Source organism: Paracoccus bogoriensis, from assembly GCF_019431455.1.
GTDB lineage: Bacteria > Pseudomonadota > Alphaproteobacteria > Rhodobacterales > Rhodobacteraceae > Paracoccus > Paracoccus bogoriensis.
Window position 1 is genome coordinate 1 of sequence record NZ_JAHYSR010000005.1, and the last position, 111,963, is coordinate 111,963.

Sequence of the window (111,963 nt, forward strand, 5' to 3'; positions counted from 1 at the left end):
CGCGCTTGACATGGCCCTTCACGCAGGTGGGCGGCATGAGCCGGACATCATGCCCGAACTTGATCACTTCCCGCCCCCGGTCGTGCGCGCTGGCGCAGGCTTCCATACCGAACAGGCAGGGCGGCGGGCGCCGGAAGAATTCAAGCATCTGGCTGTGCCGCGTGACCAGCGCCTGGACCTGCGCCGGGATCACATCGAGCCGCGCAAGGATCTCCTCTCCGATCCGGGCCATCTCGCCGCAGCCATAAGGGCAGAGCGTGCGGCCGGGCTCGATCACGCGCTCGACCACGCGCTCGACCCGGGCCAGGTGCGCGGGCAGATGGCCACGGTTGCGCGCGGGCTTGCGAGGTTCTTCCCCGCGCGCCCGGGCAGGCGCGGGCTCGGCCTTCTCCTGTGCGGCCTCAAGCACGCCCTGGGCCAGTGGCGTCCTCAAGCGGCAAATTGAACTGGCCGGGCGACAGTTTCCCGGAACTCTTGCCGAAGCGCTCGCGCTGCGAGGCGCGCAAGATGTCCTCCAGCCGGCGGTTGGCCTCCTGCAGCCCGAGCAGCGCCGCCTCGACCTCGCTGAGCCCTGCCGTCAGATGAGCGTTCTCGCGGCTGAGGGCATCGGCATCCATGCCTCGGAGCGAACCACGCTGACGCGGTCCTGGCCAGCAAGAACAGGCGCTTCCCCTGCGTCCGCCCGCTCATCCTGCGACCAGCGGGCGCCGCGCCCGTTCCGGCCGCACCAGCCGCCAGTCCAACCCCTGGAACAGAGCCGCCAGCTGCGCAGAGGACATTCGCATCACCCCATCCCGCACCGGGGACCAGACGAACGCGGCCCCCTCCTGGCATTTGTGAACGAGCACCATCCCGGTCTGGTCCCGGACCAGCAGCTTGATCCGGTCGGCCCGCTTCGCACGGGACACGAAGACCGCACCGCAGAACGGGTCCAGCCCGACCATCTCCTGCACGGCCAGCGCAAGGCCGTCGATCCCCTTGCGGAGGTCCACCGGGCGCGTCGCCACGCAAACCTTCACTGCCCCACCCTGGCCGAGCATCACTGCCGCCCGCACCGCCCGGATCGACCGCGTCAGCAGGGCCTCATCCGCATCGGCGTCGAGGCGGATCACGACATCGCCGACAACGATCTCCACGCCGGTGGCGAGCCCCGTCTCTGCCGGCATCGCCGCGGCGGGGGCCTCCACGACCAGCTCCGCAAGCATCGGCAGGGCCGCCACGCTCTCGGGCACGACAAGCTGACCCGTCCGCATCTTCTTGCGCCAGTCGCAGGCCTGCCAGCGCGTCCTCCCGTGCCGCCGCGCGATATCCGCCATCGAAGCCCCCGGGACAGCTCTCCGCCGCGATCCGCGCCCGCGCCGCCTTCCTGCGCCGCCGCCGGTCGGCCCCTCGAGCCCCTCCAGCCGCGAAACCCCGCTGCCCACCGAGCCGTCCAGATGGACGCCCACTTTGCCGTCTCGTTCCAAGCCAACACATCCGACACTCATGCGCACAGAGAATGGCCCGGTCAGATCACCAGCGGCAAAAGGGGGACTGCGTCGCGCTTGCTGACGAACTGTTTCTGACCCTGCAATCGACCAACCTCGCCGTTGCGGCGGCGCGGCTGGTCCTGGCGATGGCGCCTGGTGCAGCCCTTGCCTTGGGAATGCGAGCGCAGCGCTCAAGCGCCGGGCATAGGGGTGCGGATGGCGGTATCCCTCCAGGCGCCCCCCGCGGGACGCAAGCGAAGGTTCCCCCGCTGAATCCCGGGCTCAGTAGAGCCCGCCCGACGACATCGTTCCGAAATCGGTGCGGCTGGGGATGACACGCCTCTCACCGGTGGAAGTGACAATCGAGGTCGATGCCCGCGACTCGGCGCCCGCCTCCCAGGGCAGGATCACCGGGCCGTCGCCGAAGCCGGTCACGACAAGGGGCGCGCCCCAGTTCGGGTCCGAGCCCTGGCGGAAATATTCCGCGATGACGTTCGGACCCGTCGCATCATCCGGCAGGCGCTGGCCCGTCACCCGGTCGATCTTGACCCAGTAGCCGCCCGGCGGCACGCGGAAGGCCGTGCCGCCATATTCCGCCACCGCCGCCCGCATGAAGGCGTTGAAGACCGGAACGCAGAGCGTGCCGCCGAAGGCATTGCTGCCAAGCGTGCGCGGCTGGTCGAAGCCCAGATAGCAGCCCGCCACGATATTGCTGGAATAGCCGATGAACCACACGTCCTTGGCGTCGTTGGTGGTCCCGGTCTTGCCTGCAATGGGGACGGGCAGGTTTACCCCCGAACCCGAACCGCGCGTCACTGCCCCTTCCAGCATCGAGGTCAGCTGATAGGCGGTAATCGCGTCCATCACCCGCTCGCGATTGCTTTCGATCACCGGAGCGGCTCCGGCCGGAAGGGCCTGCAGGCCGCAGGTCTGGCAGACGCGGCGGTCATGGCGATAGATCGTGCGTCCGCGCCGGTCCTGTACGCGGTCCACCAGCGTCGGCTCGACCCGCTCGCCGCCATTGGCGAACATCGCATAGGCCGCAACCATGCGAAACAGCGTCGTTTCCTGTGCGCCAAGAGCATTCGCCAGGAAAGGCTGCATCCGGTCATAGACGCCGAAGCGCTCGGCATATTCGGCCACTGTCTCCATGCCGATATTGTCGGCGATACGGATCGTCATCAGGTTGCGCGACTGCTCGATCCCGGTTCTGAGCGGGGTCGGCCCGTAATGTCGCCCCGAAGCGTTCTTGGGTTCCCACAGGCCTTGGGGCGTGTTGATGCGGATCGGCTCGTCCACGACGATCGTGGCGGGGGTGTAGTTGTTGTCCAGAGCCGCCGCATAGACGAAGGGCTTGAAACTGGAACCCGGCTGACGCAGCGCCTGCGTCGCCCGGTTGAAAACCGAGGACTGATACGAAAACCCGCCCTGCATCGCAAGAACACGCCCGGTATTGACATCCATCGCCATGAAACCGCCCTGGATCTCGGGAACCTGTCGCAGAGACCAGCGCAGGAAGCTGCCATCGCTGTCGCGCGTGAGGGCGCGCACCAGCACGACCTCGCCCACACGAACCAGGTCGCCCGCCCCCTGCGCGCGCGGCCCCAGACTGCCCGTCTGGCGGTCCCGGCGGCGCGCCCAGGTCACATCCTCGGCCGGAATCCAGTGGCCTTCGGGCTCTTCGGCAATGCCCTCGATCCCGATGCGGGCGCGGCTGCCTTCGATGGCCAGCACGACGGCCGGGCGCCAGCCGGGAATGTCGCGCGGCAGGCGCAAATCCCACAGCGCGCCACGCCACGCCGCCTCGTCGCGCAGCAGCGACGGGTCGATTTCTTCGCCTGTGCCGCGCCAGACGCCGCGGCCCCGGTCGTAATCCTCCAGCGCCTGTTGCAAGGCCGCCGCAGCCTGGGCTTGCAGGTCGGGATCGACGGTGGCGCGGATCGTCAGGCCGCCGCCGAAGAACTCTTCGCGGCCGAATTCGCGGCTGAGCTGGCGGCGGATTTCGTCGGTAAAATAGTCGCGGGGTGGCAGGCTGTTCTGAAAGCCGGGGAAATCGCCGTTCTGGACGCTGCGCAGCGGCTTGGCCGCTTCGGCCCGAAAGGTGGCCTCGTCCAGATAGCCGTTATGCCACATCTCGCGCAGCACGTAATTGCGCCGGTCGGTCAGGCGCCCCTTGGCGCGCACCGGATGCAGCCGGCCCGGAGCCTGCGGCAAGGCGGCCAGCATCGCGGCCTCGTGGGGCGCCAGTTCGGACAGCGACTTGTTGAAATAGGTCTGTGCGGCGGCGGCCACGCCGAAGCTGTTCTGGCCCAGGAAGATCTCGTTCAGATAGAGTTCCAGGATCTGATCCTTGGTCAACGTGTTTTCCAGCCGGGCGGCCAGGATCAGCTCCTTTACCTTGCGTTCGATGCTGCGGTCGCTGGACAGAAGGAAGTTCTTCATCACCTGCTGCGTGATGGTCGAGGCGCCGCGCACGCTGCTGCCGCGCGAGGCGACCGCCTCGTAGGCTGCCGACAGGATCCCCCGCAGGTCATAGCCCGGATGATGAAAGAAGTTCTTGTCCTCGGCGCTGATGAAGGCCTGCACGATCAGGTCCGGCACCTCGTCGATGGGCACGAAGATTCGCCGCTCTTCGGCGAATTCGTCGATCAGTCGGCCCTCGGAGGAATAGATGCGGCTGATGGTCTTTGGCGTGTATTGTGCCAGCGTCTCGTGGCTGGGCAGGTCGCGGGAATAGATCCAGAAAACCGCGCCCAGGGTCAGTGCGACGAAGATGATCGCAGTCACGAACCACGAAAAGATCGCGCCAAAAAAGGAAAGGATGCTGCGAACCACGACAGAAGAGGCCTTTCAGGAGATTGTCCCGTCTATAGACCCGCGCGGGCTGCGGGTCAAAACACGATTACCCCGCCTTCAGCGTCGCAACAGACCCGCCCGCGCAGTCTCGTCGGTCCACCATCCGGTGACGGCATCGGCCACCGCCTCGACCATGCGCGCCCGCCACAACGGGTCGGTCAGATTGGCGCGGTCGGTCTCGTCCGACAGGAAGCCCAGTTCCAGCAGCGCCGAGGGAATGTCGGGCGATTTCAGCACCGAGAATGCGGCGCCCTGCACCGGGCGGCCATGCAGGCCGATCCCCAGCAGCGCCATGCGCGAGGTCAGGATGCGCGCGAAGGCCTCGGAACGGGGCTGCGTGTCGGTGCGGGCGAAATCCATCATCACGGCGGCCAGTTGGTCGTCCTGCCCGGTCAGGTCCAGCCCCCGCAGCATGTCATCGCGTTCATGGCGCAGCGCCAATTGCGCCGCCGCCCGGTCATCGGCCGAGGGGTTCCAGACATAGACCGTTGCCCCCGCCGCATGGCCCTGGGGCAGCGCATCGGCATGAAGCGACAGGAACAGGTCCGCCCCCGCCTGACGCGCCATTGTCAGCCGCGCCTGAAGCCCGACATAGACATCCCGATCCCGCGTCATCTGCACGTTCACACCGCGCCGTTGCAATTCCTCGCGCAGTTCCAGACCGAAGGCCAGAACCAGCGCCGCCTCGGATTCGCCGTCCACCTGCGCGCCGGGATCAAAGCCGCCGTGGCCGGGGTCCAGCATGACGGTCAGCATTTCCGGCCGGGTCCGGGCGGGCGGCAGATCGGCAGGGTCGGGCAGATCGCGCAAGGCCGCCGCAGCCGAGGGGCGGGGTGCAAAATCGGCCTTGGAAACGGGATGCAGCAGGATGGCGATGCGCGGCTGCGCCCCGCCCGAGACCTTTCCTGCCTGCGCGATCCGGTATGGTCCGGGCAGTTCGATCACCACCCGAGACCAGCCCGGTTGAAAGATACCCCACCGCAAGGCAGGGACCAGATCATGCCCGAACAGATCCGACGGGCTCAGCCCCGACAGATCGACGCCTTTCAGATCGACCACCAGTCGCGCGGGATCGCCCACCAGAAAGACCCGATAGGGCACCGCATGATCCAGAGCCAGCGTAAGCTCCAGCGAGGGCTCGCCGAAAAGCCTCTGCCACCAGCCGCGCTCGGTCCGTGTCAGCGAGGATGCGCCCAGGTCCAGCCGCACCGCCGGTTCGGCGGCCAGGGGCAGCGCCAGGGCCAGCGCAAGCCAGAGGGCCATCAGCAGGGCGCGGAAAGGCGGCACCAGGCGGCTCATCGCGTGGCCATGAACCTTTCCAGCCGCGCAAGCCCTTCGACGATGTCGGCTGTCGCGCGGGCATAGCTGAAGCGCAGTGTGCGGCGCCCACGCTCGGGGTCGAAATCAAGACCCGGCGTGACCGCGACGCCTGCGCGTTCAAGGATCTCGGCGGCAAAGGCCAGCGAGTCATCGGTCAGGTCCGACACATCGGCATAGATATAGAATGCCCCTTGGGGCGGGGCGATCCTGCGAAAGCCGGCCCGCGGCAGGCCCTCCAGCATCAGGCGCCGATTTTCCGCATAGACGGAAAGGTTTGCCTCGGCTTCCTCGATACAATCCAGGGCCGCCAGCGCCGCAACCTGGCTGGCATGGGGCGGGCAGATGAACAGGTTCTGGGCCAGACGCTCGAGCGTGCGGATCATCGGCTCGGGCACGACCATCCAGCCGATCCGCCAGCCGGTCATCGAGAAATACTTGCTGAACGAGTTGATGACGACGACCTCATCCGTCACCTCCAGCGCCGAGACGCAGCGCCCGTCATAGGACAGGCCGTGATAGATCTCGTCCGAGATCAGCGCCATGCCGCAAGCTTCTGCCGCCTGTGACAGCGCGGCCAGTTCCGGTGCGGTCAGCACCGTCCCCGAGGGATTGCCGGGCGAGGCCAGGATCAGCCCCTCGGCCTGCGGCAGATCCTCGGGGCGGGGCTGATAGCGGTCCTCGGGGCGGGTCGGGATGCCGACGGGTTCCAGCGACAGGGCGCGCAGGATCTGGCGATAGCTGGGATAGCCCGGAAAGCCCATCGCCACCCGGTCGCCTGCATCGAACAGCGCCGAGAAGGCCAGGATGAAGGCCCCGCTGCTGCCCGGCGTCACCACGACCCGCGCCGGGTCCAGATCGACCCCATACCAGCGCCGGTAAAGATCCGCGATGCCCTGCCGCAAGGCAGGCAGGCCAAGCGCGACCGTGTAGCCAAGCGGCGCGTCCAGCGCCTGCGCCAGCGCGCGGCGGGCGCCTTCGGGGGCGGGGGTGCCGGGTTGGCCGACCTCCATATGGATGACATGGCGGCCCGCAGCCTCGGCGCGTGCGGCTTTCTCCATCACGTCCATCACGATAAAGGGGTCCACCTGCCCCCGCCTCGAATGCCTCATTGCCTGTCCCCTTGCCTTTTGCAGCGGTTTAGCGCGCCCCTCTCCGCCAGACCAGTTCCTTTCGGCGGACCTCGCCTTGCCTTTGGACGCCCGAAGGCGCAAGTTGAGCGCCAGAAAAACAGGGGAAGAACCACCATGAAACGCCTGATCGCCGCGTTGCTTCTGGCTGCGGCCCCCGCCTTGTCGCTGGATCTGTCCGCCATGACCGAAACCGAGCGCGAGGCCTTCGGCGCGGCCGTGCGCGACTACCTGATGGAGAACCCGCAGGTTCTGGTCGAGGCGATCAATGTCCTCGAGGCGCGGCAGGCCGAGATGGGCGCGCAGAACGACCGCGCGCTGGTCGCCGCCAACCGCGACGCCATCTTCGCCGATGGCCATAGCTGGGTGGGCGGCAATCCCGAGGGCGACCTGACCGTGGTCGAGTTCATCGACTATCGCTGCGGTGTCTGCCGCCAAGCCGCCGCGGATATCATGGCCGCAATCGAGCAGGACGGCAATACACGCTTGATTCTGAAGGAATTCCCGATTCTCGGGCCGGAAAGCGAACTGGCGTCGCGCTTTGCCATCTCGGTGCATCAGATCGCGGGCGATGACGCCTATCGGGCCGCCCATGACGCGCTGATGGAGATGCGTGGCAGCATCACCGCCGACAGCCTCTCCGCATTGGCCGCCCGTATCGGGGTCGAAGCCGAGCCGGTCCTGAACCGCATGAATACCGAACCCGTGACCCAGGTTCTGCGCGCCAACCGGCAACTGGCCGAAATCATGGCCATTCAGGGCACGCCGACTTTCATCATCGGCGACGAGATGCTGCGCGGCCTGCCCCGTGCAGGGCTTGCCGCCACGATCCAGGCGATCCGCCAGGATTCGTGAGCAGCTTGGCGCGCCCGCGGCAGGCGGGCGCGGAGCGGCCTATTGCGCCGCCAGCGGCTGGTCGGGATCGGCCAGCGCAACGCGGCCCAAAATCAGATCGGCCGCCTTTTCGCCGGTCATGATCGAAGGCGCGTTCAGGTTGCCGTTCGTGATGCGCGGAAAGATCGAACTGTCCGCGACCCTGAGCCCCTTGACCCCGATCACGCGCAGTTCCGGATCGACCACCGCCATCGGATCGGTGGCCGCCCCCATCCGCGCACTGCCGCAGGGGTGATAGGCCGATTCGGCGTGGTCCCGAATGAAGGCGTCGATCTGGTCATCGGTCTGAACCCCGTCGCCGGGCTGGATCTCGTCGCCGCGATATTCGGCAAAGGCGGGCTGGCTGAAGATCTTGCGGGTATGGCGCACACAGGCCCGGAACTCGATCCAGTCATCAGGGTGGGACATGTAGTTGAAGCGGATCTCGGGCGCGACACGGGGGTCGGCCGATGCCAGGCGGATCGTGCCGCGCGACTTGGACCGCATCGGGCCGACATGCGCCTGAAAGCCGTGCCCCTTGGCCGCCGCCTTTCCGTCATAGCGCACGGCCAGCGGCAGGAAGTGATACTGGATGTCCGGATAATCCACCGCATCCGAAGAGCGGATGAAGCCGCAGCTTTCGAACTGGTTCGACGCACCAAGCCCGGTTTTTTGCAGCAGCCACTCGACCCCCACCCGGCTTTTGCCCAGCAGGTTGTAATAGGTGTAAAGCGTCACCGGCTTCAGCGACTTGTATTGCATGTAGATTTCAAGATGGTCCTGAAGATTGGCGCCGACGCCGGGCCGATCCGCGACCGGCATGATGCCGTGCTGGCGCAGATGGTCGGCAGGACCGATCCCTGACAGCATCAGAAGCTTGGGTGTGTTGATGGAACTGGCCGAAAGGATCACCTCGCGCGTGGCCATGGCGACCTGGACGCGGCCCTTGCGGTCCAGCTCGACCCCCACGGCGCGACCATCGGCGATCAGCACGCGCCGCGCAAGGCCGCGCAGGATGGTCAGCAGGCCGCTGCGCCTGGCCGGGCGCAGATAGGCGTTGGCGGCGGACCAGCGACGGCCCTTCCAGATCGTGGCCTCCATCGGGCCGAAGCCTTCCTGCTGCGCGCCATTGTAATCGTCGGTGCGGGGCCATCCGGCCTGCTGGCCTGCCTCGATGAAGGCGTTGAACAGCGGGTTCTTGCGCTTGCCGCGCGTGACGTGCAGCGGCCCGTCGGTCCCACGCCAGGGCGAGGTCTGCACCCCGTTCGGATCGCCGTGCCAGGTCTCCATCCGCTTGAAATATGGCAGAACGCCCGCGTAATCCCAGCCGATCGCGCCCGATTCGGCCCAATGGTCGAAATCGGCGGGGTTGCCGCGCACGAAGACCATCCCGTTGATCGAGGACGACCCGCCCAGCACCTTGCCGCGCGGCGTGGCCAGTCGGCGCCCGCCCAGATGCGGTTCGGGCTGGGTGGAAAAGCCCCAGTCGTAGCGGCTCATGTTCATCGGATAGGACAGCGCGCCCGGCATCTGGATGAAGGGCCCCATATCGCTGCCGCCATATTCGATCAGCGTGACGCGGCGCCCGGCCTCGGTCAGACGATAGGCCAGTGCGCAGCCGGCGCTGCCCGCGCCGACGATGACATAGTCCGCGTCTGCGGCGGCCTTGGACAGATCAATAGGGAGCATCGACGCCTCCCATCCCGACATAGACGGATTTCAGCTGCGAATAATGTTCGATGGCGGCGGCGGAATTTTCACGGCCCAGACCCGACAGCTTGACGCCGCCAAAGGGCATTTCCACAGGCGTGAGATTGTAGGCGTTGATCCAGCAGGTTCCGGCCTCAAGCGCCGCGATGACGCGGTGCGCGCGGGTCAGATCCCGGGTAAAGACCCCGGCGGCCAGACCGAAACCGGTGCTGTTGGCGCGCGTAATGACTTCGGATTCGTCATGAAAGGTCAACGCGGTCAGGACCGGGCCGAAGATCTCGTCGCGGGCGATGGCCATGTCATCGCTGGCATCGGCGAATACGGTGGGCGGGATGAAGGCCCCCTCGCCCGCCCCCCCGCAGACCAGCCGCGCGCCTGCGGCGATGCCGCCTGCGATGGCCTCGCGGATCCTGGCGGCCTGGGTCGGGTTGATGATCGGGCCGTGATTCGTCGCAGGGTCCAGCGGATCGCCCATCTGCACCCGGCGGACACGCTCGGCCAGACGGTCGAGAAAGGCGTCGCGGATGCCCGTCTGCAGAAAGACCCGCGTCCCGTTCGAACAGATCTGCCCCGAGGAATAGAAATTCGCCAGGATCGCGGCACTGACGGCGTGTTCCAGATTGGCGTCGTCGAAAACGATCAGGGGCGACTTGCCGCCCAGTTCCATCGTGACATGACGCATCCCTTCGGCGGCGGCGGCATAGACGCGCCGCCCCGTGGGAACCGATCCGGTCAGCGAGACCTTCGCGACATGAGGATCCGCGACCAGCGCCGCGCCGACCTGACCGCCACCCTGCACGACGTTGAAAATGCCTGCGGGCAGCCCTGCTTCGGCAAGGATTTCCGCCAGTTTCAAGGCCCCTAGCGGCGTTTCCTCGGACGGCTTGAACACCATCGCATTGCCCATCACCAGCGCAGGCGCGGCCTTCCAGCAAGCGATCTGGCTGGGATAGTTCCAGGCCCCGATGCCCGCGCAGACGCCAAGAGGCTCACGCCGCGTATAGGCCCAATCAGTCCCCAGTGGTATCATATGACCCGTCAGCGTCGCCGCCAGACCCGCGAAATATTCCAGCGCGGCCGCCCCCGAGGGCCAGTCGGCGACCAGTGTTTCCTGGATGGGCTTGCCAGTATCCAGCGTCTCGAGCCGCGCGAGTTCTTCGTTTCGCTCCAGGATGATGGCGGCGGCGCGCGCCAGGATGCGACCGCGTTCGACGGGCGCCAGCGCAGCCCAAGCGGGCTGGGCGGCGCGGGCGCGCGCGCAGGCCGTGGCCACCTGCGCGGGGCTGGCCTCGCGCAGTTCGGCGATGGGCTGGCCGGTAAAGGGATAACGCACCGTCAGCGCCGCGCCTTCGCCCTCGACGAATTGGCCGTCGATGAACAGGCTTGCCGCAGGCTGGGCTTGGGGGCGGCTCACGCAAGGGCCTCGTTCAGATAGGTTTCGATGACCTGCTGCGCGGCGGCGGCGTCGGTCGGGCCGGGCGTCAGAACCGCACGCAGATAGACCCCGTCGATCAGAGCGCCGAGGGTGTCGGCCACGCGGCCCGGGTCATCCGTCAGCCCCCGCAGCGCGACCAGCAGATTCGAGCGAAGGCGTCGGTGATAGACCCGCAGCAGGCGCGCGGCCTCGGGGCTGGTCAGGGCCAGCGCATAGAAGTTCAGCCAGGCGCTGACTGTCTCGCGCTGAAAGTTCACGGGCGCGAAACTGGCGCGGATGATCGCGTTCAGCCGCCCGCGCGTGCCGCGCCCGGGCAGCGATTCGCGCACGCTGTCGCCATAGATGCGCAGGATATAGCGCATCGCCGCCAGGAACATCTGGTCCTTTGATCCGAAATAGTGATGCGCCAGCGCCGGAGACATTCCCGCACGCCGCGCGATCTGCGCAACCGTCACGTCCAGAGAGCCCGCCCGCCCCACCTCGAAAATGGTGGCGTTGATCAACGCGGCTTTTCGGATAGGCTCTGCCCCAAGTTTCGGCATGTCGCTTTTGCGCCCCATGTTTCCTGTTGCCATGTCGGAACCACTTATCGTTAATTGATCAACCAATCAAGAACAGGGAAGTTTCGATGACATATCGCCGCATCGCACCCGCGCTCACCGCCCTTGCCCTTCTGGCGCAGCCGACGATGGCTTTGGCCGACGATCATTGCAGCCGCGTCGTGTTCTCGGATGTCGGCTGGTCGGACATCACGGCGACGACGGCGCTGGCCACGACCGTGCTGGAGGCGCTGGGCTATCAGACCGAGACGCGCATCCTGTCGGTTCCCGTCACCTATACGGCTCTGTCCACCGGCGATGTTGACGTGTTCCTGGGCAACTGGATGCCCACGATGGAGGCCGATATCGCCCCCTATGCCGAGGCCGGCACCGTTGATACCGTCCGCACCAACCTGACCGGCGCGAAATACACCCTGGCCACGAATCGCGCGGGTGCCGATCTTGGGATCACCGATTTCGCCAACATCGCCGAACACAAGGAGGCGCTGGAAGGCCGCATCTACGGGATCGAACCGGGCAATGACGGCAATCGTCTGCTGCTTGAGATGATCGCGATGGACAAGTTCGGCCTTGGCACCTTCGAGGTGGTGGAATCCAGCGAGCAGGGTATGCTGGCGCAGGTCCAGCGGGCCAGCAATGCGAACCGTCCAATCGTCTTCCTGGGATGGGAGCCGCATCCGATGAATGCGCAGTTCGACATGACCTATCTGACCGGGGGCGATGACGTGTTCGGCCCCGATCTGGGCGGCGCCGAGGTCCGCACCAATACCCGCGCAGGTTATGTCGAGGATTGCCCGAATGTCGGCCGTTTCCTTCAGAACCTCGAATTCACGCTGGAGATGGAGAACGAGTTGATGGGCATGATCCTCAATGACGGGCAGGAGCCCTCGGCGGCCGCGCGCGCCTGGCTGGCGGCCAATCCCGAGGCTGCGCTGCCCTGGCTGGATGGCGTGACCACGATCGACGGCAATGATGCCGTGACCGCCCTGAACGAGGCTCTGGCGGGATAGGCTCTGCCGCCCGGCGCGCCCGCTTGGGTCGCCGGGCAAGGCTGCAGGCAAGGACGCGCGCATGGATTTCCTGGACCCGCCCCTGGGCTGGATTACCGACAACAAGATCCCCGTCGGCCGGATGGCGCGTTCGGCCTTTGACTGGCTGAACGCGCATGGCGCGGCGGTATTCGACGCGATCTCGAATGCGATGAACGCGCTGATCGCGGCCGTGCTGGCCGCGCTTCAGGCGCCGCATCCGCTGCTTTTCACCGCGCTGGCCATGGCGCTGACCTACGGCCTGCAGCGCCGGATCGCGCCGGTCCTGCTGGTCGGAGCGGGGCTATTGTTCATCCTCAACCAGGGCTACTGGACCGAGACGCTGCAATCGCTGACACTGGTCCTGTCGGCCTGCATCATCTGCATGGCGATCGGGGTGCCCATCGGCATCGCTGCCGCACACAGGCCCCGGCTTTACGCCTGGATGCGCCCGGTTCTCGACCTGATGCAGACGCTGCCGACCTTCGTCTATCTGATCCCGGCCATCGTCTTTTTCGGCATCGGCATGGTGCCCGGCCTTCTGGCGACGGTCATCTTCGTGTTGCCCGCGCCGATCCGGCTGACGCAGCTGGGCATCGCCTCGACCCCGCCTGCGCTGATCGAGGCCGCAACCGCCTTCGGCGCGACCCGCCGCCAGCTTCTGTGGAAGGTCGAACTGCCAAGCGCCTTGCCCCAGATCATGGCCGGGCTGAACCAGACAATCATGTTGTCGCTGTCCATGGTCGTGATCGCGGCGCTGGTCGGCGCTTCGGGGCTTGGCGTGCCGGTGGTGCGCGCGCTCAACAGCGTGAACACCGCGCTCGGCTTCGAGGCCGGGTTCGTGATCGTCGTCGTCGCCATCCTTCTGGACCGGATGCTGCGCATGGAGAACCGCAAATGAGCCGTATCGCCGTCGCGTTCGACCGCGTGAACATCGTCTTCGGCGATCATCCCGAACGCGCCCTGCCCCTGATGGACGAGGGGCTGGAGCGCGGCCTGATCAAGGCAGAAACCGGCCAGGTTCTGGGCGTCCATGATTGCAGCCTCGATGTCGCCGAGGGCGAGATCCTTGTCCTGATGGGGCTGTCTGGCTCTGGCAAATCGACGCTGCTGCGGGCGGTGAACGCGCTGAACCCGGTCTGCCGGGGAGAGGTGCGGCTGCGCGTGGGCGACGAGATGGTCAGCGTGACCGCCGCCCGCGGCCGCGCCCTGCGCGAGATCCGATTGCGCCAGGTCGCGATGGTCTTCCAGCAATTCGGCCTGCTGCCCTGGCGGACCGTGCGTGAGAATGTCGGCCTGGGTCTTGAACTGGCAGGCGTTCCGGCGGCGGAACGGCGCGCGGTGGTGGACCGGCATCTGGCGGTCGTCAACCTGTCCGACTGGGCCGACCGCAAGGTGGGCGATCTGTCGGGCGGCATGCAGCAGCGGGTGGGCCTGGCCCGCGCCTTTGCGACCGAGGCGCCGATCCTGCTGATGGACGAGCCCTTCAGCGCGCTGGACCCGCTGATCCGCGCGCGGCTTCAGGACGAGTTGCTGGAGCTTCAGGCCCGCACCAAGCGCACGATCATCTTCGTCAGCCACGACCTGGACGAGGCCTTCAAGCTGGGCAACCGCATCGCGCTGATGGAGGGGGGGCGCATCGTGCAGGTCGGCACCGCGCGCCAGATCATCGCCGCGCCGGCGAATGGCTATGTGGCGGATTTCGTGGCCCATATGAACCCGCTCGGCGTGCTGACCGCCGAGGATGTCGCCCAGGAGGGCACGCTTGCTGACGCACGCAGCCTGCCCCGCAACCTGCCTCTGCGCGAGGTCATGCGCCACCTGGCCGAGACGCCCGCCCTCGCGCTGGAAGGCGGCGGCGTGGTGCGGCGCGAGGCGGTTCTGGCCCGGCTGGCCGAGCGAGGGTGATCCCCGATCAGCTGTGCTGAAGGTCGCGGTGATAGCGCACAAGCAGCGTCAGCCCCAGGGCGATCAATCCCAGCCCCAACCCGAACACATAGACATGGCTGACGTAATCGCCACTATAGCTTGGATAGAAGGCCTTGCGCATCTGGCCGACGACATGAACCAGCGGGTTCCACCACAGCCATTCGCGATAGGGAAGCGGGATCGTGTCGAACAGAAAGAAGATGCAGGAGACCAGGAACAGGGGCCGCATCAGGATGCTCCAGACCGGTTGCCACCAGGCGAAGGCCGCGAAGAGAAAGCAGTTCATCACCCCCACCGCCGTTGCGATCAGGATCGTCATCGCAAAGGCCAGCGCAATCTGCAGGATCTGCGGATCGGTGCGCGTGTCCAGCATCAGCAGGATACCCGAAAAGATCAGCACCGCCACCATGGCCTGGGTGATGACGCTGAACAGGATGCGCGCAATCAGCGCGTCCATGAAGGTTACCGCCGGATAGGTCAGCAGCGGCTTGGAGTAGCGGATCGAGCCCGCGACCTTGTTCGACATGTCCAGATAGGCCATGAACGGGACCACCCCGGTCGCGTAGAAGATCGCGAAATTCGTCCCGAGCGGCGGCGCCCGGAAGCCCACCGAAAAGATCAGCGTCAAGAGGACGATCCCGCCCACGGGTTCGGCGATGGCCCAGAGATAGCCGCCTGCGGACCGGCCATGGCTTGTGGCCATTTCGCGCAGCATCAATGCACCGATCGCGCGCAGCGAGGCAAAGCGGCGATGCTTGCGGACCTCTTGCAGGCGGCGCGTTTCACCCCGGCCCGCCTTGCGCTGCGGCAACGGCACAGCCGGGCGAATGGTGGATTGGTCTGACGGCTGGCGGGCGGGGCTGTCTGACATCGCGGGGGCTCCGGGCTTTTCCGGCTCACGGTCCTTTGCCCGGTCCGGGCGGGGATCGCGCTGGAAGTGTCCATCCGGCTTATGTATGAGGGCCGGGCAGAGATCAACAAGCCAAGGCGGCAAAACGCGCATGTCGGTTCCCTCGAACAGCCCCGCACCGGTCACGCCTGCGGGCAAGAACACGGTCTCCGCGCCGCGGGCACCGAAATCCGCCGGCCCCAAGCCAGCCGCAGCCGCCCAACCGGCCCGACCGACGGCCAGCCCCGCCACGATGAAGCCCCGCCATTACGGCCTGGCGGTCAGCTTCGTCCTTGTGGTGATGCTGCCGCTTCTGGTCAGCGCGTGGTATCTGCACTTCCGCGCGGCCGATCAATACGCCTCTTATGTCGGCTTCTCGGTCCGCAGCGAAAGCGCGCCGGGCGCCACCGATATTCTGGGCGGGCTGGGCTCGCTGGTCGGCGTTACCAACAGTTCGTCCAGCGATACCGACATCCTCTACAAGTTCATCCAGAGCCGTGACCTGGTCGAACGGGTCAATGCCCGGATCGACCTGCGCGAGGTCTGGTCCAAAGCGCCCGACGATCCGGTCTTCCGCTTCCGCGGCGGCAGCAGTCTCGAGGATCTGGCGCGGGAATGGGACCGCAAGGTCCGCATCCACTTCGACAGCGGCATGATCGACCTGCGTATCCTGGCCTTTACCCCCGAGGACGCACAAGCCATCGCCAAGGCCATCCTTGAGGAAGGCGGCCTGCTGATCAACGAACTGAACGATGTCGCGCGCGAGGATGCCTTGCGTTATGCTCGCCAGGAACTGGACCGCGCCGAAACCCGGCTGAGCGAGGCGCGCACCCGGATGACAGAATTCCGCAACCGCTATCAGCTGGTCGATCCGGCAGCGGATGTGCAGGGACAGGTCGGCGTGGTCAGCTCGCTTCAACAGCAACTGGCCGAACAGCTGGTCGCACTTGGCCTGCTGCGCGCCAACGCCCAGGAAAACGATCCGCGTATCGCGCAGACCGAATTGCGCATCGAGGTGATCCGGGAACAGATCGAGGCCGAACGCATGAAGATCGGCAGCCTCAACGGCGAACGCGCCCTGTCCGATCTGGTGGGCGAATTCGAGACCCTCGCCGTCGAACGCCAATTCGCCGAGACCAGCTATACGGCCGCGCTGGCCAGCTACGAGGCCGCCCGCGCCGAGGCCGCCCGCCAGTCGCGCTATCTGGCGCCCTATATCCGCCCGACCCTGGCTCAGGACGCCGAATTTCCCGAACGCATGACGCTTCTGGCGATGATCTTCGGATTCCTGTCGCTGCTCTGGATCATCGGGACTCTGGTCTTCTACAGCCTGCGCGACCGGCGATGATCCATCTGGACGACCTGTGCAAGACCTACACGTTGAACGGCCGCCACAAGGTCGTGGCCGACCATATCACGATGACCTTTCCCAGCTTCGCCTCGGTCGCGCTGCTGGGGCGCAACGGAGCGGGAAAATCCTCGTTGCTGCGGATGATCTCGGGGGCGATGCTGCCCAGTTCGGGGCGCATCCTCTCGACCGGCACGATCAGCTGGCCGGTCGGCTTCTCGGGTAATTTCAGCAGCGAGCTGACGGGCGAACAGAACACCCGCTTCGTTGCGCGGATCTACGGTATCGACACCGACGAAATGGTCGATTTCGTGGCCGATTTCGCGGAATTGGGCCAGCATTTCAGAATGCCGGTCCGAACCTATTCCTCGGGGATGAAATCGCGCCTGGCCTTCGGGATCTCGATGGCGGTTCCCTTCGACACCTACCTGGTGGACGAAGTCTCGGCGGTCGGCGACGCGGCCTTCAAGGCAAAGTCGAACCGCGTCTTCAACGACCGCCTGGCCCAGGCCGGGGCGGTCGTTGTCAGTCACTCGATGGGCCTTCTGCGTGAGATCTGCGACTGCGGCGCCGTGCTAGAAGCGGGGCGGCTGACCTGGTATGACGACATCGACGAGGCGATCGAGGCCCACCTGGCCAACATGAAACGCCCTCGCCCGGCCTGACGCCTACCGCACCCTGACCCAGGTCTGGCTCTTGCACAAAAGCCCGCCCGCGACGCAGCCCGACAGGCTCATCCGGTCGCCCGAGACGCTGGCCTTGCCGGCATAGATGCGGTCATTGGCCGGGCGCCAGACACGGCCCTGGTAATTGCCGCCGCCTTGGGGCGCCATGTCGATGACGATCTGCCGCCCGATATTGGGCGAAGCATATTCGGCCCGATCCTTGAAGGCCTTGGTGATCGTGCCGCAAAAGGCGTTGCCGCAAGGCGCGATGGTGACATGGGCAAAGGCGCCCTCGTCGGGTTGGGTCTGCCAGACCCCCTCGATCGGGTCGGCAGCAGCCGCACCCGCGGCAAGCGCCAGCCCAACGGCCAGAATCATGTGACGCATGGTCCCTCCTCCTCAGGAATGGGACCAGATTGTCGCGCAGCCCGGGCTTCTGGCAAGCATGACGTGAGGTCCGGCCCTTGCCGCCAGACCTTGCCTCATGCCAAAGACGCGCCAGACCGACAGCATCACCGAAGGGCGCGCCATGATCCTCTATCCCGCCATCGACCTGAAAGACGGCCATTGCGTGCGCCTTCTGCGCGGCGATATGGAAGCAGCAACCGTCTTCGGCACCGATCCCGCAGCCCAGGCCCGCGCCTTCCAGAATGCGGGCGCGCGCTATCTGCATCTGGTTGACCTGAACGGCGCCTTCGCAGGGCGTCCCGTCAACGCCGCGGCGGTCGAGGCCATCCTTGCCGCCATCGACATCCCCGCCCAGCTGGGCGGCGGCATCCGCGACATGGCCACGATCGAGACCTGGCTTTCGCGCGGGCTCGACCGGGTGATCCTGGGCACCGTCGCGGTCGAGAACCCCGATCTGGTGCACCAGGCCGCAGCCGCCTTTCCCGGCCGCATCGCGGTCGGCATCGACGCAAGGGCGGGCCGGGTTGCCACGCGAGGCTGGGCGACCGAGACCGATATCGAGGCGACCGACCTCGCGCGCCGCTTCCAGGATGCGGGCGTCGCCGCCATCATCTACACCGATATCGACCGTGACGGCGCCATGGGCGGCCCCAATATCGCGGCGACAGAGGCGCTGGCCCGCGCCGTCCAGATCCCCGTCATCGCCTCGGGCGGCGTCTCTTCGCTGGCCGATCTCAAGGCGCTGGCCGCGACGGGCGTGATCGCGGGCGCAATCTCGGGCCGGGCGCTCTACGACGGTGCCTTAGATCTGGCCGAAGCGCTCGCCGCGCTCGGCTGATCCTTTGTCTTGGCCCCAATATCCCGGGGGAAATCGCGCTTGCGTGATGGGCGGCAGCGCCCCCTTGCCCGCTCTGGCCCCTCGGGCCCGCCTGCGCTAGAAGCACCCTGACAGCGACAGCCCAAGGCCCTGCCCGATGCTCAAGACCCGCATCATCCCCTGCCTCGACGTGGCCGATGGCCGCGTGGTCAAGGGCGTGAACTTCGTCGATCTGGTCGATGCCGGAGACCCGGTCGAGGCGGCCCGCGCCTATGACGCCGCCGGCGCCGACGAGATCTGTTTTCTCGACATCCACGCCACGCATGAAAACCGCGGCACGATGTTCGATCTGGTGACGCGCACGGCGGAACAATGCTTCGTGCCGTTGACGGTCGGCGGCGGCGTGCGGACTCACCAGGATGTGCGCGCGCTGCTTCTGGCGGGGGCGGACAAGGTCAGCTTCAACTCGGCCGCCGTGGCCGACCCCGATGTCGTGGCCCAGGCCGCGGACCGATTCGGCAGCCAGTGCATCGTCGTGGCCATCGACGCCAAGACCGTGGCGCCGGGCAAATGGCAGATCTTCACCCATGGCGGCCGAAAGCCCACCGGCATCGACGCGGTCGAATTCGCTCGCCTGGTGGAATCGAAGGGCGCGGGCGAAATCCTTCTGACCTCGATGGACCGCGACGGCACGCGGGCGGGCTTCAACCTGCCGCTGACCCGGGCCATCGCCGATGCTGTGACTATCCCCGTCATCGCCTCGGGCGGTGTCGGCACGCTGGATCACCTGGTCGAGGGCGTGACAGAGGGCCGCGCCAGTGCGGTCCTGGCCGCCTCGATCTTCCATTTCGGCACCCACACCATCGCCGAGGCCAAGGCCCACATGGCCGCGGCCGGCATCCCGGTGAGGCTGACATGAGCGCGCTTCACCGCCTTGCCGCCACGATCGAGGCCCGCAAAGGCGCCGATCCGGAGGCCTCCTGGACCGCGAAGCTGCTGGCCAAAGGCCCCGAGAAATGCGCCGAGAAATTCGGCGAAGAGGCCGTCGAGGCGATCATCGAGGCCGTCCGGGGCGACCGCGAGCGCCTGACCGCCGAGGCGGCGGATGTGATCTTTCACCTGCTTGTCATGCTGGCCGCGCGCGGCATCACGCTGGCCGAGATCGAAGCCGAACTGACCCGGCGCGAAGGTCTCTCGGGTCTGGCCGAAAAGGCGGCGCGGCAGGGCTGAAGGCATTGAATTCCCGCCCCCCGCCGCTGATGGGCGCCAGACCCTTCCCCTTGGGCAGTCAGAAAGGCTATAAGCCCCTCAATCGCCGCGCAGGAACGCGGCCCGACCAGAACATGGCAGAGGATGGCATGAGCAACGATTCCAAAACGGGCAAGCATCACGAGGGCGATGTTGCCTTCATCCGGTCGCTGGCCGAACTGCTGAACGAAAGCGAACTGAACGAAATTTCCGTCAAGCGCGAATATGGCGAACATGACCGCCTGACCGTCAGCCTGACCAAGCAGGTCAAGCAGGTCGTCCAGGCGCAGGCCCCCGTCGCAGCCCCGGTCGCCGCATCCGCGCCCGCCTCTTCTGCTCCCGCCGCGCCCGCGGCTCTGGCTGCCCCCGCTGTCGGCGAGGATCCGGCCAGCCATCCCGGCGCCGTTGTTTCGCCCATGGTCGGCACCGCTTACCTGGCGCCGGAACCGGGTGCCGCGCCCTTCGTCACCCTGGGCCAGACCGTCGCCGAGGGCGACACGCTGATGATCGTCGAGGCGATGAAGACCATGAACCATATCCCCTCGCCCCGTGCGGGCACCGTCAAGCGCATTCTGGTCGATGACGGCATTCCGGTCGAGTTCGGCACGCCCCTGATGATCGTCGAGTGACGCGCATGTTCGACAAGATCCTCATCGCCAACCGGGGCGAGATCGCGCTGCGCGTGATCCGCGCCTGCCGCGAGATGGGCATTGCCTCGGTCGCGGTCCATTCCACTGCCGATGCGGATGCGATGCATGTCCGCATGGCCGACGAATCGGTCTGCATCGGCCCCCCTCCATCAAGCCAGAGCTACCTGTCGATGCCCGCGCTGATCTCTGCCTGCGAGATCACCGGCGCTCAGGCAATCCATCCGGGCTACGGCTTCCTTTCGGAGAATGCCGGCTTCGTCCAGATGGTCGAGGATCACGATCTGGTCTTTATCGGTCCACGCGCGGAACATATCCGCATCATGGGCGACAAGATCACCGCCAAGGACACGATGAAGGCGCTTGGCGTGCCCTGTGTTCCAGGCAGCGATGGCGGCGTGAACAGCGTGGATGAGGCCAAGCGGGTCGCGGCGCAGATCGGCTATCCGGTCATCATCAAGGCCACGGCCGGCGGCGGCGGCCGGGGCATGAAGGTTGCCCAGGACGAATCCAGCCTGGAAGTCGCCTTCCGCACCGCCCGGTCCGAAGCCAAGGCCGCCTTCGGCAATCCCGATGTCTATATCGAGAAATACCTTCAGAAGCCCCGCCACATCGAGATCCAGATCTTTGGCGATGGCAAGGGCCGCGCGGTCCATCTGGGCGAACGCGACTGCTCGCTGCAACGCCGCCACCAGAAGGTGCTGGAGGAAGCCCCCGGCCCCGCCATCACCCCCGAGGAACGTGCCCGGATCGGCAAGATCTGCGCCGATGCCGTGGCCAGGATCGGCTATTCCGGCGCGGGCACGATCGAGTTCCTCTACGAGGATGGCCAGTTCTATTTCATCGAGATGAACACCCGCCTTCAGGTCGAACATCCCGTCACCGAGGCGATCTTTGGCGTGGACCTTGTTCGCCAGCAGATCCGCGTTGCCGCCGGCCTGCCGATGGAATTCGAGCAGGACAAACTGGCCATCAACGGTCATGCCATCGAGGTGCGAATCAATGCCGAAAAGGTGCCGGGCTTCACGCCCTGCCCGGGTCGGATCACGCAATACCACGCGCCCGGCGGGCTTGGCGTGCGGATGGATTCGGCGCTCTATCAAGGCTATTCGATCCCGCCCTATTATGACAGCCTGATCGGCAAGCTGATCGTCCATGGCCGCGACCGCGACGAGGCGCTGGCGCGCCTGTCGCGCGCCCTGGGCGAACTGATCGTGGATGGTGTCGATACGACCGTGCCGCTGTTCCGCGACCTTTTGAAAGAGCCTGACATCCAGTCCGGCGATTACTCGATCCACTGGCTCGAGCGCTGGCTGGAACGGCATTACGGCTGACCCGATGATCGGCCCCGCGCGTCTGCTGGAAAGCTATGCGCGGGGCGTCTTTCCCATGGCAGACAGTGCCGAGGATGATCGCCTGTTCTGGGTTGACCCTCCGATGCGCGGGGTGCTGCCGATCGGAGGGATTCATGCCTCGCGCTCTCTGCTGCGGGACTTGAGGCGGGGTGGATGGACGGCGCATCTCGATTGCGATTTCGACGCGGTCGTCGAAGCCTGTGCCGCCCGCGAAACGACCTGGATCAACGGGCCGCTGCGTCAGCTCTATCACCAGCTGCATCGCGCCGGGCACGCCCATGCGATCGAGATCCGACACGACGGCGCGCGGGCGGGCGGTCTTTTCGGCGTCACGATCGGCGGCGCATTCTTCGGCGAGTCGATGTTCTCAACGCGGCGGAGTGGATCACGCATGGCGCTTCTCTGGACCTCGTCGCACCTGAAACGCTGCGGCTTCCGCCTGTTCGACACGCAGTTCCTGACACCGCATCTGGCCAGCATGGGCGGCTACGAAATCCCGCGCCCGCAATATCACGCCTTGCTGCGCGAGGCGATCGCCCTGCCCGCCGATTTCCGTCTGCATCCTCTGCCCGAGGCCGATCAGCTCTGGCAGGAGATCACCCAGACATCATAGCGCGCATCGTCCAGCGCCGAAAGGGCAGGCGCACTGGCCAACATCCAGCCCGCAAAGACCTGCGCGTTCTGGCGCAGGTCAATGATCGTCAACTGGGCGTAGGCATCCGAACTGGGATCGGCCGCCGGATAGCGGCACTCGCCCAGCCGGATCTCGAGCCGGCCGTAGCGGATCGCTTCGCCCACCTGGATGGGCAGATCGGTAACTCGTCCCGACACCTTGTCGAGCCCGCGCAGGATGGCACCACCGGCACGCTGAGTCTCGCCCCGATCCTGTGCCAGCGCGCCGGTGGCGAGCAACAGGGCCAGCGCCGCGGCCAGTCGCGTCATGGCGTGGCCTCGCCGGCTTGGCTGTCCACGAATTTCATCATCAGCTGAAACAGGCTGACCGCGCCCTGGACATCCTCGATCTCGTCGCCGGGGGCCAGATTATCCATGCTTCCGCCGGGCTGGATCTGAATATAGGCGCCACCAAGAAGCCCGTCCGACTGGATGATCGCGGCGCTGTCGGATGGCAGCAGCACATCCTGCGGCAGCCGCAACACCGCATCGGCCATGTAGGTTTGCCGGTTGAGCGTGATCGCAGAAACGCGACCGACCGGCACACCGGCCAGCCTGACCTCGGTGCCCACCGTCACCCCATCGACATCGGGAAAAGAGGCCCTGACTTCATAGCCTCTGCCGGGAATGATCCGCCCGCTGGCGGCCCAGCCCAGAAAGCTCAGCGCCACCGCCAGCACGATGCCTCCGGCGATCAGCTCGGCCCGAGCTTCGGACGCGCTACTGCTCATCTATTCCGGCTGCCAGGCATCGTAGTCGCGGCGCCGGGCGGGCTGGACGCGCATCAGCGAACCTTCGGGCACATGGGCCGCTGGCGTACCGGTCAGATTCGGCTTGTGCGGCTTTTCCCAGGCCTTGCGCGGCAGGGGCTGTTCGGTCGGAGGCTCGTTCCAGGTGTGGTGCAGCCAGCCATGCCACTCGGGGCTGATGCGGCTGGCCTCGGATTCGCCATTATAGATGACCCATCGACGCTTTCCATCGCGGCTTTTGTAAAAGACGTTTCCTTCGGCATCTTCGCCGACCTTGACCCCGTTGCGCCAAGTCCAGAACTGGGTGTTGAGCGTCTGGCTGTTCCACCAGGTCAGGAAACGCAGCAGAAAGGACATCGGGTCCACCGTGTTGAAGCTCTGTCAGAGGTCATATGCCGCAGATCGGCGGCAAGGTCCAGCGCAACGACATGCCCAAAGGGCGTGCCTCAGCCGACCGAGGCGCTTTCCTTCTTGGCATCCGTATGGATCAGCAGCGGCTTCACGCCGGGATTTTCGACTGCGTCCTCGTTGACGACCACCTCGACCACGCTGTCCATGCCGGGCAGTTCGAACATCGTGTCCAGCAGGATCTCTTCCATGATCGAGCGGAGGCCGCGCGCACCGGTCTTGCGCTTGATGGCGCGCTTGGCGATGGCGGTCAATGCGTCGTCGGTGAAGGTCAGCTGCACGCCTTCCAGATCGAACAGGCGCTGATATTGCTTGACCAGCGCGTTCTTGGGCTTGGTCAGGATGGTGATGAGCGCCTCCTCGTCCAGATCGGTCAGGGTGGCAATGACCGGCAGACGACCGACGAACTCCGGAATCAGGCCGAATTTCAGCAGATCCTCGGGTTCCAGTTCCTTGAACAACTCGCCCACGCCGCGATCGTCGTTTTCCTTGACCGAGGCACCGAAGCCCATCGCCGTGCCCTTGTTGCGCTGCGCGATGATGCGATCCAGCCCCGCAAAGGCACCGCCGCAGATGAAGAGGATGTTGGTCGTGTCCACCTGCAGGAATTCCTGCTGCGGATGCTTGCGCCCCCCCTGGGGCGGAACGCTGGCCACCGTGCCCTCCATGATCTTCAGCAGCGCCTGCTGCACACCTTCGCCCGAGACATCGCGGGTGATCGAAGGATTGTCGGATTTGCGCGTGATCTTGTCCACTTCGTCGATATAGACGATGCCGCGCTGCGCGCGTTCCACGTTGTATTCGCTGGCCTGCAGCAGCTTGAGGATGATGTTCTCGACATCCTCACCGACATAACCGGCTTCGGTCAGCGTGGTCGCATCCGCCATGGTGAAGGGAACGTCCAGGATGCGGGCCAACGTCTGCGCCAGAAGCGTCTTGCCGCAGCCCGTCGGGCCGATCAGCAGGATGTTCGACTTGGCCAGTTCGATATCGCCCTTGCCGCCATGATTGAGCCGCTTGTAATGGTTGTGCACCGCCACCGACAGGACGCGCTTGGCATGTTCCTGGCCGATCACGTAATCGTCCAGCACATTGCAGATCTCGCGCGGGGTGGGCACGCCGTTGCCGGTCTTGAGCCCCGTCGATTTCGTCTCTTCGCGGATGATGTCCATGCACAACTCGACGCATTCATCGCAGATGAACACCGTCGGCCCTGCGATGAGCTTTCGCACCTCGTGCTGGCTCTTGCCGCAGAAACTGCAATAGAGCGTGTTCTTGCCGTCGCCGCCGGACTGGTTCGCCATCGTCCACTTCCTTCAATTCCGCAGCCGGTCAGGCGGTCTGCGGGCAGCCCCGGCTTTTGCCTTCGGCCGCGTGTCCTGTTCTGCCGCCCCGCTATCAGGCGGAACGGGCTTGTCGTCATGTTAAGGACGGACCGAGCCCGTCACAATCCCCAACACGGCTATTTCTTGTCCGGGTCCGCTTTGCCGCGGGGTGTCACGACCTCGTCGATCAGGCCCCATTCCTTCGCCTCTTCGGGGGACATGAAGCGGTCGCGCTCCAACGCTTCCTCGACCTCGGCGAGGGTCTTTCCGGTATGCTTCACATAGATCTCGTTCAGGCGACGCTTCAGCTTTTCGGTCTCGCGGGCATGGATCAGGATATCGGTCGCCTGCCCCTGGAAGCCGCCCGAGGGCTGATGGACCATCACCCGGCTGTTGGGCAGCGAATAGCGCAGCCCCGGTTCACCCGCGGCAAGCAGCAAAGAGCCCATCGAGGCCGCCTGACCCACGACAAGCGTCGAGACGCGGGGGCGGATGTATTGCATCGTGTCATAGATCGACAGGCCCGAAGTCACGACGCCGCCGGGGCTGTTGATATACATGCTGATGTCCTTGGACGGGTTCTCCGCCTCGAGGAACAGAAGCTGCGCGCAGATCAGCGTGGACATGCCGTCATGGACCGGACCCGAGACAAAGATGATCCGTTCCTTGAGCAACCGCGAGAAGATGTCATAGGCCCGTTCGCCGCGCGAAGTCTGTTCGACCACCATGGGAACGAGGGTGTTCATGTAGAATTCTGCCGGATCGCTCATCTTCTGTCCTTGCCTGTTCTTCCCTGTTCCCGCGATTCGTGAGGGCATTCCACCCTGTCCTAGCCGCGAAAGGTTGACAGAGTCTTAGTAACCGGCAAGGTCCGCCGCAAGGGACGCAAATCAGAAATGCCCTCTGCCAGGGCAGCACAAGGGATGGAGGCGCCTGATGAAACTGATTGTCGGTCTGGGCAATCCCGGCGCGAAATATGCCGCCAATCGCCATAATATCGGCTTCATGGCGCTGGACCGTATCGCCGCGGATCACGGCCTGGGGCCGTGGAAGGCCCGTTTTCAGGGCCTGACCGCCGAGGGCCGGATCGGCGCCGCGCGGGTCGTCTTGCTGAAGCCGCAGACCTTCATGAACCTGTCGGGGCAATCCGTTGGCGAGGCGATGCGCTATCTGAAACTCGACCCCGCCGAGGTGATCGTCCTTCACGACGAACTGGACCTGGCGCCGGGCAAGTGCCGTCTGAAGCACGGCGGCGGCCATGCAGGCCATAATGGGCTGCGTTCGATCCATCAGCATATCGGCGAGGCTTATGGTCGCGTCCGGCTGGGGATCGGCCATCCGGGCCACAAGGACAAGGTCGCCCCCTATGTGCTGTCGGATTTTGCCAAGGCCGATCAGGACTGGCTCGATGATCTGCTGCGCGGGATCTCGGACGGGGCCGAAGCGCTGGCCTCGGGCGACGGGCCGCGCTTTCTGAACGCCGTCGCCGCGCGGACCGTCACGCCGCGCAAGCCGGGGCGGGCCGGCCAGGACACCGATATCCCTGCGCCACAGCCCGCCGGGCGCGACACCGCTGCCGAAACGACGCCTGCGGACCAGCCGCAGAGCCTTGCCGACCGGCTGCGCGCCCTGACGCAGCGGTTCCGCTAAGCCGCAGATGCCTCACATCTTGGCGGCCAGTTCGCTCGACAGGTCGAAATTGCCGGTGACGTTCTGCACGTCATCGTCATCTTCCAGCATGTCGATCAGCTTCATCAGCTTCTGCGCGGTCTCGAGATCGGTAATCTCGGTCGGAGAGCGTGGCTTCCAGATCAGCTTGGCCATCTCGGATTCGCCAAGCGTGTTCTCGAGCGCGGTCGAGACATCGTTCAGCGCGGTGTCGGCGCAATAGATCCAGTGGCCTTCGTCATCGGTCGAGACATCGTCAGCGCCTGCCTCGATCGCGGCCATCATCACGGTATCGGCGTCGCCGACCGACAGCGGATACATGATCTCGCCGACGCGGTCGAACATGAAGCTGACCGAACCGGTCTGGCCCAGATCGCCGCCCGCCTTGGTGAAGTAGCTGCGCACGTTCGAGGCGGTGCGGTTGCGATTGTCGGTCATCGCCTCGACGACCAGCGCGATGCCATTGGGGCCATAGCCCTCATAGCGGATTTCCTCGTAATTCTCGGCATCGCCGCCTTGCGACTTCCTGATCGCGCGCTCGATCACCTCCTTGGGGACGGATTTCGACTTGGCCTCCTTGACAGCCAGACGCAGGCGGGGGTTCTTTTCAGGATCGGGGTCGCCCATCTTCGCCGCCACGGTGATTTCCTTGGCGAGCTTGGAAAACAGCTTCGACCGCGCGGCGTCCTGCCGGCCCTTGCGGTGCTGGATATTGGCCCATTTGGAATGACCTGCCATGTGGGGTCGTCCTTCGCAGTTCGGATGAAAACTGTGCCGCTTCTAGTCCAGCCCAAGGCGCAGCCGCAAGACGAACCCGAAACCGCCTGATACGTTGGCAACGGCAAGCCCGCCGCAACCGGGTGATGGGGAACAGGAATGACTTATCCGCAAATGGTGCTGTTCACGCTGCTGGCGGTGATGATGGCGCTGATGTTCTGGGGCCGCTGGCGGTATGATCTGGTGGCCTTCGCCGGCCTGATGGCCGCGGTGCTGCTGGGCGTCGTCCCGGCCGAGCACGCCTTCGATGGCTTTGGCAATCCCACCACGCTGATCGTGGCGCTTGTGCTGATCGCCACGGCCGGACTGGTGCGCAGCGGGGCAGTGGCACGGCTGACACAAGTGATCGCGGGGCGCGAGCGGGGAACGACCGGGCATATTCTCACCTTTGGCATGGTGGGCGGCGTCCTGTCGGGCTTCATGAACAACATCGCGGCGCTGGCCATGCTGATGCCCGTCGATCTGCATGCGGCGCGCAAGGCCAGGCGAGCGGCGGGGCTGACGCTGATGCCCCTGGCCTTTGCGACGATTCTCGGCGGAATGCTGACGCTGATCGGGACGCCGCCCAACCTGATCGTGTCCGGCTTTCGCGCGGATGTCCTGGGCGAGCCCTACCGGATGTTCGATTTCCTGCCGGTCGGAGGCGCGGTGGCGGCGACCGGGATCGCCTTCATCGCGCTGATCGGCTGGCGGCTTCTGCCTGCGCGCCTGGCCGAGACGGGCCCGGGACAGGACGGTCCGCAGCGGCGCTATCTGGGAACGCTGGTGGTGACGCCGGCCAGTCTTGACGGGCTGCGGGTGCTGTCCGATGCGCGGGCCGAGGCGCTCAAGCAGGGCGTTCGCATCATCGCCATACAGCGCCACGGGCAGGACGTGCCGGGCAAGCTGGACGACCAGAGAATCGAGGATGGCGATGCACTGGTCCTGCGCGCAGATCCTGCGGCGCTGGATGCGTTCCGCTCGACCCAGAAACTGGCCTTTCCGGACGGGCGCAACGAGCCCCGCGCCCGCCCCGATGCCGAGGAACAGCATCTGGTGGAATGTCTCGTTCCTGCCGCCTCGGAACTGATCGGCCGCAGCGTGCAATCCTTCGGCTTGATGAACCGCCATGACAGCGTGCTGATCGGGCTGCGGCGCAGGGGCGTGGCATTGCGCGACGCGCTGCCGCGCCAGGTGCTGGAATCGGGGGATATGGTGCTGCTGCTGGTTCCCGACAGCCGCGCCGAGGAATTGCTGCAGGCGACCGGCCTTCTGAGGATCGACGGCGGCATCCTGCCGGTGAACCGCGAACGCCACATGCGCCGGGCCATCGCACTGTTCGCGCTGGCGGTGCTGGCGACCAGCCTGGGCTCGGTCTCGTTGCCGATCGCGCTCGGCTGCGTGATCGTGGCCTATGTCCTGTCGGGCGTGCTGTCGGTCAGCGAACTCTACAATCACGTGGATTGGCCGGTCATCGTGCTTCTGGGCGCAATGATCCCGCTTGGCCTGGCGCTGGACCAGACAGGGGGAACGGCGCTGATCGCATCGGGGCTTGCGGCGCTGACACAGGGTTATCCGGCCTGGCTGGCGCTGATCCTGCTGATGGGGGCCACAATGATGCTGTCGGACGTGCTGAACAACAATGCGACGACGATAATCGCGGCACCGGTCAGCATTCGCCTGGCCGAGCAATTGCAGGTTCAGCCCGATGCGTTCCTGATGGGGGTGGCGGTGGCGGCCTCCTGTGCGTTCCTGACGCCGATCGGGCACCAGAACAACACCGTGATCCTTGGGCCGGGAAATTACCGCTTTTCCGACTACTGGCGGATGGGCCTGCCCCTTGAACTGATCGTGCTGGCCGTATCGGTGCCGCTGCTGCTGATCGTCTGGCCGCTCTGAGGGCCGAAACGCAAGACGCGGCCCGAAACCGGACCGCGGATGCGTGCTGGCGGATGCTGCGCGATCAGAGCGCGGCGGTGCCGCCCAAGATGCGGCGGATCTCGCCGTCGCGGGTCAGGCCCTTGGCGGCCAGTTCCTCGTCAGAAATCTCGCTGAGACGGCTCAGCGCGCGCATTTGCGGGCTGGCTTCGGCCAGCATGACCAAGAATCGACCGACAGCGCGGAAGGGCGCCAGAAGAACCGAGGCCGAGAAACCCTGCCCACGGGCATTGGTGGTGATGGTTGCCATTTCGGAAACTCCTTGCAGGTGACAAGCCGTTTCCTCCCCTGCGACCTAGATCGTGCGTCGCAGGGGGAATCGCAACCGCCGATGCTGCATGGCAGCATTGACCGACATGCAAGCCGCTCAGGGCGTCAACGGCCAGATGACGGGGATCAGAACCGCCGCGACCACCGCCATGATCAGGTTCAGCGGCACGCCGACCCGCAGGAAGTCGGCAAAGCGGTAGCCGCCCGGGCCATAGACCAGCGTGTTCGTCTGATAGCCGATCGGGGTGGCGAAACTGGCCGAAGCGCCCAGCATCACCGCCACGACCAGCGGTCGCGGATCAAGGCCGAGCGTATGACCAAGCGTGATCGCCAGCGGCGTCAGGATCACCGCGACGGCGTTGTTCGTCACCGTCTCGGTCAGGATCGAGGCCAGCAGATAGACCGCCAGCACCAGCGCCCATGGTGGAAGCGTCTGCAGCCAGGGCGCGACGCTATCCACGATCAGCGTGACGGCGCCGCTGTTTTCCAGCCCCGCGCCCACGGCCAGCATGGCAAAGATCAGCGCCATCAGACGGCCATCCACAAAGGACAGGGCCTCGTCGGCGTCGATGCAGCGCGTGCCCAAAACGATCCCCACCCCAATGAAGGCCAGAAGCAGGATCGGCGCGACCTCTAGCGCCGAAAGAAGCACCACCCCCAGCAGCACCGCCACCACGATGGGCGCGTGCTTGCGGCGATAGGCCCGGTCCGAGGGGGCGTTCACCTCGACCATATCCATGTCGGCGGCCAGGCGCTGGATGTCGGCAGGCGCGCCTTCCAGCAGCAGCGTGTCGCCCACGCGCACGACCAGATCGTCAAGCTGGCGGCCGATATTCTGGTTCTTGCGATGCGCGGCCAGCACATAGACGCCGTAGCGGCGGCGCAGGCGCATCGAGCCGAGGCTGCGGCCCACCATCCGGCAGCCCGGCGTGATCAGCACCTCGACCGTCGAGGTCTGGACCGAGCTGAGCTTGTCCACCATGCGCAATTCCTTGTGCGCCTGAAGGCCCAGAACCTCGGACATGGGGGTGCGCAGGACGACGCGGTCGCCCTCTTGCAGTCGAACCCCCGCCAGGTCACGGCGTAGCGAGGCATCGCCGCGCAGAACGTCGATCACCCGGGCGCTGTCGCGGCTGAAGATGTCCACCTCGTCGATCCCCTTGCCGATCAGGCTGGACCCTTCGGGAATGGCGACTTCGGTGAAGAACTTCATCTTGCTGCGGCCCGACAGAAGCTGCGACATGGAATCGCGGTCGGGCAGCAGGCGGGGCGCGAAGATCATCAGATAGAGCACGCCCACGATGGTCATGGGCAGCCCGACCCATGTGATCTCGAAAATCGAGAAATGCTGCATCCCCTGTGCGCGCGCCACGCCATCCACAAGCAGGTTGGTCGAGGTTCCGATCAGCGTCATCGTGCCGCCCAGGATCGACAGATAGGATAGCGGAATCAGCAGCTTCGAGGGCGACTTGCCCATTTCCTTCGCCAGCTGCATGAAGATGGGCATCATCACGACGACCAGCGGCGTGTTGTTCACGAAGGCCGACAACAGGCAGACCACGCAAGAGACAAGCGCCAGCGTCAGGACAGGATGATCGCCCGCATGGGCGGCCGCGCGCTGGCCGATCCAGTCCAGCGCGCCGGTCCGCACCAGCCCGCCCACGATGATGAACATGAAGGCGATGGTCCAGGGCGCGGAATTCGACAGAACCCCCGCGATCTGAGAAGGTTGCAGGATACCCAGGACCAGCAGCACCACGGCGCCGATGATGGCGGTGACTTCGGGCGGATAGGTTTCGCGGATGAACAGGACCAGCATCGCAAAGATGATGGCAATGGTCAGCAGCGCACCGGCAGTTCCGCCCAATTCAAATCCGAACATTCACGACCCATTATTGCAGACACAGCGCAACGGCCGGCCCCGACGGCGGCATCCTGCGCCAAGTGACCTTGCCGCCGCAAGCACCCAAATCATGCGGCGCAAGCCTTCATCCAGGCAGGCTTGGCGCCAGCCGGCCACCCTCGCGAATGGGCAGGATGCTGCGGGCAAGCCCGCTGCGATCATCTGTCTCGACCAGCACGCCCGCAAGCGTCGCCGCGCCTTCGGCCGGGGTGAAGCGGTCGCGCGCCATGCCGGTGACGAAGCGGCGCAAGGGCTCGGATTTTTCCATGCCGATGACGCTGTCGTAATCGCCGCACATGCCCGCATCCGACAGATAGGCCGTGCCGCCCGGCAGGATCTGGGCGTCGGCGGTCGGCACATGAGTATGGGTGCCCACCACAAGGCTGGCACGCCCGTCGCAGAAATGGCCGATGGCCATCTTCTCGCTGGTGGCCTCGGCATGGATATCGATCAGCGCTGCCTGGACCATTCCGCCCGGCGGGTGCGCCCTCAGCACCCCATCCAATGCCGAGAACGGATCATCATAGGGCCGCGACATGAAGACCTGGCCAAGCGCCTGCACGACCAGCGCCTTGCGCCCGCGGGCATCGCTGATGATCGCGTGGCCACGGCCCGGCGCCTCGCGTGCGAAATTCAGCGGCCGGACGATGCGCGGCTCGCGGTCGATGAAGGCGATCATGTCCTTCTGGTCGAAGGCGTGGTCGCCAAGCGTCAGGCAATCGGCCCCCGATTCCAGCAGAAGCTGCGCGTGGCCGGCCGTCACGCCGCGCCCGCCGCTGGCGTTTTCGGCATTCACCACCACCAGATCGGCCTTGAGCCGCGCCCTGAGGCCCGCCAGCCGCTCGGAAATCGCCCGGCGGCCCGATCGGCCCATCACATCGCCAAGAAAGAGAATACGCATCCCGCCCTGCTAAGCCAAAGCCGGCCGCGCCTCAAGGTCGCTTCTAGTCGGCCGCCCAGGCATGGCTGCCTGGCCCCGTCAGCAAGACCTGCGCCTCCATGATGTCGCGCGGGGACATGCCCGCGCTTTGGGCCACATCCAGAAGACGCGCATCTTCCTCGGCCAGGAAATCCAGCAGCGCAAGCTGTGCCGACCCGTCGCGCGCCATTCTGCGCAGATCGCCCGGCTGCAGACCGCTTGCGGCCAGAAAGGCCGACAGGATCTCGGGGCGTTCGGTAATGTGCAGAAGCAGCGCGGTGGCCCTGTCGCGGGCCTGGGATGCAGAAATCGGCATGATTTTTCCACTTTTTCGTGAGAGCGGCGCGGGGGCGCCCGCCCGGAAACACTTTGTTAAGGATTTCACCCGAGAATGACAGTCACATGTCATGCTGGCGAGGCCAAAAGGATGACCGCACGAATTCTGGTCGCAGATGGAGTCGCGACGACACGCATCACCCTCAAGGTGCGGCTGTCGGCGGCCTGCTATGACGTGGTCACGGCCACAGCGATCGACCAGATCGCGGGCCTTGTCGATGAGGTGCGTCCCGATCTGCTGATCCTGGGCAATGGCTTTCCCGAAAGCGAAGCGCTGCACATCTGCGAACTTCTTTCGCAAGCGGGGGCACATGCCACGATCCCGGTCCTGATGCTGGTGCCCTCCCGGTTGCGGCTGGCCGCCCTGCAGGCAGGTGCTGCCGCGGCGCTGGATCCCGACATCGACGACCGGATGTTGCTGGCCCGCGTGCGCGGCCTTCTGCGCGACAGCGAACCCGCCCTGCCCGTGGGGCCGGGGCTGAGCGAAAGTGCGCCACCGTTCGAGGGGCGGCAGTCCCCGCGCATCGTGCTTGTGACCGACAACCCGTCGCGTTCGCAACGCTGGCGGCAATTGCTGTCCGACCGGATCGAGGCGCGATTCGACATCCGCAACCCTGAAGAGACTCTGTCCGCGGTGCGACAGGGGCGGCCTGCGGATCTCTACCTCATCTGCGCCGATCTGGAGCAGCGCGGCGATGGGCTGCAATTGCTGTCCGAATTGCGCTCGCGTCATGGATCTCGGAATGCGGGATTCGTCGTCGCCATCGCCCCCGACCGGGGCGAGCTGGCGGCGATCGCGCTGGACCTGGGGGCGGGCGACGTGCTTCCCGACACCCTCGCGGGCCCCCACGAAATCGACGCCGCCGCCATGACCTTGCGGATGCAGCTGGCGCGCAAGACGCGCGGGGACCGCCAGCGCGCCGAAGTGCACCGCCACATGATCTGGGCGATGACCGATCCCCTGACCGGCCTCTACAATCGCCGCTACGCCCTGCCCCGCCTGTCCGAGATCGCGCGCGATGCGATCATGCGCGATCGTCCCTTTTCGATCCTGGTCATGGACCTCGATCACTTCAAGTCGATCAACGACCGCTTCGGCCATGCGGCAGGCGACGCGGTCCTGGTGGCGGTTTCGCAGCGCATCACTGACGCGCTCGGCGCCGAGGGCATGGCCGCACGCATGGGGGGCGAGGAATTTCTGGCCGTTCTTTGTTCCTGCGACGGCCCTGCGGCCGAGGCAATTGCCGAACGGCTGCGCCGTGACGTGCAGGACAGACCGATTGCGCTGCCCAGCCTGTCGGGCGGAGGTCAGGCGCAGGTCACGGTCTCGATTGGCGTGGCGACGGCCCGGCACTCGGATCGCTACGACTGGCCCGAACGGCTTGCGCGCGAGACGCTGGAGCGCGCCGACCGCGCCTTGCTTGCCGCGAAGGCTGCCGGGCGGAACAGGATCGTCATGTTCGAACCCGCCCATGCGGCCTGAAGGACTGCGACACAAGGAGGGCTGGCATCGCCGCTTCGCACGTCCTAACCTTCCGCGCAGCACGATCAGGGGATGAAGGCAATGACGAACGGCGCTTTGCGTGAGATGGCCGCAAGCGGAGATGACCGAGCGACCGGGCTTGCGATGCGGCGCGGCGCGCTCGGCCGCTGCCCGGCCTGTGGCCAGGGAAGGCTCTTCAGCAACTTTCTCAAGGTGGCCGATCATTGCCCCGTCTGTAACGAAGCGCTGCACCATCAGCGCGCCGATGACGGACCGGCTTATCTGACGATCCTGATCGTTTCGCACCTGGGCGCTCCGATCCTGCTGGCCGCCTACATGGCGTGGCGGCCAAGCGCGATGACGATGATCCTGTCCTTCGGCGCCGGCGCGATCATCCTGTCCCTGGCCTTGCTGCCCGTGATCAAGGGCGGCATGGTCGGCCTGCAATGGGCGCGCCGGATGCATGGATTCGGGTCCGAGCCCGATCGGGCAGCGCGATGACCGAGGGTGATCCCCCGATCCGCGACGCGGCCAGCATCCTCGTGCTGCGGCGCGGCCCAAAGGGCGCGCATGTGCTGATGGGAATGCGCGGCCAGGCCGCGGCGTTCATGCCGTCGAAATTCGTCTTTCCGGGCGGCGCGGTGGACCCGGACGACGCCGCGATCCCTTTGGCCCGGCCCCTGGCGCAGCCCCATCGCGACCGCCTGCTGGCCGAGCCGCGTGATGGAACGCCCAGCCCGGATGCCATCGCCGCAGCCGCCCTGCGCGAACTGGCCGAAGAAACGGGGTTGCTGATCGGCCGATCCGGCAGCGGCGGACCAGCGGGCTTTGCCCAGGCAGGGCTGGTCCCCGATGCGGGGGCCCTGTCCTATCTGTTCCGCGCGATCACGCCGCCCGGCCGGCCGCGCCGGTTCGACGCGCATTTCTTTGTGGCCGACGCTGCCGACATCGCGGGTGATCCCGACGACTTCAGTGCCGCCTGCGACGAGCTTTCGCATCTGCACTGGGTCGCCCTGGCCGAAGCCCGGTCGCTGGACCTGCCCTTCATCACCGAAGTTGTTCTGGCTGAACTGGCAGAACTGGCCGGTCGGGCGCGGTGGGACGAGCCTCTGCCCCTGCCCGCCAGCGTGCCCTTCTTCGACAATCGCGGCCACGCGCCGCGCCTTGTCCAGATCGCCTGATCAGCGGCCCTGAAAACGCGGCGCCCGCTTTTCCAGAAAGGCGGTCACGCCCTCGACGAAATCGGCGCTGCGACCGGCCTGGCCCTGGAGCCGCGCCTCAAGCTCAAGCTGCGCCGACAGCTCGTTCTGGGTCGAGGCCGCCAGCGCCTCGCGGATCGCGCGATAGGCCCCGGTCGGCCCCGAGGCCAGATGCCGCGCACGGGCCGTCACCCCGGCCTCGAAATCGGCATCGGGCAGGCATTCCCAGATCATGCCCCAATCGGCGGCCTGACGGGCGGTGATTGTCTCGGCGAAAAGCATGGCCCCCGCCGCACGCGCCAGGCCGATCAGGCGCGGCATCATCCAGGTGCCGCCCGCATCGGGCACCAGCCCGATCCGCGTGAAGGCCTGCACGAAAGAGGCGCTTTCGCTGGCGATGACCACATCCGCAACCAGCGCCAGATTGGCACCCGCCCCCGCCGCCACCCCGTTGACCGCCGCGATCACCGGCACCGGGCAGGCCCGGACCGCGTGCAGCATCGGTTCGTATTCGCGCCGCAGCGTCTGCTCCAGATCGTGCGCCGCCGAGGCGTCTGTCAGATCCTGGCCCGAGCAGAAGCCACGCCCCGCCCCCGTCATCACCACGCAGCGCGTGCCTTGGGGCAAATCGCTCAGGGCTGCGGTGATCTCGGCCCGCATGGCGCTGTTCAGCGCGTTCATCACCTGCGGCCGGTTCAGCACCAGCCGGGTCACGCCCGCATCGTGGCTCAGCGCGATCGTCTCTTGGGTCATGCGGTCCTCCGTTCGTCATGTCTGGCGATCATGCGCGAAACGAAGCCCGGGAAAAGCGCGACCCCGCGTCAGTTGCCGCGCATGATCTCGTCAAGGCGGCGACGTTCGGCCTCGGAGAGGCGGGCAGGCTCTTCGGGCCGGGCCTGGGCGCGGCTGGCCAGAAAGCGCCAGGCGACGATTATCGCGATCATCCCCATCAGGGGCGCCGACAGCCAGAGCAGCCAGTTGATCCCCTCGGCGCGCGGCTCGAACAGGACATATTCGCCAAAGCGGTCGGCGACATTGTCCAGAACCTCGGCGTCGTTGTCACCCGCGACCAGCCTTTCGCGGACATAAAGCCGCAGGTCACGGCTGATCGGCGCGTTCGATTCGTCGATGGTCTCGCCCGCACAGACCGGACAGCGCAGCTTCTGCGACAAGGCGCGGGCGCGGCTTTCCAGATCGGCATCCTCCAGCACCTCGTCGGGCTGGACCGCCATGACGGGCGCGGCGGGCGCCAGAGCCAGCGCCAGCGCCAAGGCCAGCGTATGAAGGACCGCGCGCCTCATTCCGCCGGCACCGCGCCACGAGGGCGCGCATCGCGCGCAGCCCCCGCCGCGACCCGATGGCGGCGGTCGGTCAGGCTGATCAGCCCGCCGAGCGCCATCAACATCGAACCCGCCCAGATCCAGCTTGCAAAAGGCCGGATATAGCCGCGCACCGCCCAACCGCCATCGGGCTGCTGGTCGCCCAGGACCAGATAGATATCGCGAAAGAAGCCGTAATGGATCGAGGCCTCGGTCGTCGGCATGTTCTGCACCGTATAGACGCGCTTTTCCGGGTTCAGCATGGCAACCGGGCGCCCGTCACGCGTGACTTCCAGCCTGCCCATGGCCGAGATGTAATTCGGCCCGTCCACGCGATCCACCGAGCGCAGCACGATCTCGTAGGGGCCAAGCGGATAGGGTTCGTCGATCTGGGCGACGCGGATGTCCTCGACCTGCCAGGCGGTGATCAGGGCGATGGCGATGAAGGTGACGCCCAAACCCGCGTGAGACACGGCCTTGCCCCAATCGGCGCGTGGCAGGCGCCTCAGCCGCGACAGGCCGGAACTGCCTGTGCGGTGGACCAGTTCGGCGATCGCGCCAAAGACCAGCCAGGCCCCCAGCCCCGCCCCGATCACAGCCAGCGCCGAACGCCCGGTCGAGACCGCGAAGACCAGCGCCATCACGGCCGCCGTCAGCACCAGCGCGCCGCGCAGCGGCCGCAGGCTGCGGCCGAGGTTGCCGCGTTTCCACGGCATGATCGAGCCGATGGGCAGCACCAGCGCCAGCACCACCATGAAGGGCGTGAAGGCCTGATTGAAGAAAGGCGGCCCAACCGAGAGGATGCGCCCCCAGAGCATCTCTGCGATCAAGGGCCACATCGTGCCGACAAAGACCACGAAAGCCGACACGGACAGCAGCACGTTGTTCAGCACCAACGCGCCCTCTCGCGAGATGGGCGCAAAGACGCCCTTGGCCGTCATCCCGGGCGCGCGGATCGCATAAAGCGTCAGCGCGCCGCCCACGAAAAAGACCAGGATCGCCAGGATCACGATGCCGCGCTCGGGGTCGTTGGCGAAGCTGTGGACCGAGGTGATCAGCCCGGACCGCACGATGAACGTGCCGATCAGCGAGAATCCGAAGGCCATGATCGCCAGCAGGATCGTCCAGCTTTTCAGCGCCTCGCGCTTTTCGACGACGATGGCGGAATGCAGCAATGCGGCGGCCAGCAGCCAAGGCATGAAGCTGGCGTTTTCCACCGGATCCCAGAACCAGAACCCGCCCCAGCCCAGCTCGTAATAGGCCCACCATGACCCAAGCGCGATGCCGATGGTCAGGAACACCCAGGCCGCCAGAGTCCAAGGTCGCACCCATCGCGCCCAGGCAGCGTCCACCCGCCCCTCGATCAGGGCGGCGACGGCAAAGCTGAATGCCATCGAAAGGCCAACATAGCCGAGGTAAAGAAAAGGCGGATGGAAGGCGAGGCCCGGATCTTGCAGCAGCGGGTTCAGGTCGCGCCCGTCAAAGGGCGGGTTGCCCATTCGCCAGAACGGGTTCGACGTGAAGATGATGAAGGCGTAGAAGGCCGCCGTGACCGAGGCCTGCACCGCCAGAACCCGCGCCCGCAAAGTGGGCGGCAGGTTGTTGCCGAACAGGGCCGCCGCCGCACCGAACAGGGCAAGGATCAGCACCCACAGCAACATGCTGCCCTCGTGATTGCCCCAGACACCGCTGATCTTGTAGATCAGCGGCTTCGACGTGTGCGAATTCGCGTGGACCAGCCTGACCGAGAAATCCGAGGTCACGAATGCCATGGTCAGTGCGCCGAAGGAAATCAGCATCAGCATCAACTGCGCCAGCGCCGCGGGCCGGGCGCTGTCCATCCAGCCGTGCCAGCCTTTTGCCGCCCCGACCATCGGCACCGTCATCTGGAACAGCGACAGCATGAAGGCCAGGATAAGGGCCAGGTGGCCGAATTCAGCAATCATGGGGGCAACCTCTGTGAATGCCGGGCAGCATAGCCGCCCGGCAAGGGAGGCGAAAGTCCTCCCATGGTCGCCCTGTCGCGGAAATGAAGCGCGGGGCTGCGTCCTAACGGCGCAGCGAGGCCGCCCAGTCCCGCAGCGCGGCATTGTCGGCGAAATCGTCTGTTGGCCGCCCCGCGACCGTGTGATCCGCTGCCAGAGCGCCAGCGGCAGGCGCTTCGGTTCGGTCGGGCTGGCGGACTGGCCAGACACGGTTCCGCAGGTAATGCGCCTCGCGCGCGCCGAAGTAGAAGCCGACGATCGCCCCCAGAAGCCACCAGAGCGGTTCGGGCACCATCTGAAGCCCCTGCATCCGCAGGCCGAAGCCATCAGGCTCGACCATCGCATAGATGAACAACCCCATCGTCCCAAGCGCCAGCAGCGGACGCGGCAGCCGGTTCAGGCCGTTCACGAAGGCATCGAAACGTCCTTCGCGCTGGATCAGGAATTCCTGGCCGTGCTGGGTCAGGGCACGAGCATGGGCTTCCTCGTCCAGCTCCATGCGGCGAGTGGCGTTGCGGGTAAAAACCTCGGCCATGCCGGTTGCGGCGTGGCCAAGCGCTGTGACGGTGGGCGCTGCGCCCAGGATACGGCCCATCACCCCCATGCGGCGACCCTCGCACGATGCTGCGCCGCCGTCAGGTGATAGCGGGGCGAGATGAATTCCTCGGCGCGGGTAATCCAGCCGCCCTTGCCCCCGGATTTGGTGCGCGCGAATTTGCGACTGGCCGGGCGCTGATCGGCCAGCGCGTAGTAATAGTTGCGCCGCGCGATCCCGTAGGCATCCGCCAGATGGTCAGGCGCGGCCTCGGCGGCGGCGCGGGCTGCCGCGATGGTCAGAGGGCCCACGATCCCGTCATCTTTCGCGGCGAACCCCATCCGGGTAATCAGGCGCTGCAGGATCTTCACCGCGTTGGTGCCGGCATTCACATACATGTCGAACAGGCTTGGCTGCAGCGCGACCGGCAATTCGCCAAGCCTGGGGCGGCGGAAGTAATGTTCGACAAGGATCTGCTCGGCCTGGGCGCGGGTCAGGGCGCGCACGTCCTGCACATCGATCCGCCCGTCCTTGTTCAGATCCAGCCCGAGCGAGCGCATCGTGCCGATGGTGACGCCGAAATTCGTGGCTCCGCCCGGATCATCCGGATCATTGACGAAGCCCCCCTCGCGACGCACGATTTCTCGCGCGATCTCTTCCACGCTTTTCATGGCAATCCCCGTGAAACCCGCCGCGCGCAATCGCGGCATCGAGGGATGCTGCCGGGAAGGGCTTAACCCTTTCTTAACCCGCCGCGCGTTGCCTCAGCTTTCGGGATCCTTGTAATGGCCCGTCGCCTTGAGCGTTTCGATCACCTCGCGCGGCATGTAGGTCTCGTCATGCTTGGCCAGGATCTCGCGTGCCTCGAAGCGTCCGTCGCGATACCAGCCCTTGGCGATGGTGCCCTGCCCCTCGCCGAAGAGGTCCGGGCGCGGAGTCTGCCCCACGTAAGAAACCGGGATCTCGACCGCGCCATCGGTCAGCACGAAGTCAAAGGCAACGCCGGTGCCGTTCACGATCGAACCTTCGACCACCAGCCCGCCAAGCTGGAAGAACTCGTCCGGGTCGGGCGGGGCCTCGCTGACCTGGCTGGGCGAGCGGTAGAGGTTGATGCCGTCGCTGAACCCGTATCCGATCAGCCCCGTGGCAACGATCAGCGCGGCGGTCGCCGCGAAGATCACCTGGATCCGGCGCTGTTTCTTCAGGGATTTCATGCCCGCCATACGGCCCTCCGTTTCGTCACGCCGCCTCGAAGCGGATCGGTCGGCGCATGAATTGCGTGGCTTTGCCCGACACGCGCACCGGGTCGCCGGTCGTCAGATATTTGCTTTCGCGCCCCTCGCCCAGGAATTCCGGGCGGCGCCGAAGGTAATCGGCCAGGCTCTCCGCCACCAGCCCGGCCTGACTGTAAACGGTCACGTTTTCGCCAAGAGCGCGCTGGAAGGCGGCTTCCATCAGCGGGTAATGCGTGCAGCCCAGAATGGCCGCCTGCGGATGGGGCATACGACGCAGAAGCGATTCGACATGGCTTGTGACCAGCGCCTCGGCCAGAATCTCGTCGCCCAATTCGATCGCGTCCACGATCCCGGCGCAGGGCTGAGCCTCGACATCGACGCCGACCGCGCGAAAGGCCAGTTCACGCTGGAACGCGCGGCTGGCCACCGTCGCAGGCGTGGCGAACAGGGCCACATGCTTGACGGCAACCTCGCGCGGGGGGGAATTGTCGCCCCAACGGCGCTCGGTCAGAGCCTCGATCATCGGCACGAAGACGCCCAGAACGCGCTTGTCCTCGGGCAGCCAGGTCTCCTGAATGCGCCTCAGGGCTGCGGCGCTGGCCGTATTGCAGGCCAGGATCACCAGATCGCAGCCTTCGGCCCACAGCCGCTCGACGCCGCGGCAGGTCAGATGGAAGATGTCGTCGGCTGTCCGCACGCCATAGGGCGCGTTGGCGTTATCGCCCAGATAGACCAGGGGCAGGTCCGGCAGACGTGCGGCGATGGCCTGATGGACCGTCAGCCCGCCCAGACCGCTGTCGAAAACCCCCACTGCCATGTTCCGTCCCCTTGCTGTCGCGTGACGCCTTCATAAGCCGCCACACGCGCTTTGCAAATGATCTGGATCATTCGGCAGCCTGCCGAAACGGTGCACCCCCTGCCCTGAACTGCGCCAACAGCGCCTCGCGCCGGGCCGAGGCCTCTTGCGCGGCCTTTTCCTTGACCGGACCATAGCCGCGCACCGACAGGGGCAGTTCCGCCAGTTCCAGCGCGACGGGCATCGTCGCCTCGGTCACATGGGCGAAGATTTCGGCCATATCGGCCTCGTATTCACGGATCATCCGACGCTCCATCCGCCGCTCGGCCGTGTAGCCGAACGGGTCGAAGGGCGTGCCGCGCAGCCCCTTCATCGCCGCCAGAACGCGGAAGACATGCAGCATCCAGGGCCCGAATTCGCGCTTCTTCGGCCGCCCCTCGGCATCCTTGCCGCCCAGCATCGGCGGGGCCAGATGAAAGGACAGGCGCAGATCGCCCTCCCACTGGCGGGCGACGGCGTCGGCGGTGCTCAGATGCAGGCGGGCGACCTCGTATTCGTCCTTGTAGGCCAGAAGCTTGTAGTAGCTTTTCGCGACCGCCTCGCGCAGGGGCGCCGGGGCGGCATCGACCAGCTTCAGGAACCGCCGCTTCAGCCGCTTGCCCTGATAGGCGACCAGCCGCTCGGCGCGGTAGGCCACCGGATCGGCGGGCAAGGCCGCCACCTCGGCCGGGCGCTGCGCCTGGTCGGGGAAGGCCATCGCCCAACGCCCGATCTGGAAGGCGCGCTGGTTCTCGGCCACCTTGGCGCCGTTCAGCTCGATCGCTTTCAGGATCGCCGCTTCGGTCAGCGGGATCAGCCCCTGCTGCCAGGCCGCGCCCAGGACCAGCATGTTGGAATAGATCGAGTCCCCCAGCATCCGCAGCGCCAGATCGCTGGCATCGAAGAACGCCACCCGCTCGCGCAGGCGCGCCTGAAGCGACAGTTTCAGCCGGTCGGACGGCACCTGGAAATCGCGGTTGCGGGTGAAATCGCCGGTGATGATCTCGTGATCGTTCACCACGGCGCCGGTGCGCCCCTGGGTCATCAGACCGACGGTCTTGGCGCCCGCCGTCACGACCAGATCGCCGCCGATGACGCAATCCGCCTCGCCGGTGGCCACGCGGATGGCGCTGATATCTTCGGGGCGGTTGGCCAGACGCAGGTGGATATGCACCGCGCCACCCTTCTGGGCCAGACCCGCCATCTCGATCATCCCCGCACCCTTGCCGTCGATATGGGCGGCCTGCGCCAGCACCGCGCCGATGGTCACGACGCCCGTGCCGCCCACGCCAGTGATGACGATGTTGTGTGTGCCGCTGATCGCAGGCAGCGCAGGCGCAGGCAGCGGCGGCAGGTCCAGGGCCTCGGCCTTGGGCCGGCGCAGCTTGCCGCCCCTGACCGAAACAAAACTGGGGCAGAATCCCTTGACGCAACTGAAATCCTTGTTGCAGCTCGACTGGTCGATCTGGCGCTTGCGGCCCAGTGCCGTGTCCAGCGGCACGACCGAGACGCAATTCGACTGGACCGAGCAATCGCCGCAGCCTTCGCAGATTTCGGGGTTGATCCAGACGCGGCGGTCGGGGTCGGGGAATTGCCCCTTCTTGCGGCGGCGGCGTTTTTCGGCGGCGCAGGTCTGGATATAGAGGATCGCACTGACGCCCTTGACAGCCTCCAGTTCGCGCTGGACGGCCAGGATCTGCGCACGCTCTTCGAAACGCAGGCCCTGCGGGAACTGCGCACGGTCGATGTCTTCCTTTTCGTCATAGACGACGACCAGCGGGCGGACACCCATTGCAATCAGCTCGCGCGCGATCTGAGGGGCGGAAAGCCCGCCCTCGTTGGGCTGGCCGCCGGTCATCGCCACCGCGTCATTGTAGAGGATCTTGTAGGTGATATTCGTCCCCGCGGCCAGAGCCGCCCGGATCGCCAATATCCCCGAATGATTGTAGGTTCCGTCTCCAAGATTCTGAAATACATGTTTTCTTTTACTGAATGGCGCCTCGCCGATCCAATTTGCGCCCTCGCCGCCCATATGGGTGAAGCCCTCGGTGTCGCGGCCCATCCACTGCACCATGTAGTGACAACCGATCCCGGCATAGGCGCGGCTGCCCTCGGGCAGGCGGGTCGAACTGTTGTGCGGACAACCAGAACAGAACCAGGGCGTTCTGGTCGCAATCTCGGGGGCATTGTCGGCTCGGCACGCGGCTTCCAGCCGCGCCAGCCCCGCCCGGATCGCCTCGGTGCCGCGACCTTCCTCGACAAGGATCGCACCGATCTTCTGCGCGATCATGACCGGGTCGAGCGCATAGCGCGTGGGAAACAGTTCCTCGCCCGTGCGATCATGACGCCAGCCGTGGACACGGCGGCCGCGGCGATTGTCGAAGATCGCCTCTTTCAGCTGCACTTCGATCAGCTTGCGCTTTTCCTCGACGCAGACGATAAGTTCAAGATTTTCAGACCATTCCTGAATAGACTTCATATCCATGGGCCAGGTCTGTCCGACCTTGTAGGTGGTCAGGCCAAGCCGCTCGGCCTCATGCTCGTCGATGCCCAGCAGCGACAGGGCATGGACCAGGTCCAGCCAGTTCTTGCCCGCCGCGACAAAGCCGATCCGCGCGCCGGGCTTGCCCCAGACCCGCCGGTCGATGCGGTTGGCGCGCGAGAACGCCTCGGCCGCCCAACGCTTGTGGTCGATCATCCGGGCCTCTTGCGCGACGGGCGTGTCGCCCAGGCGGATGTTCAGCCCGCCTTCGGGCATGGCGAAATCTTCGGGAACGACGAAGCGCATCCGGTGCGGGTCGCCATTGACCACGGCGGTCGCCTCGACCGTATCCTTCATGGTCTTGAGCCCGGTCCAGACGCCCGCATAGCGCGACAGCGCAAAACCATAGAGCCCGAAATCCAGGATCTCCTGCACGCCGGCGGGCGACAGGACAGGGATATAGGCATCCACCATGGCCCAGTCGGACTGGTGCAGCACGGTCGAGCTTTCGCCCGTATGGTCGTCGCCCATCGCCATGACGACCCCGCCATGACGCGACGACCCGGCCATGTTCGCATGGCGCATCACGTCGCCCGAACGATCAACGCCCGGCCCCTTGCCATACCACAGCGCAAAGACACCGTCATAGCGCCCCTCGCCGCGCAGTTCGGCCTGCTGGCTGCCCCAGATCGCGGTCGCGGCCAGATCCTCGTTGAGTCCTGGCTGAAAGCGCAGCCCGGCCTCGGCCAGCCGCTTGCCCTCGCGCATCATCGCCAGATCGACCCCGCCAAGCGGACTGCCGCGATAGCCCGTGATCAGACCCGCCGTGTTCAGCCCCGCCGCCTTGTCGCGTGCCGCCTGCATCAGCATCAGCCGCACCAATGCCTGCGTTCCGTTCAACAGGACAAATTCCCTTGACAGGTCGAAACGGTCGGCTAGCGAAAATTCCTGCTTGCTCATCCTGCACTCCTCCAATGCCTGATGCCCCATGCACGAGTATAGGTCAGAAAAGCTGACCGACAAAGACATAAATTCTTGACTTGACGCGAGAGGGTTCCGACTTCAGTGAGAAGCAAGACCTGCAAAGAACGCATGGCAGGCATGACAGGATCGTAACGCGCATGGACTGGGACAAGCTAAGAATATTTCACGCCGTGGCCGATGCCGGCAGTCTGACCCATGCGGGGGATGTCCTGCATCTGTCGCAATCGGCCGTCAGCCGTCAGATCCGCGCGCTGGAAGAGTCGATCGGCGCGACCCTGTTTCACCGCCATGCAAGAGGGCTGATCCTGACCGAACAGGGCGAATTGCTGTTCGAGGCGACCTCGGCCATGGCGCGCAAGCTGGACAGCGCCGCTGCGCGCATTCGCGACAGCGAACAGAACGTCCTGGGCGAGCTGAAAGTCACCACGACGGTCGGCTTCGGCACGCTGTGGCTGGCACCGCGACTGGTCAAGCTCTACGAGAAATATCCCGATCTGCGCATCGACCTGATGCTTGAGGAGCGCGTGCTGGACCTGCCCATGCGCGAGGCCGACGTGGCCATCCGCATGAAGGAACCCAGCCAGTCCGATCTGATCCGCAGGCGTCTGCTGAACATCCGGATGCGTCTTTATGCCAGCCCCGAATATCTGGCCGCCCGCGGTATGCCCGCGACGCTGGACGAACTGGCCGGGCATCGGCTGATCAGCCAAAGACCCGATCAGCCGCAGGTCGCGGCAGGTGCGCGGCTGGTCCAGCAGCTCCTGTCGCAGGATGTCGGCTCGACGCTGACGGTCAACAACTATTTCGGCGTGCTTCAGGCGGTTCTGGCCAATCTGGGGATCGGGGTTCTGCCCGATTACCTGACCGCCGACCATGATCGGCTTGTGCGGGTTTTTCCCGATCTGGAGTCCGGCGAAGTGCCCGTTTTCCTGGCCTACCCCGAAGAACTGCGCCAGACGCGCCGTGTCGCGGCCTTCCGAGACTTCGTGCTGGAGGAAATCCAGGCCTATCGCCGCGCCCAGTCCGAGGCCGGGCTGGATTAGACCGCATCCGGCCCGACGATCCGGCTTTCCCGCAGCTATTCGGTAAGTGCATGGCGGCTATGTTGCACTTGCAGCATGATCGAACTTGAACGATTCACAAACTGCACATAAATCCGGCTCAGAAGGCGATCATCAGCGTATTCGCTCATCACCTTCTACCTCCCTGTTGGACTTGGGCCGGGCCTTGTGCCCGGCTTTTTTTCTGCGTGAAGGCGCGCGGGCGGCCTTCCCCTGTCTGCCTTCTGCGCCTAAAAGGCGGCAAAATTCTCGCGCAGGAAGGGCAGGATATGCAGGAACCGACGATCACCCCGGAACTGATCGCCGCGCATGGGCTCAAACCCGACGAATATGACCGCATCCTGCAGATCATCGGGCGTGAGCCCAGTTTCACCGAACTGGGCATCTTCAGCGCCATGTGGAACGAGCATTGTTCCTACAAGTCGTCGAAGAAATGGCTGCGCACTCTTCCGACCGAGGGCCCTCAGGTCATCTGCGGCCCGGGCGAGAATGCGGGCGTCGTCGATATCGGCGATGGTCAGGCCGTGGTCTTCAAGATGGAGAGCCACAACCACCCCTCCTATATCGAGCCGCATCAGGGCGCCGCGACCGGCGTCGGCGGCATCCTGCGCGACGTGTTCACCATGGGCGCGCGGCCCATCGCGGCGATGGATGCGCTGTCCTTCGGCCTGCCCGACCATCCCAAGACCGCGCATCTGGTCAAGGGCGTGGTCGAGGGCATCGGCGCCTATGGCAATGCCTTCGGCGTCCCGAATGTCGGCGGCGAGGTGCGGTTTCACGCAAGCTATAACGGCAACTGTCTGGTCAATGCCTTTGCGGCGGGTCTCGCAGATGCGGACAAGATCTTCTATTCGGCGGCCTCGGGCGTCGGGATGCCGGTGGTTTACCTTGGCGCCAAGACCGGCCGCGACGGCGTCGGCGGCGCGACCATGGCCAGCGCCGAGTTCGACGACACGATCGAGGACAAGCGCCCCACCGTGCAGGTCGGCGACCCCTTCACCGAAAAGAAGCTGCTGGAAGCCTGTCTGGAACTGATGGCCTCGGGCAGCGTCATTTCCATTCAGGACATGGGGGCAGCGGGTCTGACCTGCTCGGCGGTCGAGATGGGCGACAAGGGCGGCCTCGGGATCAAGCTGATCCTCGATCACGTTCCGCAGCGCGAAACGAACATGTCCGCCTATGAGATGATGCTGTCGGAATCCCAGGAACGGATGCTGATGGTGCTGAAGCCCGAGAAAGAAGCCGAGGCCCGCGCCATCTTCGAGAAATGGGATCTGGATTTCGCGATCATCGGCGAGACGATCCCCGAAGACCGCTTTCTCATCATCCACGGCAATGAAATCAAGGCCGACCTGCCGCTGTCGAAACTCTCGTCATCGGCGCCGGAATATGACCGCCCCTGGGTGGAGACGCCTGCTGCGGGTCCGGCCCCCGCGCTGCCCCAGATTGCCCCCATCGCCGCACTGCGCGCCCTGATCGCCAGCCCGAACCACGCCCACAAGGCCTGGGTCTGGGAACAATACGACACGCAGGTGGGCGCCGACACGATCCGCCGTCCTGGCCTGGGCGCAGGCGTCGTGCGCGTCCACGGCACTCGCAAGGCGCTGGCCTTCACCAGCGACGTCACCCCGCGCTATGTCCGCGCCAACCCCTATGAAGGCGGCAAGCAGGCCGTGGCCGAGGCCTGGCGCAACCTGATCGCCGTTGGCGCGCGGCCCCTGGCCACAACCGACAACCTGAACTTCGGCAATCCCGAGAAGCCCGAAATCATGGGCCAGTTCGTCGGCGCGATCAAGGGGATAGGCGAGGCTTGCCGCGCGCTGGACTTTCCCATCGTGTCGGGCAACGTCTCGCTTTATAATGAAACCGACGGCAAGGCCATCATGCCGACCCCCACGATCGGCGGGGTCGGCCTGATCGGGGATCTCGACGACATGATCTCGGGCCTGCCGCAGGCGGGCGATGTCGCGCTGGTCATCGGCGCCACGCAGGGCCATCTGGGTCAGTCGGCACTGGCCTACGAGGCTTTCGGCATCGAGGCGGGCGACGCCCCCCCTGTAGATCTGACCGCCGAGCGCAAACATGGCGAATTCCTGCATGCGCAGCGCGACCATCTGACGGCGGCGAATGACCTGTCGGATGGCGGTCTGGCACTGGCGGCCTTTGAAATGGCAGAGGCCGCGGGTCTTGGCCTCACGTTGGACGCATCCGACATGGGACAGCTTTTCGGCGAAGACCAGGCCCGCTATCTGGTCGCCTGCCGGCCCGACAGGGTCGAGGCCCTGCGCCGCGCCGCAGATGAAGCCGGCGTTCCCTTGGAAAAAGTCGGACATTTCGGCGGTGACAGCGTCACCCTCGGCGGTGACAGCGCGCCCCTGGCCGAGCTTTCGATGCTCTATCGCACGGCCTTTGCTGCGGCGATCAAGGGCGACATGCCCGACCACGCATGATCCGCGCACCCGAAGGCTTTGCCGCGCTGATCACGGCGGCCGGTCGCGGAGCCCGCGCAGGCGACGGGCCACCGAAGCAATGGCGTGACCTGGGCGGACAGCCGGTCCTGGACCGGACGCTGGCCGCCTTCGCAGGCTTTTCACGCATCGTTCTGGTCGTTCACCCCGATGACATGGCGCAGGCGCTGAACCGCTATGCAGGCCGCGTCACACTGGTCGAGGGGGCGGCGACGCGCGCCGCCAGCGTCCGCGCGGGGCTCATGGCGCTCAGCGGTCAGGCGAGCCATGTCCTCATCCATGATGGTGCACGCCCTCTGGTCCCCGATACGGTGATCCAGGGCGTGATCGACGCGCTCATGCAGGGCGCCCCCGCGGCCGCGCCGGCCCTGCCGGTTTCGGATGCGCTCTGGCGCGGTGCCAAGGGTCGCGTGACCGCCACCGCCTCCCGCGACGGGCTTTTTCGTGCACAGACTCCGCAGGGCTTTGTCCTCGACCGTATTATCGCCGCCCATCGCGCCTACCCACAGGACGCCGCCGACGATGTCGAACTGGCTCTGAAATCGGGGATCGAGGTTGCCATCACCCCCGGTTCCGAGGACAATCTCAAGATCACATTTCCCGCCGATTTCGCGCGGGCCGAACGCAACCTGGGAGGTGCCATGGATATCCGCCTCGGAAATGGCTACGACGTTCATGCCTTCGGGCCGGGCGATCACGTGACGCTCTGCGGCATCCGCATCCCGCATGACGCAGGCCTTGTCGGCCATTCCGATGCCGATGTCGGGATGCACGCCCTGACCGACGCCATCTATGGCGCGCTGGCCGAAGGCGATATCGGGCAGCACTTCCCGCCTTCGGAGCCACAATGGAGGGGCGCCGACAGCGCGATCTTCCTGACCCATGCGGCAGGCATGGCCCGCAACAAGGGCTTTCGCATCGGCAATGCCGACGTGACCCTGATTTGCGAAGCGCCCAGGATCGGCCCCCATGCGCCGGAAATGGCGCAGCGATTGGCCGCGATCCTCGGCATCGACGCCGCCCGCATCAGCGTCAAGGCCACGACCAGCGAAGGCCTGGGCTTCACCGGCCGACGCGAGGGGATCGCGGCCATCGCCACCGCCACCCTGATCAAGGAATGACCATGGCGCGAATCCTCTGCATCTGGTTCGGCGCGGGCCTTCTGCGCCCGGCTCCGGGAACCTGGGGCTCGGCGGTTGCATTGGCGCTTGGCCTCCTGATCCACCGCATCGGGCATTTCCCGCTGCTCGCTCTTGCGACGGCCGCGGTCACGCTGACGGGGTTCTGGGCAGTGCGCGCCTACACCGCCGGCATGGCCGACCCCGACCGGCCCGAGATCGTAATCGACGAGGTCGCAGGCCAGTGGCTGGCGCTCCTCTTTCCCTCCTTCGGCTTCTGGCTGATGGGCCTGCCGGCCGAGACCTTCCCCTGGCCCGGCTGGACCGCGGCCTTCCTGTTCTTCCGCCTCTTCGACATCTGGAAACCCTGGCTCGTCGGCCGCGCCGACCGCCGACACGACGCCCGCGGCGTGATGGAGGACGACCTCTGGGCGGGCCTCTTTGCCGGCATCGCCACCATGATCGCCGCCGCGGCCTTTCACATTCCGATGATGACATGACCCTCGCCGCCGAGATCCTCAAGGCCGCCCGCGCGCGCGGCGTGACCATCGCCACTGCCGAAAGCTGCACCGGAGGGCTGATCGCTGGCGCCCTGACCGACGTGCCCGGCTCGTCCGACGCCTTTGATCGGGGCTTCGTGACCTATTCCAACACGGCCAAGCAGCAGATGCTGGGCGTCCGTCCCGAAACCCTTTCGGCCCATGGCGCCGTCAGCGAAGAGGTCGCCTCGGAAATGGCCATCGGCGCGCTGCGTCATTCGACGGCAGGCATCGCCGTCTCGGTCACTGGCATCGCTGGCCCGGGCGGCTCAGAGCACAAGCCCGAAGGACGCGTCTGCTTCGGCATCGCGCAGGCCTTCGGCACGCGCACGGAAACGGTCGAATTCGGCGCCATCGGCCGCCACCGCGTCCGCGCAGCAAGCGTCGAACACGCGCTTCGCCTCCTGCTTGACGCCCTGCGCGCCTGACGCTTCTTCGTTGCCGAAATACCCCGGGGGGGCCGCGCGGCACGCGCGGCGGGGGCAGCGCCCCCTGCCCGGCCCGCCTCAGGCGCAGCCCCCTCGCAGCAGCATCTCCAGCACCGCCACATCACGATCAGGCATGTCCCAGGAACAGACCAGGCGCACCGGAACGGGCGCGCCCTCGGTCAGGGGGGTGTCGCCCCACAGATGATACAGAATGCCCGCCGCCTGCGCCCGCTCATGGGTCAAGGCCGGGATCGCGGCAAAGACCGCGTTCGACTCGGTGGGCGCCAGCAGCGTCCCGCCGCCCTCCAGCACCGCCTCGGCCAGCCGGGCAGCCTTGGCATTGGCCTGTTTCGCCAGGTCCAGCCACAATCCGCCCGTCAAAAGCGCCAGCATCTGCGCCGCCAGAAAACGGCTCTTCGACCAGACCTGCCCGGCCTGCTTGCGGCGATAGTCGAAATCCTCGGCCAGAGCCGGGTCGAAAAAGATCACCGCCTCGGCGGCAACGGCCCCGTTCTTCGTGCCGCCGAAGCACAGCGCATCGACGCCCGCGCGCCAAGTCATCTCCGCCGCCGAGCAGCCTGCGAAAGCCACCGCATTGGCAAACCGGGCCCCGTCCATATGCAGAGGCAGCCCCGCATCATGCGCCACTTGCGCCAGGGCCGCGACTTCTCTGGGGTGGTAAACCCTGCCCCATTCGGTCGCATTGGTGATCGAGACCAAGGCGTTCCGGCCGCCGTTCAGCCCTGCGCGCGCCCCGGCCGCGACCGCGCGCGCCAGCGCGTCGGGGGCGATCTTGCCACCCTCGCCCGCGACAGTCACCAGCTTGGCGCCATGGGCATGGAACTCGGGCGCGCCGCATTCGCTGGTCTCGATATGCGCGTCCTCGTGGCAGTAGATCCGCCCGAAAGACGGTGCCAATTGCGCGCAGACCAGTGCATTGGCCGCCGTGCCGGTCGCCACGAAACGCACCACCGCCCGCGGAGCCTCAAGCACCTCGCGCAGCATCGCCTCGGCGCGAGCCGTAACCGGATCGGCCCCATAGGCCATCACCGCCCCGTCATTCACCTGCGCCAGAGCCGCCAGAACGGCCGGATGTGCGCCCCAGGAATTGTCCGAGGCGAAGTTCACGACAGATCCTCGATGATGTAATCCTCCCAATCATCCTCGGTCACCGCGACCTCGCTGACGGTCCAGCCACGCACGCTGGCGCCCGCACGATGCACAGCATCGGGATCGCCCGAGACCAGATGATGCCAGTCGTAAAGCGGTTTGCCCTCGGCCCGCAGACGATAGGCGCAAGTCGCGGGCAGCCACCAGGCGATCTGGCTCAGCTTTTCAGGGGTCAGGACCACGCAATCGGGCACGAATTGGTGGCGATCGGGATAGTTGGTACAGCGGCAGGTCTGTCCGTCCAGCAGCTTGCAGGCCACGCGGGTAAAGGCCAGCTCGTCCGTATCCTCGAACTCGATCTTGTTCAGGCAGCACTTGCCGCAGCCGTCGCAAAGCGCCTCCCATTCAGGGTGGGTCAGTTCATCCAGCGGCAATTCCCAGAACCTCGGACGCATCAACCGCCCGCCAGCACGCGCCGCGCCTGATCGGCGTCGCGGGCGATCTGGTCGATCAGCGCGGGCAAAGTGTCAAAGCGCATCTCGTCGCGCAGGAACTCGACCAGCGCGACCGACAGGTGCTGGCCGTAAAGATCGCCCGAGAAATCGAACAGATGCACCTCCAGATTGGGCGCGTTATCGCCGAACATCGGACGCACTCCGAGCGAGGCGACCCCCTGGCAGGACAGCCGGTCCGGCCCGGTCAGCACATCGACCAGAACCGCATAGACGCCAAGGCGCGGCAGATGCAGCCTCTCCATCGCCATGTTCGCGGTGGGCCAGCCCAGTTCGCGCCCGCGTTTGGCACCATGCAGGACTTCGCCCTCGATGCGGTGCCAATGGCCCAACATGCGCTCGGCGTCACGGGTCCGGCCCTCGGTCAGCGCCTGACGGATCGCGGTCGAGCTGTATTCGGCCCCCGCATCGCCCACCAGCGGCAGGGTCGTGACGCCGAAGCCAAGCGCCTGGCCCAGATCAGCCAGCAGGCGGGCATCACCGGCGCGGTCCTTGCCAAAGCGGAAATCGGCACCGACGGTGACATGATCAGCGCCCAGCCCCTCAACCAGAACCTCGCGGGCAAAGGCCTCGGGCGTCAGCCCTGCCAAAACCGCACCAAAGGGCAATTCGTAAAGATGCTCGACCCCAAGACGTGCCAGCCGGTTCGCCCGCGCCTCGGCATTCATCAGCCGGAAGGGGGGCGCGTCGGGGACAAGAAATTCGCGGGGATGAGGCTCGAAGGTCAGCACGCCAAGCGGCGCATCCGAGGCCGCACGCGCGGCCTCGATCACCGCGCGATGCCCCCGATGAACGCCGTCGAAATTGCCCATGGCCAGACTGGCCCCGCGGGCCGAGGCGGTCAATCCGGTCCAGTCGCGATGGATCTGCAAGGCCAGTCCTCATCTGATGGCCGCACGCGGCCTGTTCCGGCTTTGCGTATCGCGCAGGGCGGACCCGGTTGCAAGAGATCGGTCCGCCGCAGTCTGTCAGCGCAGCCGCCCGATCGCGTAGCGCGGCGCCTGTTCGTGAACCGACAGCCATTCCGCCAGCGCGACCGGATCGGGGTTCTCGACATCCGGGCCGAAGGCGTCGGCCGCCAGACCGCCGGTCACGAAAAGCGCGTCGATCCCTTCCTGCGCCGCGCCCTTGATGTCGGTGGCGATCCCGTCGCCGACGGCCAGGATGCGGGCATCTTCGGGCAGGTCCATCAGGCGGCGTGCACGGTCGTAGATCGGCGGGTGAGGTTTGCCGAAATAAAATGCCTTGCCGCCCAGGCTTTCGTAGAACTCGGCCAGCGCGCCAGCGCAATAGATCCGCGTCTCGCCCAGATCGACCACGATATCGGGATTGGCGCAAAGCATCGGCAGGCCGCGTTCGCGCGCCAGCAGGAACCGGGCGCGGTAATCTTCGGGCGTCTCGGTCTCCTCATCGAAGGGGCCCGAAACAACGATGCCCTCGGCCTCTGACAGCGGGACGCGCGTGATCGGGGGCGCATCGGCGAATTCAGGCGGGATGTCGGTGAAGAAGCCCTCATCCTTGTCCGGGCCGATATGCCAAATCTTGCGGCCCACCGCGCCCGCAAACATCGCCTCTTGCGCGGCATCGCCCGAGCTGACGACCAGATCCCAAGCGTCGCGCGGAACGCCCATGCGATCAAGCTGCTCGATCACATGGCGGTTTGGGCGCGGCGCATTGGTCATCAGGCAGACCTGGCCACCCCGCTTGCGGAAGGATTGCAGCGCCGCCACGGCCTCGGGCCAGGGTTGCCTGCCATCATGCAGGCAGCCCCAGAGGTCGCAGAAAAGCGCGTCGTAGCTGTCCGCGATCTCGGACAGCGCGCCGATGATCTGCGTCATCAGACCGCCAGCGCCGGCAGGATCTGCTTCTTGCGGCTCATGATGCCGGGCAAAACGACGCTGTCGCCGGTGACGGTCACGGCGAAGCTGCGCTCGGCCACGGATTTGACGAAGTCGTTCGGCACCAGCAGCGTGGCTTCTTCGCGCAGGATGTCCACGATGAACAGCAGCACCTCGTCGGCGCCGTCATCGGCCGCAACCTTGGGCATCGCGGCCAAGAGCGCCGCCTTGCGGCCCAGCAGGACCTGAGGCGCAGTCGTTTCCAGAACCGAGACGCGCAGCTTCTTGCCGCCCAGTTCGTATTCCTTGCTGTCCATCCGCAGCAGGGCCTCTTCCGAGAAGGCGCTGACATCGGATTTCGCCGCGAACATCTCGGCGGCGTAATCGGCGATGGTGATGCCCAGATCGGCAGCCAGCTTCTCGGCCACGGCGCGGTCATGGGGCGTGGTCGTCGGGCTGCGGAATTCCAGCGTGTCCGACAGGATGCAGGTCAGCATCGCACCCTTGATGGATTGGGGCGCGCGTGCCATGTCCTCGCCAATGAGGTCATGCATGATCGTGGCGGTGCAGGCCAACGGGCGCACGGTGATGTTGATCGGGTTGCGCGTCCTGATGCCGCCCGCCAGCAGATGGTGGTCGATGATCTCGATCACGTCCGCTTCGTTGATCGAGGCGGGCAGTTCGGCCGGGTTGTTCGTGTCCACGACGACGCATTGATCGCCCTTGGCGACATCCTGGATGATGCGCGGCTTGGGCAGATCCCAGCGGTTCAGCATCCAGACGGCTTCGGTGTTCGGCTCGCCCTGCAGGACGGGTTCGGCCGGCTGCTTGCGGACTTCGTTCAGATACCAGGCCCAGATGATGGGCGAGCCGGTGGAGTCGGTGTCAGGGGCGGTGTGGCCGAAGACCTTGATCATGGAAAAGCGCCTCTTGCTTCATGCGTCACTTGACCGCGCTTATAGGTAAGCGCGCGCGGCTTGTCCACGACCGCACAGGAGCGCCCCGACCCTGCCACGCGACCGTGGCCCGGCCCCCGTGATCCGAGCCACGCAAAAGAGGCGCCCGGTCGGGGCGCCCCTTGCAAGGATTGCGCAGACATCAGGCGGCGCGCGAGGTCAGCACCTCTTCGACGCGCTTCTGGGCGCCACCCTCGTCCAGACCGCCGACGGCGGCGACTTCGCGGGTCAGGCGATCCAGCGCGGCTTCGTAAAGCTGGCGCTCGGAATAGGATTGCTCGCGCTGATCGTCGCTGCGGTGCAGGTCGCGCACGACCTCGGCGATGGCCATCAGGTCGCCGGAATTGATCTTCTGTTCGTATTCCTGCGCGCGGCGCGACCACATGGCGCGCTTGACGCGGGCCTTGCCCTTCAGCGTCTCCAACGCGCGCTCGATCAGGTCCGGCGAGGACAGGCTGCGCATCCCGATCTCGCTGGCGCGGGCGGTCGGCACGCGCAGGGTCATCTTGTCCTTGTCGAACGAAATGACGAACATTTCAAGCCGCAGCCCCGCGACTTCCTGCTCTTCGATCGAGACGATCCGGCCGACACCATGGGCAGGATAGACGACGAAATCATCGGGGCGGAATTCGTTCTTCTTGGTTTTCGACATCTGGCTTCCTCTGTATGCGCCCCGTCAGGAGCACAAAGAAACCGCAAGCGGCGGATGGCCGCCTTCGGTCCGTTTTCCTGTCTGTCTGTCAACCCGGCCCGGCAGAGGGCCCGGATAAGGCAGCTTTCCAGCGCGAACCGGGCCAGCCCTGACAAACGGTCAGCAGCCTGGCGATCAGCAGCGCGATAGTCGCCAACATAACACAAAAATGACGCACAAGAAAGCGTCCGTTTGTGCGCATTGCGCAAGGCTGGCCTGCGCCTTTCGCCAGATCGGCAAGGACCGGGCCAGGGCGGCACATCGTCAGGCCCGGCCCTGAGCAAGCCGTCCGATCGCCTCGGCTCGCCCTCAGTCGCCAGCGCCGGGCGCTTCCGAGAAATACTTTTCCAGCTTGCCTTCGACCCCATCCATCTCCGCCGCGGTGGGCAGGGGATCCTTCTTGCGCGTAATGACCGGCCAGAGTTCGGAATACTTGCGGTTGAACTCGACCCATTTCTCCATGTCAGGTTCCGTATCCGGGCGGATCGCATCGGCCGGACATTCGGGTTCGCAGACACCGCAATCAATGCATTCGTCGGGATGGATGACCAGCGTGTTCTCGCCCTCGTAGAAGCAATCAACGGGGCAGACCTCGACACAGTCGGTATATTTGCACATGATGCAGTTGTCAGTCACGACATAGGTCATCTGGCGCGCTCTTTCCGTGCATGGCTGTTCAGGGGCTTCACTTAGTCCCTCCGGACGGATCAATCAACCCGTCGGAAAGATCGCGGTAGAGGCCCTGTGCCTCGCCGGCGGGACCGCGGCGATGACCCAATTCAATCACCTGCAGAACCCGCACCCGGCCATGGGCCGAGATCACCACCTCGTCGCCCGGCCTGACGGTGCGGTGGGGTTTGAAGCAGGGCTGGCCGTTCACGCGGATGCCGCCGCCCGCAATGCGATCGGCGGCGAGGGCGCGGGACTTGAAGACCCGCGCCTGAAACAGCCACTTGTCCAGGCGCAGGCCCGGATTGGCGGCCTGCTGCACCTATTTGCGGTCCTTCAGCGCCGCAAGGATCGCAAAGGGGCTATCGGGATCGGCCTTCTTCTCGGGGCGCGCGGTAAAGGTTCTGGGCCCCTGAGGGGCCAACTTGCCAGCGGATTTCGCACCGCCCGGCTTGCCCTTGCGTTCCGGGCGCTGTCCATCGCCGCGCCCAGCCTGGGCCTGATCGCCACCGTCGCGGCCCCGCCCAGGCTTGCCCTGCGCCCGGCGCTGCGCGTCGCGAGCCTCGCGCGGTTGGCCGCCGGCAGAATCGTCACGCGACTGGCGGCCGCGCGGGGCGCCGCCGTCACGTCTTGCCTCGCCGCGCGGATGGCGCGGGCCACGAGGCCGAGGTGCCCAGCGGAACGTGTAGTAGGTCTCAAGCTCCTCGGTCGCGGTTTCGGTGGTCGCGGCGGCTTCGGCATTCGCCTCGGCCTCGGCGCGGCGTTTCTCGGCCTGCTCGGCCTCCCAGCGGGCGCGAGTCTCGGCGGCCAGCACCGATTCCTCTTCGGTCAGTGGCGCGTCGGATGCCTCGCCCTGTGGCGCCGGAACGACAGGCACAGGCCCGACGGCCTTGACCTTGGGCCGCTCGGCCTTTTCGGCGACATAGCCCAGTCCCTGCATCAGGCCCGCGAACTGCTCCAGCGTCATGCCGGTGATGGACAGCATGTCGGGATTGGCCTCGAACCCGCCGCGCGTGTCCTGAACGCGCAGCAGGTCGGCCAGACGTTCCAGCATGTCGATGCGGATCGCGCGCTCGCCCGCCGGACGATAGCCCGACAGGGTGTAATAACCTTCGGGGACACCGGGAATGTTCGGGATCGTCACCAGACCGGGAGGCGGGCTTTCGGGGAATTCGTCCAGCCCCTCGGCCAGAGACCACAGGACAAGCCGCAGGCGCGTCGGAGCAGGTTTCAGCAGCGTGGGCAGGAAGATCGTGAACTGGCCGAAACGCACGCCATGCTTGCGCAGCGCGGCGCGGGCATCCTGGTCCAGTTCCTTGACCTCGGCGGCGACGCCGTCGCGCGGCAGCACGCCCAGATGTTCGACCAGACGAAAGGCGAAACCGCGCGCAAGGCCGGTCAGGGTCTCGTCCCGGCTCATGGTCAGAAGCGGCTCGAAGAGGGCAGCGACCTTGCGGTCGATGAAGTGCTGAAGGCGGCGACGCACCTTGTCGGCGATCTCGGTCCCGGCTTCTTCGTCAACGAAGGGCTCGACGCCGGGATGCAGCGCGTCCGCGCCCTTGACCAGCTTGCCCACCGCCTGATCGCCCCACATGAGGCCACCCTGTTCGGTAAAGTCCATCTCGGTGTCCGGCGCGTTGTAGAAGCGGTCGGCGCGCAGGTGGAATTCGGGCCGCAGCGCCTCGTAGCTGGCGCGGTTCAGCATCTTCGCCTCGTCGGCCGATCCGGTCTGGTCGGGGCGAAAGCGGAAGCCCTCCAGACGGCCGGCGAACTCGCCCTCGACCATCACTTCGCCCTTGTCGTTCACTTCGGCCACGAGGCTCTCCTTCTGCTTGAGCCGGCGCAAAAGCACGGATGTGCGCCGGTCCACAAATCTCTGGGTCAGGGCCGCGTGCAACGCGTCCGACAGGCGGTCTTCTACAGCGCGCGTTTCCTCGCGCCAATGCTTTTCGTCCTGAACCCAGCCGGTTCTTTGCGCCACATAGGTCCAGGTGCGGATATAGGCCAGCCGCTTCGAGATCGCGTCGATATCGCCGTGCAGCCGGTCGATGCGCCTGACGGCACGGTCAAGCCATTCGGCCGGGATCGTTCCTTCCTGAAGAAACCCGAAGATCCGCGCCAGAAGCGTCGCATGTTCCATCGCGGAAATGCCCCTGAAATCGGGCACGCGGCAAACCTCCCACAAGAGCCGCACGTCCTTGCCGCTCTGCACGCGGTCGCGGATCTCAGGCAGGTCACGCAGGATCTTCAGCGCGGCCACGTCGTCAGCCTCGCGCCCGCGGGTCAGCCATTCATGGCCCGGCGCGGCCTCGAGGCTTTGGATCAGACGGTCCATCGTGCCGAATTCCAGGGCACGGTTGCGCCACATCAGGCGGCTGATCGGTGCGAAACGGTGGTTTTCCAGCGCCTCGATCAGGCCCGCGTCAAGGATCTGCGCCTCGCCGGTCACGCCGAATGTGCCGGATTCGGTGTGCCGCCCGGCCCGGCCCGCAATCTGTCCCATCTCGTGAGGAAAAAGCGGCCGGACGCGGCGGCCGTCGAATTTGTGCACCGCCGAAAAGGCGACATGGCGGATATCGAGATTCAACCCCATCCCGATCGCGTCGGTGGCGACCAGGTAATCGACCTCGCCGGCCTGATACATCTCGACCTGGGCGTTGCGGGTGCGGGGCGACAGCGCGCCCATGACCACCGCACAGCCGCCCTTCTGACGGCGGATCAGCTCGGCCATCGCATAGACATCGTCCACGCTGAAACCGACAATGGCGCTGCGCGCAGGCATCCGCGACAGCTTCCTGGATCCCGCCCAGGACAGGGTGGATAGCCTTTCGCGGCGGATGAACTGCGTCTCGGGGACCAGCGCCGCGATGGCCGGGCGCATCGTGTCGCTGCCCAGGAACACGGTCTCTTGCAGGCCGCGCATATGCAGCAGGCGATCCGTGAAAATATGGCCGCGCTCAGGATCGGCGCAAAGCTGGATCTCGTCGATGGCGACGAAATCGGCGCCGATCTCGGGCATGGCCTCGGTCGTGGCGACCCAGTATTGCACCCGGTCGGGCACAATCCGTTCCTCGCCCGTGACCAGCGCCACGACCGAGGGGCCGCGCGCCGCCACGATCCGGTCATAGACCTCGCGCGCCAGCAGCCGCAGCGGCAGGCCGATGACGCCCGTGCGATGGGCCAGCATCCGCATGATGGCGTGATGAGTCTTGCCCGTATTGGTCGGGCCAAGAATGGCGGTGATCCGCCCGCGCGTGGTCATGGTCATTCCTCAGATATCGGTGCCGCGCAGGCGACGTTCCAGACGGGCGGCGGCGTCCAGCGCCTCTTGCTGATGAGGATGGACCTTCAGGCTTTCGCGATAGGCCGCCAGCGCCCGTTCCGGCTGGTCGATTTCCTCAAGCATGGCGCCAAGCTGGGTCATGGCGGCAAAATGACGCGGCTCCAGCACCAGGGTCCGGGCCAGATCCTCGATGGCGGGACCGAACTGGCCCGCCATGGCCAAGGCCGCCGCGCGGGTCTGCCAGCCCGCCGCAAAATCCGGCGCATGGTCGGTCAGCGCGCTGAGATGGCCGATCGCCTCGTCCAGATCGCCCCGATCCAGCGCATCCTCGCCCCGGCGCAGCAGCAGGTCCATCGCGGGCGAACCCGACCGCGACCAGGCCCGCAGGATGTCGCTTTCCGCGATACGCCAGCCCTCGCCCTCGGGGTTGGCCAGGCGCCGGAAGGCATCCTCAAGGTCGATCGGCTGGGCAGGTGCCGCGAAAGCTGTTGCCGCGACAATCAGGATTGTCACCAATCCGGTCTTGAATGCCGCGACGACATCATGGAATTGGTTGCGAAGCGCGCTCATAATGCCTGATGTAACCCAGCCCGTATGCCGGGCGCCAGCCAAAGCGCAAGAGAGGACATGAAATGAGCGAAGTCGTGAAAGCCGCCGTCGAGAAACTGGGAGAGAAGATCGACAGCTTCGACTCGACGGCAAAATTCGTCATCACCGGCGAAGGCGCCATCATCATCGACGAAAACGGTGTGCGCGCCGCCGACGAGGGCGAAGAGGCCGAGGTGACGCTGACCGCCAGCCGCGAAACCTTCGAGGGCATCATGACCGGCGACGTGAACCCCACCACCGCCTTCATGATGGGCAAGCTCAAGGTTGACGGCTCGATGGGGGTCGCCATGCAACTTGGTCAGAAACTGTCCTGACGGATGCAGCGCGCGCCGTTCCACCAGCTGGCCGATGATCCGCTGGAACCTGCCCAGGCCTATTGGCTGCGGGCCGAGGACGGCGTCCGCCTGCGGGTGGCCTGTTGGGAAACGGCGCACGCCGCCTCTCAGGGCAGCGTGCTGCTTTTCCCCGGCCGCACCGAATATGTCGAGAAATACGCGCCGATCGCGCGCCGCCTGAACGCGGCCGGCTATCACGTCCTGGCCATAGACTGGCGCGGTCAGGGCCTGTCGGACCGTTTGCAGGCCGATCCGCGCCCCGGCCATGTGGGCGCCTTCAGCGATTATCAGCGCGACGTGGTCGAGATGCTCGTCGCCGCCGAGGATCTCGGCCTGCCCCGGCCCTGGCATCTGCTGGCCCATTCCATGGGCGGCTGCATCGGGCTGGCAGCGCTGGAATCCGGCCTGCCGGTGGCCAGCGCGGTCTTTTCGGCGCCGATGTGGGGAATCAACCTGCGCAGGATTCAACACGGTGTCGCGCTTGGCATCGCCTATCTGGCGGGCCGGTTGGGGCGCGGCGGCGTGGCTGCCCCGGGCAGCGGCGGGACGCGAAGCACTTATGTCCTGGACGAAGCCTTCTCGGCCAACCTGCTTACCCGGAACGCCGATGAATGGGCCAGATTGGTCCGCGAGGCTGCAGCCTGGCCCGACCTGACCATTGGCGGGGCCAGCTTCGACTGGGTGGCCAAGGCGCTGAACGAATGCACACGCCTGTCACAGATCCCCTCGCCCGACTTGCCGATGCTGGTCTCGGTCGGCAGCGACGAACGTGTCGTCTCGGGTCAGGCGATCCGCGACCGAGCGGCGCGCTGGCCCGGCGGCACCCTGCTGGAAGTGCCCGGCGCGCGGCACGAGGTCATGATGGAAACCCCGCCCCTGCGCGATCTTTTCCTGCAGGCCATGCTGGATCGCTTCGCCGACAGCTAGTCGGCCCGGGCGCCATTCCCGCCTGCGGCCTTGTCGGTCGCCGAACCCAGGCGCGGCATCCTCAGGCGCAAACGCTTGATCCGGCGGAGGTCCGCCTCGACCACCTCGAATTCCGCGCCCGAGGGATGAGCGATGACCTCGCCCCGCAGGGGCACGCGCCCGGTCAGCATGAAGATCAGACCGCCAAGCGTGTCGATATCCTCAGCCTCGTCCTCGGGTGCAAGACGCAGGCCCGTCTCGGCCTCGACCTCATCAAGCGGTGCACGCGCCTGGATCAGCCACTGGCCAGGCTTTTCGCTGACCCACAGATGGCCTTCGTCCTCGTCATGCTCGTCCTCGATCTCGCCGATGACCTGTTCGATCAGATCCTCGATCGTCACCAGCCCGTCAACGCCGCCATATTCGTCGATGACCAGTGCCATATGGATGCGCTTTTGCTGCATCTGCTGCAGCAGCACGCCAATGGGCATCGAGGGCGGCACATAAAGCAGTGGGCGCAGCATCGGGCGCAGGGTGAACTTGCCGCCCGCGCCGAACCCGTGTTTCAGCGCCAGATCCTTGAGGTGGATCAGCCCGAGCGGGCTGTCCAGCGTGCCCCGAAAGACCGGAATCCGCGAAAAGCCGTGTTCGCGAAACATCGTCACCAGATCGTCGAGCGTGATCGTCAGCGGCGCGGCTATGATTTCGGCCTTGGGAATCGCCACGTCATCGACGCGCAGGCGACGCAAGTTCAGCATCCCCGGTGCAGGCTGATTCTCACGGCGTGGGACGGCATCGCCGTGCGTGTCGGGCTCGGGTTCGCCCCCCTTCAGCGCGTCAAAGACACGGCCGAAGAAACTGCGCTGACGATCCTGCTCGCCCTCGTCTTCGGCCAGATCGCCCGCCTCTCGGGCAGAAACCGATAATCGACTACCGGAATTCATCTTTCGCTGGTCTCCTCATAGGGATCGGGGATGTTCAGACCGGCCAGAATCTGACGCTCTGTCTGTTCCATCACGTCGGCATCGGCGTCGTTCTCGTGATCGTAGCCCAGCAGATGCAGGCAGGCATGGACCAGAAGATGCGTGACGTGATGCGCAAAGGGTTTGCCCTGCGCCAACGCCTCGGCCGCGCAGGTGTCATAGGCGATGGCGATGTCGCCGAATTCGTCCGTGTCGGGCATGGCCGGGGCTGCGCCCGGCGCGCGGGGCACGGGTTCGACCGATGGCCAGGACAGGACATTCGTCGCGCGATCCTTGCCCCGGAAATCGGCGTTCAGGGCCGCGATGCGGGCATCGTCGCAGCCCATGACCACGACCTCGCCGCCGATGCGGTGCCATTCCAGCGTCGCGGTGACGGCGCGGGCCGCCAGATCTTCAAGTCCGGCAGCCTCCCATCGGTCATCCTCGATGACGCAATCGGTGGTGATGTCCTCAGGCATCATTTCGCATCGCCCGCCGCAGAGCATGTTGGCCGCGCGGCTCGTTGCTGTCGCCGCGCGCGATCGCGGCGGCCTCGTCGGCATCATATGCCTTGATGATGCGCGCAACAAGCGGGTGGCGCACGACATCTTCGGCGCTGAAATAGCTGAAGCTGATCCCCTTGACCCCGCCGAGGATCCGTTCGGCATCGACCAGACCCGATTGCACCCCGCGCGGCAGGTCGATCTGGGTGCGGTCTCCGGTGACGACCATGCGAGACCCCTCGCCCAGCCGGGTCAGGAACATCTTCATCTGCATCGAGGTCGCGTTCTGCGCCTCGTCCAGCACCACGAAGGCGCGCGACAGCGTCCGCCCGCGCATGAAGGCCAGCGGCGCGATCTCGATGCGCTTTTCCTCGACCAGCTTCTGCATCTGCTTGGCAGGCAGGAAATCGTTCAGCGCGTCATAAAGCGGCTGCATGTAGGGATCGACCTTTTCCTTCATGTCGCCGGGCAGAAAACCAAGGCGCTCGCCCGCCTCGACGGCGGGGCGCGACAGGATGATCTTGTCCACATGACCGCCGATCAGCATGGTCACGCCCACCGCGACGGCCAGATAGGTCTTGCCCGTCCCCGCAGGCCCGATCCCGAAGGCCAGTTCATGTTCGAACAGCGACCGCACATAGGCCTTCTGCGCGTCGGTGCGCGGCTCGACCGATTTCTTGCGGGTGCGCAGTTCATAAACACCCCTCGAGAACATTTCGAGCTGATCGGCAGGGGTCGGATCGCCCGCCGGGTCGATGCCCATGCGAAGCGCCGCGTCAACTTCGCCCAAGGATACCGGGCGCTGTTTTTCAAGGCGGTCATAGAGGCCACGCAGGACGTTGCTGGCCTCGGACTGGGCCTCGGGGCCGCCGACCACGGCCAAGAGGTTGCCGCGTCGCAGGATATGCACGCCCAGGGCTTCCTCGATCCGGGCCAGGTGGCGGTCATTCGCCCCGCACAGGTCGATCAGCAGCCGGTTATCGGGGAATTCCAGCACGGTCTCATTCGGAGGGGTGGTGACGGGGGGCGTTGGCGAAAGGCCCAAATCGTTCTCCTGCTCAGGCGTCCTTGGGGGTCATGGTGGCAAGATTGCGAGATTCGCACAAGGAGGGGTTGTCTGCCAGGGTGGCATCCCTGCCCGCCTGCGGCGCATAACGCGCGCCAGCCGATGCGGGTTGCATCAGCGGTGGACAAGAGTCGCCCTGCCCATAAAGGCCGCCAAGGCCGGTTCGCTGTCCATCTCTGCAACCGGGCCGATATGGGCGATCCTGCCGTTTTGCAGCAGTGCCACCCGGTCCCCGATCAACGCGACCGAGCGCATGTCATGCGTGATCGTGATGGCCGTCGCGCCGGTCTCGGTCACGATGCTGCGGATCAGCGCGTCGATGGCGCGGGCGCGGATCGGGTCAAGGCCGGTCGTCGGCTCGTCGAAGAAGATCACCGCCGGATCGTCGGCGATGGCGCGGGCCAAGCCCACCCGCTTGGCCATGCCCCCCGACAATTCGGCGGGCATCAGATCGGCGGTCTCGGGCGGCAGGCCCACGCGCGCCAGCTTGTCCAGCGCGATGGCGCGGGCCTCGCGGTCGGGCATCCGCTGACGCAGGCGAAAGGCGACATTCTGCCAGACGTTGAGGCTGTCGAACAGCGCCCCGCCCTGAAACAGCATCCCGAAGCGCGTCAGGAATTGCGGCAGGCGCGCCGCGTCCAGCGGCTGGCCCTGCCACAGAACCTGCCCGCCATCGGGTGGCACAAGGCCAAGGATAGATTTCAGCAGCACCGACTTGCCGGTGCCAGACTGGCCGATGACGCAGAGGCTCTCGCCCGGGGCGACGGCCAGATCGACACCCGCCAGGACACGCTTGGCGCCGAAGCTGCGCGTCAGATCGCGCGTCTCGATCATCGGCGCGCTCATCGGAAGAACAGCCCCGTCAGCACGAAGTTCGCCGCCAGGATGCCCACCGCCGCCGCCACCACGGCCGAAGTCGTGGCCCGGCCCACCCCCGCCGCGCCGCGCGCACAGCGCATCCCGAACCAGCAGCCCGACAGCGCGACAACCAGTCCGAAAACCGCGCCCTTGATCAGGCCCGACAGCACGTCCCAGCCTTCCAGATAGGCCCAGCTGTCGGCGATGTAACGCGCCGAGGTAAAGCCCAGCGAGGTCGTCCCGACCAGCCAGCCGCCCATGATTCCGATGATGTCGCCCACCGCGACCAGGATCGGCAGCGACAGGATCGCGGCCCAGAGACGCGGCGTCACCAGCCAGCGCAGCGGATCGGTGGACAGCGTGACCAGCGCGTCGATCTGTTCGGTGACTCGCATCGTGCCGATCTCGGCGGCGATGGAACTGGCCACGCGGGCAGCCACCATCAGGCCGCCCAGAACCGGCCCCAGTTCGCGCACCATGCCGATGGCGACGATGGCGGGCACGACATCGCTGGCCTGAAATCGCGCGCCGCCCGAATGGATCTGCAAGGCCAGCGCCGCGCCGGTGAACAGCGCCGTCAATCCCACGACCGGCAGCGACAGCCAGCCGATCTGGATGATCTGCTGCGCCAGGGCGCGTCCGGGGAAGGGGCGCAGTCGTGTCAGGCCGCGCGCGGCAAACAGCGCCACCGCCCCAATCCCGCGCAGCATCGCCAGCGCCGGGCGGCCAAGACTGCGCAAGACGGTCAAGACCATGAGCGGGCGTAACGCTGACGCAGGGCGGTCAGGATCTCGTATCCGATGGTGCCTGCCAGATCGGCCAGCCGGTCGATGGGCTGATGGGCGCAGATCAGGTCCAACGTCTCGGGCACGTTCTCCAGCGCCGTCACATCGACGGTGATGAGGTCCATCGAGACGCGCCCCACGATCGGGCAGCCGATATCGCCCGCATAGAGCATCGCCCCCTTGCCGGACAGCGAGCGCAGCACGCCATCCGCATAGCCCGCATCGACGGTGGCGATGCGGCAGGGCCGGTCGGCGATATAGGAGGCGCCGTAGCCGACCATCTCGCCCTGGGCCACGGAGCGGGTCTGGATCACACGCAGCGACAGGCGGACAGTCGGCCGCGCCTCGGCAAAGGGCAGGCCGCCATAAAGCCCGATGCCAGGGCGCACGAGGTCGAAATGATAATCCGGTCCCAGAAGAATGCCGCCGGTCGCGGCCAGCGACAGGGGCACGCCCTCGCAGCCCTGCGTCATGTCGCGGAAGGCGGCCAGTTGCGCCGGATTGGCCGGATGCTCCGGCTCGTCCGCGCAGGCCAGGTGGGACATGATGAAATCGGGCCCCGCGGCCAAGGCCTCGGCGCGGATCGCGGCCCATTCGGGCGCCTCCATCCCCAGCCGGTTCATGCCGCTGTCAAGCTGAATGGCAAAGGGCTTGCCGGGGCGCAGGGCGCGGTCGCGAAAGAACTGCTCGGGCGAGTTCAGCACCGGGACAAGGCCGGTCAGATCCTCGCCCGGCATATGACCGGAAAGGACGTTGATGCGCGCATCCTCGGGCAGATGCGGGCGCAGGGCGCGCCCTTCGGCGGCCAGCGCCACGAAGAAGTCACGCGCCCCCGCCGCATAGAGTGCAGGCGCAACCCGCGCAGCCCCCAGCCCGTAGGCGTCCGCCTTGACGACAGCCGCGCAACGCGCGCCCGGCGCACGCGCGGCCAGCGCCCTCCAATTGGCCGTGACGGCCGCGATGTCGATCCGCAATCCCATGCCGGCTGAGTGCCCTTGCAGGTGGCGCGCGTCAAGCGAAACTGGCGGGAGAGGTCGCGCCGGGCCGGCCATCGAGGCCGCCCCGGCGCGGCGGCCGACCCTTTGGGGTCGCCCGCGCGCACCCCGACAGGTTTGCACTTTTTCAGTTAGCTAGCGATCAATGCTACATAGTTTGCAAATTTTCTCGATATTTCTTTCCAGCGCGCCATGCGGCGTCTAGGTTCGCAGCACGGCTGAGAGGAGGAAGGCTTGCGATGACGGACATCCTTGCGGAATTGCAACGGCGGCGTGACCAGGCCCGGATGGGCGGCGGCCAGAGGCGCATCGACGCACAGCACGCCCGCGGCAAGCTGACCGCGCGCGAACGGCTGGACCTGCTGCTGGACGAGGGCAGTTTCGAGGAATTCGACATGTTCGTGGCCCACCGCTCGACCGATTTCGGGATGGAAACCGACCGCCCCTATGGCGACGGCGTCGTGACGGGATGGGGCACGATCAACGGTCGCATGGTCTATGTCTTTTCGCAGGATTTCACCGTCTTTGGCGGCTCTCTGTCCGAAACCCACGCCCAGAAGATCTGCAAGATCATGGACATGGCGATGCAGAATGGTGCGCCTGTCATCGGGCTGAACGATTCGGGCGGCGCCCGCATCCAGGAGGGTGTTGCCTCGCTTGCCGGTTATGCCGAGGTGTTCCAGCGCAATATCATGGCCTCGGGCGTGGTGCCGCAGATCAGCGTCATCATGGGCCCCTGCGCGGGGGGCGCGGTCTATTCGCCGGCCATGACCGACTTCATCTTCATGGTGCGCGACACGTCCTACATGTTCGTGACCGGCCCCGATGTGGTCAAGACCGTTACCAATGAGGTCGTCACTGCCGAGGAACTGGGGGGCGCCTCGACCCATACGCGCAAATCCTCGGTCGCGGATGGTGCCTTCGAGAATGATGTCGAGGCGCTGAGCGAGATCCGGCGCCTGTTCGACTTCCTGCCGCTGAACAACCGCGAGAAGGCGCCGACCCGGCCCTTCTTCGACGATCCGGCGCGAATCGAGCCCAGTCTCGACACGCTGATCCCCGACAATCCGAACCAGCCCTATGACATGAAGGAACTGATACAGAAGGTCGCGGATGAGGGCGATTTCTACGAGCTGCAAAAGGATTTCGCGGCCAACATCATCATCGGCTTCATCCGGCTGGAGGGGCAGACCGTCGGCGTCGTTGCCAATCAGCCGATGGTGCTGGCCGGATGCCTGGATATCGACAGTTCGCGCAAGGCGGCGCGCTTTGTGCGTTTCTGCGATGCCTTCGAGATCCCGATCCTGACGCTGGTCGATGTGCCGGGCTTCCTGCCGGGAACGAGCCAGGAATATGGCGGCGTCATCAAGCACGGGGCCAAGCTGCTGTTCGCCTATGGCGAGGCGACGGTGCCCAAGGTCACGGTCATCACCCGCAAGGCCTATGGCGGGGCCTATGACGTGATGGCCTCGAAACACCTGCGCGGCGATTTCAACTATGCCTGGCCCACGGCGGAAATCGCCGTGATGGGCGCCAAGGGCGCGGTCGAGATCCTTTATCGCAGCGAATTGGGCGACCCCGAGAAGATCGCGGCCCGCACCCGGGATTACGAGAACCGCTTTGCCAACCCCTTCGTGGCGGCCGAAAGGGGTTTCATCGACGAGGTCATCCAGCCGCGCTCCACGCGCAAGCGGGTGGCGCGGGCCTTTGCCTCTCTCAGGGGCAAGCGGCTGAGCAATCCCTGGAAGAAGCACGACAACATTCCGCTCTGAGCGAACCGACCATGCGGCCCGAAGCCAAGCACAAATGCGTGAATGATGCAGCCGCGCCACAGCCCCGGCGGGGTGACCGGTCCTGCGATGGCGGCGTCTGTCTGAAATCGGGGCGCGCCGCTATCATGGCGGCCGGGCCGGTTCGACGCGAAAACGGCCTCAACCCGAGCAGCAGGGCGCCAAGCCGCCCGTATTACAGGAGCATATGTTCATGTCGAAGAAAATCATCCTCGGCCTCGTTCTGGTTTCGGCCTTTGCCGCCTGCCAGCGCCAGCAACCGGATGTCTTCGTGCCCACCGCGCCCGCAGCGCCCGTGGCCAACCCGGTCACGACCGAGCCCGTCTTCCGCGGCAAGTTCTGATACGATCTGCCCGACCAGACCGTGCGGGCGGCCCGTCTGCCCGCACGCAGAAAAAGCCCCCGCAACACCTGTTACAGGGGGTTTTTCATGCTGAAACATCGAGGTTTTCCGGGCCGCCTGCCCGGCACCGACTTTCAGTTCGTGATCCGGCGCGAGAATCGCAAGGACGGACCCACGCCCATCACACGCCGCGAGCGGTTCAAGGACCGCAGGCCCGCCGACAAGCGCGCCGACGAGGCTTTCCTGGCCGCGCTTATCGACCATTTCGGTGATCAGCCCTTTGAACGCGGCAATCTGGATGCCGGGCGGCTGTCCTGGCTGATCGGCCGCGAGGTCAAGCCCGTGGGCGCCTTCGATCCGGCCGATTACGACCAGCTTCTGCGGGTGGACTTGGCTGTCGCAAGGGCAACCTTTCCTCAGTTGTTCCAGAGCGACGAGCCCCGTGACGGGGAGGACGGCGACCGGCCTGACACGGATGCGGATGCGGATGACGGGGACGCGGATGACGGGGATGAGGGCCATCGCTGATGCGCGAAAGACTGCTGGAAGGAACCGCGTCACGGGCATGTCAGTTTGACCTTTGCAAAGGTCATGCGATAACGCATGTCCATCGACAACCGGTCCCGCAGCGGATCTCAACAACAGGCAGACTATCATGCAAAAAACCGTTCTCTTCCGCATCGGCGGTGTCTCGGCCCTGGTGCTTGGCCTTGCGGCTTGCGACCCCAACATGCAGACCGGCCTGTCGCCCGATGCGCAGCGCGCTGCCGGTGGCGCTGTCGCCGGTGCCGTTGTCGCCCGCGCGCTCAACGAGAACGTGGCGACCGGTGCGGCCGTCGGCGCGACCGCCGGTGCGCTCTGCGACGATTTCGGCGTCTGCCAGCGTCGCTACTGATCGACATGCAGTCGCGCGGCAGACCCTTGCGTCAGCCTCGCATCAGACAGGATTGAACAAATGTCCAAGTTTCTCGCCATCGCTGCCGTCATCAGCGCGACCGCTGTCGCCGGCTGCACCCAGAACATCAACCCGACGGATGCCGACCGCGCCATCATCGGCGCCGCGACCGGCTACACCGTGCAGACCGTTCGCGGACGCGGCGGCAGCGACCGCCTGCGCGGCGCGGCCATCGGCGGTGCTGCCGGCGCGCTGTGCGACGATTTCCGTCTCTGCCAGTGATGATGTGACGCGCGGCGCAGGCCGCCGCGCCCTGCACAACAACAGAACCGTCCCCGGCCCGCGGCCAGGGGCGGTTTTTTTCATGCCGATCGGTCGGGAGGGGCCATGTTCAAGAAGATTCTGATCGCCAACCGGGGCGAGATCGCCTGCCGCGTCATCAAGACGGCGCGCCGCATGGGCATTGCGACCGTCGCTGTCTATTCGGATGCCGACCGCAATGCCCTGCATGTCAGGATGGCGGATGAGGCTGTCCATATCGGCCCTTCTCCTGCGAACCAGTCCTATATCGTGATCGACAGGATCATGGAGGCGATCCGCCAGACGGGCGCGGAAGCCGTGCATCCGGGCTATGGCTTTCTCTCCGAGAACATGAAATTCGCCGAGGCGCTCGAAGCGGAAGGCGTTGTCTTCATCGGCCCGCCCTCGGGCGCGATCGAGGCGATGGGCGACAAGATCACTTCGAAGAAGATTGCCGCCGAGGCCGGTGTCAATACCGTGCCGGGCCATATGGGCCTGATCGCCGATGCGGATGAGGCCGCGCGCATCAGCACCCGGATCGGCTATCCGGTGATGATCAAGGCCAGTGCGGGCGGCGGCGGCAAGGGCATGAGGATCGCCTGGAACGACGACGAGGCGCGCGAGGGATTCCAGTCCTCGAAGAACGAGGCCGCCAGCAGCTTCGGCGACGACCGCATCTTCATCGAGAAATTCGTCACCCAGCCCCGCCATATCGAGATCCAGGTCCTGGCCGACCAGCACGGCAACGCGGTCTATCTGCACGAACGCGAATGCTCGATCCAGCGGCGGAACCAGAAGGTCATCGAAGAGGCCCCCTCGCCCTTTCTCGACGAGGCGACGCGGGCGGCGATGGGCGCCCAGGCCGTCGCGCTGGCCAAGGCCGTCGGCTATTGCAGCGCCGGCACGGTGGAATTCATCGTGGATGGCGACCGCAATTTCTATTTCCTCGAAATGAATACCCGGCTTCAGGTCGAACACCCCGTGACCGAACTGATCACCGGCGTCGATCTGGTGGAACAGATGATTCGGGTCGCGGCGGGCGAGCCCCTGCCCTTTGCACAAACGGACCTGACGATCACGGGCTGGGCGATCGAAAGCCGCCTTTACGCCGAAGACCCCTATCGCAATTTCCTGCCTTCGATCGGGCGGCTGACGCGCTACCGCCCCCCGGCCGAGGTGGCGGCGGGTCCGATGCTGGCCAAGGGCAAATGGCTGGAACAGGCGCGCCGGGGCGATCGGGCGGTCCGCAATGATACCGGGGTGCATGAGGGCGGCGAGATCAGCATGTTCTACGACCCGATGATCGCCAAGCTCTGCACCTGGGCGCCCTCGCGCCCTGAGGCCATCGAGGCAATGCGTCTGGCGCTGGACGAGTTCGAAGTCGAGGGGATCGGCCACAACCTGCCCTTCCTGTCGGCAGTGATGGACCATCCGCGCTTTGTCTCGGGCGAGATCACAACCGCCTTCATCGCCGAGGAATATCCCGAAGGCTTCCAGGGCACCACCCTGCCCGATGCCGACCTGCACCGCATTGCCGCCGCTGCCGCCGCCATGCATCGCGTGGCCGAGATCCGGCGCACGCGGATCAGCGGGCGACTGGACAATCACGAACGCCATGTCGGCGAAAACTGGGTCGTGTTCATCGGCGATCAGGAATACCCCGTTCGCATCCGTGCCGACCGCGACGGCTCGACCGTCAGCATCGCGGGGCAGGATCTGCGCGTCGAAAGCGACTGGAAGCCGGGGCAGAGCCTTGCGCGGCTGATGGTCGATGACCGTCCGCTGGTGCTGAAGGTCGATCGCATCCCCGCGGGCTATCGGCTGCGGACGCGCGGCGCCGATCTGCGCGTCCATGTGCGCCGCCCCCGCGCGGCCGAACTGGCGCGGCTGATGCCGGTCAAGCAGGCGCCCGACACATCGAAACTGCTGCTCTGCCCGATGCCGGGGCTGGTGGTCAGGATCAATGTAGCCCCCGGGGACGAGGTGCAGGAGGGTCAGGCGCTGGCCACGATCGAGGCCATGAAGATGGAAAACATCCTGCGCGCCGAGCGCAAGGGCGTCGTCAAGTCCGTGAACGCCGAGCCGGGCCAGAGCCTCAAGGTCGATGAGATCATCATGGAGTTCGAATGAACGGCCTGCTGCCACCCCTGTTTCTTGCGGCGCTGCCCGCGCTGGCGGTGGGCGCGGGCGTGCTGGTGGTGCTGGGGGGAGAGACCTTCCCCATCGGCCCGACGCGCCTGCCGATGGTCTATCTTGTGACGCCTCTGGCGGTCCTGGCCGTGTTCCAGATCGTGTTCGGCGGCCTCACCGGGCGCTGGCGGGGCTGGCGCTTCTGGGCGCTGGCGCTGCCGGTCAGCGCAATCCTCTGGGGGACGGGGCTGATCCTGTTCCTTGACGGTCGCGCCGCGCCTGTCCCGCTGCTGCTGGCCGAGGCTGCGGCGCATCTGCTGGTCGCCGCTCTTGCGTTGGAGGCGCTGGAACGGATGCGGCGGCCATGAGGGGTCAGCGCTGCGCCTCGTTCTGCCGCATCGGCATCTGGTCGATCAGCGCGATGATCTCGGCGGGCGTCACGGGTTGGCTGCGCGAAAGCTTGACCCCGCCATCCTTGCCGATCAGCAGCAGCGCGAAATCGCCGCCAGCGGGCAGAGGCAGATCGCTTGTTCCGGGCGCGGCGGTCAGGATCACCACGTCGCGTTCGGACAGAGCGTCGGCTTCCTGCATCAGGGCGGTCAACTGCGTCTCGATCGCGGGGCCATCCGCGACGATGACCAATGGCCGGGCCTGCCAGCGCAGCTTGTCCAGCACGCCCTGGGCCAGCGGATGGGGCGACAGATCGCCGGGCGTCGGCACGTTCGAGGCGGCAATAGCGGGCGGTGCCATGGCCAGCAGCGCAAGCGCAACAGGCACGGAAATTCGGTTCATGGGCATTTTCTCCTCGCTGGAGAAAGGACGCACGCGCCGGGCGTTCGGTTCCCCCTATCGCTGCGCGGCGCGGCCGGTTTCCTGCCGCCTCAGCGGAAAGCGGTCGATGGCGCGGGAAATCTCGCGCACGCTCCACGGAAAAGGCTTGCGCTGCTTGACCTGCCCGTCCTTGTCCATGACCACCAGCGAAAAGCCCGAGGGGCGCAATTGCTGGCGCCAGATGCTGTTGGCGCGCGGATCGGTATCGACAATCACGATCACGTCGCGCTGGACCAGCAGCGCCGCACCTTCGTTCAGCATCCGCATCTGGTCGGTCACCGCCGGATCGCCGGGTGTGTCGGCAAAGACCACGATGGGCCGCCGCGTCCATAACAGCTCGTCGGGCGTGACCTCGTCGAAGCCCACGACCTCCAGCGCACCGGGTTCCTGCGACGACATGTCCCGGTCCTGGGCCTGGATTTCGGGCGCTTCGCGCTCGGCAACGGGCGGCAGGCGGGCGGGATTGCGTGGCTGGCCCCGCTCGGAGGCTGTGCTTTCGGCCTGCGGCAGCGCGGCCGGATCGGGCGGCGGCGCGTCGCGTCCCGGCCCCATCGCCGCCAGAACCGTAGCGAATATCAGGAATTTCAACTTCATCGGCACCTCATCCTGGTCTGAATATAGGGCAGGACGTGCGGTGGGAAAGGACGGATCATGACAAAACCCACGCTTCAGGATTGGCGCAAGCTGGCCGAGAAGGAGCTGAAAGGCCGCGATCCCGACAGCCTGACCTGGCAGACGCTGGAGGGAATTGCGGTCAAGCCGCTTTATACCGAGGCCGATACCGAGGGCCTGAGCCATCTGGGCAGCCTGCCCGGCCTGGCTCCCTATACGCGCGGCCCCCGCGCCACGATGTATGCAGGCCGGCCCTGGACGATCCGCCAATATGCGGGTTTCTCGACCGCCGAGGAATCGAACGCCTTCTATCGCAAGGCATTGGCGGCGGGACAGCAGGGCGTGTCGGTCGCCTTCGACCTGGCCACCCATCGCGGTTATGACAGCGACCATCCGCGCGTCGTCGGCGATGTCGGCAAGGCCGGGGTCGCCATCGACAGTGTCGAGGACATGAAGATCCTGTTCGACGGCATCCCGCTGGACAAGGTATCGGTCTCGATGACCATGAATGGTGCGGTCATTCCGATCCTTGCGAATTTCATCGTGACCGGCGAGGAGCAGGGCCATGACCGCGCCGTTCTGTCCGGCACGATCCAGAACGACATCCTCAAGGAGTTCATGGTCCGCAACACCTATATCTATCCGCCCGAGCCCTCGATGCGGATCGTCGCGGACATCATCGAATACACCAGCCGCGAGATGCCCAGGTTCAACAGCATCTCGATCTCGGGCTATCACATGCAGGAGGCCGGCGCGAACCTAGTGCAGGAACTGGCCTATACGCTGGCCGACGGGCGCGAATATGTCCGCGCCGCCATCGCTGCGGGCATGGATGTGGACGCCTTCGCCGGGCGGCTCTCGTTCTTCTTTGCCATCGGCATGAACTTCTTCATGGAAATCGCCAAGCTGCGCGCCGCGCGCCTGTTGTGGCACCGCATCATGACCGAATTCAATCCGAAGAAGCCCGGCAGCCTGATGCTGCGGACGCATTGCCAGACCTCGGGCGTCAGCCTGCAGGAACAGGATCCCTACAACAACATCATCCGCACCGCCTACGAAGCAATGTCGGCCGCGCTTGGCGGCACGCAATCGCTGCATACCAACGCGCTGGACGAAGCGATCGCCCTGCCGACCGAGTTCAGCGCCCGCATCGCCCGCAACACTCAGCTCATCCTGCAAGAGGAAACCGGCATCACCCATGTCGTCGATCCGCTCGCCGGATCCTACTACGTCGAAAGCCTGACGGCGGAACTGGCCGAAAAGGCCTGGGCGCTGATCGAGGAAGTCGAGGCGATGGGCGGCATGACCAAGGCGGTCGCCTCGGGGATGCCCAAACTTCGGATCGAAGAGACCGCAGCGCGGCGTCAGGCCATGATCGACAGGGGCCAGGAAGTGATCGTGGGCGTCAACAAGTATCGCAAGGAGCGCGAGGATCCGATCGACATTCTGGACATCGACAACGTCGCCGTGCGCGAGGCCCAGATCGCCCGGCTGTCGCGCATCCGCGCCAGCCGCGACGAGGCTGCGGCGCGCGCGGCGCTGACCGAGATCACCCGCCGCGCTCGCGAGGGCGGCAACCTGCTGGAGGCCGCCGTCGAGGCCGCCCGCGCCCGTGCAACCGTCGGAGAGATCAGCATGGCCATGGAAGAGGTGTTCGGCCGCCATCGCGCCGAGGTGCGCACCTTGGCGGGGGTGTATGGCGCCGCCTATGAAGGCGACGAGGGCTTCGCCCGGATCCAGCGCGACGTCGAGGCCTTCGCCGAAGAGGAAGGCCGCCGCCCGCGGATGCTGGTCGTCAAGATGGGCCAGGACGGGCATGACCGTGGGGCCAAGGTGATCGCCACGGCCTTTGCCGATATCGGCTTTGACGTGGATGTGGGCCCGCTGTTCCAGACGCCCGAGGAAGCCGCGCAGGACGCCATCGACAATGACGTGCATGTGGTCGGCATCAGCTCTCTGGCGGCGGGCCACAAGACGCTGGCGCCCAAGCTGATCGAGGCCTTGCGGGCGCAGGGCGCGGGCGAGATCCTGGTAATCTGCGGCGGTGTCATCCCGCAGCAGGATTACGGTTTCCTGCGACGGGCCGGAGTCAAGGCGATCTTCGGCCCCGGCACCAACATCCCCCAGGCCGCGGCCGAGATCCTGGCCCTGATCCGCGAGGCGCGCCGCAACTGACGGCGCGGACTGCGCCCCGCGGTGCCCTGGAAGACCTTCGGCGGTCCCCCGAACCCCAGCCCGGCACCGGCGTGGGCCGGGACGCCCGATGATGCGCGCCGGGGTCGGGGCGAAGGCGCGGATGAATGGGCGCTGCCCCGCTCACCGGGCCATTCCCGTTCTGCCATCCCGAAGGTGGCGACGGAAAGCCACAGCCTCGCGCGCTTTGCCGCATCGCGCGTTGCATGGGGCCACAAGCCGCGCTAACACCCGCGAAATCTGGAAGCGAGGAAGCTCATGTCGTCCCCTCTCCGCCTGGGTATCGCCGGGCTTGGCACCGTCGGGATCGGTGTCGTCAAGATCGTGCAGAAACATGCCGACCTGCTGGCGCTGCGGGCGGGACGGCCCATCACCATCACTGCCGTTTCGGCCCGTGATCCGCTGAAGAACCGCAGCGCCGACATCTCGGCCTACCGCTTCCAGACCGACCCCGTCGCCGTCGCCACCGCCGATGACGTGGATGTCTATGTCGAGCTGATCGGCGGCGAAAACGGCGCGGCGCGCGACAGCATCGAGGCCGCGTTGCGCGCAGGCAAGGACGTGATCACCGCCAACAAGGCGCTGCTGGCCGTGCATGGCGCCGAACTGGCCGCCCTGGCCGAAAGCCTGGGCCGCGTGATCCGCTTCGAGGCGGCCGTGGCGGGCGGCATCCCGGTCATCAAGGCGATGACGGAATCGCTGGCGGGCAATGCCATCACCCGCGTCATGGGGGTGATGAACGGCACCTGCAACTATATCCTTACGCGGATGGAAAGCGCGGGCCTGCCCTACGAGGCCGTGTTTGAAGAGGCGCGCCAGCTGGGCTATCTGGAGGCCGATCCGACGCTGGACGTGGGCGGCATCGACGCCAGCCACAAGCTGGCCATCCTGTCCTCGATCGCCTTCGGCACAAGGATCGACTTCGGCTCGGTCGAGATCGAGGGGATCGAGCGTGTCAGCATCGACGACATCCGCCGCGCCCGCGATCTGGGCTATCGCATCAAGCTGCTGGGTGTGGCGCAGATGACCGCGCGCGGGCTTGAACAGCGTATGTCGCCTTGCCTTGTCCCGGCGGACAGCCCGCTGGGCCAGCTGGTCGGCGGCACGAACATGGTCGTGATCGAGGGCGACAGCGTGGGCCAGGTCGTGCTGCGCGGCGCGGGCGCGGGCGAAGGCCCGACTGCCAGCGCGGTCATGTCGGATGTGGTCGAGATCGCACGCGGCGTGCGCCTGCCGGTCTTCGGCCAACCCGCCGAAACGCTGGTCGCGGCCCAGCCTGCCCGAACCGCCGTGCCCGCCGCCTATTACATCCGGCTGGAATTGCAGGACAAGCCCGGCGCGCTGGCCAAGGTGGCCACGGTTCTGGGCGATGCGGGCATCTCGATCGACCGGATGCGCCAATACGGGCAGCACAGCCCCGCCAGCGTCCCGGTTCTGGTCGTCACCCACAAGACCACGCCTGACGCGATCGACTATGCGGTCGAGGCCCTGCCCAGGACCGGTGTTCTGGTCAGCGATCCGGTCGAGTTGCGGATCGAGGAGGTCTGAGGCCGTCAGGCCCCGGCTGTCGTCGGATATGCGAAAGGCGCCGGAATTTCCCCTCCGGCGCCTTTACCGTGCCATGACACTCAGCCCATACGGTAATTCGGACTTTCGCGGGTGATCTGCACGTCATGGACGTGGCTTTCCTTGAGGCCCGCGCCGGTGATGCGCACGAACTGGCAGTTGCGGCGCATTTCGGGGATGGTGGCGCAGCCGGTATAGCCCATCGCCGCACGCAGGCCGCCGACCAGCTGATGAATGACGTTGCCAGCCGGTCCCTTGTAGGGCACCTGCCCCTCGATCCCTTCGGGGACCAGCTTGTCGGTGGCGGCATCCTTCTGGAAGTAGCGGTCGGCCGAGCCACGCGCCATCGCGCCAAGGCTGCCCATGCCACGATAGGACTTGAAGCTGCGGCCCTGATAGAGGATCACCTCGCCGGGGCTTTCATCCGTGCCGGCGATGGCGCTGCCCACCATCGCGCAGCTTGCGCCCGCCGCGATGGCCTTGGCGAAATCGCCCGAGAACTTGATGCCGCCATCCGCGATGATTGGCACCTCGCCTGCGGCCCCCGCCGCATCCATGATCGCGGTCAGCTGCGGCACGCCGACGCCCGCCACGATGCGCGTGGTGCAGATGCTGCCCGGCCCGATGCCGACCTTGACCGCGTCGGCCCCGGCCTCGATCAGGGCACGGGTCGCCTCGGCGGTGGCGACATTGCCCGCAACGACCTGAACATCGGGGGCGAATTCCTTGACGCGCTCGACGGCGCGGGCGACGCCCGCAGAATGGCCATGGGCGGTGTCGATCACGACCATGTCCACCCCGGCCTCGATCAAGGCTTGCGAGCGCGCAAAGCCCTCGTCCCCCACGGTCGAGGCGGCGGCGACGCGCAGGCGGCCCAGTTCATCCTTGCACGCCAGCGGGTTCAGCACAGCCTTCTCGGTATCTTTCAGGGTCAGAAGGCCCGTCAGCTTGCCCGAGGCGTCCGTGACCAGAAGCTTCTCGATCCGGCGCGCCTTCATCAGGCTGATCGCCTCGGCCCGGTCGGCGGGTTCGTGCAGGATCGCGAGGTTTTCGGCGGTCATCATCGCGCGGACGGGGGTGCGATCATCGCTGGCAAAGCGCATGTCGCGGTTCGTCACGATGCCCAGCACGCGGCCATCCTCGTCAACGACCGGAAAACCGGTGACGTTGTAGCGTTCCTGAAAGGCCTTGGCATCGGCCAGGGTCTGATCGGGGGTCAGGGTGATCGGGCTGTAAACGATGCCGCTTTCAAACCGCTTGACGCGGCGCACCTCGGCGGCCTGCTGGTCGATGGTCAGGTTGCGGTGGATCACGCCCATCCCGCCCGCCTGCGCCATGGCGATGGCCATGCGGCTTTCGGTCACCGTATCCATGGCCGAGGACAGAAGCGGGATGTTCATGCGGATCTTCCGCGTGACATGCGTGGTCACATCCGCCGTGGACGGCAGCACTGTCGAGGCGGCCGGAACCAGAAGCACGTCGTCGAAGGTCAGGGCCTCACGAATCTGCATGGGCGTTCATCCTTGCGGCAATGTCGTTTGGCAGTTTCCCCTTTCATGGGCGGGCGTATTTGTCCAGCCCGGCCGAGGCCGTTGCGACGACGACACGACAACGCTCTGACGATTACGTGAACGTCACGTCATGTGCTGTCGGGAATTGATTGTCGGTCTGGCGCTGCTAGGCTGATGCCGGGGCCAGTTGGCTTGCCAAGGGAGGATGACATGAAAAAAACCATCGGCGGCCTTGCCGCACTGATGCTGACCACCGCGCCCGCTCTCGCCGGTGGGATCGAGCGCGCGCCGCAATCGCTGGCCGTGCTGTTCGAGCCGGGCAATTACGTCGAGCTGAGCTTTGGTGGGGCCGACCCGACGGTCAGCGGCCGCGATGCCGCGGGCTTTCGGACCGGCGATGTGGCGCAGGGCTACGGCTTCGTCGGCCTGGGATACAAGCAGCAGATCAACGAGAACCTGTCGGCGGGCCTGATCATCGAACAGCCTTTCGGCGCAGATGTGCGCTATCCGACGCAGCCAAACCCTCTTGCGCCGAACCCGGCCGTCGATGGCTCGGTCGTGCTGGGGGGAACCTTCGCCACGGTGAATTCGACCACGGTGACGGCACTGGCACGCTACAAGCTGGACAACAACATCTCGTTCCATGGCGGCATCCGCGCCTCGCGCGCCGATGCCGAGGTGGGGCTGAACGGCCTGGGCTATGGCGCGATCTCGGGCTACAGCGTCCGCATGGATCCGGCCTGGGGCGCGGGCTACGTGATCGGCGCCGCCTACGAGATCCCCGAGATCGCAGGCCGCGTCTCGTTGACCTACAACAGCAAGGTCACGCATGATTTCGACACGCGCGAGAACATCAATCCCGGCGCCGTGACGACAACCTCGGTGGACACGCCGCGCTCGGTCACGCTGGAGGGACAGACCGGCGTCGCCGCCGACACACTGGTCTTCGGCTCGATCCGGTGGGTGAAGTGGTCGGAATTCCTGGTGGAACCCGCAGCTTTCACCGCCGCGACGGGCGGCGGCCTCGTCTCGCTGGAGGATACGACGACCTACACGCTTGGCGTGGGCCGCCGCTTCACCGAAAACTGGTCGGGCTCGGTCTCGTTTGTCTATGAGCCCACGGGCGACGATCTGGTCTCGCCGCTGGCGCCGACCAACGGGCGCAAGGGGGTCACGCTGGCCGCCGTCTATACAATGGACAATCTCAAGGTCACGACCGGCATCAACTATTCGAAGCTGGGCAATGCCCGTCCGCAGACCGCCGGCCAGCCGCGTGCGGACATGCAGGACAACGACCTCTGGGGCATCGGCATCCGCGTCGGCTACAGCTTCTGATCGCCCGCGCCCGATTTTCGAACGGCCCCGTCCTCGCGGCGGGGCCGTTCTTCGTGGCGGGCGGCAGACCTTGCCGGGGCGCTGGAATGGGAAGTTCGCTCCCCCCCGCCTCCCCTGCGCGGGCGCGCCCTTCGACCATGCGTGCTGCAGAGGGGGGTCCGGGGGGCTGGCCCCCCGGCGGTCGCGGGACGCAAGGCCCCGGCCGCAGAGCCGCCGCCCCCCCCCCCCTTTTCTTGGCCCGCCCGCGCGTTTAGCTAGTGCTCAGGCGACGAAAGGGGCGGCGGATGATCTATGGCAGCGCGGATGAGTGGCACCTGGCCGCCTCGAAGCGGGTCGTTCTGTTCGGCATGTCGGGGCTGGGCAAAACCTATCTGGCGACCATGCTGCGTGCGACGGGCGACTGGTTCCATTACAGTGTCGATTACCGCATCGGCACCCGCTACATGGGCGAATATATCGCCGACAACTTCAAGCGCGAGGCGATGAAGGTTCCTTTCCTGCGCGACTTGCTGATGTCGGACAGCGTCTATATCGCCTCGAACATCACTTTCGACAATCTGGCGCCGCTTTCGACCTATCTGGGCAAGCCCGGGAGCCCCTCGCGCGGAGGCCTGCCCTTCGATCAGTATTGCCTGCGCCAGGACCAGCATCGCCGGGCCGAGATCGCCGCGCTTCTGGACACACGCCACTTCATGGACCGCGCCGCCGAGATCTACGCCATTCCGCATTTCGTCTGCGACAGCGGCGGTTCGATCTGCGAGGTCGTGGACCCCGAAGACCCCGACGATCCGGTCCTGGCCGCGCTTGAACGTGACCTTCTGATGGTCTGGATCAAGGGCAGCGACACGCATACGGCCGAGCTGGTGCGCCGCTTCGACCGCGCGCCCAAGCCCATGTATTACCAGCCGCAATTCCTGGAACGCGCCTGGATCGCCTATCGCGTCGAGAAGGGCCTGACCGAGGACGAGGTCAATCCCGACGATTTCATCCGCTGGACCTATGCCCGCGCGCTTGCCCACCGCCAGCCTCGATACGAGGCGATGGCCCGCCGCGGCGTCACCATCCTGGCCGAGGAAGTGGCCGAGATCCGCAGCCCGGCCGATTTCGACGACCTGATCGCCCGCGCCATCGCGCGCAAGAAAGACTGACCCATGCCGATCACCCTGAACGAGAACCTGCCCGCCTATCGCATCCTGTCCGAGGAAGGCGTCATGGTCATGTCGCCGGGCCGCGCGGCGACCCAGGACATCCGCCCGCTGCGCATCGGCCTTCTGAACCTGATGCCCCGGAAGATCCAGACGGAAAACCAGTTCGCCCGCCTGATCGGCGCCACGCCCCTGCAGATCGACTTTCAACTGATCCGCATGTCCGATCACGAAAGCCGCAACACGGCGGCAGAGCATCTGGAAAGCTTTTACCGCCCCTTCCGCGAGGTCGAGGCCACGGGCGAGAAATTCGACGGGCTGATCATCACCGGCGCGCCCGTCGAGCATCTGCCCTTTGATCAGGTCACTTACTGGGACGAACTGACCCGCGTCTTTGCCTGGACGCAGACCCATGTCCATTCGACCTTCGGCGTCTGCTGGGGCGGCATGGCAATGGCCTGGCACTTTCACCGACTGCCCAAGCATATCCTGCCTGCCAAGGCATTCGGCTGTTTCCGCCACCAGAACCTGGCCCCCGCCTCACCCTATCTGCGCGGCTTCTCGGATGATGTGCTGGTCCCGGTCAGCCGCTGGACCGAGGTGCGCCAGGAAGATGTCGATGCCCGCCCCGCCCTGACGACGCTGCTGGCCAGCCCCGAGGTGGGGCCCTGCCTGCTGGCCGATCCGGGGCATCGCGCGCTTTATGTCTTCAACCATTTCGAATATGACAGCACCACGCTCAAGGACGAATACGAACGCGACCTGGCGGCCGGAAAGCCCATCAACCTGCCCGCAAACTACTACCCCGATGACGACCCGTCGCGCAGGCCCGCAAACCGCTGGCGCAGCCATGCCCATCTGCTCTACGGTAACTGGATCAACGAGATCTACCAGACGACATGGTATGACATGTCCCGCATCGGAGAGACTCCGCCGTGACCCGCCCTGCCCCCATCGCGGAATTGCCGTTGGTCGGGCGGATCTCGGATTATCTGGACCATGACGCGCCCGATGCGCTGCGACGGGCCGTGACCGAGGGCACCCGGCGCGAGATCCTCGACACCTCGTTCCCCTATCAGCGGATGATGGACAAGGCCGAATACGAGACGGCGATGGAGCGGTTGCAGCTTCAGCTTGTCCGCATGATGCATGACGTGATCGCGACGAAAAAGCGTGTCGTGGTCCTGTTCGAGGGACGCGACGCGGCCGGCAAGGGCGGCGCCATAGACCGGGTGCGCGCCAATCTGAATCCGCGTTCGGCCTATGTCGTGGCCCTGCCCAAACCGACCGAGCGCGAGGCCGGGCAATGGTATTTCCAGCGCTATGTGGACTGGCTGCCCGGCCCGGGCGAGATGGCGCTGTTCGACCGCAGCTGGTATAATCGCGGCGTGGTCGAACGGGTTTTCGGCTTCTCGACCGATGCGCAGCGCGAGGCGTTCTTTCGCCAGCTGCCCGACTTCGAACAGATGCTGGTCGATGACGGCATCATACTGGTCAAGCTGTGGCTGAACGTCGGTCGCGCCGAACAGCTGCGCCGCTTCCTCGACCGCGAATGCGACCCGCTCAAGCAATGGAAGCTGAGTTCCATCGACGTGGACGGGCTGGCGAAATGGGATGATTATACCAGGGCCATTCGCGACACGCTGGCGCGGTCTCATTCGCCCATCGCGCCCTGGACGGTGATCCGGGCCGATGACAAGCGCCGGGCACGAATCGAAGCGATCCGGGCGATCCTGCAGGCAGTCGATTTCGCACACCGCGACCTTGCCGCCATCGGCGCGCCCGATGCCGCGATCGTGGGCGGCCCCGAGATGCTGCGCGGCTAGCCCCTCTTGGCGAGTCCACGCGCGCATGGCAGAACGGGACCGTTGAGCCAAGGGGGGGAAGAACATGCAACTCGCACAAGGCCGCGCCATTGTCACCGGGGGTGCCTCGGGTCTGGGTCTGGCCACCGCGCGCCATTTCCGCAAGGCGGGCGCCGAGGTGGTGATCCTCGACCTTGCCCCGTCCGGACAGGCCGAGGCCGAACGCATCGGCGCAGGCTTCCATCGCACCGATGTGACCGACGAAGCCAGCGCCGAGGCCGCCATCGCAGCCTCGGTCGCGCGGATGGGCGGCATCGACATCTGCGTGAACTGCGCGGGCATCGCCACAGGCGAGCGGGTCCTGGGCCGCGAAGGGCCGCACCGGCTGGACAGCTTCCGCCGCACCATCGAGATCAACCTGATCGGCAGCTTCAACATCATGCGCCTGGCCGCCGCCGAAATGGCCCGCAACGGGCGCGACGAAAATGGCGTGATCGTCAACACGGCCTCGGTTGCGGCCTTCGATGGACAGAAGGGGCAGGCGGCTTACGCGGCGTCAAAGGCCGCCATCGCGGGGATGACGCTGCCGCTTGCGCGCGACCTGGCCAGCCAGCGCATCCGCGTCTGCGCCATCGCGCCCGGCATCTTCGGCACGCCGATGCTGCGCGGCCTGCCGCAAGAGGTGCAGGACAGCCTGGCCCAGGACGTGACCTTTCCCAAACGGCTTGGCGAGCCCGAGGAATATGCGCAGCTTGCCGCCTTCATCGTCACCAGCGGCTATCTGAACGGCGAGGTCATCCGCCTGGATGGCGCCCTGCGGATGCGCTGAACACGGGCGCGCGAGCCGCTTGCACCCCCCTGCCGACGGGGCTAGCCTGAGGCAAAATCCAACAGGAAGGTCCGTCCTCATGCGCCTGCTATCTTGCACCATTCTGGCCGTCTCGGCCATGCCCGCCCTTGCCGCCGATCCCGAACTGACCGTGTTCGACTGGGCGGGCTTCGAGGTTCCCGAGATCTTTCAGGCCTATATCGACAAGCACGGCCAACCGCCCACCTTCGCCTTTTTCGGCGATGACGACGAGGCGTTCCAGAAGGTCTCGTCCGGGTTCCGCGCCGATGTGGTCCATCCCTGCAGCCAGATGGTCGGCAAATACCGCGACGCGGGCCTGATCGAGCCCTGGGATACCAGCCGCATTCCCAATTTCGACAAGATCGACGAACGTTTCCTGGACAGCGAGGTGTTCCGCGACGAAACCGGCGTCTGGTTCATCCCGACCGATTGGGGCGCGACCGCCATCGCCTACAATACCGAGACCGTCCCGGCCGAGGACGTGGCCAGCCTCCAGATCTTCGTCGATCCGAGATATCAGGGCCGCACCTCGTTGCCCGACAGCGCGGATGATGTCTGGGCGCTCGCCTATCTGGCGACGGGCACGACCGATTGGGACGACGTGACCGAGGAGCAGTTCCAGGCCGCCGCGGACTGGCTGCGTCAGGCTCATCAGAATGTCGCGGCCTATTGGTCCGACCCCTCCGAGCAGGCGCAGCTCATGGCCTCGGGGCTGGTCGATGTCGCCTGGTCCTGGAATGATGGCGTGGTTTATCTGCAGGGCGACAATTACCCCGTGGGCTTCCAGCGCGCGCCGGTCGAGGGATCTTCGACCTTCTTCTGCGGCTTCGTGAATGTGAAAAACGGGCCGGGCAACGAGGACAAGGTCTATGATTTCATCAACGCCTGGCTGGAACCTTCGGCAGGCCGCGCGCTGCTGGACGCGATCGGCTACGGCCATAGCTCGGTCGAAGCGATGGCGACCATCGCGGATGATCCGGCGGTGATCGAGGGTCTGGGCGAACTGGATGTGCCGGTTCTGGCGCAGACCCCGAACGATCCGCAACAGCGTGTCCGCCAGCTGGCCGAGTTCGAGCGGATCAAGGCCGGCTTCTGACTTCTGATCTGACGGCCTGCTGTCATGGGCGGGAACGCCAAGCCCCGCCCTCTTCAAGACATCTTGCAGACAACTCATGATCTTCTGCAAAATTATGAATTTGCGGGCAGGTTCGCGGATCGCTATATCACGGACTTCAAACACGAGGTTCGTCCATGTCCCTGCCCGTATCCCCCGTCCTGAAGGCGCTGAACGACATCGCGCGCGACCGTATCCTGATCCTCGACGGGGCGATGGGAACGCAGATCCAGAACCTCGGCCTGACCGAAGAGGATTATACCGGCCATGCCTCGGGCCATCCCTGCCCCCACCACACAGATCACCCGCAGAAGGGCAATAACGACCTGCTGATTCTGACCCAGCCCGAGGCGGTCGAGGATATCCATTACCGCTACGCCATCGCGGGCGCCGATATCGTCGAGACGAACACCTTTTCGGCGACCACCATCGCGCAGGCGGATTACGGTCTGCAAGAGGCTGTGACCGACCTGAACGTCGAAGGTGCCCGCATTGCGCGCCGCGCGCTGGACCGCGCAACAGCCCGGGACGGGCGCCCCCGCTTCGTTGCGGGTGCCATCGGGCCGACGAACCGCACGGCCTCGATCAGCCCCGACGTGAACAATCCCGGTTTTCGCGCGACCAGTTTCGAGGAATTGCGCGTGGCCTATCTGCAACAGGCGCGCGGCCTGATCGCGGGCGGCGCCGACATCCTGCTGATCGAGACGATTTTTGACACGCTGAACGCCAAGGCCGCGATCTTCGCCTGCAATCAGGCGATGGAGGAACACGGCCTTGCCTTGCCGCTGATGATCTCGGGAACGATCACGGATGCTTCGGGGCGCACCCTGTCGGGGCAGACGCCCACGGCCTTCTGGTATTCGGTGCGCCATGCCCGGCCCTGGACAATCGGCCTGAATTGCGCGCTTGGCGCCGAGGCGATGCGCCCGCATCTGGCCGAGCTTTCGGGCGTCGCCGAGACGCTGATCTGCGCCTATCCGAATGCCGGCCTGCCCAATGCCTTCGGCCAGTATGACGAGGGCCCGCAGGACACCGCCCGGCAGGTCGCCGAATTCGCTCGCGAAGGTCTTGTCAACGTCGTGGGCGGCTGCTGCGGCACCACGCCCGACCATATCCGCGCCATAGCCGAAGCCGTTGCGGGCTTCACCCCCAGGAAGGTGCCCGCCTATGCCTGAGCGTCTTTTGCGTCTTTCGGGTCTGGAACCCTTCACGCTGACCCCCGACATTCCCTTCGTGAATGTGGGCGAGCGCACGAACGTCACCGGCAGCGCGCGTTTCCGCAAGCTGATCAAGGAACGCGACTACGCCGCCGCGCTGGAAGTTGCCCGCGAGCAGGTCGAGAACGGCGCCCAGATCATCGACATCAACATGGATGAGGGGTTGATCGACAGCCGCGCGGCCATGGTCGAGTTCCTGAATCTCGTCGCGGCCGAACCAGACATCGCGCGCGTGCCGATCATGATCGACAGCTCCAGGTGGGAGGTGATCGAGGCGGGCCTGCAATGCGTTCAGGGCAAGCCGGTGGTCAACTCCATCAGCCTGAAGGAGGGCGAAGAGCAATTCCGCCATCAGGCGCGGCTGTGCCTGGCCTATGGCGCCGCCGTCGTGGTCATGGCCTTCGACGAACAGGGCCAGGCCGACACTGCCGCCCGCAAGATCGAGATCTGCCAGCGTGCCTACAACATCCTGGTCACCGAGGTCGGCTTTCCGCCCGAGGATATCATCTTCGACCCCAACATCTTTGCCGTAGCGACCGGGATCGAGGAGCACGACAATTACGGCGTCGATTTCATCGAGGCGACACGCTGGATCCGCCAGAACCTGCCTCATGCCCATGTCTCGGGGGGCGTCTCGAATCTCAGCTTCAGCTTTCGCGGCAACGAACCCGTGCGCGAGGCCATGCACGCGGTGTTTCTCTACCACGCCATTCAGGCGGGGATGGATATGGGCATCGTCAATGCGGGCCAATTGGCGGTCTATGACCAGATCGACCCCGAACTGCGCGAAGCCTGCGAGGATGTCATCCTGAACCGCAAGCCTCGCACGGGCGGTAGCGCGACCGAACGCCTGCTGGAGATTGCCGAGCGCTTCCGCGGGGACGGTGGCGGCGCCAGACGCGAAAAGGATCTGTCCTGGCGCGAATGGCCGATCGAGAAGCGCCTGGAACATGCCTTGGTCAACGGTATCACCGAATATATCGAGGCCGATACCGAGGAGGCCCGGCGACAGTCCGAACGCCCGCTGCACGTCATCGAAGGGCCGCTGATGGCTGGCATGAACGTCGTCGGCGACCTCTTCGGCGCGGGCAAGATGTTCCTGCCGCAGGTGGTGAAATCCGCCCGCGTGATGAAACAGGCCGTCGCAGTCCTGCTGCCCTATATGGAGGAGGAAAAGCGCCTTTCGGGTGGCGAGGGCCGCGAATCCGCCGGCAAGGTTCTGATGGCCACGGTCAAGGGCGACGTTCACGACATCGGCAAGAACATCGTGGGCGTCGTGCTGGCCTGCAACAATTTCGAGGTGATCGACCTTGGCGTGATGGTCCCCCCCCAGAAGATCCTGCAGGTCGCGCGCGAGGAAAATGTGGACATCATCGGCCTTTCGGGCCTCATCACGCCCTCGCTGGACGAAATGGTGCATCTGGCCTCGGAGATGGAGCGCGAGGGTTTCGACATCCCGCTGCTGATCGGCGGCGCGACCACCTCCAAGATTCACACCGCGGTCAAGATCGCGCCCCGCTACACGCGCGGGCAGGTGGTCTATGTGACCGATGCCAGCCGCGCGGTCGGTGTCGCCTCGGCGCTGATGTCGCCGACGCAGCGGGCCGATTACGTCGCGGGGATCCGCGCGGAATATGCCGAGGTGGCCGAACGCCATGAACGATCCGAGGCCGCGAAAAGCCGCCTGCCTCTGGCCGCGGCCCGCGCCAATGCCCTCTGCCTGGACTGGGCGTCCTACAAGCCGGTTGCGCCTTCGTTCACGGGAGCCCGCGTGATCGAGGACTGGGATCTGGCTCGGATTGCCCAGTATATCGACTGGACGCCCTTTTTCCAGACCTGGGAACTGAAAGGCGTTTATCCCCGCATCCTCGAAGACGAGGCGCAGGGCCCCGCCGCCCGGCAGCTTTTCGCCGAGGCGCAGGAGATGCTGTCGCGCCTCATCGCGGGCAAATGGTTCCGCCCCCGCGCCGTGCTGGGTTTCTGGCCCGCCAATGCCGAAGGCGACGATATCCGCTTGTGGACCGATGCCCAGCGCAGGACACCCCTGGCCACGCTACACACGCTGCGCCAGCAGGTGACCAAGCGCAATGGCCGCCCGAATGTGGCCCTGTCGGATTTCGTGGCGCCCGAGGGCATCCCCGACCACGTCGGCGGCTTCGTCGTCACCGCCGGCCCCGAAGAGGCCGAGATCGCCGCCCGCTACGAGCGCGCGAATGACGATTACGGGGCGATCATGGTCAAGGCCCTGGCCGACCGCATCGCCGAGGCCATGGCCGAGATGCTGCACGAACGCGTCAGGCGAGAATTCTGGGGCTACGCTGCGGACGAGGCCTTCACCCCCGAGGAGCTGATCGCCGAACCCTACAAGGGCATCCGTCCCGCGCCGGGCTATCCGGCCCAGCCCGACCATACCGAAAAGCGGACGCTGTTCCGGCTGCTGGATGCCGAACAGGCGACCGGCGTGACGCTGACGGAAAGCATGGCGATGTGGCCCGGCTCATCGGTCTCGGGCCTCTATATCGCCCATCCCGACAGCTATTATTTCGGCGTCGCCAGGATCGAGGAGGACCAGGCCCGCGACTATGCCGCCCGCAAGGGCTGGACGCTTGAAGAGGCCGAACGCTGGCTGGCGCCAATCCTCAATTACGACCCGGCTCGACGCACGGCCGATGCGGCGGCCTGACAACCGGCTGCGCGGCCGGATCATCGTCCGCGCGCCGGAAGCGGTTGGAGGCCGAGGGGCAAAAGCCCCCCGCCCCTGGCGCCTGTTCAATCGGTGCTGCTGCGCGAATAGACATCTTCGTAGCGGATGATGTCATCCTCACCCAGATAGGCGCCGGTCTGCACCTCGATCAGGACCATCGGCACCTTGCCGGGGTTCTCCATGCGATGGATGGCGCCAAGCGGCACATAGATCGACTGATTCTCGGTCACCAGCGTCACCGTCTCGTCCACCGTGACCCGTGCCGTGCCCGACACCACGATCCAGTGTTCGGACCGGTGCACATGGCTTTGCAGCGACAGCGCCGCACCCGGTTTCACGACGATTCGCTTGACCTGGAAACGGTCGGCCAGGGCCAAAGTCTCGAACCAGCCCCAGGGGCGATGGTCGCGCGGAAAGGCGGTAGCCTGCCTGACGCCCCGCGCCTTGAGCACATCGACCGCTTGGCGCACATCCTGCGCGCGGCCCTTGTCGGCCACCAGGACCGCATCCGAGGTCGCCACCACCATCACGTCGCGCAGCCCGATGCCTACGATTTCGACATCTTCGCTGTCCGAGCGCAGCAGCACGTTCTCGCAGTCGATGGCGGTCGCGTTGTGCCCGGCCAGAACGCCGTTTTCCGAAGGGTTGCCCAAGAGACCCTCGCGCCAGACGGCATCCCAGCCCCCCAGATCCGACCAGCGGCCCGAATAGCGCACTACGCTGAGATTGTCGGCCTTTTCCATCACGGCATAGTCGATGGAATTGTCCTCGACCTGCTCCCAGGGGCCTCGTGCCAGGCGCAGGAAGCCCAGATCATGCGTGGCGCCATCCACCGCCGTCTGGACCGGCTCAAGATAGGACGGTGCATGGCTGCGGAAGGCCTCGATCATCACGTCGGCGCGAAAGAGGAAAATCCCCGCATTCCACAGGAACCTCCCCTCTTGCAGCATCGCTGCCGCGCGCGCGGCATCGGGCTTTTCGACGAAGCGCGCCAGGGGCTGCGGGCCGTCGCCATCCGAGGCCAGTTCCAGATAGCCGTAACCGGTTTCAGGGCGGTCGGGTGTGATGCCGAAGGTCACGATCCGCCCCTCGCGCGCCGCAGCTGCGCCCTGCATCACCGCGGCCCGGAAGGTGGCCGCATCGGGGATCACGTGATCCGAGGGTGCAACCAGCACCAGCCCCGAGGGGGTTCTGGCCGCCACCATCAGCGCAGCGGCCAGGATTGCCGGAGCGGTATTGCGGCCCGCAGGCTCGATCACGATGCTGCTCGGCTCGATCCCGGCCTGTTCAAGCTGTTCGGCCACGATGAAACGGAAATCGGAATTGGTCATCACCATGGGCGCGGCGAAATCCTCGCCGCAGAGCCGCCGGGCCGACGCCTGAAACAAGGTCTCGTCGCCGACAAGCTGCGCGAACTGCTTGGGAAAGGCCTTGCGCGAAACAGGCCACAGGCGCGTGCCTGACCCGCCCGCCATCAAGACCGGAGTAATCTGAGCCATATCAATCCCCTTGGCGCGCAGCGCCCCTGTTCGTCCCGTCGCAGAAAGCACCCTCTGCCGCGGCCAGTCAAATGACGAACGGCGACCAGCGTCAAGCCGCAGGCTTTGCCGCGTGCCGCCCTGGCTGCAGATTTGCAGCATTCACGCGGTTTTCATCGGCCGACCGGCAACATAGGTCTGCACCACCGCACGGTCGTCGCCCATGATCTGCAGGATGAACAATTCCTCGGCCAGGGTGGCCGCGCGTTCGGCGCGCAACGCCATGGCAGGTGTCGCGCGCGGGTCCAGAACGACCAGATCGGCGGCACTGCCCGGCGCAAGGGTGCCGATCTCGGCCTCGAGTCCGAGAGCCAGCGCATTGCCGCGCGTCGCCCAGTGGAAGGCCGCCAGCGGATGCAGTTTCTGGCCGCGCATCTGCAGAACCTTGTAGCCCTCGTTAAGGGTCTGCAACATCGACCAGCTGGTGCCGCCGCCGATATCGGTCGCGATCCCGCTGACGATCCCCGCCGCCCGCAACCTCCGTTCGTCGAAGAGGCCCGAGCCCAGAAACAGGTTCGAGGTCGGGCAGAAGACGGCGCGGCTGCCTGTCTCGGCCATGCGCGCGATCTCTCGCGTTTCCAGATGGATCGAATGGCCCAGCAGGGTTTTCCGGCCCAGAAGGCCGTGCGTCTCGTAGATGTCGAGGTAATCGCGCGCCTGAGGATGGAGGCTTAGCGTATAGGCGATCTCGTCGCGGTTTTCGGAAAGATGTGTCTGGACATGACAATCGGGATGCTCGGCGGCCAGCGCGCCCGCCGCGGCCAGTTGTTCGGGCGTCGAGGTGATGGCAAAGCGCGGCGTGATCGCGTAGCGCTGTCGGCCTTGGCCGTGCCAGGTCTCGATCAGCGCCTTGCTGTCGTCATAGGCGGATTGCGCCGTGTCATGGATCGCGGGAATGGCGTTGCGGTCCATCATCACCTTGCCCGCGATCATGGCCATGTCACGGGCATGGGCAGCGGCAAAGAGCGCCTCGGCGCTGGTCCTGTGGCTGGAGCAGAAGGCGACGGCGGTCGTTGTGCCATGTGCCAGCAGCTGGCCGAGGAAGAGGTCCGCCATGCGGGCGGCATGGGAGGGGTCGCCGAATTCGGCCTCGGCCGGAAAGGTGTAGGTGTTCAGCCAGTCCAGAAGCTGGGCGCCCCAGCTGGCGATGACCTGAAGCTGGGGGAAATGGATATGCGGATCGATGAAGCCCGGCAGGATCAGATGCGGGCGGTGGTCGATCTGGGACAGGCCGTCGCGGGCCAGATCGGTGTGATCCCCGACCGCGAGGATGCGGCCATCCTGAACCAGGATCGCGCCATCTTCATGGTAGCGGTGGCTGAGGTCGGTTTCGGACGGGTCGGCGAAGAAGTCGAGGACGCGGCCCCGGATCAATTGTTGCATGGGTATTTGTTCAACGGAGAAGAGGTGAGGCGCGCCATCAATTCGGCGGCGGTGAAGGTGGCGATGATCGCGGGGCGCTTGTCGCGCGAGAAGCCGGCGCCGATCGGGCAGGTCAGGGGCGCGGGGTCGAGGCCGCGGTCGCGGGCGAAGCGGGTGAATTGCGCGCGTTTCGTGGCGCTGCCGATCATGCCGATATAGGTGAGGTCGGGACGGGCCAGCGCCTCGGCGGCCAGCAGGAAGTCCAGCGCGTGGTCATGGGTCAGGATGATGACGGCCGTGCCGGGGCGGGCGGCGCGGATTTGCACCTCGGGTAGCGGTGTCAGCAGTGTGGGGCCGACGGCGCGAGCCAGCTCCTCGGCGCGGCTGTCGATCAGCAGCGCGTTGACCGGCAGATGCTGGAGGAGCGCCGAGAGCGCGCGCCCGACATGGCCCGCGCCGAAGATCAGCACGTCGGGATGATCCGGCGGGCTCGCCGCCTGGCGGTCGAGGGACAGGACCACGCGGCCGCCGCAGCATTGTCCGATCTCGGGGCCGAGGGAGATCTCCATGCGGGCCATCTGTTCGCCGCGCGCCAGCATCTGGCGGGCGCGGTCGATGGCCATGTATTCCAGCTGGCCGCCGCCGATGGTGCCCTGCGTGGCGTGGGAGGTCACGATCATCTCGGCCCCCGCCTCGCGCGGGGTGGACCCGCGCGCGGATATGACCCGGACGCGGATCATCCGCGCAGCCGCTCTACCGCCATCAGCACGCGTTCGGGCGTGGCGGGGGCGTCCAGGCGGGCGGGTTCGCGGTAATCCGCGACCGAGGCCACGGCCATGTTGATCGCCTCGAAGACACTGATGCCCAGGACGAAGGGCGGCTCTCCGACGGCCTTCGAGCGTTTGATGGTCCGCTCGGTCGCTTCGGACCAGTCGGCCAGCGCGACGTTGAAGATGCGCGGCCGGTCCGAGGCCAGCGGCACCTTGTAGGTCGAGGGCGCATGGGTCCGCAGCCGGCCCTTGTCGTCCCACCACAGTTCCTCGGTGGTCAGCCAGCCGGCGCCCTGCACGAAGGCGCCCTCGACCTGGCCCCGGTCCAGCGCAGGGTTCAGGCTGCGGCCCACGTCATGCAGGATGTCGGCGCGGTCGATGACATATTCGCCGGTCAGCGTGTCCACCGAGACCTCGGACACCGCCGCGCCATAGGCAAAGTAATAGAACGGCCGCCCCTGCCCCGTGGTCCGGTCCCAATGGATCTTGGGCGTCTTGTAGAAGCCCGCCGCCGACAAATGGATGCGCGCCATATAGGCCGCCCGGATCACCTGATCGAAGACGATCATCTGGTCGCCCGCCCGCACATGGCCCGGAACGAAGGCCACCTGATCCTCGGCGACCTTCCAGTTTTCCGCGACGAAAGCCGTCAGACGCGCCTTGATCTGATTGGCCGCGTCCAGCGCCGCCATGCCGTTCAGGTCGGTCCCGGACGACGCCGCCGTGGCCGAGGTGTTCGGCACTTTCTCGGTCGTCGTCTTCGTGATCCTGATACGGCTGATGTCGCATTGGAACGCCTCGGCCACGATCTGGGCGACCTTGGTGTTCAGGCCCTGCCCCATCTCGGTCCCGCCATGGTTCAGGTGGATCGAGCCGTCAGAATAGATGTGGATAAGCGCGCCCGCCTGATTGAACCAGGTTGCGGTGAAGCTGATGCCGAACTTCACCGGCGTCAGGGCGATGCCCTTGCGGATCACGCCGCCGCGCGCGTTCCAGTCCAGCACCGCCTGCCTGCGGGCCTGATAGTAGCTGCTCTGCTCCAGCTCCGCGATCAGGCGCGGCAGGATCTGGTCCTGCACCTCCTGGTGATAGGGGGTCAGCTGGCCATTCTGATAGAGGTTGCGCTTGCGCACCTCCAACGGGTCGAGGCCCAGGGCATAGGCGATCTCTTCGACCATCCGTTCGGCCATGATCGCGCCCTGCGGCCCGCCGAAGCCCCGAAAGGCCGTGTTGCTGACCGTGTTCGTGCGCATCGGATGCGAGGACAGCCGCACATCGGGATAGAAATAGGCGTTGTCGGCGTGAAACAGCGCCCGGTCCGTGACGGGGCCGCTGAGATCCGCCGAAAACCCGCAGCGGGCATAGAGATCGCCCTCCACCGCCCGGATGCGGCCTTCGTCGTCGAAGCCCACGGCATAGTCGATCACGAAGTCATGCCGCTTGCCGGTGGCGGTCATGTCGTCGTCGCGGTCGGGGCGGATCTTGACCGCGCGGTGCCAGCGCTTGGCCGCCACGGCGGCCACGCAGGCAAAGAGGTTCATCTGCGTCTCCTTGCCGCCGAAGCCCCCGCCCATGCGGCGCACATTCACCACGACCGCGCTGCTGGGCACGCCCAGGACATGGGCGACCATGTGCTGCACCTCGGACGGGTGCTGGGTCGAGACATGCAGCGCGACCTCGTCATCCTCGCCCGGAATGGCCAGGGCGATCTGCCCCTCCAGATAGAAGTGATCCTGCCCGCCCACGGCAAAGCGCCCGGTGATCCGGCGCGGCGCATCGGCCATGGCCACCGCCGCATCGCCGCGACGCAGGGTCAGCGGATCGGTCACATAGCCCATCCCCGCATCCCGCGCCGCGATCGGGTCCAGAACATGGGGCAGCGCGTCATAGTCGATCCGCGCCTTATGCGCCGCGCGCCGCGCCTGGTCGCGGGTTTCCGCGATGACGGCAAAGACCGGCTGCCCCCAGAAATGCACCACCCCATCGGCCAGGATCGGGTCATCATTCATGCCATTGGGCGACACATCGTTGACGCCAGGCAGGTCATCGGCGGTCAGCACACCCAGCACGCCGGGCTGGGCCAGCGTGTCGGTGAAATCCATCCCCGTGATGCGCCCATGCGCGCAGGTGGACAGGCCCAGATAGGCGTGGATCGTGCCGGTCGGCTCTACCAGATCGTCGGTATAGTCCGCACGGCCCGTGACATGCTTGATGGCGCTGTCGTGGATGGTGTCCTGATGGGCCTGGCCGGCGATGGGGGCGGCGTCGTCCTTCATGGCTCAGGCTCTTTCGGTCAGGCGCAGCCGCACGGGCAGGCCAGGTTCGGATTGCTCCAGCCAGAAGCGGCGGATCAGGTTCCGCGCGACCGTGGCGCGGTATTCGGCGCTGGCGCGCATGTCGGTCATCGGCTGAAAGTCACCCGCGATGGCGCGGGCGGCAGCATCGAAAGCAGCCTCGGCGAAGGGCTGGCCGCGCAGCGCGGCCTCGGCCGCGCGGGCGCGTTTGGGAATGCCTGCCATGCCGCCAAAGGCCAGCCGCGCATCGGTGATGATGCCCTCCGCCACATCGACGCGGATGCCCGCCGCGACCGCGGTGATGTCGCTGTCGCGGCGCTTGCTGACCTTGTAGGCGGCGGTGCGGGCCGCACGGTGGATGGGGATCACGATCTCCTCGACGAATTCGCCGGGCTGGCGGTCCTGCTTGCCATAGTCGATGAAGAAATCCTCCAGCGGCATCTCGCGGCGGTCCGCGCCCCGGCGCAGCACGATCCGCGCATCCAGCGCGATCAGCAGGGGCGGCGTGTCCCCGATGGGCGAGCCGTTGGCGATGTTCGCGCCGATGGTGCCCACATTCCGGACCTGCCAGCCGCCGATGCGCTGCCAGTATTCCGCCGCCTGCGGGATGTGGCGGGCGATCACCGGCGCAGCCTCGGAATAGGTGACGCCCGCGCCGAGGCGGATCAGGTCACCCTCGACGGTAATGTCTTTCATCAGATGGCCGATGAAGATGGCGGGGCTGATGTCGCGCATGAATTTCGTGACCCACAGGCCCACATCGGTCGCGCCCGCGACCAGCGTTGAGTCCGGTTCCTTCAGAAGTGCCGCAGCCAGATCGTCCGTGTCGGTGGGGATCAGCGCCCGGTCTGCGCCGCGCGCAAGCGATACGCGCGCGCCCCGCATCCCGGCCAGGCGCGCGGCCACCGCCTCGCGTTCGCGCGCCAGCGCGTCCTGGGCCTGCCCTCCGGCCGCGCCTGCGGCCTGGGCCGCGCGGATGATCGGCGCATAGCCCGTGCAGCGGCAGATATTGCCCTGCAGCGCAGTCTCGATCTCGGCTTCGCCCGCCTTCGGGTCTGTCATCCACAACCCATAAAGCGCCATGACGATGCCCGGCGTGCAGAAGCCGCATTGGCTGCCGTGATGCGCGACCATCGCGGCCTGGATCGGGTGCAGCCCGCCATCCGGGCCGCGCAGGTGCTCGATCGTCACGATATGGGTCGCGTGACAGGATGCCATCAGCCGGATACAGGCATTGATCGGCTCGTAGACCAATCCATCCGGCGTCAGCCGCCCCGAAAGGACCGTGCAGGCACCGCAATCGCCCTCGGCGCAGCCCTCCTTGGTGCCGGTCAGCCGCCGCGTCAGCCGCAAATGGTCCAGCAGCGTGTCAGACGCTGCGACCTCGGTCAGGGCCACCTCGGTATCATTGAGCAGAAAACGCAGCTGGGTCATCTGGGTCTTTCCTCGGGTGACGCGATGCTAGGCCCGAACTTGCGGGTGGGAAATCGCTCGTGGCATAGAAGACTTTACACGAAACGTTGAAAGCGGGCCAATCTCATGTCCTATCTGGAAAGCCTGCGCGTCTTTGTGCGGGTGGTCGAACTGGGCTCGATCACCGCCGGAGGCAGGGATCTGCGGCTTTCCCCGGCAGTTGCCTCGAATCGCATCAAGGATCTTGAAAATCGCTTCGGGCTGCGGCTGCTGAACCGCACCACCCGCAAGCTGACCCCGACCGAGATCGGGCGCGCCTTCTACGACCATGCGCGGCGCGTCATCGACACGCTGGACGAGGCCGAGGCGCTGGTCAGCAGCTTTTCGGGCAAGCCGCAGGGGGTGATCCGGCTGACCGCACCCCTGGGTCTGGGGCGGCGGCTGATCGCGCCGTTGATCCCGATCTTCTGCGCCGACAATCCCGGCGTCGAGATCCGGCTGCGATTGTCGGATCGCAACGTCAACATCGTCGAGGATGCGATCGACTTGGCCTTCTTTCTGGGCGAACCTGCCGATTCCGCCTTGAAATGGCGCAAGATCGCGGATTGCCCGCGCGTGCTGGTCGCCGCGCCGGATTACCTGGCGCGCGCGGGGATGCCCGAAGGACCGGACGATCTGGCGGGGCATAACTGCCTGCTGCTGCGCTATCCACGCAGCCCGGAATATTTCTGGGTTCTCCAGACCGAGGGCGGCCCCCGCAAGCTGAGCCTGCAAGGGCGGTTCGACACGGATGACGGCGATGTGCTGCGCGATTGGGCGCTTGGCGGGCATGGCATCGCCAACCGCCCGCTTTATGAAGTGGCCGGGGATCTCGCTGCGGGCCGTCTGGTCGAGGTGCTGCCGCAGAACCGGCCGCTGCCCGCGCAATTCGGCTGTCTGACGCCGCATCGTCGCTTGCAGGATCCCAAGATCCGCATGTTTGCCGATTACGCGGCACGCGAATTGCGCCCCCTGTTCCAGGAGTGATCCCGGCGGACCTTGCCGGGGGCGCGGCGGCGCCGCCTTCCCCCATCGAGGGGGAAGGCGGCGCCCGGGGGCCTGGCGGCCCCCGCAGCCCCGATCATGCGCCCGCGTTCAGGTCAGAACGCGCCTGAGAGCAGGCAGGCGGGACAGGATCAGCCAATCGACCAGCAGCACCGCCGCAAAGGTCAGGCCCGCCAAAGGAAAGGCCACGCCGATCACCAGGCCTGCCACGACCGCGCCTTTCCAGAAGGGCATTTCGCGCGGCATGGGTGGCGCCGACAGCCGCCACGCACCCGACGGTCTGCGCTTCCACCAGAGCACCGCCCCCGACAGGCAGAGAAAAATGACCGCCAGGCAAAAGACCGTGTTGGCCAGCACGCTCCAGAGGCCAAGCGTTCCCATATGCAGCGCGATCCCCACGGCCATCGCCTTGCCCGCCAGCGAGTAATCCTCGAACCGCACATCGGCAAGGATGCGGCCGCTGTAGCGGTCCACATGCACCGTCCGGTCGCTGGTCGGGTCAAGACTGTCGGTGCTCATGCTGTCGCGACTGATCGTCCAGACGCCGGTCTCGCCGCGCGGCAAGGCCAGCTGATAGCGGCCCTCGAAACCGATCGAGCGGGCCAGCGCATCGACGCTGTCGATCGTCACCGGCTCGCCTGCCGGTATGCCCGCCTGCCCGACCGGACCGCCGGAGGCGGGCATGAGCGTCTGCTCCAGCGCCCAGGGCACCTCTTTCGGGCCATCATTCAGGCTGGCATGGGTCACGTCGGACAGGGGCACCTCATCCCATTTCGCCGCCGGAAAGGTGGACCAGGCCTGCATCATCTGCCCGCCCCAGATGCCCGCCCAGCTGAGGCCGGACACCAGAAAGAACAGCAGCCCGACCGAGATCCAGACGCCGATGCTCATGTGAAGCGACCGCCAGAGGGCGCGGCCCCTGGCGCGCAGGTCCGGCACCAGCGCCGCGCGCAGGCTTGTCCCCCGCGGCCACCAGAGAAACAGCCCCGAGACCAGCAGCATGATCCCGAGCGAGGCCGAGACCTCCAGCATCCGGTCGCCGACCACCCCCAGGCGCAGGTCGCTGTGGATGCTGTCTGCCCAGTCATACCAGCCGCTGCGGCGGGGGAAACTGTCGATCACCTGTGCCTTGAAGGGATCGACGGCGACCATGACCGGGCCGTCCGGGCCGTCGATGCGGAACAGCGCCGCCTGATCCGGCGCGCGCGGGGCGATGTAGAGGCGCGGCTCGCCGCCTGGCACGGCGGTCAGGGCGACCGCGGCCTGAAGGGTCAGGCTTGCAGGGCTGGACTGCGGCTCGACCGGGATACGTTCGCCGTCGCGCCCGTCGATATGGGCGATCCACAGCATCATCAGCCCGGTGACGGCCAGCACCAGAAAGAAGGGGATCACGAAAAGCCCGGCATAGAAGTGCCAGCGCCAGGCTGCCCGGTAGAGGCGCCGCGCGGTGTCGCCGCGGGTGATGTCATGGGATGCGTCGATGCTGGTCATGATTGCACCCATGCAAGCGGGGCCGCCGGAGCGGTCGTAAAAAAACAAGTCATTGGTCATGCCTCTTGCGCATGGCAGGCGCCATGCGATTGTCGGAAAGGACGGAAGGAAGGGTTCTTGCGTCAGATCCGAGGTGGCGCGCGGGCATCACCCGTGTGGAAGGCATGAGCCGGCCGCCAGAGGTGATGATCGGCGACCGGGGCGCTGGTCGCGGCCAGTTCCAGCCACAGGGGCGGGATGGCGGGCGTAGCACATCCATCCAGCGCATGGGCTAGAAGACAGGGCAAATCGTGCCGGTCGCGCGGGGGCTGCGGCGTATCGCCGGGTATGGAGAGGGTGATTTCGGTCAGGCCGTGGCCGGTGCAGATCAGCACCGTGCGGCTGTCAACGACACCCATGCCCGCCAGCACCACCGAGGTTTTCGGCAGCACCACGCCAAGGATTACCCCCAGCAACAGGACAAGGCGCATGGCAGAGATCATCACCGCGCCATAACGCGACGTGGCGCCTTCCTGTCAAGGGCGATCAGAGGCCCGCCAGCCCGAAGGCGCCCACCTCACGGAACCAGCGAATGATCCGGGCGCGTTCCTCGGGTTGCATGTCGGTCAGGTTGGCGGGTGGCATGGCACCGGTCAGACCCGATTGCACATAGATCTCGCGCGCGGCGCGGGCGATGTCGGCGGGCGTTTCCAGCACAACACCCTTGGGCGGGACGCGGATACCGTCCCAGACGGGCTCGCGCGCGTGACACATCGAACAGCGCCCGATCACGGTCTGCGTCACCTCGTCAAAGCCGGGGGCCTCGGCAAAGCGTGCCTCGACCGGGGTCAGGGGACGGGCCATCGCGTCGTCATAGCGGTCCTGGTTCACGCCAAGCGCCGAGAGCCACATCACCCCGATGAACAACATCACCGTCACCGCCCAGGTCCACCATCGATAGCCTTTGCCGGCGTGCATCGTGTTGAAGAAGTGCCGGATCGTCACGCCCATCAGGAAGATCAGCGCCGCGATCAGCCAGTTGTATTCGCTGGCAAAGGCCAGCGGATAATGGTTCGACAGCATCAGGAAGATGACGGGCAGCGTCAGGTAGTTGTTATGCGTCGAACGCAGCTTGGCGATCCGGCCGTATTTCGGATCGGGCGCGCGCCCGGCCTTGAGGTCGGCCACCACGATGCGCTGGTTCGGCATGATGATCAGGAACACGTTCGCGGTCATGATCGTCGCGGTGAAGGCGCCCAGATGCAGCAAGGCCGCGCGCCCCGTGAAGACCTGGTCATAGGCCCAGCCCATCGCCACCAGCGCGGCGAACAGAAGCAGCATCAGCACCGTCGGCCGGTTGCCCAGGGGCGACTTGCACAGCCCGTCATAGATCAGCCAGCCAAGCGCCAGCGAGCCCGCCGAGATCGCGACCGCCTGCCATGTCGCCAGGTCCGCCTTGGCCGGGTCGATCAGATAGAGGTTCGCCCCCGCCCAATAGGTCACCATCAGAAGCGCCGCGCCCGACAGCCAGGTCGAATAGCTTTCCCATTTGAACCAGGTCAGATGCTCGGGCATCCGCTCGGGCGCGACCAGGTATTTCTGGATATGGTAGAAGCCGCCGCCATGGACCTGCCATTCCTCGCCATGCGCGCCCCTGGGCAGATGCGGGGCCTTGCGCAGGCCCAGATCCAGCGCGATGAAATAGAAGCTGCTGCCGATCCAGGCGATGGCGGTGATGACATGGATCCAGCGGATCGCAAAGGCCAGCCATTCCCACAGGATGATGGTTTCCGGGATCATCTCAGCTGCCCCGATAGGTCGAATAGCCAAACGGCGAGACCAGCAGCGGGACGTGATAATGATCGTCCTGCGACATGCCGAATCGGATCGGGATCACGTCCAGGAAACGCGGCTCCTCGGGCGGAATACCGGTCGCGTCCATCCAGGCGCCGGCGTGAAACTCCAGCTCGTAGCGGCCGGTCGCGAAATCCTCGGCGGGCAGGATCTGGCGGTCGGTCCGGCCGTCGGCATTCGTGACCAGCCGCGCAAGTTCGGTTCGGGTCGCACCGTCGAGACGGTAGAGCACCACCTCCATCCCCTCGGCCGGGCGGCCGCGAGCGGTGTCCAGAACATGGGTCGTCAGATAGCCCGGCATCCATTCCTCCGTCGGCAGATCCTGCCCCTTGATACCCCATGACCTCTGCCATTCGAGCGTCAGCATAGGCAAGGCAGTCTTAACATCCCGTGTAAAATCGCCCGCAAGTCCCGACGGTTTTCGATGCCACCCGTTCGCGGGACAGGATCAGGTGCCGAACGATGGCGGCCAGCGCGGCCGGCAGAATGCCCGAGGCGCCCAGGATCAGCAGCATCTTGGGCAGGCGATCCAGCGCATTGACGCCGCCGCGCGCCAAGCGGTCAGAGCAATGGCTTGACCTTGGTCGCCAAGGCACCGAGACTGTAGCCGCCTCGGCTGGACGGCAGAAATCCCGGCCGCGCGCAGCCAAGATGGCACATTCTTGTGGAATATCTTTCCAATTCGTGCCATGAGTTTGTCAAATCCCGTCCTTTCAACGCTTTGACACGTGCCAAAGGCGATTTTCTGCCGCTTGGCCATGTCATCTCAACGGAGTGACAAAAATGGCCGAAGCCATTCGCCGCCGGGGGCGCCCGCGCAAGGCCGCACCCGAGACCCCCGCCACCGTCCAGGCGCTGGAGCGGGCACTGGACATGCTGGACCTGCTGGCGGCGCGGCCGAACCTGACACTGAGCCAGGTGGCCGAAGCCACAGGCCAGCCCCCCTCGACCACGCATCGGATCCTGCACACGCTGGCCACGCGCGGCATGGTCGAAAGCGACCCGGCAACGCAGGGCTGGAATATCGGTCCCGCCAGCTTTCGGCTCGGCTCGGCCTTCATGCGCCGCTCGGGGCTGGTGGAACGCGCCCGTCCGATCCTGCGCGGTCTGATGGAACATACCGGCGAGACGGCCAATCTGGGTATCCTCAACGGCGATGCGGTCCTGTTCATCAGCCAGGTCGAGACCACCGAAACGATCCGCGCCTTCTTTCCGCCCGGCACCCGTTCGCCCCTGCACGCATCGGGGATCGGCAAGGCACTGCTGGCCTTCGGCCGTCCCGCAATCCTGGAGACGATTCTGTCGGGTCCGGGGTTGCAGCGATTCACCGAGCAGACGCTGACCGACCCCGAGGCGCTGCGCGCCGATCTGGCCCGCATCCGTCATCGCGGCTTCTCGCTGGATGACCAGGAAAAGACCAGAGGTATGCGCTGCATCGCCGCCCCTGTTTTCGATCTCAGCGGAGAGGCGGTCGCGGGCATCTCGGTCAGCGGCCCGGCGCACCGCATCCAGCCCGAACATGTCAAGACCCTCGGCGCGGCCGTCACTGCTGCCGCCGCAGCCCTGACCGAGGCGATGGGCGGCCAGCCCCCCGAGCCGCAGACCTGACCATCTGCCCGCCCGGCGGGCCGCGCGATTGTCGCCGTTTTCTTGATATTGAATTCCGCCCCTGCCCGCTTGCCCCTGCGGGCATCGCGCGCTTTTCTGGGGCGGCCAGGACCGACCGGAGAAAGAGATGCGCTACAGCCGCGACCTGAGAGGCTACGGCCCGACGCCCCCCGACCCCCAATGGCCCGGCAAGGCGCGAATCGCGATCCAGATCGTGGTGAATTACGAAGAGGGCGGCGAGAACAGCATCGAACATGGCGATGCCGCCTCCGAGGCGTTCCTGTCCGAGATCATCGGCGCCCAGCCCTGGCCCGGCCAGCGGCACTGGAACATGGAATCGATCTACGATTACGGCGCCCGCGCGGGCTTCTGGCGGCTCCTGCGTCTGCTCGAGGGCATTCCCGTCACCTGCTTTGGGGTTGCAACGGCGCTGGAACGCAGCCCCGAACAGGTCGCGGCCATGCAGGCGGCCGGCTGGGAAATGGCGACCCACGGCCTGAAATGGATCGACTACCGCAACGTCCCGCGCGAGATCGAGGCCGACCATATCGCCCAGGCCATCGCCCTGCACACTGCCATCTGTGGAGAGCGCCCGCGCGGCTTCTATCAGGGCCGCTGCTCGATGAACACCGTGGCGCTTGGCTGCGAGGAAGGCGGGTTCGACTATCTCGCCGACACGATCGCGGACGAACTGCCCTACTGGCATGTCCACAATGGGCGCCCGCAGCTGATGGTGCCCTACACGATGGACGCCAACGACATGCGGTTTTCCTCTGGTCAGGGCTTCGGGACGGGAACGGATTTCTTCGACTATCTGCGCGACAGCTTCGACATGCTCTATGCCGAGGGCGCCGCGGGCGCGCCCCGGATGATGTCGGTGGGGCTGCATTGCCGCCTTGCAGGCAGGCCGGGCCGGGCCATGGCGCTGAAGCGCTTTCTGGACCATGCGCGCGGCCATGACGGCGTGTGGTTCGCCACCCGCCTCGACATCGCGCGTCACTGGGCACGGGTGCATCCCTTCCGGCCGCGCCTGCGCCCTTCCCGGATGCAGCGCGACGATTTCCTGTCCCGCTTCGGCGGCGTCTATGAACATTCCCCCTTCATCGCCGAACGTGTCTTTGCCGCCGAAATGGGCGCCGTCCATGACAGCGCCCAGGGCCTTGCTGCGCGGATGGCGCAGATCTTCCGCCAGGCCTCGGACGAGGAGCGCTTGGGCATCCTGCGCGCCCATCCCGACCTGGCGGGCAAGCTGGCACAGGCCCGCCGCCTGACGGCTGACAGTGCCGCCGAACAGGCCAGCGCGGGGCTCGATGCCCTGACCGATGCGGAACGGGCGGAATTCACGCGACTCAACCAGGCCTACATGGCCCGCCACGGCTTCCCCTTCATCATCGCGGTGCGCGACCACGACAAGGCCGGCATCCTCGCCGCGATGCAGACACGCCTCGACACCGACACCGCCACCGAACGCGCCACCGCCGAGGCACAGGTCATCCGCATCGCCAGCCTGCGCATCGCCCAGATCCTCAACGAGACCCGGACATGACCCCCTCCCTCTATGCCAATCCGGTCGCAGGTCTGCCCCCCCAGACCGACCTGACCACCGACACGGCGATCTTTACCCAGGCCTATGCCGTCATCCCCCGCAGCGCGATGCGCGACATCGTCACCAGCGCCCTTCCCGGCTGGACGGGGATGCGCATGTGGATTCTCGCCCGTCCGCTGACCGGCTTTGCCGAAACCTTCAGCCAGTATATCGTCGAACTGGCTCCGGACGGCCGCACCGAGAACCCGGACGACGACCCCGAGGTGCAACACGCGATCTTCGTGACCCAAGGCCGCACAGCATTGCAGATCGAGGGCCAGAGCCACGACCTCGAACCGGGCAGCTTCGCCTATATTCCACCCGGCACGTCGTGGCGCATCGCCAATCCCGGCCCCGGCACCACCCGCTTCCACTGGTGGCGCAAGCGCTGGCAGCCCGCCCGCGGCCTCTCTCGCCCCGACCCGATCGTCGCCCGCGAACAGGACATCGCGCCCGCGATGATGCCCGGCACGAACGGCGCCTGGGGCACGACCCGGTTCATGGACCCGGCCGATCTGCGCCACGACATGCACATCACGCTGGTGACCTTCGAACCCGGCGGCTCGATCCCCTTCGCCGAGACCCATGTGATGGAACACGGCCTCTTCGTCCTTGAGGGCAAGGCGGTCTATCGCCTCAACCGCGACTGGGTCGAGGTCGGCCCGGGCGATTTCATGTGGCTGCGCGCCTTCTGCCCGCAGGCCTGCTATGCCGGCGGTCCGGGCCGCTTCCGCTACCTGCTCTACAAGGACGTGAACCGGCACGCCCCGCTCTGGCCCAATCGCTGACGCACCTGCCTTTGCCTTGGAATAAATATGCCGCGGGGGGGGGCGGCCGGGGGACGCGAAGCCCCCCGGCGGTCGGGGGACGCAATCAGACCGTCAGATCTTCGTCGCCCCCACCGGCGGCGTCTTCAGCGCCGCCCGCAGCCGCGCCTCGCGCCAGGTGATGTAGCTGATCGCGGCGATCATCATCGCTCCGCCCAGGATCACCCAGCCATCCAGCGGCTCGTGAAAGACGAGGATCCCGACCAGGCTCGCCCAGATCAGCTGCAGGAATGTGACCGGCTGCGTTACCGTCAGCGGCGCGGCCGAAAAGGCCCGCGTCATCGTGTAATGGCCGAGCGTGGCAAAAAAGGCGACCAGACCCAGCCACAGAACCTGTGACAGCGTCGGGGGCACCCAGACCAGCCAGGCCAGCGGCGCCAGCCCGATGGCGACGCTCACCGACATCATCGCCACCACGACCGAGGCCGCAACCCGTTCGGACAGACGCTTGGCGACCAGGTAGGACGCCCCGAAGGCGACCGAGGCAAGGATCTGCGACAGATGGCCCGGGTCCAGCGCGCGCAGGCCCGGCCGCAGCACGACCAGCGCGCCCAGAAGCGCAATGCCGACTGCGGCGATGCGCCGCGCGGCCAGTCGTTCGCCCAGGAAGAGCGCCGCGCCAAGCGTCACGACGATGGGATTGAGAAAGCCGATCGCCGTCACCTCGGCCACCGTGATGCGCGACATCGCATGAAACCATGCGATCACCGCCACGACGTGCAAGGCCCCGCGCAGCCCGAACATGCGCCAGACCACCGGATCGAACCCCTGACGCAAGGCGGGCAGGATGACGGGGATCAGCACGACCAGCCCGATCGCGAAGCGGATGAAGGCCGCCTGCGCCGCGGGCAGCGCGCCCTCCAGCCCCCGAACGATGGCGTTCACCGCGACAAAGCACAGCCCCGTCGCAACCATCCAGCCGATGCCGACCAGATCGCGGCGAGTCGTGGCGTCGATTTGCATATGCTGCACATGACGCCTTTGCCTCTCCTGCACAAGGGGGCAAGAGGGGGGCAAGAGGGGGGCAAGGCGGGTGGCCGGTCCCTCAGCGATTGCCGGGCAGGAACCGGGCCGCGCCTTCGGCCGCGCGTTGCAGCGCGCGGGCCTTGTTCACCGTTTCCATGAACTCGGCCTCGGGATCGCTGTCATAGACCACACCGCCCCCGGCCTGGATGTAAAGCGTGCCGTCCTTGACCACGCCCGTTCGCAGCGCGATGCACATGTCCATTTCGCCGTTTGCCGCGAAATAGCCCACCGCCCCGCCATAGACTCCGCGCTTTTCGGGCTCCAGCTCGTCGATGATCTGCATGGCGCGAACCTTGGGCGCCCCCGAGACGGTGCCCGCCGGCAGGCCGGCCAGCAGCGCCGACAGCGCGTCCTCGCCCTCCCGCAGCTTGCCCACCACATTCGAGACGATATGCATGACGTGGCTGTAGCGTTCGATCACGAATTGCTCGGTCGGTCGCACGGTGCCGGGGCGCGCCACGCGGCCCACGTCGTTACGCCCCAGATCCAGCAGCATCAGGTGTTCGGCCAACTCCTTCTGGTCGGACAGCAGATCGGCCTCCAGCGCGCGGTCCTGGGCCTCGTCGCGCCCGCGCGGGCGGGTGCCCGCGATGGGCCGGATCGTCACTTCGCCATCACGCAGGCGCACCAGGATCTCGGGCGAGGCCCCGACGATCTGGAAGCCGCCCATGTTCAGAAAGAACATGAAAGGCGAAGGATTGGTGCGCCGCAGACTGCGATAGAGCGCAAAGGGCGGCAGCGGAAAATCCATGCGCCAGCGCTGGCTGGGAACAACCTGAAAGATATCGCCCGCGCGGATGTAATCCTTGGCCTTCTCGATTGCGGCGAGATAATCGGCCTTGGCGAAGTTCGAGACCGGCTCGCCGATGCGGGCCTTGTCGCCCAGGGCACGCGGCTCTTGCGGGACGCGGTCCAGCGATTTCAACGCGTCCATCACGCGCTCGGCGGCGCGGGCATAGGCGGCGCGGGCATTGTCGCTACCGTCATGCCATGCAGGCGCGCAGAGCGTCACCTCGCCCTTGACGCCGTCCAGCACCGCGACCACCGAAGGACGCATCAGGATCGCGTCGGGCAGGTCCAGCGGATCGGGGTTCACGTCGGGCAGATGCTCGACCAGACGGATCATGTCATAGCCCAGATAGCCGAACAGCCCCGCCGCGACAGGCGGCACGCCCTCGGGCATGGTCTCGATCCGGCTTTCGGCGATCAGCGCCCGCAGGCTGTCCAGCGCCGGGCGGTCGTCATCCTGCCAGGCATCGGAAAAGCGCGCCTCGCGGTTCAGCCGGGCCCGGCCGTCGCGGCATTCCCAGATCAGGTCGGGCTTCATGCCAACGATGGAGTAACGCCCGCGCAGCTCGCCGCCCGTGACCGATTCCAGCATGAAGCTGTGGGGCGCGGCCTCGGCCAGTTTCAGCATCAGGCTGACCGGCGTGTCCAGATCCGCCGCCAGCCGGATCGTGACAAGCTGGTTGCGCCCCGCCTGCCATTCGCGCTGGAAGGCGTCGAAATCGGGGGAAAGCTGCATCACTGAACCTGTGTGTTGATGGCATTGATCGCGGCCTGATTGACCTCGATCCGGTGCTGGCGCTGAACATATCGCGCGTAATAGTCGAAGATGTCGTCCTGCAGCGATTGCCCGATCCGCGCGGCGACACGTTCCCGAACCGCCTGCCCGTCGGTGCTGGAGAGATCCGCATCGGCCACCGCATCCAGACGGACCAGGATCACCCGGTCGCCGACATCGACGATTTCGACCTCGCCGGGTTCGTCCAGGGCGAAGGCGGTCTGGATCGCCGCTTGCGGCAGGGTCGGCAGCCAGGAATTGCGCAACATCTGCGTTTCGGAAATCCAGGCATCACCAGGGGCCTCGCTGGCACCGCCGCTGGCGTCGGATGCGCCCTCGGCGGGCAGGGTAGCCGAACCGTCGGGGGTGGGTTGAAGGGCGCGCATCGGCTCAAGGACGGCATCGGCCAGCGCCGCGACCTGAAGGTTCTGAGCCAGTTCCAGAAGCTGCCGCTGCAATTCGGCCTGACGCCAATCGGCCAGGACATCGGCGCGCGCCTCGGCAAAGGGGATCAGCGCGGGGGGGATCACCTCATCCAGACGCAGCGTATAGACGCCGCCATCGGCCAGTTCGAACAATTCGGGAAAGTCGCGTTCGGTGATGCTTTCGGCGCGCTCGCGGAAATCGGCATAGCCCGCAATACTGTCCTCGGGCGCCCCGAGATCGCGATGCCATTCGATCCGGCCGGCCTCCATTTCGGTCTCGGCGGCCAGATCCTCGATTGTCGCACCGCCGGCCAGCATATCCTCGAACTCCGCAGCGCGGTCCTGAATCAGGCGCGCGGCGCGGCTGAGCGCGGCTTCGGCGCGCAGGCCCTCGCGGGCTTCTTCAAAGGGCACATCGACCGGATCGAGGATCGCGTTCACGGAAAACAGCGCCCAGCCCAGATCGGTCTGGACGGGGCCCACGACCTGATTGCCTGGCGCGGCAAAGACCTCGGCCCCGGCGGCGCCCAGTTCGTCCTGGGTGACCGCGCCCAGATCGACATCATCCAGCGTCAGGCCACGTTGCAGCACAAGGCCCTCGAACGACTGTTCGCCCGCCTCGATCGCGGCGGCGGCCTCGGCGGCCTGTTCCTGCGAGCCGAAGATCAGGCGACTCAGCAGGCGGCGTTCGGGTTGCTGGAATTCGGCGATGTTCTGGTCATAGGCCGCACGCAGGGCGGCCTCGTCCAGCTCGACTTCGGGCGCCAGCATCTGGGGCGTGACCCAGGCATAGGAAATCACGCGCCGCTCGGGCGCGGTGAAGCGGTCGGCATTGGCGGCGTGCCAGGCCTCCAGCGTCGCTTCGTCGGGTTCGGCGATCGGGGCGGGCAGGTCGGCCTCGGTCAGTTCGCGCCAGCTGAAATCGCGGGTCTCCAGGATCCACCGCGCGGTCTGCTCGACCATCGGTTCGGGCGCGACGACACCTCCGGCCACGGCGCGTTGCAGCAAAAGCCGCGCTTCGTCGAGGCGGATCGCGGCCTCGAACTCGGCCTCGGTCAGGCGCTCACGGCGCAGCACTTCGGCATAGGCGGCGCGGTCAAAGCGCCCGTTCGGCCCGCGGAAGGCATCGGCGGCCAGGATCGTCTGGGCCACACGCTCGTCCCCGACCGAGACACCCATCACGCGGGCCTGTTCGGCCAAGGCTGCGGCGGTGAACAGGTTGGCCTGCACGGCCTGCGGCAGGCCCATCGCCTGCGCCTCGGCCATGCTCAGCGGGCGGCCGGTCTGGCGGGTGATGGCCATCATCTCGCCGCGCAGCGCGCGGGCATATTCGTCGGCGGTCACGCGGGTCTCGCCCACCCGGCCCACGGCGGTTGACCCGCCCGAAAAGCTGGTCACGCCAAAACCCCCGAGCCCCAGGACCATCAGACCCATCAGGATCCAGACGATCGTCGATTTGCCCTTTGCGCGCAGGTTGGCCATGGCTTGTCCTTGTGCTTGTCGTCGCTGCCGTCTTTAGGACGGCACGGCCCTCGCGACAAGCCGTCAGCCGCGCAAGAGGCCAAGCCTTTCGGCAAGTTGACCGATCCCGGCCGCATCGACATTGGCGAAGGCGATCCGCAGATGGCGCGCGCCCGACGGGTCGTCATCGGGGGTGAACATCGTGCCGGGCAGCGCCAGAACGCCGATCTCGGCCACCATGCGCCGCGCCAGATCGGCCGAGCTTTCGGCAAAGGGATGTTCAATCCAGGCGAAATAGGCGCCCACGCTTTTCAGCCGCCAGCCCGGCAGGGCCGACAGCGCCTTGTCCGCCGCCGCCCGCCGCGCCAGGATCTCGGCCCGCTCGCCGGCCAGCCAAGGCCCAAGGTTGCGCATCCCCCAGACCGCGCCGATCTGGCCCGGCTGGCTGGGCGAGATGGCGACGGTGTCGAGGAACTTCTCGATCTGGGCCAGCCGCGCGGGGTTCGCGATCAGCGCGCCGACGCGGTGTCCGGTCAGGCGATAGGCCTTGGAAAAGCTGTAGAGCTGGATCGCCGTCTCGTCCCAGCCGGGCCGGGTCAGCAAGTCATGAGGCGCGCCCTCGCGGCTGTCGAAATCGCGATAGGTCTCGTCGAGGACCAGCGCGATGCCGTGGCGGCGCGCCAGATCGTGGAAGCGCCCGACCAGCGCGGCCGGATATTCCGCCCCCGAGGGATTGTTGGGCGTGACCAGCACAATGGCGCGGGTCCGGGGTGTGATCAGTGCTTCGGCCCGCTCGGGATCGGGCAGCATGTCGTCGCCGCAGGCCAAAGGCACGGTTTCGACGCCCGCCATATCAAGCCACATCTTGTGGTTGAAATACCACGGCGTCGGCAGGATCACCTGATCCCCCGGCCCCGCAAGGCTGGCCATGACCGCGCAGAAGGCCTGATTGCAGCCCTGCGTGATCGCCACCTGTTCCGCCTCGACCGATCCGCCATATCCCGCCGAGAACGCCCGCGCCAATTCCGCGCGCAGATCCGCATTGCCCAGAACGGGCCCGTAAAGATGCGCCTCGGGTCGGGTCAGCAGCGCATCCGCCATCGCACGGCGCAGCCCTTCGGGCGGTGGATCGACGGGCGCGGCCTGGCTGACATTCAGCAAGGGGCGGTCGGGGGCGAAGGTCACGCCGTCCAGCCAGCGGCGAGCCTCCATCACGGGCGGCGCGAAAGTGGCGGCGAGCAGGGGATTGGTGGGGGTCATTCAGTCACGTTCCAGTCGGCGCAGGTCGCTGAGATCGGGCGGCAGGGACAGATCCAGCGTGGGCGCATACAGGCGCGGGATTGCCACGGGTTCGGCAAGGGGTCCGGCGGTCGGAGGGGAAACAGGCGCCGGGTCGGCGGGGGCGGGCGCCACGGGCGCCTCGTCGCGCGGGGCGCGCGAGGTGGATTGCGGCGCGGCGGGGCGGTCGGGCGGCGACGCGCCCTCGGCGCCGGGCAGGTCCAGCGCGGGGCCGTCGGCCACCGGCACAGGCTGGCCGTGCAAGGGCGCGTCGGGATCGGGCGCGGCCTCGGGGCGCGCGGACCCGCCGGTCGCGGCGACGGGGGCGGTCTCGGAGACGGGCGGCGCGATGGCGGGCGCGGGCGCAGGCAGGGCGGCCGTGCCGCTGACAGGCGCGGGCAGGCGCGGCGGCAGATCGCCCGACCGCCCGAATTCGGACCCGACCGGCACATCCAGCGTCCCGAGGGCGGGGCCGCCCTCGGCCAGAGCGGGGGCAGATATGGCGGGCTGTGCCTCGGGCGCGGTCGGGTGCGGGTCGGGAAGCGCATCCGCCGGCGGCTCGGACAGCGGCCGGACAAGCCAGCCCGCCACGATCATCACCACAGCCGCAGCTGCGCCATGGACCAACCCCCGAAAGAAACCGCCTGCCATCTGCTCTTCTTCCCGCGCCGAATCGTTCCGACTCGACGCTGCCTGCTCCTGCCGCCGAAGGGACAAGGCAAATGCCGCTCTTGACCCTTGGTCGCGCTTTGCCCCATCTATAGCCGACGCTTTCGCGGGGGGAAACCGCCCCCATGCCAAGGCCCCGAACTGCCTGAGACGGGTGCATCATGATCCTTCTGATCGACAATTACGACAGCTTCACCTGGAATCTCGTCCATTACATGGGCGAAGCCGGAGCCGAGGTCATCGTGCGCCGCAACGACCAGATCACCGTGGACGAGGCGCTGGACATGGCGCCCGAAGGCATCGTGATCTCGCCCGGCCCCTGCGATCCGGCGCAGGCAGGGATCTGCCTCGACCTGATCCGGGCGGCGGCAGAACGCGCCGTTCCGCTGTTCGGCGTCTGCCTGGGCCACCAGGCCATCGGCGAGGCCTTCGGCGGCCATGTCGTGCGCGCCAACCGCATCCTGCACGGCAAGGTCGATGCGATAAGCCATGACGGCACGGGGGTCTTCTCCGGCCTGCCCTCGCCCCTGAAGGCGACGCGCTATCATTCGCTGACCGTCCAGCCCGAGACGCTGCCCAATTGCCTGCGCATCACCGCGACCTCGGATGACGGCACGATCATGGGCCTGATCCACGAGGCGCTGCCCATCGAGGGCGTGCAGTTCCACCCCGAATCCATCGCCTCGGAATACGGGCACGAGATGATCCGCAACTTTCTCGACCGCTGTGCGGCCCGCAAGGACGCCGCATGACCGACATCCGGCCCCTGATCGGCATCGCCGCCGAACGCGCCCTGACCGCAGCCGAGGCGGCCGAGGCTTTTTCCGCGCTGTTCGACGGCGCCGCCACGCCGGCCCAGATCGGCGGTCTGCTGATGGCCTTGCGCGTGCGCGGCGAGACGGTCGAGGAAATCGCCGCCGCCGCAGGTGCGATGCGGGCACGCATGAACCGGATCACGGCCCCCGATGACGCGATGGACATTGTCGGCACCGGCGGCGACGGCAAAGGCACGCTGAACATCTCGACCGCGACGGCCTTTGTTGTGGCGGGGGCGGGC

The 111,963-nt window shown here is 66.4% G+C and carries 109 protein-coding genes and 1 pseudogene (1 of these 110 only partly in view); 47 read left to right on the forward strand and 63 right to left on the reverse strand.

All coding sequences use genetic code 11. The features are described from left to right. The 6 genes and pseudogenes from KY389_RS15805 to KY389_RS03500 form a co-directional block, all read right to left on the reverse strand. Positions 1-409, reverse strand: a pseudogene (locus KY389_RS15805) (hypothetical protein); the annotation flags it as partial. Continuing rightward, positions 402-617: a transposase gene (locus KY389_RS03480; RefSeq protein ID WP_219829419.1), complete on the reverse strand. Its 216-nt coding sequence runs from the start codon at positions 615-617 to the stop codon at positions 402-404. The pseudogene KY389_RS15805 and the gene KY389_RS03480, both read right to left, overlap by 8 nt. A 69-nt stretch (positions 618-686) precedes the next feature. Further along, positions 687-1,316, reverse strand: coding sequence for an IS66 family insertion sequence element accessory protein TnpB (gene tnpB, locus KY389_RS03485; RefSeq protein WP_219829420.1), 630 nt, complete (start codon positions 1,314-1,316; stop codon positions 687-689). A 435-nt stretch (positions 1,317-1,751) separates the two neighbouring features. Beyond that, complete coding sequence (locus KY389_RS03490; RefSeq protein ID WP_219829421.1) at positions 1,752-4,304, reverse strand: penicillin-binding protein 1A; 2,553 nt, start codon at positions 4,302-4,304, stop codon at positions 1,752-1,754. 78 nt (positions 4,305-4,382) lie between these two features. Beyond that, the gene (locus tag KY389_RS03495; protein ID WP_219829422.1) at positions 4,383-5,624 is read right to left on the reverse strand and encodes an N-acetylmuramoyl-L-alanine amidase; all 1,242 of its coding nucleotides are present in this window, start codon (positions 5,622-5,624) and stop codon (positions 4,383-4,385) included. Then, positions 5,621-6,754, reverse strand: coding sequence for a pyridoxal phosphate-dependent aminotransferase (locus tag KY389_RS03500; protein ID WP_219829423.1), 1,134 nt, complete (start codon positions 6,752-6,754; stop codon positions 5,621-5,623). The genes KY389_RS03495 and KY389_RS03500 overlap by 4 nt, the downstream gene beginning before the upstream one ends. A 135-nt stretch (positions 6,755-6,889) precedes the next feature. On the opposite strand from KY389_RS03500, the gene KY389_RS03505 reads away from it, so the two are divergent. Further along, positions 6,890-7,627, forward strand: coding sequence for a DsbA family protein (locus tag KY389_RS03505; protein ID WP_219829424.1), 738 nt, complete (start codon positions 6,890-6,892; stop codon positions 7,625-7,627). A gap of 39 nt (positions 7,628-7,666) precedes the next feature. Here the strand turns inward: KY389_RS03505 and betA are convergent, their stop codons facing one another. Genes betA through betI form a run of 3 tightly spaced genes read right to left on the reverse strand, consistent with a single transcriptional unit; the run spans position 7,667 to position 11,332 of the window. Continuing rightward, complete coding sequence (betA, locus tag KY389_RS03510) at positions 7,667-9,334, reverse strand: choline dehydrogenase (RefSeq protein WP_219829425.1); 1,668 nt, start codon at positions 9,332-9,334, stop codon at positions 7,667-7,669. Beyond that, positions 9,321-10,769, reverse strand: a complete 1,449-nt coding sequence (gene betB / locus KY389_RS03515; RefSeq protein WP_219829426.1) for a betaine-aldehyde dehydrogenase — start codon at positions 10,767-10,769, stop codon at positions 9,321-9,323. Before betB ends, betA begins: the two co-directional genes overlap by 14 nt. Further along, positions 10,766-11,332 (reverse strand): choline-binding transcriptional repressor BetI, encoded by a 567-nt coding sequence (gene betI, locus KY389_RS03520; RefSeq protein ID WP_219829550.1) that lies wholly within the window; start codon positions 11,330-11,332, stop codon positions 10,766-10,768. The genes betB and betI overlap by 4 nt, the downstream gene beginning before the upstream one ends. An 86-nt stretch (positions 11,333-11,418) precedes the next feature. On the opposite strand from betI, the gene choX reads away from it, so the two are divergent. From choX to choV, 3 genes are all read left to right on the forward strand, one after another. Beyond that, positions 11,419-12,360, forward strand: coding sequence for a choline ABC transporter substrate-binding protein (gene choX, locus KY389_RS03525; RefSeq protein WP_219829427.1), 942 nt, complete (start codon positions 11,419-11,421; stop codon positions 12,358-12,360). A gap of 61 nt (positions 12,361-12,421) precedes the next feature. Beyond that, positions 12,422-13,279, forward strand: a complete 858-nt coding sequence (gene choW / locus KY389_RS03530; protein WP_219829428.1) for a choline ABC transporter permease subunit — start codon at positions 12,422-12,424, stop codon at positions 13,277-13,279. Then, entirely contained in the window at positions 13,276-14,286 is a 1,011-nt protein-coding gene (choV, locus tag KY389_RS03535; protein WP_219829429.1) for a choline ABC transporter ATP-binding protein, read from the forward strand. The genes choW and choV overlap by 4 nt, the downstream gene beginning before the upstream one ends. Before the next feature lie 7 nt (positions 14,287-14,293). Here the strand turns inward: choV and KY389_RS03540 are convergent, their stop codons facing one another. Beyond that, positions 14,294-15,178, reverse strand: a complete 885-nt coding sequence (locus KY389_RS03540) for an ABC transporter permease (RefSeq protein WP_219829430.1) — start codon at positions 15,176-15,178, stop codon at positions 14,294-14,296. 130 nt (positions 15,179-15,308) lie between these two features. On the opposite strand from KY389_RS03540, the gene KY389_RS03545 reads away from it, so the two are divergent. Both KY389_RS03545 and KY389_RS03550 read left to right on the forward strand, forming a co-directional pair. Then, positions 15,309-16,544, forward strand: a complete 1,236-nt coding sequence (locus KY389_RS03545) for a KpsE/RkpR family capsule polysaccharide export protein (RefSeq protein WP_246587923.1) — start codon at positions 15,309-15,311, stop codon at positions 16,542-16,544. Further along, complete coding sequence (locus KY389_RS03550; RefSeq protein WP_219829431.1) at positions 16,541-17,209, forward strand: ABC transporter ATP-binding protein; 669 nt, start codon at positions 16,541-16,543, stop codon at positions 17,207-17,209. The genes KY389_RS03545 and KY389_RS03550 overlap by 4 nt, the downstream gene beginning before the upstream one ends. 3 nt (positions 17,210-17,212) lie before the next feature. Here the strand turns inward: KY389_RS03550 and KY389_RS03555 are convergent, their stop codons facing one another. After that, complete coding sequence (locus KY389_RS03555) at positions 17,213-17,596, reverse strand: DUF2147 domain-containing protein (protein ID WP_219829432.1); 384 nt, start codon at positions 17,594-17,596, stop codon at positions 17,213-17,215. Between the two features lie 142 nt (positions 17,597-17,738). Here KY389_RS03555 and hisA point away from each other — a divergent pair, with 142 nt between their 5' ends. The 6 genes from hisA (at position 17,739) to aat (ending at position 22,297) form a co-directional block, all read left to right on the forward strand. Then, on the forward strand, positions 17,739-18,455 hold the full coding sequence (hisA, locus tag KY389_RS03560; RefSeq protein WP_219829552.1) for a 1-(5-phosphoribosyl)-5-[(5-phosphoribosylamino)methylideneamino]imidazole-4-carboxamide isomerase: 717 nt from the start codon (positions 17,739-17,741) through the stop codon (positions 18,453-18,455). A 136-nt stretch (positions 18,456-18,591) separates the two neighbouring features. Continuing rightward, on the forward strand, positions 18,592-19,353 hold the full coding sequence (gene hisF, locus KY389_RS03565) for an imidazole glycerol phosphate synthase subunit HisF (RefSeq protein ID WP_219829433.1): 762 nt from the start codon (positions 18,592-18,594) through the stop codon (positions 19,351-19,353). After that, the gene (locus KY389_RS03570) at positions 19,350-19,664 is read left to right on the forward strand and encodes a phosphoribosyl-ATP diphosphatase (protein ID WP_219829434.1); all 315 of its coding nucleotides are present in this window, start codon (positions 19,350-19,352) and stop codon (positions 19,662-19,664) included. Before hisF ends, KY389_RS03570 begins: the two co-directional genes overlap by 4 nt. Positions 19,665-19,792: 128 nt before the next feature. Then, positions 19,793-20,311 carry an acetyl-CoA carboxylase biotin carboxyl carrier protein gene (accB, locus tag KY389_RS03575; protein WP_219829435.1) on the forward strand — a complete coding sequence of 173 codons (519 nt, stop codon included), beginning with the start codon at positions 19,793-19,795 and terminating at the stop codon, positions 20,309-20,311. Positions 20,312-20,316: 5 nt separating this feature from the next. Then, complete coding sequence (gene accC / locus KY389_RS03580) at positions 20,317-21,663, forward strand: acetyl-CoA carboxylase biotin carboxylase subunit (RefSeq protein ID WP_219829553.1); 1,347 nt, start codon at positions 20,317-20,319, stop codon at positions 21,661-21,663. 4 nt (positions 21,664-21,667) lie between these two features. Further along, positions 21,668-22,297, forward strand: a complete 630-nt coding sequence (aat, locus tag KY389_RS03585; RefSeq protein ID WP_219829436.1) for a leucyl/phenylalanyl-tRNA--protein transferase — start codon at positions 21,668-21,670, stop codon at positions 22,295-22,297. On the opposite strand, the gene KY389_RS03590 is transcribed toward aat, so the two are convergent. The 5 genes from KY389_RS03590 to KY389_RS03610 all read right to left on the reverse strand — a co-directional run bounded on the left by KY389_RS03590 (position 22,264) and on the right by KY389_RS03610 (position 25,608). Continuing rightward, on the reverse strand, positions 22,264-22,626 hold the full coding sequence (locus KY389_RS03590; RefSeq protein WP_219829437.1) for a DUF2155 domain-containing protein: 363 nt from the start codon (positions 22,624-22,626) through the stop codon (positions 22,264-22,266). The genes aat and KY389_RS03590 overlap by 34 nt on opposite strands. Then, on the reverse strand, positions 22,623-23,087 hold the full coding sequence (mlaD, locus tag KY389_RS03595; protein ID WP_219829438.1) for an outer membrane lipid asymmetry maintenance protein MlaD: 465 nt from the start codon (positions 23,085-23,087) through the stop codon (positions 22,623-22,625). Before mlaD ends, KY389_RS03590 begins: the two co-directional genes overlap by 4 nt. After that, complete coding sequence (locus KY389_RS03600; RefSeq protein ID WP_219829439.1) at positions 23,088-23,462, reverse strand: NADH:ubiquinone oxidoreductase subunit NDUFA12; 375 nt, start codon at positions 23,460-23,462, stop codon at positions 23,088-23,090. 89 nt (positions 23,463-23,551) lie between these two features. Beyond that, positions 23,552-24,817: an ATP-dependent Clp protease ATP-binding subunit ClpX gene (gene clpX, locus KY389_RS03605; protein ID WP_219829440.1), complete on the reverse strand. Its 1,266-nt coding sequence runs from the start codon at positions 24,815-24,817 to the stop codon at positions 23,552-23,554. Positions 24,818-24,975: 158 nt separating this feature from the next. Next, the gene (locus KY389_RS03610) at positions 24,976-25,608 is read right to left on the reverse strand and encodes an ATP-dependent Clp protease proteolytic subunit (RefSeq protein WP_219829441.1); all 633 of its coding nucleotides are present in this window, start codon (positions 25,606-25,608) and stop codon (positions 24,976-24,978) included. A gap of 166 nt (positions 25,609-25,774) precedes the next feature. On the opposite strand from KY389_RS03610, the gene pth reads away from it, so the two are divergent. Next, entirely contained in the window at positions 25,775-26,488 is a 714-nt protein-coding gene (gene pth, locus KY389_RS03615) for an aminoacyl-tRNA hydrolase (protein ID WP_219829442.1), read from the forward strand. 12 nt (positions 26,489-26,500) lie between these two features. Here the strand turns inward: pth and KY389_RS03620 are convergent, their stop codons facing one another. Continuing rightward, a complete protein-coding gene (locus KY389_RS03620; protein ID WP_219829443.1) occupies positions 26,501-27,244 on the reverse strand; it encodes a YebC/PmpR family DNA-binding transcriptional regulator in 744 nt (247 codons plus the stop codon). Positions 27,245-27,382: 138 nt separating this feature from the next. Between KY389_RS03620 and KY389_RS03625 the strand changes: the two genes are divergently transcribed. Beyond that, entirely contained in the window at positions 27,383-29,161 is a 1,779-nt protein-coding gene (locus KY389_RS03625) for an SLC13 family permease (RefSeq protein WP_219829444.1), read from the forward strand. Positions 29,162-29,225: 64 nt separating this feature from the next. Here the strand turns inward: KY389_RS03625 and KY389_RS03630 are convergent, their stop codons facing one another. The 4 genes from KY389_RS03630 to KY389_RS03645 form a co-directional block, all read right to left on the reverse strand. Further along, a complete protein-coding gene (locus tag KY389_RS03630) occupies positions 29,226-29,450 on the reverse strand; it encodes a DUF1127 domain-containing protein (protein WP_219829445.1) in 225 nt (74 codons plus the stop codon). A gap of 117 nt (positions 29,451-29,567) precedes the next feature. Next, positions 29,568-31,352, reverse strand: a complete 1,785-nt coding sequence (locus KY389_RS03635; protein ID WP_219829446.1) for an SLC13 family permease — start codon at positions 31,350-31,352, stop codon at positions 29,568-29,570. 106 nt (positions 31,353-31,458) lie between these two features. Next, complete coding sequence (locus KY389_RS03640; RefSeq protein WP_219829447.1) at positions 31,459-32,274, reverse strand: TIGR00282 family metallophosphoesterase; 816 nt, start codon at positions 32,272-32,274, stop codon at positions 31,459-31,461. 43 nt (positions 32,275-32,317) lie between these two features. After that, positions 32,318-32,608 (reverse strand): DUF3572 family protein, encoded by a 291-nt coding sequence (locus tag KY389_RS03645; RefSeq protein ID WP_219829448.1) that lies wholly within the window; start codon positions 32,606-32,608, stop codon positions 32,318-32,320. 111 nt (positions 32,609-32,719) lie between these two features. Between KY389_RS03645 and KY389_RS03650 the strand changes: the two genes are divergently transcribed. From KY389_RS03650 to KY389_RS03660, 3 genes are all read left to right on the forward strand, one after another. Continuing rightward, positions 32,720-34,111: a diguanylate cyclase gene (locus KY389_RS03650; RefSeq protein WP_219829449.1), complete on the forward strand. Its 1,392-nt coding sequence runs from the start codon at positions 32,720-32,722 to the stop codon at positions 34,109-34,111. Positions 34,112-34,192: 81 nt separating this feature from the next. Further along, positions 34,193-34,612, forward strand: coding sequence for a DUF983 domain-containing protein (locus tag KY389_RS03655; protein ID WP_219829450.1), 420 nt, complete (start codon positions 34,193-34,195; stop codon positions 34,610-34,612). Continuing rightward, positions 34,609-35,292 (forward strand): NUDIX hydrolase, encoded by a 684-nt coding sequence (locus KY389_RS03660; RefSeq protein WP_246587924.1) that lies wholly within the window; start codon positions 34,609-34,611, stop codon positions 35,290-35,292. The genes KY389_RS03655 and KY389_RS03660 overlap by 4 nt, the downstream gene beginning before the upstream one ends. Here the strand turns inward: KY389_RS03660 and KY389_RS03665 are convergent, their stop codons facing one another. From KY389_RS03665 to KY389_RS03700, 8 genes are all read right to left on the reverse strand, one after another. Further along, a complete protein-coding gene (locus KY389_RS03665) occupies positions 35,293-36,063 on the reverse strand; it encodes an enoyl-CoA hydratase-related protein (protein ID WP_219829452.1) in 771 nt (256 codons plus the stop codon). Between the two features lie 68 nt (positions 36,064-36,131). Continuing rightward, a complete protein-coding gene (locus tag KY389_RS03670) occupies positions 36,132-36,611 on the reverse strand; it encodes a cytochrome c-type biogenesis protein (RefSeq protein WP_219829453.1) in 480 nt (159 codons plus the stop codon). After that, positions 36,608-38,575 carry a heme lyase CcmF/NrfE family subunit gene (locus KY389_RS03675; RefSeq protein WP_219829454.1) on the reverse strand — a complete coding sequence of 656 codons (1,968 nt, stop codon included), beginning with the start codon at positions 38,573-38,575 and terminating at the stop codon, positions 36,608-36,610. Before KY389_RS03675 ends, KY389_RS03670 begins: the two co-directional genes overlap by 4 nt. A 103-nt stretch (positions 38,576-38,678) precedes the next feature. Then, positions 38,679-39,218, reverse strand: a complete 540-nt coding sequence (locus KY389_RS03680; RefSeq protein WP_219829455.1) for a holin family protein — start codon at positions 39,216-39,218, stop codon at positions 38,679-38,681. Further along, positions 39,209-39,820 carry a holin-associated N-acetylmuramidase gene (locus KY389_RS03685; RefSeq protein WP_219829456.1) on the reverse strand — a complete coding sequence of 204 codons (612 nt, stop codon included), beginning with the start codon at positions 39,818-39,820 and terminating at the stop codon, positions 39,209-39,211. Before KY389_RS03685 ends, KY389_RS03680 begins: the two co-directional genes overlap by 10 nt. A 93-nt stretch (positions 39,821-39,913) precedes the next feature. Next, positions 39,914-40,363, reverse strand: a complete 450-nt coding sequence (gene ccmE, locus KY389_RS03690; RefSeq protein WP_219829457.1) for a cytochrome c maturation protein CcmE — start codon at positions 40,361-40,363, stop codon at positions 39,914-39,916. Positions 40,364-40,388: 25 nt separating this feature from the next. Further along, on the reverse strand, positions 40,389-41,201 hold the full coding sequence (locus KY389_RS03695; protein ID WP_219829458.1) for a glutamate racemase: 813 nt from the start codon (positions 41,199-41,201) through the stop codon (positions 40,389-40,391). Positions 41,202-41,268: 67 nt separating this feature from the next. Further along, a complete protein-coding gene (locus KY389_RS03700; RefSeq protein WP_219829459.1) occupies positions 41,269-44,661 on the reverse strand; it encodes an indolepyruvate ferredoxin oxidoreductase family protein in 3,393 nt (1,130 codons plus the stop codon). A gap of 161 nt (positions 44,662-44,822) precedes the next feature. On the opposite strand from KY389_RS03700, the gene KY389_RS03705 reads away from it, so the two are divergent. The 5 genes from KY389_RS03705 to KY389_RS03725 all read left to right on the forward strand — a co-directional run bounded on the left by KY389_RS03705 (position 44,823) and on the right by KY389_RS03725 (position 50,299). Further along, on the forward strand, positions 44,823-45,728 hold the full coding sequence (locus KY389_RS03705) for a LysR family transcriptional regulator (RefSeq protein ID WP_219829460.1): 906 nt from the start codon (positions 44,823-44,825) through the stop codon (positions 45,726-45,728). Positions 45,729-46,015: 287 nt separating this feature from the next. Then, positions 46,016-48,196 carry a phosphoribosylformylglycinamidine synthase subunit PurL gene (gene purL / locus KY389_RS03710; RefSeq protein WP_219829461.1) on the forward strand — a complete coding sequence of 727 codons (2,181 nt, stop codon included), beginning with the start codon at positions 46,016-46,018 and terminating at the stop codon, positions 48,194-48,196. Next, a complete protein-coding gene (locus KY389_RS03715; protein WP_219829462.1) occupies positions 48,193-49,335 on the forward strand; it encodes a bifunctional 2-C-methyl-D-erythritol 4-phosphate cytidylyltransferase/2-C-methyl-D-erythritol 2,4-cyclodiphosphate synthase in 1,143 nt (380 codons plus the stop codon). The genes purL and KY389_RS03715 overlap by 4 nt, the downstream gene beginning before the upstream one ends. Next, positions 49,332-49,832: a phosphatidylglycerophosphatase A family protein gene (locus tag KY389_RS03720; RefSeq protein ID WP_219829463.1), complete on the forward strand. Its 501-nt coding sequence runs from the start codon at positions 49,332-49,334 to the stop codon at positions 49,830-49,832. Before KY389_RS03715 ends, KY389_RS03720 begins: the two co-directional genes overlap by 4 nt. Beyond that, complete coding sequence (locus tag KY389_RS03725) at positions 49,829-50,299, forward strand: CinA family protein (RefSeq protein WP_219829464.1); 471 nt, start codon at positions 49,829-49,831, stop codon at positions 50,297-50,299. The genes KY389_RS03720 and KY389_RS03725 overlap by 4 nt, the downstream gene beginning before the upstream one ends. Positions 50,300-50,377: 78 nt before the next feature. Here the strand turns inward: KY389_RS03725 and KY389_RS03730 are convergent, their stop codons facing one another. From KY389_RS03730 to KY389_RS03775, 10 genes are all read right to left on the reverse strand, one after another. Then, complete coding sequence (locus KY389_RS03730) at positions 50,378-51,427, reverse strand: threonine aldolase family protein (protein WP_219829465.1); 1,050 nt, start codon at positions 51,425-51,427, stop codon at positions 50,378-50,380. Beyond that, positions 51,424-51,864, reverse strand: a complete 441-nt coding sequence (locus tag KY389_RS03735; RefSeq protein WP_219829466.1) for a YcgN family cysteine cluster protein — start codon at positions 51,862-51,864, stop codon at positions 51,424-51,426. Before KY389_RS03735 ends, KY389_RS03730 begins: the two co-directional genes overlap by 4 nt. After that, positions 51,864-52,793, reverse strand: coding sequence for a bifunctional riboflavin kinase/FAD synthetase (locus KY389_RS03740; protein ID WP_219829467.1), 930 nt, complete (start codon positions 52,791-52,793; stop codon positions 51,864-51,866). Before KY389_RS03740 ends, KY389_RS03735 begins: the two co-directional genes overlap by 1 nt. A 96-nt stretch (positions 52,794-52,889) precedes the next feature. Then, positions 52,890-53,759: a TIGR01459 family HAD-type hydrolase gene (locus KY389_RS03745; protein WP_219829468.1), complete on the reverse strand. Its 870-nt coding sequence runs from the start codon at positions 53,757-53,759 to the stop codon at positions 52,890-52,892. After that, on the reverse strand, positions 53,759-54,676 hold the full coding sequence (locus KY389_RS03750) for a manganese-dependent inorganic pyrophosphatase (protein WP_219829469.1): 918 nt from the start codon (positions 54,674-54,676) through the stop codon (positions 53,759-53,761). The genes KY389_RS03745 and KY389_RS03750 overlap by 1 nt, the downstream gene beginning before the upstream one ends. A 181-nt stretch (positions 54,677-54,857) precedes the next feature. Further along, positions 54,858-55,367, reverse strand: a complete 510-nt coding sequence (locus tag KY389_RS03755) for a CarD family transcriptional regulator (RefSeq protein WP_219829470.1) — start codon at positions 55,365-55,367, stop codon at positions 54,858-54,860. A gap of 348 nt (positions 55,368-55,715) precedes the next feature. After that, positions 55,716-56,054 carry a ferredoxin FdxA gene (gene fdxA / locus KY389_RS03760; protein WP_219829471.1) on the reverse strand — a complete coding sequence of 113 codons (339 nt, stop codon included), beginning with the start codon at positions 56,052-56,054 and terminating at the stop codon, positions 55,716-55,718. A gap of 37 nt (positions 56,055-56,091) precedes the next feature. Further along, positions 56,092-56,397, reverse strand: coding sequence for an RNA-binding S4 domain-containing protein (locus tag KY389_RS03765; protein WP_219829472.1), 306 nt, complete (start codon positions 56,395-56,397; stop codon positions 56,092-56,094). Beyond that, complete coding sequence (locus tag KY389_RS03770) at positions 56,398-59,337, reverse strand: helicase-related protein (protein WP_219829473.1); 2,940 nt, start codon at positions 59,335-59,337, stop codon at positions 56,398-56,400. It lies immediately after the preceding gene. A 9-nt stretch (positions 59,338-59,346) separates the two neighbouring features. After that, positions 59,347-59,871, reverse strand: a complete 525-nt coding sequence (locus KY389_RS03775; protein WP_219829474.1) for a hypothetical protein — start codon at positions 59,869-59,871, stop codon at positions 59,347-59,349. A 119-nt stretch (positions 59,872-59,990) separates the two neighbouring features. Here KY389_RS03775 and KY389_RS03780 point away from each other — a divergent pair, with 119 nt between their 5' ends. Together KY389_RS03780 and KY389_RS03785 are read left to right on the forward strand one after the other, a co-directional pair. Next, a complete protein-coding gene (locus KY389_RS03780) occupies positions 59,991-60,281 on the forward strand; it encodes an SCP2 sterol-binding domain-containing protein (RefSeq protein WP_219829475.1) in 291 nt (96 codons plus the stop codon). Between the two features lie 3 nt (positions 60,282-60,284). After that, on the forward strand, positions 60,285-61,229 hold the full coding sequence (locus KY389_RS03785) for an alpha/beta fold hydrolase (protein WP_219829476.1): 945 nt from the start codon (positions 60,285-60,287) through the stop codon (positions 61,227-61,229). Here the strand turns inward: KY389_RS03785 and KY389_RS03790 are convergent. From KY389_RS03790 to alr, 6 genes are all read right to left on the reverse strand, one after another. Further along, positions 61,226-62,152, reverse strand: a complete 927-nt coding sequence (locus KY389_RS03790) for a transporter associated domain-containing protein (protein WP_219829477.1) — start codon at positions 62,150-62,152, stop codon at positions 61,226-61,228. The two genes, KY389_RS03785 and KY389_RS03790, sit on opposite strands and share 4 nt — an antisense overlap. Beyond that, positions 62,149-62,649, reverse strand: a complete 501-nt coding sequence (gene ybeY, locus KY389_RS03795) for an rRNA maturation RNase YbeY (RefSeq protein ID WP_246587925.1) — start codon at positions 62,647-62,649, stop codon at positions 62,149-62,151. Before ybeY ends, KY389_RS03790 begins: the two co-directional genes overlap by 4 nt. Further along, positions 62,642-63,718 carry a PhoH family protein gene (locus KY389_RS03800; RefSeq protein ID WP_219829479.1) on the reverse strand — a complete coding sequence of 359 codons (1,077 nt, stop codon included), beginning with the start codon at positions 63,716-63,718 and terminating at the stop codon, positions 62,642-62,644. The genes ybeY and KY389_RS03800 overlap by 8 nt, the downstream gene beginning before the upstream one ends. A gap of 135 nt (positions 63,719-63,853) precedes the next feature. Beyond that, on the reverse strand, positions 63,854-64,573 hold the full coding sequence (locus KY389_RS03805; RefSeq protein WP_219829480.1) for an ABC transporter ATP-binding protein: 720 nt from the start codon (positions 64,571-64,573) through the stop codon (positions 63,854-63,856). 8 nt (positions 64,574-64,581) lie between these two features. After that, a complete protein-coding gene (locus KY389_RS03810; RefSeq protein ID WP_219829481.1) occupies positions 64,582-65,352 on the reverse strand; it encodes an MlaE family ABC transporter permease in 771 nt (256 codons plus the stop codon). Then, entirely contained in the window at positions 65,343-66,362 is a 1,020-nt protein-coding gene (alr, locus tag KY389_RS03815) for an alanine racemase (RefSeq protein ID WP_219829482.1), read from the reverse strand. The genes KY389_RS03810 and alr overlap by 10 nt, the downstream gene beginning before the upstream one ends. Before the next feature lie 254 nt (positions 66,363-66,616). Here alr and KY389_RS03820 point away from each other — a divergent pair, with 254 nt between their 5' ends. From KY389_RS03820 to KY389_RS03850, 7 genes are all read left to right on the forward strand, one after another. After that, positions 66,617-68,149, forward strand: coding sequence for an acyl-CoA carboxylase subunit beta (locus tag KY389_RS03820; protein ID WP_219829483.1), 1,533 nt, complete (start codon positions 66,617-66,619; stop codon positions 68,147-68,149). 211 nt (positions 68,150-68,360) lie between these two features. Next, a complete protein-coding gene (locus KY389_RS03825) occupies positions 68,361-68,510 on the forward strand; it encodes a hypothetical protein (RefSeq protein ID WP_219829484.1) in 150 nt (49 codons plus the stop codon). A gap of 87 nt (positions 68,511-68,597) precedes the next feature. After that, on the forward strand, positions 68,598-69,038 hold the full coding sequence (locus KY389_RS03830) for a hypothetical protein (RefSeq protein ID WP_219829485.1): 441 nt from the start codon (positions 68,598-68,600) through the stop codon (positions 69,036-69,038). A gap of 127 nt (positions 69,039-69,165) precedes the next feature. Continuing rightward, entirely contained in the window at positions 69,166-69,405 is a 240-nt protein-coding gene (locus KY389_RS03835) for a hypothetical protein (RefSeq protein WP_219829486.1), read from the forward strand. A 60-nt stretch (positions 69,406-69,465) separates the two neighbouring features. Continuing rightward, complete coding sequence (locus KY389_RS03840; RefSeq protein WP_219829487.1) at positions 69,466-69,687, forward strand: hypothetical protein; 222 nt, start codon at positions 69,466-69,468, stop codon at positions 69,685-69,687. 105 nt (positions 69,688-69,792) lie between these two features. Then, positions 69,793-71,835, forward strand: a complete 2,043-nt coding sequence (locus KY389_RS03845) for an acetyl-CoA carboxylase biotin carboxylase subunit (protein ID WP_219829488.1) — start codon at positions 69,793-69,795, stop codon at positions 71,833-71,835. After that, entirely contained in the window at positions 71,832-72,203 is a 372-nt protein-coding gene (locus tag KY389_RS03850; RefSeq protein WP_219829489.1) for a hypothetical protein, read from the forward strand. The genes KY389_RS03845 and KY389_RS03850 overlap by 4 nt, the downstream gene beginning before the upstream one ends. A 4-nt stretch (positions 72,204-72,207) precedes the next feature. Here KY389_RS03850 and KY389_RS03855 read toward each other — a convergent pair whose 3' ends face one another. Both KY389_RS03855 and KY389_RS03860 read right to left on the reverse strand, forming a co-directional pair. Then, positions 72,208-72,627, reverse strand: a complete 420-nt coding sequence (locus KY389_RS03855; RefSeq protein WP_246587926.1) for a DUF4174 domain-containing protein — start codon at positions 72,625-72,627, stop codon at positions 72,208-72,210. Between the two features lie 54 nt (positions 72,628-72,681). Continuing rightward, complete coding sequence (locus tag KY389_RS03860; protein ID WP_246587927.1) at positions 72,682-73,260, reverse strand: DUF4174 domain-containing protein; 579 nt, start codon at positions 73,258-73,260, stop codon at positions 72,682-72,684. A gap of 57 nt (positions 73,261-73,317) precedes the next feature. Here KY389_RS03860 and scpA point away from each other — a divergent pair, with 57 nt between their 5' ends. Next, complete coding sequence (scpA, locus tag KY389_RS03865; RefSeq protein WP_219829490.1) at positions 73,318-75,453, forward strand: methylmalonyl-CoA mutase; 2,136 nt, start codon at positions 73,318-73,320, stop codon at positions 75,451-75,453. 276 nt (positions 75,454-75,729) lie between these two features. Further along, positions 75,730-77,019, forward strand: coding sequence for a homoserine dehydrogenase (locus KY389_RS03870; RefSeq protein WP_219829491.1), 1,290 nt, complete (start codon positions 75,730-75,732; stop codon positions 77,017-77,019). Between the two features lie 80 nt (positions 77,020-77,099). Here KY389_RS03870 and guaB read toward each other — a convergent pair whose 3' ends face one another. Next, a complete protein-coding gene (guaB, locus tag KY389_RS03875; protein WP_219829492.1) occupies positions 77,100-78,548 on the reverse strand; it encodes an IMP dehydrogenase in 1,449 nt (482 codons plus the stop codon). A 210-nt stretch (positions 78,549-78,758) separates the two neighbouring features. Between guaB and KY389_RS03880 the strand changes: the two genes are divergently transcribed. From KY389_RS03880 to metH, 8 genes are all read left to right on the forward strand, one after another. Continuing rightward, positions 78,759-79,883: an OmpP1/FadL family transporter gene (locus KY389_RS03880; RefSeq protein ID WP_219829493.1), complete on the forward strand. Its 1,125-nt coding sequence runs from the start codon at positions 78,759-78,761 to the stop codon at positions 79,881-79,883. Between the two features lie 284 nt (positions 79,884-80,167). Further along, entirely contained in the window at positions 80,168-81,031 is an 864-nt protein-coding gene (locus KY389_RS03885) for an ATPase (RefSeq protein ID WP_219829494.1), read from the forward strand. A gap of 3 nt (positions 81,032-81,034) precedes the next feature. Continuing rightward, on the forward strand, positions 81,035-81,967 hold the full coding sequence (locus KY389_RS03890) for a homoserine O-succinyltransferase (protein WP_219829495.1): 933 nt from the start codon (positions 81,035-81,037) through the stop codon (positions 81,965-81,967). Further along, positions 81,964-82,854 (forward strand): polyphosphate kinase 2, encoded by an 891-nt coding sequence (gene ppk2 / locus KY389_RS03895; RefSeq protein WP_343222896.1) that lies wholly within the window; start codon positions 81,964-81,966, stop codon positions 82,852-82,854. Before KY389_RS03890 ends, ppk2 begins: the two co-directional genes overlap by 4 nt. A gap of 64 nt (positions 82,855-82,918) precedes the next feature. Then, the gene (locus tag KY389_RS03900; RefSeq protein ID WP_219829496.1) at positions 82,919-83,662 is read left to right on the forward strand and encodes an SDR family oxidoreductase; all 744 of its coding nucleotides are present in this window, start codon (positions 82,919-82,921) and stop codon (positions 83,660-83,662) included. Positions 83,663-83,741: 79 nt separating this feature from the next. After that, entirely contained in the window at positions 83,742-84,779 is a 1,038-nt protein-coding gene (locus tag KY389_RS03905; protein ID WP_219829497.1) for an ABC transporter substrate-binding protein, read from the forward strand. Positions 84,780-84,934: 155 nt separating this feature from the next. Further along, positions 84,935-85,972 carry a homocysteine S-methyltransferase family protein gene (locus KY389_RS03910; protein ID WP_219829498.1) on the forward strand — a complete coding sequence of 346 codons (1,038 nt, stop codon included), beginning with the start codon at positions 84,935-84,937 and terminating at the stop codon, positions 85,970-85,972. After that, positions 85,965-88,697 carry a methionine synthase gene (metH, locus tag KY389_RS03915; protein WP_219829499.1) on the forward strand — a complete coding sequence of 911 codons (2,733 nt, stop codon included), beginning with the start codon at positions 85,965-85,967 and terminating at the stop codon, positions 88,695-88,697. Before KY389_RS03910 ends, metH begins: the two co-directional genes overlap by 8 nt. An 86-nt stretch (positions 88,698-88,783) precedes the next feature. Here metH and KY389_RS03920 read toward each other — a convergent pair whose 3' ends face one another. The 5 genes from KY389_RS03920 to xdhA all read right to left on the reverse strand — a co-directional run bounded on the left by KY389_RS03920 (position 88,784) and on the right by xdhA (position 96,116). Further along, positions 88,784-90,217: a mannose-1-phosphate guanylyltransferase/mannose-6-phosphate isomerase gene (locus KY389_RS03920; RefSeq protein WP_219829500.1), complete on the reverse strand. Its 1,434-nt coding sequence runs from the start codon at positions 90,215-90,217 to the stop codon at positions 88,784-88,786. 141 nt (positions 90,218-90,358) lie between these two features. Then, positions 90,359-91,639, reverse strand: coding sequence for a guanine deaminase (gene guaD / locus KY389_RS03925; protein ID WP_219829501.1), 1,281 nt, complete (start codon positions 91,637-91,639; stop codon positions 90,359-90,361). Further along, complete coding sequence (xdhC, locus tag KY389_RS03930; RefSeq protein WP_219829502.1) at positions 91,627-92,358, reverse strand: xanthine dehydrogenase accessory protein XdhC; 732 nt, start codon at positions 92,356-92,358, stop codon at positions 91,627-91,629. The genes guaD and xdhC overlap by 13 nt, the downstream gene beginning before the upstream one ends. After that, entirely contained in the window at positions 92,355-94,664 is a 2,310-nt protein-coding gene (gene xdhB / locus KY389_RS03935) for a xanthine dehydrogenase molybdopterin binding subunit (RefSeq protein WP_219829503.1), read from the reverse strand. The genes xdhC and xdhB overlap by 4 nt, the downstream gene beginning before the upstream one ends. 3 nt (positions 94,665-94,667) lie before the next feature. Further along, positions 94,668-96,116 carry a xanthine dehydrogenase small subunit gene (gene xdhA, locus KY389_RS03940; protein ID WP_219829504.1) on the reverse strand — a complete coding sequence of 483 codons (1,449 nt, stop codon included), beginning with the start codon at positions 96,114-96,116 and terminating at the stop codon, positions 94,668-94,670. Positions 96,117-96,221: 105 nt separating this feature from the next. Between xdhA and KY389_RS03945 the strand changes: the two genes are divergently transcribed. Continuing rightward, positions 96,222-97,121 (forward strand): LysR family transcriptional regulator, encoded by a 900-nt coding sequence (locus KY389_RS03945; RefSeq protein WP_219829505.1) that lies wholly within the window; start codon positions 96,222-96,224, stop codon positions 97,119-97,121. A gap of 108 nt (positions 97,122-97,229) precedes the next feature. Here the strand turns inward: KY389_RS03945 and KY389_RS03950 are convergent, their stop codons facing one another. From KY389_RS03950 to KY389_RS15615, 5 genes are all read right to left on the reverse strand, one after another. Further along, positions 97,230-98,630 (reverse strand): PepSY-associated TM helix domain-containing protein, encoded by a 1,401-nt coding sequence (locus tag KY389_RS03950; protein WP_219829506.1) that lies wholly within the window; start codon positions 98,628-98,630, stop codon positions 97,230-97,232. A gap of 122 nt (positions 98,631-98,752) precedes the next feature. Further along, the gene (locus KY389_RS03955; RefSeq protein WP_219829507.1) at positions 98,753-99,112 is read right to left on the reverse strand and encodes a hypothetical protein; all 360 of its coding nucleotides are present in this window, start codon (positions 99,110-99,112) and stop codon (positions 98,753-98,755) included. Positions 99,113-99,155: 43 nt separating this feature from the next. Continuing rightward, complete coding sequence (locus KY389_RS03960; RefSeq protein WP_219829508.1) at positions 99,156-100,409, reverse strand: urate hydroxylase PuuD; 1,254 nt, start codon at positions 100,407-100,409, stop codon at positions 99,156-99,158. Between the two features lies 1 nt (position 100,410). Then, complete coding sequence (uraH, locus tag KY389_RS03965; RefSeq protein WP_219829509.1) at positions 100,411-100,764, reverse strand: hydroxyisourate hydrolase; 354 nt, start codon at positions 100,762-100,764, stop codon at positions 100,411-100,413. Between the two features lie 79 nt (positions 100,765-100,843). Continuing rightward, positions 100,844-100,978: a hypothetical protein gene (locus KY389_RS15615; protein ID WP_281426505.1), complete on the reverse strand. Its 135-nt coding sequence runs from the start codon at positions 100,976-100,978 to the stop codon at positions 100,844-100,846. Positions 100,979-101,246: 268 nt separating this feature from the next. On the opposite strand from KY389_RS15615, the gene bhcR reads away from it, so the two are divergent. The 3 genes from bhcR (at position 101,247) to KY389_RS03980 (ending at position 104,444) form a co-directional block, all read left to right on the forward strand. Then, positions 101,247-102,071, forward strand: a complete 825-nt coding sequence (bhcR, locus tag KY389_RS03970; protein WP_219829510.1) for an HTH-type transcriptional regulator BhcR — start codon at positions 101,247-101,249, stop codon at positions 102,069-102,071. 127 nt (positions 102,072-102,198) lie between these two features. Further along, a complete protein-coding gene (puuE, locus tag KY389_RS03975) occupies positions 102,199-103,617 on the forward strand; it encodes an allantoinase PuuE (RefSeq protein WP_219829511.1) in 1,419 nt (472 codons plus the stop codon). Next, positions 103,614-104,444: a bifunctional allantoicase/(S)-ureidoglycine aminohydrolase gene (locus tag KY389_RS03980; RefSeq protein WP_219829512.1), complete on the forward strand. Its 831-nt coding sequence runs from the start codon at positions 103,614-103,616 to the stop codon at positions 104,442-104,444. Before puuE ends, KY389_RS03980 begins: the two co-directional genes overlap by 4 nt. Positions 104,445-104,537: 93 nt before the next feature. On the opposite strand, the gene KY389_RS03985 is transcribed toward KY389_RS03980, so the two are convergent. From KY389_RS03985 to KY389_RS04005, 5 genes are all read right to left on the reverse strand, one after another. Then, on the reverse strand, positions 104,538-105,446 hold the full coding sequence (locus tag KY389_RS03985) for a DMT family transporter (RefSeq protein ID WP_246587937.1): 909 nt from the start codon (positions 105,444-105,446) through the stop codon (positions 104,538-104,540). A gap of 82 nt (positions 105,447-105,528) precedes the next feature. Then, positions 105,529-107,034 (reverse strand): anthranilate synthase component I, encoded by a 1,506-nt coding sequence (trpE, locus tag KY389_RS03990; RefSeq protein WP_219829513.1) that lies wholly within the window; start codon positions 107,032-107,034, stop codon positions 105,529-105,531. Further along, positions 107,034-108,980, reverse strand: coding sequence for a peptidylprolyl isomerase (locus tag KY389_RS03995; protein WP_246587928.1), 1,947 nt, complete (start codon positions 108,978-108,980; stop codon positions 107,034-107,036). Before KY389_RS03995 ends, trpE begins: the two co-directional genes overlap by 1 nt. Positions 108,981-109,043: 63 nt before the next feature. Further along, a complete protein-coding gene (locus KY389_RS04000; RefSeq protein ID WP_219829514.1) occupies positions 109,044-110,219 on the reverse strand; it encodes an aminotransferase in 1,176 nt (391 codons plus the stop codon). Continuing rightward, on the reverse strand, positions 110,220-110,888 hold the full coding sequence (locus KY389_RS04005; RefSeq protein ID WP_219829515.1) for a hypothetical protein: 669 nt from the start codon (positions 110,886-110,888) through the stop codon (positions 110,220-110,222). A 179-nt stretch (positions 110,889-111,067) separates the two neighbouring features. Between KY389_RS04005 and KY389_RS04010 the strand changes: the two genes are divergently transcribed. Both KY389_RS04010 and trpD read left to right on the forward strand, forming a co-directional pair. Further along, positions 111,068-111,658: an anthranilate synthase component II gene (locus KY389_RS04010; protein ID WP_219829516.1), complete on the forward strand. Its 591-nt coding sequence runs from the start codon at positions 111,068-111,070 to the stop codon at positions 111,656-111,658. Continuing rightward, positions 111,655-111,963, forward strand: partial view of an anthranilate phosphoribosyltransferase gene (gene trpD / locus KY389_RS04015; protein ID WP_219829517.1) — the start only. It continues 711 nt past the right edge of the window; 309 of the gene's 1,020 nt are visible here — the first part of the coding sequence; it begins with the start codon at positions 111,655-111,657; the stop codon falls past the right edge of the window. Before KY389_RS04010 ends, trpD begins: the two co-directional genes overlap by 4 nt.

What these genes read in the sequence shown, in the direction of transcription:
- hisF (WP_219829433.1), top strand. Translation starts at nt 18,592, where the DNA reads ATGCTCAAGACCCGCATCATCCCCTGCCTCGACGTGGCCGATGGCCGC.
- KY389_RS03700 (WP_219829459.1), bottom strand. Translation starts at nt 44,661, where the DNA reads ATGAGCAAGCAGGAATTTTCGCTAGCCGACCGTTTCGACCTGTCAAGG.
- KY389_RS03830 (WP_219829485.1), top strand. Translation starts at nt 68,598, where the DNA reads ATGCTGAAACATCGAGGTTTTCCGGGCCGCCTGCCCGGCACCGACTTT.
- hisA (WP_219829552.1), top strand. Translation starts at nt 17,739, where the DNA reads ATGATCCTCTATCCCGCCATCGACCTGAAAGACGGCCATTGCGTGCGC.
- ybeY (WP_246587925.1), bottom strand. Translation starts at nt 62,649, where the DNA reads ATGCCTGAGGACATCACCACCGATTGCGTCATCGAGGATGACCGATGG.
- KY389_RS03750 (WP_219829469.1), bottom strand. Translation starts at nt 54,676, where the DNA reads ATGATCAAGGTCTTCGGCCACACCGCCCCTGACACCGACTCCACCGGC.
- KY389_RS03545 (WP_246587923.1), top strand. Translation starts at nt 15,309, where the DNA reads ATGTCGGTTCCCTCGAACAGCCCCGCACCGGTCACGCCTGCGGGCAAG.
- KY389_RS03790 (WP_219829477.1), bottom strand. Translation starts at nt 62,152, where the DNA reads ATGAATTCCGGTAGTCGATTATCGGTTTCTGCCCGAGAGGCGGGCGAT.
- KY389_RS03960 (WP_219829508.1), bottom strand. Translation starts at nt 100,409, where the DNA reads ATGATCCCGGAAACCATCATCCTGTGGGAATGGCTGGCCTTTGCGATC.
- KY389_RS03600 (WP_219829439.1), bottom strand. Translation starts at nt 23,462, where the DNA reads ATGTCCTTTCTGCTGCGTTTCCTGACCTGGTGGAACAGCCAGACGCTC.
- KY389_RS15615 (WP_281426505.1), bottom strand. Translation starts at nt 100,978, where the DNA reads ATGCTGCTGATCCTGGGCGCCTCGGGCATTCTGCCGGCCGCGCTGGCC.
- alr (WP_219829482.1), bottom strand. Translation starts at nt 66,362, where the DNA reads ATGGGATTGCGGATCGACATCGCGGCCGTCACGGCCAATTGGAGGGCG.
- betA (WP_219829425.1), bottom strand. Translation starts at nt 9,334, where the DNA reads ATGCTCCCTATTGATCTGTCCAAGGCCGCCGCAGACGCGGACTATGTC.
- KY389_RS03835 (WP_219829486.1), top strand. Translation starts at nt 69,166, where the DNA reads ATGCAAAAAACCGTTCTCTTCCGCATCGGCGGTGTCTCGGCCCTGGTG.
- betI (WP_219829550.1), bottom strand. Translation starts at nt 11,332, where the DNA reads ATGCCGAAACTTGGGGCAGAGCCTATCCGAAAAGCCGCGTTGATCAAC.
- KY389_RS03850 (WP_219829489.1), top strand. Translation starts at nt 71,832, where the DNA reads ATGAACGGCCTGCTGCCACCCCTGTTTCTTGCGGCGCTGCCCGCGCTG.
- KY389_RS04000 (WP_219829514.1), bottom strand. Translation starts at nt 110,219, where the DNA reads ATGACCCCCACCAATCCCCTGCTCGCCGCCACTTTCGCGCCGCCCGTG.
- KY389_RS04010 (WP_219829516.1), top strand. Translation starts at nt 111,068, where the DNA reads ATGATCCTTCTGATCGACAATTACGACAGCTTCACCTGGAATCTCGTC.
- KY389_RS03480 (WP_219829419.1), bottom strand. Translation starts at nt 617, where the DNA reads ATGGATGCCGATGCCCTCAGCCGCGAGAACGCTCATCTGACGGCAGGG.
- xdhC (WP_219829502.1), bottom strand. Translation starts at nt 92,358, where the DNA reads ATGATCCGCGTCCGGGTCATATCCGCGCGCGGGTCCACCCCGCGCGAG.
- choV (WP_219829429.1), top strand. Translation starts at nt 13,276, where the DNA reads ATGAGCCGTATCGCCGTCGCGTTCGACCGCGTGAACATCGTCTTCGGC.
- accB (WP_219829435.1), top strand. Translation starts at nt 19,793, where the DNA reads ATGAGCAACGATTCCAAAACGGGCAAGCATCACGAGGGCGATGTTGCC.
- puuE (WP_219829511.1), top strand. Translation starts at nt 102,199, where the DNA reads ATGCGCTACAGCCGCGACCTGAGAGGCTACGGCCCGACGCCCCCCGAC.
- KY389_RS03625 (WP_219829444.1), top strand. Translation starts at nt 27,383, where the DNA reads ATGACTTATCCGCAAATGGTGCTGTTCACGCTGCTGGCGGTGATGATG.
- KY389_RS03780 (WP_219829475.1), top strand. Translation starts at nt 59,991, where the DNA reads ATGAGCGAAGTCGTGAAAGCCGCCGTCGAGAAACTGGGAGAGAAGATC.
- KY389_RS03820 (WP_219829483.1), top strand. Translation starts at nt 66,617, where the DNA reads ATGACGGACATCCTTGCGGAATTGCAACGGCGGCGTGACCAGGCCCGG.
- KY389_RS03715 (WP_219829462.1), top strand. Translation starts at nt 48,193, where the DNA reads ATGATCCGCGCACCCGAAGGCTTTGCCGCGCTGATCACGGCGGCCGGT.
- uraH (WP_219829509.1), bottom strand. Translation starts at nt 100,764, where the DNA reads ATGCCGGGCTATCTGACGACCCATGTTCTGGACACCGCTCGCGGCCGC.
- xdhB (WP_219829503.1), bottom strand. Translation starts at nt 94,664, where the DNA reads ATGAAGGACGACGCCGCCCCCATCGCCGGCCAGGCCCATCAGGACACC.
- KY389_RS03680 (WP_219829455.1), bottom strand. Translation starts at nt 39,218, where the DNA reads ATGGGGGTGATGGGCCGTATCCTGGGCGCAGCGCCCACCGTCACAGCG.
- clpX (WP_219829440.1), bottom strand. Translation starts at nt 24,817, where the DNA reads ATGGCGAACCAGTCCGGCGGCGACGGCAAGAACACGCTCTATTGCAGT.
- KY389_RS03695 (WP_219829458.1), bottom strand. Translation starts at nt 41,201, where the DNA reads ATGGCAGTGGGGGTTTTCGACAGCGGTCTGGGCGGGCTGACGGTCCAT.
- fdxA (WP_219829471.1), bottom strand. Translation starts at nt 56,054, where the DNA reads ATGACCTATGTCGTGACTGACAACTGCATCATGTGCAAATATACCGAC.
- xdhA (WP_219829504.1), bottom strand. Translation starts at nt 96,116, where the DNA reads ATGACCCAGCTGCGTTTTCTGCTCAATGATACCGAGGTGGCCCTGACC.
- choX (WP_219829427.1), top strand. Translation starts at nt 11,419, where the DNA reads ATGACATATCGCCGCATCGCACCCGCGCTCACCGCCCTTGCCCTTCTG.
- purL (WP_219829461.1), top strand. Translation starts at nt 46,016, where the DNA reads ATGCAGGAACCGACGATCACCCCGGAACTGATCGCCGCGCATGGGCTC.
- KY389_RS03665 (WP_219829452.1), bottom strand. Translation starts at nt 36,063, where the DNA reads ATGACCCAAGAGACGATCGCGCTGAGCCACGATGCGGGCGTGACCCGG.
- aat (WP_219829436.1), top strand. Translation starts at nt 21,668, where the DNA reads ATGATCGGCCCCGCGCGTCTGCTGGAAAGCTATGCGCGGGGCGTCTTT.
- KY389_RS03620 (WP_219829443.1), bottom strand. Translation starts at nt 27,244, where the DNA reads ATGGCAGGTCATTCCAAATGGGCCAATATCCAGCACCGCAAGGGCCGG.
- KY389_RS03885 (WP_219829494.1), top strand. Translation starts at nt 80,168, where the DNA reads ATGATCTATGGCAGCGCGGATGAGTGGCACCTGGCCGCCTCGAAGCGG.
- KY389_RS03720 (WP_219829463.1), top strand. Translation starts at nt 49,332, where the DNA reads ATGACCATGGCGCGAATCCTCTGCATCTGGTTCGGCGCGGGCCTTCTG.
- KY389_RS03495 (WP_219829422.1), bottom strand. Translation starts at nt 5,624, where the DNA reads ATGAGCCGCCTGGTGCCGCCTTTCCGCGCCCTGCTGATGGCCCTCTGG.
- KY389_RS03630 (WP_219829445.1), bottom strand. Translation starts at nt 29,450, where the DNA reads ATGGCAACCATCACCACCAATGCCCGTGGGCAGGGTTTCTCGGCCTCG.
- KY389_RS03945 (WP_219829505.1), top strand. Translation starts at nt 96,222, where the DNA reads ATGTCCTATCTGGAAAGCCTGCGCGTCTTTGTGCGGGTGGTCGAACTG.
- KY389_RS03825 (WP_219829484.1), top strand. Translation starts at nt 68,361, where the DNA reads ATGTCGAAGAAAATCATCCTCGGCCTCGTTCTGGTTTCGGCCTTTGCC.
- KY389_RS03870 (WP_219829491.1), top strand. Translation starts at nt 75,730, where the DNA reads ATGTCGTCCCCTCTCCGCCTGGGTATCGCCGGGCTTGGCACCGTCGGG.
- KY389_RS03855 (WP_246587926.1), bottom strand. Translation starts at nt 72,627, where the DNA reads ATGAACCGAATTTCCGTGCCTGTTGCGCTTGCGCTGCTGGCCATGGCA.
- bhcR (WP_219829510.1), top strand. Translation starts at nt 101,247, where the DNA reads ATGGCCGAAGCCATTCGCCGCCGGGGGCGCCCGCGCAAGGCCGCACCC.
- KY389_RS03900 (WP_219829496.1), top strand. Translation starts at nt 82,919, where the DNA reads ATGCAACTCGCACAAGGCCGCGCCATTGTCACCGGGGGTGCCTCGGGT.
- KY389_RS03725 (WP_219829464.1), top strand. Translation starts at nt 49,829, where the DNA reads ATGACCCTCGCCGCCGAGATCCTCAAGGCCGCCCGCGCGCGCGGCGTG.
- KY389_RS03735 (WP_219829466.1), bottom strand. Translation starts at nt 51,864, where the DNA reads ATGCGTCCGAGGTTCTGGGAATTGCCGCTGGATGAACTGACCCACCCT.
- KY389_RS03840 (WP_219829487.1), top strand. Translation starts at nt 69,466, where the DNA reads ATGTCCAAGTTTCTCGCCATCGCTGCCGTCATCAGCGCGACCGCTGTC.
- KY389_RS03660 (WP_246587924.1), top strand. Translation starts at nt 34,609, where the DNA reads ATGACCGAGGGTGATCCCCCGATCCGCGACGCGGCCAGCATCCTCGTG.
- KY389_RS03570 (WP_219829434.1), top strand. Translation starts at nt 19,350, where the DNA reads ATGAGCGCGCTTCACCGCCTTGCCGCCACGATCGAGGCCCGCAAAGGC.
- trpE (WP_219829513.1), bottom strand. Translation starts at nt 107,034, where the DNA reads ATGCAGCTTTCCCCCGATTTCGACGCCTTCCAGCGCGAATGGCAGGCG.
- tnpB (WP_219829420.1), bottom strand. Translation starts at nt 1,316, where the DNA reads ATGGCGGATATCGCGCGGCGGCACGGGAGGACGCGCTGGCAGGCCTGC.
- KY389_RS03880 (WP_219829493.1), top strand. Translation starts at nt 78,759, where the DNA reads ATGAAAAAAACCATCGGCGGCCTTGCCGCACTGATGCTGACCACCGCG.
- KY389_RS03670 (WP_219829453.1), bottom strand. Translation starts at nt 36,611, where the DNA reads ATGAGGCGCGCGGTCCTTCATACGCTGGCCTTGGCGCTGGCGCTGGCT.
- KY389_RS03905 (WP_219829497.1), top strand. Translation starts at nt 83,742, where the DNA reads ATGCGCCTGCTATCTTGCACCATTCTGGCCGTCTCGGCCATGCCCGCC.
- KY389_RS03590 (WP_219829437.1), bottom strand. Translation starts at nt 22,626, where the DNA reads ATGACGCGACTGGCCGCGGCGCTGGCCCTGTTGCTCGCCACCGGCGCG.
- KY389_RS03950 (WP_219829506.1), bottom strand. Translation starts at nt 98,630, where the DNA reads ATGACCAGCATCGACGCATCCCATGACATCACCCGCGGCGACACCGCG.
- KY389_RS03555 (WP_219829432.1), bottom strand. Translation starts at nt 17,596, where the DNA reads ATGCGTCACATGATTCTGGCCGTTGGGCTGGCGCTTGCCGCGGGTGCG.
- KY389_RS03505 (WP_219829424.1), top strand. Translation starts at nt 6,890, where the DNA reads ATGAAACGCCTGATCGCCGCGTTGCTTCTGGCTGCGGCCCCCGCCTTG.
- KY389_RS03995 (WP_246587928.1), bottom strand. Translation starts at nt 108,980, where the DNA reads ATGGCCAACCTGCGCGCAAAGGGCAAATCGACGATCGTCTGGATCCTG.
- KY389_RS03685 (WP_219829456.1), bottom strand. Translation starts at nt 39,820, where the DNA reads ATGAAAAGCGTGGAAGAGATCGCGCGAGAAATCGTGCGTCGCGAGGGG.
- KY389_RS03985 (WP_246587937.1), bottom strand. Translation starts at nt 105,446, where the DNA reads ATGCAAATCGACGCCACGACTCGCCGCGATCTGGTCGGCATCGGCTGG.
- KY389_RS03655 (WP_219829450.1), top strand. Translation starts at nt 34,193, where the DNA reads ATGACGAACGGCGCTTTGCGTGAGATGGCCGCAAGCGGAGATGACCGA.
- KY389_RS03640 (WP_219829447.1), bottom strand. Translation starts at nt 32,274, where the DNA reads ATGCGTATTCTCTTTCTTGGCGATGTGATGGGCCGATCGGGCCGCCGG.
- accC (WP_219829553.1), top strand. Translation starts at nt 20,317, where the DNA reads ATGTTCGACAAGATCCTCATCGCCAACCGGGGCGAGATCGCGCTGCGC.
- KY389_RS03500 (WP_219829423.1), bottom strand. Translation starts at nt 6,754, where the DNA reads ATGAGGCATTCGAGGCGGGGGCAGGTGGACCCCTTTATCGTGATGGAC.
- KY389_RS03860 (WP_246587927.1), bottom strand. Translation starts at nt 73,260, where the DNA reads ATGAAGTTGAAATTCCTGATATTCGCTACGGTTCTGGCGGCGATGGGG.
- KY389_RS03890 (WP_219829495.1), top strand. Translation starts at nt 81,035, where the DNA reads ATGCCGATCACCCTGAACGAGAACCTGCCCGCCTATCGCATCCTGTCC.
- KY389_RS03810 (WP_219829481.1), bottom strand. Translation starts at nt 65,352, where the DNA reads ATGGTCTTGACCGTCTTGCGCAGTCTTGGCCGCCCGGCGCTGGCGATG.
- KY389_RS03610 (WP_219829441.1), bottom strand. Translation starts at nt 25,608, where the DNA reads ATGAGCGATCCGGCAGAATTCTACATGAACACCCTCGTTCCCATGGTG.
- KY389_RS03550 (WP_219829431.1), top strand. Translation starts at nt 16,541, where the DNA reads ATGATCCATCTGGACGACCTGTGCAAGACCTACACGTTGAACGGCCGC.
- KY389_RS03920 (WP_219829500.1), bottom strand. Translation starts at nt 90,217, where the DNA reads ATGGCTCAGATTACTCCGGTCTTGATGGCGGGCGGGTCAGGCACGCGC.
- KY389_RS03755 (WP_219829470.1), bottom strand. Translation starts at nt 55,367, where the DNA reads ATGTCGAAAACCAAGAAGAACGAATTCCGCCCCGATGATTTCGTCGTC.
- scpA (WP_219829490.1), top strand. Translation starts at nt 73,318, where the DNA reads ATGACAAAACCCACGCTTCAGGATTGGCGCAAGCTGGCCGAGAAGGAG.
- ccmE (WP_219829457.1), bottom strand. Translation starts at nt 40,363, where the DNA reads ATGAAATCCCTGAAGAAACAGCGCCGGATCCAGGTGATCTTCGCGGCG.
- guaD (WP_219829501.1), bottom strand. Translation starts at nt 91,639, where the DNA reads ATGCAACAATTGATCCGGGGCCGCGTCCTCGACTTCTTCGCCGACCCG.
- KY389_RS03540 (WP_219829430.1), bottom strand. Translation starts at nt 15,178, where the DNA reads ATGTCAGACAGCCCCGCCCGCCAGCCGTCAGACCAATCCACCATTCGC.
- mlaD (WP_219829438.1), bottom strand. Translation starts at nt 23,087, where the DNA reads ATGAGCAGTAGCGCGTCCGAAGCTCGGGCCGAGCTGATCGCCGGAGGC.
- KY389_RS03785 (WP_219829476.1), top strand. Translation starts at nt 60,285, where the DNA reads ATGCAGCGCGCGCCGTTCCACCAGCTGGCCGATGATCCGCTGGAACCT.
- KY389_RS03980 (WP_219829512.1), top strand. Translation starts at nt 103,614, where the DNA reads ATGACCCCCTCCCTCTATGCCAATCCGGTCGCAGGTCTGCCCCCCCAG.
- KY389_RS03635 (WP_219829446.1), bottom strand. Translation starts at nt 31,352, where the DNA reads ATGTTCGGATTTGAATTGGGCGGAACTGCCGGTGCGCTGCTGACCATT.
- pth (WP_219829442.1), top strand. Translation starts at nt 25,775, where the DNA reads ATGAAACTGATTGTCGGTCTGGGCAATCCCGGCGCGAAATATGCCGCC.
- KY389_RS03845 (WP_219829488.1), top strand. Translation starts at nt 69,793, where the DNA reads ATGTTCAAGAAGATTCTGATCGCCAACCGGGGCGAGATCGCCTGCCGC.
- KY389_RS03805 (WP_219829480.1), bottom strand. Translation starts at nt 64,573, where the DNA reads ATGATCGAGACGCGCGATCTGACGCGCAGCTTCGGCGCCAAGCGTGTC.
- guaB (WP_219829492.1), bottom strand. Translation starts at nt 78,548, where the DNA reads ATGCAGATTCGTGAGGCCCTGACCTTCGACGACGTGCTTCTGGTTCCG.
- KY389_RS03955 (WP_219829507.1), bottom strand. Translation starts at nt 99,112, where the DNA reads ATGATCTCTGCCATGCGCCTTGTCCTGTTGCTGGGGGTAATCCTTGGC.
- KY389_RS03910 (WP_219829498.1), top strand. Translation starts at nt 84,935, where the DNA reads ATGTCCCTGCCCGTATCCCCCGTCCTGAAGGCGCTGAACGACATCGCG.
- KY389_RS03650 (WP_219829449.1), top strand. Translation starts at nt 32,720, where the DNA reads ATGACCGCACGAATTCTGGTCGCAGATGGAGTCGCGACGACACGCATC.
- KY389_RS03745 (WP_219829468.1), bottom strand. Translation starts at nt 53,759, where the DNA reads ATGACGCAGATCATCGGCGCGCTGTCCGAGATCGCGGACAGCTACGAC.
- choW (WP_219829428.1), top strand. Translation starts at nt 12,422, where the DNA reads ATGGATTTCCTGGACCCGCCCCTGGGCTGGATTACCGACAACAAGATC.
- metH (WP_219829499.1), top strand. Translation starts at nt 85,965, where the DNA reads ATGCCTGAGCGTCTTTTGCGTCTTTCGGGTCTGGAACCCTTCACGCTG.
- KY389_RS03675 (WP_219829454.1), bottom strand. Translation starts at nt 38,575, where the DNA reads ATGATTGCTGAATTCGGCCACCTGGCCCTTATCCTGGCCTTCATGCTG.
- KY389_RS04005 (WP_219829515.1), bottom strand. Translation starts at nt 110,888, where the DNA reads ATGGCAGGCGGTTTCTTTCGGGGGTTGGTCCATGGCGCAGCTGCGGCT.
- KY389_RS03705 (WP_219829460.1), top strand. Translation starts at nt 44,823, where the DNA reads ATGGACTGGGACAAGCTAAGAATATTTCACGCCGTGGCCGATGCCGGC.
- KY389_RS03645 (WP_219829448.1), bottom strand. Translation starts at nt 32,608, where the DNA reads ATGCCGATTTCTGCATCCCAGGCCCGCGACAGGGCCACCGCGCTGCTT.
- KY389_RS03770 (WP_219829473.1), bottom strand. Translation starts at nt 59,337, where the DNA reads ATGACCACGCGCGGGCGGATCACCGCCATTCTTGGCCCGACCAATACG.